Raw genomic sequence first — 115,343 nt, 5'->3', positions numbered from 1 at the left:
GAAATTTCGATGTCGCACCAGATTTTGCAAGTGCTCCTTGGTTTAACATTACTCCTGCATCAACATCGATTTCATTTGCTGATGACAATAATAATATAGAGTTTCAAGATTTTTGCTTAACAACAAATAGTGCTTATAATGACGTAGAGGTCGTTATCGTACCAATAATTCCTGCTCAACCTGGTTTTGATGTAGTTTATGACATTGTTTTTAAAAATAATGGAAACCAAATAGTTTCAGGAGGTATTGACTTTAGTTTTAATGATGCCGTTCTCAATTATATTTTTTCTAGCGAAATGCCAGTTACACAATCTACAGGTATTTTATCATGGAATTATCTTAACCTTCAACCTTTTGAAAGTAGAGTTATTGAAGTGACTTTAAATGTCAATTCTCCTATGGAAACACCTGCTGTAAATATTGGAGATATTTTACAATTCAATGCTAGTATCTCACCTTTAGCTACAGATGACTTGCCTTCAGATAATAGCTTTGATCTTAATCAAATTGTAGTAGGATCATACGATCCTAATGATATTACTTGCTTAGAAGGCGATATTGTAAATCCAGAACATATTGGAGAATACCTGCATTACAATATCAATTTTGAGAATACAGGGACAGCTGCTGCAACATTTATAGCGGTTAAAGATAGTATTGATAATACCCAATTAGATATTAATACATTAGAAGTTCTATATAGTTCTCATGACATGACAACCACCATCGAAGGGCAAATTGTAGAGTTCTTTTTTGATAATATCAACTTAGCGCCAGAAGGTCAAGGCAATATAGTTTTCAAAATAAAATCATTAGAAACCTTAGTCCAAGGCGACTTTGTAGATAATAAAGCCAATATTTTCTTCGATTACAATTTTCCAATCGAAACAAATGTTGCGAATACTGTTTTTGACGCGCTATCTGTAAACGAATTTGAGGACAACACAATACACATTTACCCGAACCCTTCAGCAGATCTAATAAACATCAATACACAGTCGGTTATCAAATATATAGATGTTTATGATCTGCAAGGGCGAAGGGTTAGATCTTTATTTCCTAATCTGGCTCAAATGACTATTGATATTTCAAATTTAACTGATGGGATTTATTTTATAAAAGTAAAAACAACAAAAGGAGAACATTTAGAAAAGATCATCAAGCAATAGGTTTGAATTAATTATTGAGTATGAAAAGAGTTCTATATATAGTATTATTTACTTCTTGGTTTGCCAATGCGCAGATTGTCAATATTCCCGATGCCAATTTTAAAACAGCGTTGATTAATTTGGGTGTTGATGTTAATACTGATGGAGAAATTCAAGAAAGTGAAGCTCAAACAATAACGACCTTAGATGTCTCCCAATCTGGAATTTCAGATTTAACAGGAATAGAAGCATTTACCAATCTCGAATATTTAAACTGTGATTTAAATGGCATAACGAGTCTAGATTTGTCTCAAAATGTGAACTTGGTTGAATTTCATTGTTGGCACAATATATTGACAGATCTAGACCTTAGCCAAAATATCAATCTTATAGCTCTGTATTGCAATGGCAATCCAATGACCAGTTTAAATATATCTCAAAATTTAAATTTGGTGACACTAGATTGCAGTGCCATTGATATCACAAGTCTTGACGTATCTCCAAATATAAATCTTGAATATCTAAATTGTTCTAATATATCCCTTGGAGCTTTAGATGTAAGTCAAAACCTAAACTTAAAAACCTTAAAATGTTCTGGTAATGAGATATCCACTATAGACGTAAGTCAAAATTTAAATTTGGAAGTTCTTGAGTGTGTGGGGAATCCTTTAACGGCTGGTATTGATCTATCCCAAAACATCAATCTTGAAACTCTAATTTGCTACGGAAGTCAGTTGACCTCAATAGATGTATCCCAAAACACAAATTTAAAACGGTTTGAATGTAATAATAACCAGTTAACAAACTTGGATGTAACACAAAATAGTAACCTAGAAACTTTAGTGTGCAATCATAATCAGCTTGCAGATTTGGATGTGTCTCAAAACCCAAACCTTATTAAGTTAGATATTTGGCATAACCAATTTGCCAGCATAAATGTGACTCAAAACCCTAATCTTGAAGAATTGTTTTGCGGAGAAAACTTGCTTACGAGTATTGACGTTACACAAAACCCTAACTTAACAACACTGAGCCTCTATCTCAATACAATAGGAGATTTAGACCTCTCTCAAAATACGCAGCTAGAATATTTATATTGTTTATATAATGAACTCACTGTTTTAGATGTAACACAAAATGTTGCTCTTAAAGAAATGCAGTGTCGTAATAACCAAATAAGCGAATTAGACTTTTCTCAATGTCCAGAGTTCACAGAACTTAATTGTACTTCAAATCAAATAACAAGCTTGGATTTTTCACAAAATCCAGTTTTTAAAGTACTTTTTGCTGCTAATAACCAACTTACTGAGCTTAATGTCAAAAATGGAAGCATTGAAAATCTTCTAAACTTTAGTAATAACCCAAATCTAACTTACATTTGTGTGGATGACGAGCAGTTAGAAGCTATAAACAATCAAGCTCCTGAAAGTGTTGAAGTGAATTCTTATTGTTCGTTTACACCTAGCGGAAATTTTAATACCATCTCCGGAACTGCTCTTATTGATAGCAATAATAACGGTTGTGATGTTAACGATTTTCCGCAGTATAATGTTAGAATTAATATTGATACTGGTACAGATCAAGGCGCTATGTTTACTAATACTAATGGAAACTATACGTTTTATACAGAAGAAGGAAACTTTGACCTCTCTCCCGGAATTGAAAACTCTCCTTGGTTTGATATTACACCAGAGCTAACAACAATTTCTTTTTCCGATGCTAACAATAATACTGCTGTACAGGATTTTTGTGTAACGACTAATGGTGTTCATAATGATGTAGAAATTGTTATAATTCCAATCATTCCTGCGCGCCCAGGCTTTGATGCGATCTATCAAATTGTCTATAAAAATAAAGGAAATCAAATTGTATCAGGAAACATTGACTTTAGTTTTGATGATGAAGTACTCAATTATATCTTATCAAGTGAAATGCCAATTAGCCAATCTACGGGTGCCTTATCATGGAATTATATCAACCTTTTACCTTTTGAAAGTAGAACTATAGAAGTCACTTTAAATGTTAATTCACCAATGGAAACACCAGCTGTAAATATTGGAGATATTTTGCATTATCAAGTGAATATATCACCTCAAGCTACAGATGAAATTCCTACAGATAACGTATTTAACCTTAATCAAGTTGTTGTAGGCTCGTACGATCCAAATGATATTACATGTTTGGAAGGAGACATTGTAGGTCCAGAATATATAGGTGAGTACCTACATTATAATATCAATTTTGAAAACACAGGAACAGCAGCAGCAACCTTTGTCGTTGTGAAAGATGAGGTCGATATCACACAATTTGATATCAGTTCATTACAAATATTATATAGTTCACATCCTATGATGGCTAGAATTCTAGATCATACAATCGAGTTTGTTTTTGATGATATCAATTTAATACCAGAAGGTAAAGGAAATGTAGTTTTTAAAATGAGATCACTTGAGAGCTTGGTCCTTGGAGATTTTGTAAATAATAAGGCCGATATTTTCTTTGATTATAATTTTCCAATAGAGACCAATATAGCGAATACTGTTTTTCAAACCTTATCAGTAAACGAGTTTGAAAACCAAACGATACACATTTATCCAAATCCTTCAGTAGGAATTGTAAACGTAAAAGCCAAATCTATAATTAAGCATGTCGAACTATTTGATGTTCAAGGTAGAAAAGTGCAGTCATATTACCCTAACACTTTAATGACAACGTTAGAGATATCTCATATTAATCAAGGGGTTTACTTCTTAAAAGTTAAAACAGATATCGGCTCACATTTAAAAAAGATAATTAAAAATTGAACCTAATAAGACAATTAATATATTGATTATGAAAAAAATAGTGCTCTTATTACTGTTAGTAACAGGCTTTGCAAAAGCCCAAATAGTGAATATTCCAGATGCTAATTTTAAAGCGGCATTAATTGCTCAAGGAGTTGATACCAACACAGATGGAGATATTCAGGTAAGTGAAGCATTAGCTCAAACCACTATAAATGTAGAAAATTCTAATATTTCAGATTTAACTGGAATAGAAGCATTTACAAACCTGTTGGAACTTAATTGCCGTTCTAATCAATTGTCTAGTATAGATGTTTCGCAAAATACAAGTCTTCAGATTTTAAATTGTTTTGACAATCAATTAACCAATTTGGATATCACCCAAAACACCAATCTTACACTATTAACATTTCAGGATAATTTTCTCACGACCATAGATCTATCTCAAAACGCAAACCTTCAAAATATTTCTGCTCATAATAATCAACTATCTAGTTTAGACCTTTCTCAAAATGTTAGCCTCGAGCAGTTAACATGTTATAATAACCAATTAACTCAATTAGATTTATCTAATAGTCCAAATTTAACTTATTTAGACTGTAATATGAATAATCTAACGACTCTGGATGTCTCTCAAAATTTTGATATTCAAACACTTATTTGTGGTGTTAATAGTATTGCACAATTAGATCTTACCCAAAAAGACCAACTAACGATATTACGATGTCAGGATAATAGTCTAACTAGTTTAGATACTTCAGATTGTGAAAGTCTTCAAGATTTAAACTGTGGGATTGTTAATTTGCTTACGGTTCTCGATCTAAGTCAAAATACTAATCTTCAAACTTTAGATTGCTCAGGAAATGGATTGCTTACAGAGTTAAATATCAAAAATGGGAGCATTGAGGCTATATTGATGTTTAGTTCAACTCAATTAGATTTTATCTGTGCAGATGAAGATCAAGTTAATAGTGTGCAACTACAAGCAGAGCCTACAACAGTAGTAAGTTCGTATTGTTCTTTTACTCCTGGTGGTGATTATAATACCATAACAGGCAGCGTAATTTATGATCTTAATGAAGATGGTTGTGATGCCTTAGATATTCCTCAACCACATATTAAAATGAATATTAACGATGGTACAAGTTTGGGATCTGTGTTTTCGAGCGATGAAGGGGTTTATAATTTTTACACATTAACTGGTAACTACGATTTTGAACCCAACCTAGAAAACCCATCTTGGTTTAATATTACGCCATTAACCGCTAATGTATCATTTACAGATAATAACAATAATGTTGAAGTTCAAGATTTTTGTATCACACCAGTAGGAACCCATAACGATGTTGAGATCTATATTGCACCTATAGATTTTGCCGTTCCTGGATTTGATGCTCTGTATCAAATTGTATACAGAAATAAAGGAAACCAAACACTTTCTGGTGATTTTGAAATGACCTTTAATGATGACGTTTTAGATTTTGTTTCAGCAACAACAGCACCAGACAATCAAACTTTTGGTAGCCTGTCATGGGATTATATAGACCTTTTACCTTTTGAAAATAGGAGTATATATATTACGCTTAATGTCAATTCGCCAATGGAAGTTCCAGCCGTAAACATTGGTGATCAATTGAACTTTAATGTGCTTATTAATCCTATACCTAGTGATGAGGTGCCATCAGATAATATTTTTGAATATAAGCAAATAGTCGTCGGTTCATATGACCCCAATGATATTACATGCTTGCAAGGTGATATTTTACCAACATCTGAGATTGGAGCATATTTGGCTTATATCGTCAACTTTGAAAACATCGGAAATTTTGCAGCTCAAAATGTTGTCATAGAAATTGATATCGACCCAACTCAGTTTGACATCAATACACTGCGAGTTTTAAATGCTTCAGATCCTGTAGATACCCGAGTTAAAGACGATAAAGTAAAGTTTATTTTTGAAGACATAAACCTAAGCGCTAGTGGAGGACATGGTAATATTTTGCTTAGAATTAGAACGAACAGTAATGTGCAGCCTAGTGAACTGGTCTCTAAAAAGGCCGATATTCATTTTGACTATAACTTCCCAATAGTGACTAATAATGCCAATACCGTTTTCCAAAATTTATCAATAGACGATCATGAGATTGATCCTTCAATAACGATTTACCCAAACCCTGTAAGTGATGTCCTTACGATTTCGGCAAAAACAACAATTAAATTTATCGAAATATATGACGTTCAAGGACGAATCATACAAACGTCTATAGTTAATAAGGCAAATGTCTCCTTACAAATAGCGAGTTTGACTAATGGTGTTTACTTTGTCAAAATTAAAACCGAAAATGGTACAGGTGTTGAGAAAATTATCAAAGATTAAATGAAGATCCTAAAACGTATACAACAACCCATTGGTTAATTCATATTGGGTTTTAGGTATGTCAGAACTTACAGGAACAGCATCATAGAAGTAATTGAAACTCGTTTTAAAGGCCAAATCATTAAAAATTTCAAAGAGGAGGGCTGTATTACTCGAAAAACGAAAATCACCAAAGGCATCTATTTTTGGTTGATAATAACTGGTACTAATAATACTTATCTTTTCTGTAGGATACATGCTAAACGACAAATAAGTGCTTGCTCGTATGTCTTTTTGAATGCGGTCTGCGATGTCGCTCGATGCTTTTTCGTATTCGTACATCACAAGCGTTCCTAAATAGAAGCGGTACTTATCGTTATTGGATAATTTAAATCTTGGACCAGTTCCTAATAAACCTCTAAAATCTACTTGAGAAATGGCGTCGTATTGCGCTTGTCCAAAAGCTTCCCATTTTACTCTATTAGATATGCGACGATTATATCTTAAATGTTGTGTACCTCTATTAACCAATGAAAATCCGTCAGCACGTTGCAGACTTAAGTCGTTTACAAATAACCAAAGTGATCTGGTATTGTTATACTGAACATGAGCCTTATTAGAAATGCGGAAAATGTTATTAGTATTTTTAATTAGCGATAAATCAAGACTAGCAGAACCTGTCCATTTGGCCGAATCTGATGGCTTCCGTAATGTTTCGATATTAACCACCTGAGCATTAGCACCAAAACTTAATAGCCAGATAATGAGCAGCAAATATTTCATGAGTATAAATTTGTTGTCAAAAATAAGATTTACTTTGACAACTTCAGGACAGACGATGTAATTCTATATTGAGAATATGCTAATGTTTAGGGGGCAAATCCATATCAATTTTATGAATATCACAATTGTTAAAACCTTTCTAAATAGACTTCGTAAATCCTTAGATATTTCGTAATTTCGTAATCTCGATTTCGACAAACACACAAAATAAAATACACAAAATATATGTCAGATAAAGCTACACTAGAAATTAATGGACAAAAACATGATTTTCCGTTAGTTACAGGTACTGAAAACGAAGTTGCAATAAATATAAAAACACTTAGAGGTGTTACAGGTGGTGTAACGACTATTGATCCAGGTTATAAAAACACAGGGTCTTGCGAAAGCGCAATTACATTTTTAGATGGTGAAAAAGGAATCTTAAGATATAGAGGTTACTCTATCGAAGAATTAGCAGAAAAGGCAGATTTTCTTGAAGTAGCTTACCTTTTAATTTTTGGTGAGTTGCCTAATGCAGGAGAATTAGAAAAATTCCATTCAGATATTAAGAAGCACGCTGTTGTTGATGACGACGTTAAAAAAATATTAGACGCCTTTCCAAAGGCAGCGCATCCAATGGGTGTATTAGCATCGTTAACGAGTGCGCTTACAGCATTTAATCCTACGTCTGTGAATGTCGATTCTGATGAGGAAATGTATAACGCTATAGTTAGAATTTTAGGTAAATTCCCAATCTTAGTGGCTTGGACAATGCGCAAGAAACATGGTATGCCATTAGATTATGGAAGTACATCTCTTGGCTATGTAGAGAACATTCTTCAAATGATGTTTAAGCGTCCAGATGAAGACTATGTTCAAAACCCAATTTTAGTTAACGCTTTGGATAAATTATTAATTCTTCATGCAGACCACGAGCAAAACTGTTCTACGTCTACAGTGCGTATTGTAGGCTCGTCCCATGCAGGATTATTTGCTTCATTGTCGTCTGGTATCTCTGCGCTTTGGGGACCATTACATGGTGGTGCTAACCAAGCAGTATTGGAAATGCTAGAAGGTATTAAAGAAGATGGTGGTGATACTAAAAAGTATATGGGTAAAGCCAAAGATAAGAATGACCCTTTCCGTTTAATGGGCTTTGGTCACCGCGTTTATAAAAACTTCGATCCGAGAGCTAAAATAATTAAGGTTGCTGCCGATGAGGTTTTAGCCGATTTAGGTGTTGAAGACCCAATTTTAGATATCGCTAAAGGCCTAGAAAAAGAAGCCTTAGAAGATCAATACTTTGTAGATAGAAAGCTATATCCAAATGTAGATTTCTATTCTGGAATTATTTATCGCGCTATGGGTATTCCAACAGAAATGTTTACAGTAATGTTTGCTTTAGGACGTTTACCTGGTTGGATTTCACAATGGAGAGAAATGCGCTTACGTAAGGAGCCAATTGGTCGTCCAAGACAGATTTATATTGGTGAAACGTACAGACCGTTTAAAGACATAAATAAGAGATAGGCAACTTTAAATGCCAACTAAAAGCTTCATATTAATATGGAGCTTTTTTTATATTTGCAATCTATGATCAAACCTAACGTACAAAACGAAACTGCTCGCTTACGCGCTGTTGTTTTAGGAACAGCAGAAAGCGTAGGGCCAACACCTTCCTTAGAAGATACTTACGATCCAAAATCTGCCGAACATATCAAAGCTGGAACCTATCCTGTAGAAGCAGATATGATTAAAGAAATGGAAGCTGTCGCTGAGGTCTTTAAAAAATATGATGTTACCGTTTATAGACCTCAAGTGATTAACGATTACAATCAGATTTTTTCTAGAGACATTGGTTTTGTGATTGACAACACATTTATTTTTGCCAATATTTTACCAGATCGTGATCGTGAAATTGAAGCTATCGAACATGTATGGTCTCAAATCCCAGAAGAGAATCGCGTACGTTTACCAGAAGAGTGTCATGTAGAAGGAGGCGATGTGATGCCTTGGAATGATTATATTTTTATTGGAACATATTCTGGCCATGATTACCCAGATTTTATTACAGCTCGCACTAATATGGATGCCGTAATAGCTATTCAAGAACTGTTTCCTGAAAAAACGGTAAAAGCATTCGAATTGCGTAAATCTAATACAGAACCTAAAGAGAATGCCCTACACTTAGATTGCTGTTTTCAACCTGTAGGTAAGGATAAAGCTATACTTCATAAAAACGGATTCCTCCTTGAAAGCGAATATGAATGGTTGGTAGATTTCTTCGGAAAAGAGAACATCTTTGAAATTACGAAAGATGAAATGTACAATATGAATAGTAATGTATTTTCTATTTCTGAAGATGTCATTATTTCTGAACGGAACTTTACGAGGTTAAATACATGGTTACGAGAGCAAGGCTTTACGGTTGAGGAAGTACCTTATGCCGAAATTGCTAAACAAGAAGGCTTGTTACGTTGTAGTACAATGCCATTGATTAGAGAATAAAGACGACACCCAAATAGTTTGCTTATTTGAGTGCCGAAAATAATATCATCGTTATACAAGATATCTAATACATTTAATTTTTATAGACACGTCTGTCATAATCTACTGTTATTATAGATGGAACACAACAATTAGAAATATCAAAAGTGATGGTGTTACATCCAATTGCGCTTCCCCTAATAGACCCTCCATTTTGTCCAAAGTTTGAATTTACTTGGAAAGTTGCTGTGTTTCCACTAGAACTTATCAAGGTAATACCAGAACTTAAGGACGTCCAATTTACATTACTAGCGCCATTATAAGTATACGTTAAGATATCACCTTCTACACCGCAATTAGGTCCAGAAATTGAACATGTTGGAGGAATAATGTTGCAAGTTTCTAAAAGCACTTGATCTTTACATCCAAAACTGCCATCACATACAGCTTGAATCCATGTATTTGTACTATTGAAGGTTGAACTAAACGTGAACGACTGACTTGACGACCCAAGACCATTAGGACCTAGAGGTGTAGCTGGCGTTATACCAGATCCACTATAAGTCCAGTACACATTTCCAGATGGGTTATTGCCATTACAATTTATTGTAAATGTATAGGTGTTTCCTGGAATAATACATAACGGACCACTCATAGGACAAGGACCATTTGGATTATATTGAATTTGACTTCCTCCTTTTTTTCTTTGGCTAAACTCATCATTTACAACACGAGTTTGTTGATCACTATTATCGGTTATGTCATTATCTGAGTTACAGGCGTAAAATGTCATACAGATTATTACTAAAAAGGAGGCTAAAATTTTTACTTGAGTTTTCATAAAATAAATTAAATATAAGTTGGCTCTTACTCTTTTTAGGATTTTCAGATATCTCCTTGGTTCACTACTATGAGATAAGTGGTTTAAAGTTTTATCATTCATTGATGTAACTTCTAAAAAGGTAAGATTAACGTTTGACCAAAGACTATGGGAAAGCCTTAGTATTATTATGGGAAAACCATACAATTTGACTTAAATATAAGCTGATTATATGTTGATTTAATACTGAATATTGAAAGTGTTATACGTATAATGTATTGATAATGTGTGAATTATGTTGGTGTTTATGCTATTGGAGCTAATAGTCTTTATGACGAGTTCATTAAAACAAAAACGGCTTCGAGGTGTTTATTCTGCCTTTAGTTTTGAAATGATACGACTCACTTCTTTCGTTTCAAACTTCTGAATGACCTTTAGGAAAAACCGAATGATTCTGGATTTAGGAGCTGCGATATGCTGACTTAGTTTAAGTACCAATTGATCAATTCCATTTTTGGTTGTTTCAAATTGGGAACTTCCCGTTAAAGGCCAGAGTAAGTTTGCCGAATTCCAAGATTGCTCGCGTGCTTTTCGCATACTAAAATCGATAATTTGTTCATCTGTGTTTTTTCCTAGCCAATCTAGAACAAATAGGAGTGGAGACACACGACTTAGTCGATCTTGCAACTCATTAGTGATCTGAAATAGAATGGCATTCACCTTATTGAAATCCTGCTCAATATCTCGAATGTCTTTTCCAGACATCGTTGTAGCTGTGGCTATCGCGAGGTCTAGATTGATGTGTGCATTCATACCCAACATAATGTGTTGTACAATATTCAAAGGCTCTTTGGCATGTTCAAAGGCAAAAGCCCAAGACGCACTTACAGGTTGATTGTTTTTATAGGCTTTGTAGGCATCTAAATACAAATTCGCAAAGTCTACATCTAATAGCTCTAGACGTTGGTTGTCTTCAAAATTTCCCAGAACAATTTCCGCTGCTATTTCTGCCGTAGTACGCCTATAGATATAGGCAAACAAACCCAACCTGCTATTCGTGGCAATACTGTCGCTAATGATGCTATCGAGTTCATCTAAGACTTGCTGTATGGTTGTTGGACGCGGCATGATGGTTTGGTTTTAGGTTGCTTGTGAAAGTGACGATGTTGGTAGTTTATTTCAATTGTTCAAAGATATCTATTGGAAATTCATGATTAATCCATTTTTCTTTATATGATTTAGCACCATATGTTTTCCATAGAGTTTTTAGAATATTCCTAACTTCGTTGACATAATTTACAGTTGTTGTTTTTCCAGATAGTATTAGCGTAAATGTATCATCTTCAATAGCATTCCAATCTGTGTGGTCATTATACCATCGTAATTCATAAGCTATTTCTTTCTCAGAAAACTTAGATATAACTAAATGATGTTCACCAGGCTCATCCATAAATATGACACGTTTCCCTTTGTCTTCCTTAATACATAGTGCCGATTCACCTAACTGTTTAAGCGTATCGTGCAAGTAAGACGTCCTAATTTGTTGCATGAGATGTCCATTTCCTATAGTTGCAGTTGCCCAACCTGCATCTCCTAAATTGTACTCTATATAAATCATTTTAGATTTATGACCTTTGTATTAGTGATTGTTTTTATTTTCCAAAAAGTCTTGATAAAAATCCCTTTTTCTTATTCTTAATCACCCAAATTAATTCATTTGGGTGCCTTTCCGTAAACTGATTTGAACCCAATTTTCCCCAAGCAAAACCATCCTTATTTTGCCCGGTTCTTAAGTCGGCAACTGTCCATTCATCTCCGTCAAATTTTGCTAGGAAGTCTCTGAATTTAGGGTATTTATTTTCGAATTCGGTTTTAGAAGTGCAAAGCTTATTTTGATTCCAAATTGTCATTGTTGTTTTATAATGTATTTCAGTCATATGACATTTATCTGGACGTTCATAAAATTCTAAAAGGTGTTTGAGATATTCATTAAGACTTTGAGAATGAACAACAAAAACCGCCGGATCATGACAAGCAAAGAATACTTTACCTAATTCTCCATCTGTGTTTAAGTCTAGAATCCAATGATTTCCAAATCCGTCATGTCCAAGAGTGATGGAGTTAGCAGATAATTCCCAAAACCCAAAGTCTCCAATGGAGTCAAAGTAAACCATTTCTGGACCGTAACCATCCCAACCTTTTGTTTGTTTCAGTATTTCTATTAATTGATTATCAATTTTCTTATTTGGGAACTGCTCCTTTAATTGTTCAATTTCCGAATCAGTTAAACCATCTTGAAATTCAAGCTGATATATTTCTCCATCCTCATCTACAAATGTCGATGCTTTGAGTTTATTTATGATTTCAAGGTTTGTCATATTGCTCTTTTCAAAAAACCGTTAACGTTTTGGTGTATGGCTAGGTCTAAGTTAGTAAAAGGAAATGAATCAGAGGAAAATATTTAAGGTTTCATGTGTATACAAAACAGTTATGAATTAAACTTGTTATGGTGCTTTCGTTGTTTTTTAGTTACGCCTATATTTTATATAAATTTTAATATCTTTATGATTATGATAGGAACATACGTATTAATAGGACTTGTTGTTTTAGCTGCATTTTATGGCATTGGAATTTACAACAGATTAGTAAAATTAAAAACGCTTGTCGGCGAAGCATGGAGTGGTATAGACGTTCAATTGAAAAAGCGCTATAACTTAATTCCAAACTTAGTTGAAGTTGTAAAAGGCTATGCAAGTCATGAAAAAGAAACGTTTGAGAACGTCACAAAAGCAAGAAGCCAAGCACAGAATGCAACTACAGTTGAAGGACAACAAGCTGCAGAAAATGGGTTAAACAAATCACTTATAAACTTGTATGCGGTAGCTGAGCAATATCCTGAACTCAAAGCAAATGAGAATTTTTTAAGCTTGCAAAATGAATTGTCAGATATTGAATCTGACATTGAAAAATCAAGGCGATATTATAACGGCACGACACGCGATTATAACATTTTAATAGATTCATTTCCTTCAAACATTATAGCCGGAATGACGAACTTCACTAAAGAAGCGTTTTTTGAAATTGATACCGAAGCAGAACGTGAAAACCCACAAGTAAAATTTTAAAGTGTTAAAAAAACTCTTTTTTATTGTACTATTAATGTCGAACGTTTTTGCCTCGTTTTCGCAAAGTGAGCGCATACTTTCATTTCATTCTGATATAGAAGTGGATACCTCAAGTACTATTATTGTAGATGAGACGATTAAAATTTATGCCCAAGGAAACATCTTTAAAAGAGGTATTACACGTACGATTCCAACAGAAGGTTTAGACAGTTTAGGACAAAAAGTACTGTTTGATTTTAAAATTCTATCCGTTGAAAGAGATGGTAGGTCTTCAAAATATCATACCAAAAAAGGAAGTGGTACGATTACCATTTATGTCGGTGAAAAAGATGTGTTTTTAAGTGAAGGCGAATACAGTTATACGATTACATATAGTATGGGTAGACAGATTCGCTTTTTTGATTCCTACGATGAAATTTATTGGAATGTAAATGGTTTTGATTGGGATCTTCCTTTTGATCAAGTGTCAAGCCTAGTCACATTACCAGAGGGAGGAAATAGTATTCAAAATGCTTGTTATACAGGAAGATATGGTAGTGATAGTGCCAATTGTAGCCCAGAAATCATATCTGATAACAGCATTCGTTTTAGTGCCGAAAACTTAAGTCCTGGGGAGAATTTAACTGTAGCAGTAGGTTTTAAAAAGGGTATTGTACAGCAGCCTGCTCCACCGCCACCTCCAACATTTCTTGAGAAATTTGGAGCCCTTCTTTTAAGTGGATTTATAAGCTTGATGCTTTTGTTTTATTACGGATTTACTTGGTTGAAATTTGGTGTAGATCCACCAAAGCCAACTGTATATCCACAATTTGAAGTACCAGAAAACATGTCGCCTGCATCTGTTGGTATGTTAGATAAACAGCGTTATGATGGCGATTTGATTACAGGCTCAATTTTAAATTTAGCTGTAAGAGGCTACCTTAATATTGAAGAAGATGCCCAAGACTATGTTTTTGGTTTATTTAAAAGCAAAAAATTTGTCATCCATAAACTAAAGGAAGTCGATAAAGAGCTCAAAAAGGAAGAACGCGTGCTGTTCAAAAAACTATTTTCGAACACTTCTACTTTAGCATTAGACGGAAAATATAATTCTAAAGTAAAAAGCGCTGTTACTGCATTTAGGACATCATTATGGAAACAACATCGAGGCCTCATTTATCAGGGTTTTAATGCCAAATTTTGGATTGCTCCTATATTAACCATAATTGCTTATATCTTCTTGTTTATATTTCTTTCGTCTAATTACCTTCGGGGGGAAAATGACGGATTGATATTCGGTTTATTTTTGGGATTAAATATTATTTTCTTTTTGATTTACCAATATTTAATAAGAAAGCCTGCTGTGGAAAAACTCAGACTTAAATCTTTGATAGATGGATTTGAGATGTATATGAATGCAGCGGAAGTCAAACAAATAGCTCATTTTAATCCGCCAGAGTTAACACCAGAAAGATTTGAAACATTATTACCATATGCAGTCGTGTTAGGAGTAGAACGTGTTTGGGGGCAAAATTTTCAAAACTTAATTAACAAATCCGTAATTGATCAAGACTATCAGCCTACATGGTATAACGGTCAGGTAGGGAATTTCTCGACATTTAATCACACTTTAAATTCATCACTTTCCAATTCCATAAGCAAATCTGCTACACCACCATCAAGTAGTGGAAGTGGCTCAGGTGGCGGTGGGTTCTCTGGTGGTGGCGGAGGCGGAGGCGGGGGAGGCGGCTGGTAGTTGTGTTTTTAAATGAGGCATCTACTCATTCTACTTTCATCACCAATGCTTGAAGAAATATCAAACTTGACGCGTTAGCCACAGCGACACCTCCTTGAGGCGTCCAACCTTCTTGGACCCTTGAATGCACTTCTTCCCAAAGGTCTTGAGTTGACCTTCCTTGTGCTATCATACAATGTAACTCCATTTCTTATCGTTTTTATGTTAGGTTCTGTTTTAAATCTGTTGTATTTAATTGTGTGAAAACAATAACTCCTTCATGTTTTTATAAGTAATCGTCCAAAAGAGAAGTTATCAGCTTCAAATAATAGTTGTACTTAAAATTACTTTGAAAGTGAATGCAATACAATACGTAGAACTACGTATTTTTTAGAGAGTTTTAGGATAGGACAACCTGTTTCAGGCCTCTATATAAGTCACGGAACTTAGAGAGAAGTCTTAGTATTATGAGCAGTAAGGTTTTAACTGAAGTATTATGATGTTCTATTACTCATAAAAAATGGCAACTTCATCTAGTGCTTTTCGTTTCAAATCGGGCACATATGTTGGGAATTTTGGGTAACCTATTGGAAGTAATAAAAATGCTCTTTCGTTACTAGGTCTATTCAAGGTTTTGGCCAAGAAATTCATTGGACTAGGCGTATGTGTTAGGGTAACTAAACCAGCATCGTGAATCGCAGAAATTAACATACCACAAGCAATTCCGATAGATTCATTGACGTAGTAGTTATTATGCTTTGTTCCGTCATCTCCAAATTCGTATACTTTTTTAAATGCGATAATTAACCAAGGCGCAACGTCTAAAAAAGGTTTATGCATATCAGTAGCCAGGGGTTCTAAGTCCTTTTTCCAGCGCTCACTCATTCTGTTATCGTAACTTTCCTTTTCTTCAATTTCTGCTTCTTTACGAATTTTGGATTTTAAAATTGGATTAGACACAGCACAGAATGTCCAAGGTTGTTTGTGAGCACCTGAAGGTGCAGTAGACGCACTTTTAATTAGGTTTTCGATAACCTCTTTAGGGATAGCCTTATCAGAAAAATCCCTTACAGACCTACGTTTATCTAGCCAATTATGGAATGTTTTACTTTTATGGATTATGTCATGCTCTGAAAATAATTCTATCTCAAAAGAATTATGTCTGTATCCATTGATGATTATATGATCTGGTGATTCCATACTTTTTTTAATCTAAATTATGTTGAAATGCTCTGCCCAAAGGTTAAAAGGTTGCTGTCTGGGTCGAGTATAGAAAATTCTTTTTGTCCCCAAGGTTTAATCTCTAACGGTCCATTTGGATGTATTTGTGTGTTGTTATCTAATAGTGATTGGTAAAAACTATCGATGTTGTCAGTTCTGATGTATACCATTCCATAGTTTTCTTTAGGGTCTATTGCTTTAAATTCAAAGAAGTGAATTTGAATTTGATCTTTTTCCATCATTAAATAACCATCAAAGTCGGCACTACCGAATACATTAAATCCTAAATTGTTTTTATAAAATTCTTTGGTAATATTTTTGTCACGCATTGGTAACTTCGGATGGATGTCTGTTAGCATAATTCTAAATTATAAACTTTATTTTGACTGGTTAATAACACGTTTGTATTGACTGGAACTAAATTAACAAAAGAAAACGAACCAGAGGAAAATTGTTATGGTTTTGCCAACGTTAGTTCGCTATGCACATGTCCGAGTAAATAAGGAACTAACAATTACTCAGATGTCTTATTTAGTTTCATATAAAATTTTTATCATCAAAATTGAACTGGGATCTTCGGTAACCAATTTAATATATTGATCATTCTTTCCTAATTCGGCCAAGACATTATTACTTGGATGACCGTAAGTATTATAACTTCCAAAATTTATTGGACATATATATGAATCCTTACTTAATTGTTTAATATCAACAGATTTAATGTCACCATGATGAGGTATTTGAAACATAATTACCTTTTTCCAGTTTGATCCAAATATGTTTTTTAAATCATAATCATTCATACTCGAGTCCCCTGTGTATACAGAGCTAATTCTATTTTTTAATGTTCTACGATATCTAGGAAATAAACTAATTGATTGTTTTAAATCATAATACTTCAACGCGCTTATGTTGGGGTTAATAGGGCCAGAATATATGACCATTGAGTTTTGATTGATATCACCTTTAACCTTTTCGTAAAGTCGTTTTAATTTCTTTCTTAATTGTTCGGTGTAAACAAAATGTTTACTTAATTTCTTAGGGTCAATGCCTTCTGCTTTCAATAAAGACAGAAACTGTTTTGACCTCGATAAATGGTCTAAATTGAAGGGGATATACTCCCAGAAATCTATCCTGAGTTTTGTTCCTGATGTTATGAAAGGAGTTTTAATGTCATCAATTTGAATAGTAGGTGCTTGAGTTTCTTCTTCATTATTTTCAAAGGGTTGAACCTCTATGATTTGTGATTCTGAAAAAAAATCTTGTGGCGAATCGATGATGCTTTGAATATCTTGCGTTACGCCCATCCCTTTGTATAATTCTGATAATAGAAATCTATTTTCACTTGATATAAAAGGCATAACAACTTTTTTTATTCTAAAGTTCGTTTGGAGAATTGGTATTTTGCTTATGTGGTCATAATCGAAATGAGAGATAAAAAGTATATCAATAGTTGCTCCCTTTGCGAAACTGTTTTTAACTAACTGATATACATATTTTGAATTTCTGTTTGGCCAATCTACACCACAGTCATAAACAACATTAAAATTATCATGCCTTTCTGAAATAAAAGCACCTTGCCCAATCGGATGAATTATTTTAATCAGTTCTCTTTCCATTTGAATATGCTGTCTAACGCGTTAGTATATTAGTAGTTAGGTTGGCAAGAACTAAATTAGCAAAAGAAAACAAGTAAACACAGAATGCGCTACAAATTATGCATGTTGTTGTGGCTAGTTATATCTTACTTTTTTTGTTTTGAAATGCAAATCCTATCTCATTTCTATTTCAAAAATATTCTATTTAGTTTATTAGTTATATAGATAGTTAATCTTCAGAAAATAAAGCTTAATTTTAAAACTATTGTCAAGTAGGTTGAAATGTTATGAAATTATATATAAAATACATGGTCAGCTTACGATGTAAACTCATGGTGAAATATGAGCTAGAAAAACTAGGGTTGCATTATACAAGTATTGAACTTGGTATGATTGAAATAAAAGAGAATATTACTAATGGACTAAAACAAGAACTGAAATCAAATTTAGCTCTATCTGGTCTGGAATTATTAGACGATAAAAAGAGTATACTCATAGATAAGATTAAAAATGTTATAATTGAAATGATACACTATTCTGATGAAGTTCCAAAAACTAATTATTCAGACATTATTAGTAAAAAATTGAATTATGATTATACTTATTTGTCTAATATTTTTTCCGAGGTCAAAGGCATTACAATACAGCATTTTATTATCAAGCATAAAATTGAAAAAGCCAAAGAGCTCATACTCTATGACGAGTTAAACCTTACAGAAATAGCCTATAGACTTAATTATAGTAGTGTAGCCCATTTATCTAATCAATTCAAAAAAGTAACAGGACAATCCCCTTCATTTTATAAGAAAATAGGTAAAAAAAGAAAGTATAATTTAGAGAATCTGTGATTTATGTAAGTTAGAGTTATTGCTATGTAACTGAAACTATAATAAATCAATCAAATTTGCATTGCTATTAATCAATTAGGGTAAGTCCAAATGAAATATCTCATTTGGCATGTGAAAGCAGACTTACTAGTCTGCTTTTTTATTTTTTATAATACAACTGTATCTGTGATATATGTAACTCATTTAGTTTTTTTTACAATACTATAAATAACATTTACATTAACTTAAATGACAATCAATTAAATACTTAAAACAATGTCAAAAGAAAAAGAAGGTAAGAAAAAAAACAGTAAAACTCCTGCTGCCAAAACAGCTAAAGAAAAAAAAGCTGCTAAAATTTTAAAACGAAATGCAAAAAAGTATTCAGAATAGAGAAAAGGGAAACATTAGAACATTTGAAGGATGAAAAATAGTGAGTTTGAAGAATCTATTAAATTTAATTTACTGGACTTACTAAATTATAGTACGAATACTATTGGAGTAAAAAATATAGTTGTTGAAAACACATGTGTCATACAAGTCTTTGCTTTTGATTTTGGAAAAGTCCAGTTATATGAAAAGTCCCCTTTTTCTCGATTCATTTATATTATTGAAGGAAAAGCTGAAGTAGTTATCAACAACAATTCATCCTTTATGCAAACTGGAGATTCAGTTCTTATTCCTAGGGCTGTTGGCAGTTCAATTGAAGCCAACCTACCATTCAAGATGATATGTACTACAATAAAAAATGGTTAGATAATTTTGTTCTATCATTAAAGAAATAATCATAAAAAAATCATGGAAAATAGATTTAAAGCTGGCGATTTTGTGTTCGCCAAAGTTAGGCCTTCAGTGCCACTCATTGTTAGAGTATATGCTAGGAAAATATACTATTGTAATATTCAGGCAGACCCTACTGCAAAAGAGCTTGTCTATTTTGAGAGAGAACTAATGCCATATATTGACGATCAATTAAAAACTAATAATTTAAAAATGAATAACTATGAAAAGTAATGCATTAGTTTATTGTGAAAATGAATTTGGAAATACAGATGGAAAAGTTGCAAATGGTTTAGTTCGTCAGTCGGAAACCTATACAATTGTTGGAATTATTGATAGTACAAAAGTTGGTTTGGATGCAGGCGAATATCTCGACGGTGTAAAAAATGGGATTCCTATTTTCAATAACTTGGAAAGTGCTTTAAAAGAATTGAAAAATATTCCTCAATATTTTATTTATGGTATAGCGCCTCTCACTTCTTTTTTGAGTAACCAACAAAAAGAAATAATTTTTACTGCCATCAAATACGGAATGAATATTGTTAATGGTATGCCAGAATTTTTAAATGATAATGTTCAATTCAGAGATATTGCCAACAAATATGGAGTTACTATTCAGGATGTGAGAAAACCTCCAAAACGAGAAAACCTCCATAATTTTACAGGAGGTATAAAGAATGTAAAGATTCCTATAATTGCAGTAATGGGAACTGACTGTGCGGTAGGAAAACGAACGACTGCTTTACTTTTGGTAAACGCTTTGAGAGAAAGGGATTTTAATACTGTGTTTGTAACCACAGGGCAAACTGGTATACTCCAAGGGTCAAAATATGGTGTTGCTATAGATGTTTTAACTTCTGGTTTTGCTTCGGGAGAAGTTGAAAATGCTATCTTAAATGCTTGTAAGAAAGAACAACCAGATATTATAGTTGTTGAAGGTCAAGGTGCTTTAAGCCATCCTGCTTTTACTTCTTCAAGTGCAATTTTACGTGGCGCAATGCCAGATGCAATTATTCTTCAACATCCACCAATGCGAGAAAATTATTGCGATTATCCTAATATCCCAATGTTGTCACTAGAGGATGAGATAGAGATGATAGAAATATTTTCTAAATCAAAGGTAATTGCTATTACTATTAATCATGAAGATATGACTGATCAAGAAATTGATAATACTATTATAGATTATCAAATAGATTATAACCTACCTACTACAGATGTCTTGAAGCATGGATGTGATAAACTGATAAAGGAACTATTAAAAACATTTCCGAAATTAAAGAGAGAGCCCGTATTACTTTGAAAATCCCTAGGATAGATATTGATATTGGAAAAATCGCCCATAACATTCAACAATTAAAAAAGCTATATGGCTCCAAAGGAATTCAAATTACTGGTGTTACAAAGGTCATTGGTGGCAATCCACTAATCGCTTCAATTTTAGTAAAAAAAGACATAAAGATTCTTGCAGATTCTAGAATTGAAAATATTGTGAAAATGCGAAAAGCTGGTGTTCAAGCAAAGTATTTGTTATTGAGAACACCTGCTTTAAGCCAAGTAGAAGAAGTTGTTATTTACACCGATATAAGCTTAAATTCTGAACTCATCGTCCTAAAAGAGCTATCAAAATATGCTATAAGGAATCAAATTATACATAAAGTGATTCTTATGGTGGAGCTGGGAGATTTACGAGAAGGAATTATGCCTTTAGAAATAAATAACACTGTAAAAGAGGTACTACTATTAAAAGGGCTTTCCTTAATAGGGATAGGTTCAAATCTTGCTTGTTTTGGAGGAATAGGGCCTGATGCCAGCAAAATGAGTAAGCTATCATCAATAGCGACACATTTAGAAAAAACTTTTAAAATTAAATTAGCAATTATTTCTGGCGGAAATTCTGCAAACTATCATTGGTTCAAATCTTCAAAAAATGTGGGTAGAATAAATAATTTACGATTAGGAGAGTCTATCTTTTTAGGAAGGGAAGCACTTTGCAGAAAGCCAATACCTAGACTCTTTACAGACATTTTTACATTAGTGGTTGAAGTAATTGAATCAAAAATAAAACCTTCCAAACCTTATGGCAAAGTATCTCAAAATGCCAATGGAAAAATTAAAAAATTCAAAGAAAAAGGTTTAATGGATAGAGCTATTCTAGCTATAGGAGGACAAGATGTTGATGTTTCAGGAATTACTCCAAGGCAAAACATTGATATTTTGGGTGCAAGTAGTGACCACATTGTGATAGATAACACCAAGTCAAATTTAAAAGTAGGAGATACTGTAGAGTTTGACTTGAACTATAGTGCTTTATTAAGAGTATTAAATTCACCGTATATAACTAAAAATACAATCAATTTTAATGAATGTAAAAGCGTACTGCAAAGCAGTTGAAGCAAAAGATAGTAGGAACAAACTTTTAACTCCTTCAATTAGAATTTCAGAAAATAACTCGCCATTAATAAGTTTAATTAATACAGATTTTAATTTAATTTTTGAGCCTTCTATTTCTGTAGATTATATGTACCTCGTTAGAGAAGACATTCTTGGGAAAATAGGGAGAATTAGTGAAAAGTTAAATGCCCAAAATAAGAGGTTGATTATTCGATCAGCATGGAGATCTTCAGAGCATCAACAACTTTTATGGGATACTAAATTTGAATTTTTTCAAAAAGAGTATCCAGAAAAATCCTTCTCCGGAGTTAAAAAAATTGTTAGTTATTTTATTGCTTTTCCTACAAAGTCAATGCATGCTACTGGAGGTGCAGTAGATGCATTAATTTATGATGATGCTAAAAAATGTGTAATGGATTTTGGCACGAACAAAGGATATGATATAAATCTTTCTAAAAAGTGTTATCCTTACTATCCCAAAATTAGTGAAGAAGCTAAAGAAAATAGAGCACTATTAATAGGTTTGTTTCAAAGTGAAGGTTTTGTATGTGATCTAAAAGAATATTGGCATTTTGATTATGGAAATGCTATTTGGGCAATCGAAAAAGAAAAGGAATTTGCTATTTATGGGTCAATCTCTAAATTGGATATGTCAATTAACATAAAAAATTAAGCAGTCCTTACTAATCAAAACTAGGTTGCTAAAACACTATTCTATAGATTTGAACTGAAATAAATGCTTATTGAAATAACCCTATTTGAACTTAAAGTAGGTTCTAAAAAACATTAAAAGTCTCAAAACGTCACCTTGTTTTCTATCATTTTTTATTAGCCACAACTGGTTGCATACGAATAAAATGTCCTGATTTCGGTGAGATTTCACCCAAAAACAGAAATTATATCGCGGTTTTTATTACCATTAAAGCTATTAAATTATACAATACCATTTATACGTAGAATTACGTATATTTTAGAATAAATTATTCAGCTACAAAACCATCCCAACGCTTCATATAGGTCACAAAATCTGGACCTAAGCCTTGGGCTTTCAGGTAGGTTTCAGAGACAGGTAAGCCTGTAGGCTTGAAGTCTGGGTTTTTAAGCACTTGCTTTGGGAAGTCGTAATGCAAAATGGCAGAGCGTCCTATAGACACAAAATCAACACCTGCATCTAATACCTTTTGTACATCGGCTCCTGTTCTAATCTCGCCTGCAACTGTCCATTTCACAGTTTTGAAATCGAGTGCACTAAAATGCTCGAGTAAAGAGCGGTTTTGGTGCTCGCTGTCTTCGGGTTGCTTAAACACATCCCAGAGAGAGATGTCTAAAAAATCAATGTTGTGATGGTCTATCAATTGCTGCGTAATGGTTGTAATCTCTTGGAGTTGCATTCCAAAACGTTCAGGGGAGAGACGTACACCAAGCAAGAATGTTGGTCCGCAAGCAGTTCTAATACCATCAACAATTTCAAAAAGGAGACGCGAACGATTGCTGAGACTTCCGCCATAATCATCATTGCGTAGATTGATCTTAGAGCTTAAAAATTGGGTCAGGATATAGCCATGAGCGCCATGTACTTCCACACCATCGTAACCCGCTTTTTGGGAACGTATGGCAGCCGCAATAAAATCGTCACGCAATTGGTGGACTTCTTCTAAACTTAACGCACGCGCATTGTATTTGTGGTGTTCTGAAGGGCAAACAGCTTTCTCATTAATCACCTCAAAAGGAGAGCGCATTCCAGCATGATGCAACTGAATAACCGCCAGACTTCCATGAGCTTTAATACCATTGGCAAGTCGTGTATGGCCTTCGATATGATCATCAGAAAAAATGCCTAGCTGTCCAGGAAATCCTTTGCCTATCACTTGCACATGCGAGGCGCAGGTCATGGTTAATCCAAAACCACCTTTAGCACGCATGGTAAGCCAATCATATTCGTCATTAGAGAGCGAACCATCCTCATGGCTCTGAGTGTTAGTCATTGGCGCTAACATAAACCGGTTGGGCATTTGAGCACCACAGGTAAATTGTAATGGAGAATCTGGTTGCTGTGTCATGGCTTATTTTTTACTAAACCATTCAGCCAGAGCATCGAGCTTATCACTATTATTATCTACCCAATTTTCATAATTCTCATTGGCAGATTGTGTTATGTAGTTACAATAGGCTTCCATATGATCGCTTTTTGCTAAATCATAAAAAAGCGGCACATACACATCCCAGTAGATGCCTTTCTTTTTCTTTTTATCTTGAAGTTCACCTAGAATGGTAAAGAAAGAATCGGTGTTTTCAACAAACATCTCGTCATCAGACTTCCCTTCATTTTCTTCGTATGATTTGGACGCTTCTAGCAAACCAAGCATCATTTCGGCTGCACCAAATTCGTTGTCTTTAGAGGGTAACGACAAGCTAATTGTTACGCTTTTAGGGTCGTCTTCGTCTTTGGTAACATTGGCGCTCATCATGGTTTTAATGAGTTTTACAGCACGAGGAGAACGACTGCTTGTTGGTTCTAGTAATAAAAAATAATGAAGGTTTAGCAGACTTTGCACTTTATAGTCTTTATCAAAGTTGAGATAGCCCAATAATAAATGGCTACTCGCATGATCGGCTTTTTGCGCTATACCAAGTGTCACATACTTTTCGGCATCTTCAAACTCTTTTAATTTGTAATAATTAAGTGCCAGATTATAATAGAGTAGGACATCAGGAAATTTACGAATCCCTTTTTTAAAGAGCTTTATAGATTCTTTTGTCTTTCCTAAATTATCCAAGCATGATCCCTTTGTGATATAGGCTTCCTTTACATACTTGTCGTCATTTTTAATCACGACATCAGCATGTTTTATGGCATCTTGGAAGTCCTTTTTATAGAAGTAGCTTAGTGATAATTCGTAATGAATTAATGAAGATTTAGGCTCAATTTCTAGGGCCTTATTATATTCGGCAATAGCACTGGCATAATCCCCATTATCATGGAATGCTATTCCTTTTTCAATAAAGTCGACAACCTCAGGAGATTGCGCAAGAGATAAATTAAAGCTAAGTACTAGAAGTAAAGCGGTTACGAATTTCATATTTAGACATTTAAGGTTATCCTAAATATCCAAAAACTATAACGAGTAACAAAACAAAATTTGAGAAACCCTTAATTATTCGATAACAACCGTTTTTACAAAACGCTTATTATTAATTTTGAACACGGCTAAATATTGCGCAGAGGCAATACTATCTATAGCGATAGTTTGCGTTTGCTTTGTAAGTCGTTTTTCGTAAACATCTTTACCAAGCATATCTACGAGTTTAAAATCTATGGCGCGTTGCACAGGGTTTTTAAATTCGATTTTAAAATAATTTTTAGAAGGATTAGGAGAGATGCTTACCTGATTGTTAAAGTTGTCCTGCTCTTCAACACTTAACGATTCGAAAGCTAAAGCAAATTCCATAGCCGCACCTAAAGAACCTTTAGTGACTTCAAAGGCGTAGTTGACATCCATATTGGCTAAATTATCATTAGCCGTATGGTTTACTGGAGATATATTCTTTTCGTAGATACCAGTAATAATTTCACCATTGTTTTCAAAAGGAATATAATCTGAAGCAAAGGCATTAGAAATTTCAGTTTCTAGATTAGAATATAGTTCCATACAAGTGGCTAGGCTATTTGTGGCTGTATTTGAAGCAGCGTTGTTTGATGTTGGATTAGACTCATCACGTTCGCAAACAATAGTATCATTTATTAAGCCATTAACACCGCCAACTTCATCAATATTAAATACCAATTTGATATCCAGATTCTCAGGAATTACAGTATTGTTTACATAATAATTGCTGCCAATTAAACCATCTTCTTCACCAGAGAAATGAATAAATTTAATAGAGTATTCTGTGTCGATATCTTTTAAAAGTCGCGCGAGTTCTAAAAGCAATACAGTGCCTGTTCCGTTATCATTTGTACCAGGCCCATTAATGGTATCGTAATGTGCGTCAATAATTAAAAACGTATTTGGGTATACAGTTCCCGTTTTAGTAACAATAATATTATTACTCGTTCCGGCAGCGTAAGTAAAAGGCTGTAATTCAACATCGGTATAACCATAACTTTGGTAGCGTGCTGTGATCCAATTTTGAGTATTTGTTAATGCAGTAGAACCAACGGTTTTAATACCGAAATTTTCGAAGGCTGTTAGGTCGTTCAGAATGTTTGTTTCTGAAACATCTGCAACAACATCGGCATAAAATTGATTAAACGTTTGCGCATTGGTAAGGTTAACGAAGCAGACTAGGCATAAAGTTAGGGCTAATTTTTTCATAATAGTTTGGGGTTTATTCGGGGTTATTTTCGGTATAAAAAGTAATTATTTACAAGGTCAATATAAATACGTTTGGCTTCATCTTCACTAACATCTTTCACCTGAAACAGCGCATTGGTTTTAAAAGCATTAATGATGGGCTTACTACTACTTGGTCTGCCATAATCGTTACTTGCTTTTTTATAATAGGCATAAAGGCGTAATAAAAAATCGGCAGGAAATGGCTCGGTATGCGCATTGATACGTTCCACTGCTTCGTTAAACGCTATGTCTAATTCTTCTGAAGTCATACTTTTTCGGCAATAATACTTTCGCCTCCTTTTACCTTTTGATTTAGTTCAACTTTTATATCGGCATCTAAGGGTAAATATAAATCTACACGTGATCCAAATTTAATAAATCCAGAATCAGATCCCTGAACAGCACTATCTTCTACCTTAGCATAATTTACGATACGTTTTGCTAGAGCTCCAGCAATTTGTCTGTAGAGTACTTTTCCAAAGTTATCATTTTCAACAACAACAGTGGTACGTTCATTTTCTTCACTAGCTTTAGGATGCCAAGCCACAAGATACTTTCCAGGATGATATTTGCTGTACGTCACATTTCCGCTAATAGGATAACGTGTTACATGAACATTTAAAGGTGACATAAATACAGATACCTGAATACGCTTGTCATTAAAAACTTCCTTTTCAAAAACTTCTTCGATAACCACAACTTTACCATCTACAGGAGATACAGCTGTATGGTTTTCTAATTTAGTATGACGTTTTGGGTTTCTAAAAAACTGTAAGATAAGCACCAATAATACTAAGAGCGTTATCATTAGTAATAGTCGTAACCATGAGATATCAATAAATTTATCAATGGCTAAAGCCGAAATGATTACAATTACAAGTGTAATGAATATGATTTTATAACCTTCTTTATGAAACATAAGTGACGAGTCTTAAAAATAAAAATATAAATGGTGCCGCAAAAATAATACTATCCAAACGATCTAATAATCCACCATGACCTGGCATGATGACACCGCTGTCTTTTACGTTTGCTTGGCGTTTAAACTTAGATTCTATTAAATCTCCAAGCGTTCCAAAAACACTTATAATAATACTCAATATAAGCCAATTGGTAAAGCCTAGAGTCTCTGTAAAGTTAGCAATAAAATAGCTAGCAATACATGAAAAAAAGAGTCCGCCTAAAAAGCCTTCAACTGTTTTTTTAGGAGAGATTCTAGGAAATAGTTTTTGTTTTCCAAAGTTTTTCCCAACCAGATACGCAAAAGTATCATTAACCCAAACAAGTATAAATGAGCCAAGTAGAAGTAAAGGCGTAAAGGTTTGGTTGAAATTAGCAACGCATAATAAAAACACAAAACCACTTGATAAATAAAATGTTGTTATGATAAAACGTTTTGAGCTAAATAGCGGAATTGTTTTTTCTGAAAATAGATCTTTTATTAAGATGAGTTGTACAAATATGGTTATGACCAATAAAATTTGTGCAGCTTCGTCTATGCCTTTAGCGGAGTCTACAATAACTTTCCAGTAGGCAAAACCTAAGTATAGAATTGTAAATACGATATACGGAAAGAAACTCTTGAGTTGAATGAGTTTTTTAAACTCGGCCATACTGATAAGTCCAAATACAAAAAAGAGTGCGATTACGGCATTTTGCCAATATAATGAACCAATAAGAAGCGACACATATAGTAGTCCTGAGATCGCTCTTGTACCAATTTCTTTCATTTATAAGTCTTCTAAGAGCAGCAAATATAAGTTTTTTGAGCTGCTTCCGTAAGTCAAAAAGTCTTTATCTTCGACTGTTTTAAAATGTTTTATTGTGGTAATGTTTGTTGGGATTTTCTCTCTATTCTTACCTTTAATTCCTCGTAAACCTTCTCCGATATTCTGAACAAACTGACTTGTTGTAGCATAAATCACAAAATTGTCTGGAAGTTCTTTTAATTTCTTTTCTGCAATTTGATTTGAAGATATTAAAAGTGAGCCATCATCAGAAATAAGGTATTCGCAGGTTGAAAAAAAGAAGGTGCTTTCTGAAATACGTTTGGTCATATTAAAGTCGAAATCTTTAAATAAATCATTTAAACGCTCATCAAATAACAGTACTTTATCATCTTCCCAACTATTTTCTATTAAAATCGAATTTAGGCTGTCTTGAACTTCCTGCATATTTTCACAATACAAGAATTTTCCTCCATTAGCTTTGAAGTTTATCGTGAATTGTTCATCAACGGGCAGCTTTATTTCGGGCATGTATTTGCCTCTCTCTTCGCTTTTTATGTTGTCTTCTGGTGTGTTTTTTAAACCGAAGATTTTACGAAATAGACTCATGTATAGGGATTGCTATTAACCTAATAGAATTAATGTAAGTATCAAATATAAAAAAACTTAAATTAATGTGAGTCAATTTAAGTTTTTTATAAGATTATTTAAGGATAAAAGCAGATTATTCTTCTTCAGAATTTGCTTCTAATTTTCGCTCTGCGATTTCTTTGTGAAATGGACGCTTTCCAAATATTTTTTCGAGGTTATCTTTAAAAATAACTTCTTTCTCAAGTAATACCTCGGCAAGCTCTGTAAGTTTGTCTTTATGTTGTTCTAACAACTTAATGGCGCGTTGGTATTGCTCTTCAACAATATCGGAAATTTCTTTATCAATTAACTCAGCTGTCTCCTCACTATAAGGCTTTGTGAAGCCTGATTCTTGCCCTGAAGAATCGTAATATGTTAAGTTTCCAATCTTGTCGCTAAGACCATAAACAGTTACCATTGCTCTAGCTTGTTTCGTTACCTTTTCAAGATCACTTAAAGCTCCAGTTGAGATTTCGTCAAAAATCACTTTTTCGGCGGCTCTACCACCAAGAGCGGCACACATTTCGTCTAGCATTTGCTTTGGTCTTACAATAAGACGCTCTTCTGGTAAATACCAAGCAGCACCTAAAGATTGACCACGCGGAACGATAGTCACTTTAACTAAAGGAGCAGCATGCTCTAGCATCCAACTAACTGTTGCATGACCAGCTTCATGAAAGGCAATTGCCTTTTTCTCTTCTTTAGTAACGATTTTATTTTTCTTTTCTAGACCACCAACAATTCTATCTACGGCATCTAAAAAGTCTTGTTTATCTACAGCTTTCTTTCCTTTACGTGCAGCGATTAATGCCGCTTCATTACAAACATTGGCAATATCGGCACCAGAAAAACCAGGTGTTTGCTTCGCAAGAAAATCGATATCTAATTTTTCGGCTTGTTTAAGCGGTCTTAAATGAACTTCAAAAATTTCTTTACGCTCTCTTACATCAGGAAGATCTACAAAAATTTGTCTATCAAATCGTCCAGCACGCATTAAGGCTTTATCTAAGACATCGGCTCTATTGGTTGCAGCGAGTACAATAACGTTTGTATTTGTACCGAAACCATCCATCTCTGTAAGCAACTGGTTTAAGGTGTTTTCTCGTTCGTCATTAGAACCTGAGAAATTACTCTTTCCACGAGCTCTACCAATCGCATCAATCTCGTCAATAAAGATAATTGCAGGCGATTTTTCTTTTGCTTGCTTAAATAAATCTCTTACACGAGATGCACCTACACCAACAAACATTTCTACGAAATCAGAACCAGATAATGAGAAGAAAGGTACTTTGGCTTCACCAGCCACAGCCTTTGCTAATAAGGTTTTTCCAGTTCCGGGTTGCCCTACTAGTAATGCGCCTTTTGGAATTTTACCACCAAGCGATGTATACTTCTCAGGATTCTTCAAGAAATCAACAATTTCTTGTACTTCTTCTTTGGCACCTTCTAAACCGGCAACATCTTTAAATGATGTTTTTACATCTGTTTTTTCATCGAAGAGTTTAGCTTTCGATTTTCCAATATTAAAAATTTGACCACCAGCACCTCCTCCAGAGCCACCAGACATACGTCTCATGATAAAAATCCAAACACCTATAATTAGGATAAATGGAAGAAGGGAGAATAAGAGATTACCAAATGTGTTTTCTTCAGTATCATATTTAACATCAACTTTGACCTGACTTTCATCAATGATTTTTTCAATATCGTCTTCAAAGTTTTGTAAATCACCAAATTCAAAGGTGTAATTAGGTTGCTTTGAAATAGAAAGCGCAATATTACTAGGTTTAGCCTTTTTATGTAGCTCCTTATCTAATGCTTCTTTCGTTAAATAAACTTTAGCAGTGTGGGTGTTTCTAATGATCATAATCTCAGAAACATCACCATCTTTTAAAAATGTTTTGAACTTATCAGGAGTAATTGTGTTTGCCTGAGAGCCACCAAAACCTCCAGAAAAAAGCTGTATTGCTAAAATACCAGCAATGACGAATCCGTAAATCCAGTAAGGGCTAAACTTTGGTTTTTTATTTAAATTTTTGTTGTCTTTTGCCATCTATAGTTGCCACAATTGTGGTGTTTTTATTTTAATATTCCTTAGTAACTTGTTTCTATTTGGGTTGTTTTTGCGTCTCCCCAAAGGCTCTCGATATCATAATACTCGCGAATGTGCTTTTGAAAAACATGAACAACAACATTAACATAATCCATTAAAACCCATTCTGCATTATCACTTCCTTCTATGTGCCAAGGATTATCTTTATGTTCTTTACTTACTTTTTTCTGTATGGAGTTTACAATAGCGTTTACTTGGGTATTAGAAGTACCTTCACAAATTATAAAATAGTCACATACTGTGTTTTCTATCTCTCTTAAATCTAAAATTGTAATTTCTTTTCCTTTTACATCTTCAATGCCAGCGATAACCGTACTTATTAGTTGATCTGGATTCGTATTTTTTTTCGCCATTAAATTGATTTAATTTTGTACAAAGTTATTATTTTTTTACTTCTTATAAACTGTTATTCATCATAAGAAAAATATAATTTTTTTTAACTCATTACTATGCGTATAATCAAACTTAGTGCCATCGACTCTACCAATACTTTTTTAAGACAGTTAAGTACTAGTGAAGTTCTTGAAGATTATACCATAATTGTTGCCGAATCTCAAACTAAAGGACGTGGTCAAATGGGAACAACTTGGAGCTCTCAACCTTCAAAAAACCTTATGGTTAGTGTGTTTGTAGATGTTTCCTTTTTATCTATTGAAGATAGTTTTTATATTAGTATGGCTACATCTTTGGCTATATCGAAGGCATTGAAAAGTTTTCAAATTAAAAATGTGAAAGTAAAATGGCCTAACGACATTTTGGCAGACCAAAAAAAGATTTCAGGTGTTTTAATTGAAAATGTCATAAAAAACAATCAGTTGCAAGCTACTATTATTGGTTTCGGACTCAATGTCAATCAACTTCATTTTGATGATTTACCAAATGCAACATCAATGCAAAAAGTATCGGGCAAGGCCTTTAATTTAGATGAAGTCTTAACTGCTGTAATTGGATATTTAAAGGACTATATGGAGGAATTAAAAAACCAACAACAAACCCAATTGAAATCTTTATATGAGGCGGCGTTGTTCAGAAAAAATAAACCTTCAACATTTCAAGATGCTGAAGGTTCTATGTTTTCAGGTTTTATATATGGTGTTTCAAATGCTGGTTACTTACGAATATTACTAGAAGATAATGTTCTAAAGGAATTTGATTTGAAAGCTGTAAAACTTTTATATTAAACTTGTGCTGGCATATTACTAGCTAGTGTTTCTATAAATTTGCTAATTGGGCCTTTAATCATCATACCCATCATAGCGTTAAATTCACCTTCGAAAACTAATTCTACTTCACTTTTTGAAGCATCAATTTCAGAAATGAGTCCGGTAAGCGAAAAATCTAATTTTCCACCAGCAGCTCCCAAAACAATTTTATTTGGAGCGATCGCTTCTTTTTTCTTCAACACAATTTCTGGCATTCCCTTAAGAGCGAATAAAAACTTATCATTTTCTAAAACTTCAAATTTACTAATGTTTTCAGGCATTAATTTTTCGAAATTTTTTACGTCAGACAAAAAATCAAAAGTTTCTTGAGCTGATTTATTGATAAGGGTTTTTGGTGATTCTAATTTCATGTGTTTTATATTATATGTTATAATTGGCTATAATCAAATAGTGTTCCATTCACTCGGGTTGTCATTCCAAAGTGCCAAAACTTCTTGTTCTTTACTATTAATATACATGGTTTCAAGAGCCTGTTCTAATAAGTTTTCATAGTTACTTAACGTATGTAATGCTACGTTCGCAGTTTCGAAATTCTTTCTAGAAATATCAAATCCATAAGAAAAGATAGCTACCATGCCTTTTACATTCACCTTCGCTTCTTCTAAGGCTTTTACAGCATTTAAACTACTTTTTCCTGTGCTTATCAGATCTTCCACAACAACAACATTTTGACCAGCCTCTACAAAACCTTCAATTTGATTTTGACGTCCATGAGATTTGGCTTCTGGTCTAACATATATAAAAGGAAGTCCTAGATATTCTGCCACTAGAATTCCAATGCCAATAGCACCAGTGGCAACACCAGCAATCACATCTACTTTTCCGTAGTGTACTTCGATATGTTTTGCCATAGTTTCTCGAATGTAATTTCTAATAGGCGGAAATGATAATACAATTCTATTGTCGCAATAGATTGGAGATTTCCATCCTGAAGCCCAAGTAAAGGGATCGTTGGGTTGAAGTTTTATGGCATTAATTTGCAATAAAACTTCGGCAGTTCGCTTAGCGGTTTCTTTATCAAAAATCATGTTGCAAAACTACACAATTTTGGTAATAATAGATTTTAAAATTTTAAATAAAATTAATAGAAAAAATAGGGCTTGTCTTTATAAAAATGATATTTTTACTTACTGAAAAACCTACAGACTTTATACATGTATCACGTTTTTGTCAATGATAAACCCATTGTGCTTACTACAAAGGTTGAGCAAGAAAATGGTTTTAAAAATTATTTATTATCAAAAGTTAATATTGGTAAGGTGATTAAGGAGCTTAATTCGACATCGTTGAAGGAAGTAAGACTTATTGGACGTAAAGAGAAAAATCTTTTAAAGAAATTTTTAAAGCTATTGCCTAATGTAATTGCAGGAGGAGGAAAGGTTTTTAATAACGAAGGTCATGTTTTGTTTATCTACCGAAATGATAAATGGGATCTCCCTAAAGGCAAGACTGAGGGAACAGAAACTATAGAAACTACTGCTATTAGAGAGGTTGAAGAAGAAACAGGAGTCAAAGATCTGCATATTACAAAAGCACTTCCTACAACCTACCATATTTTTAAACGAAATGGTAAACATAAGATTAAAATCACCTATTGGTTTGAAATGACTACTGCTTTTAATGGCACGTTGTACCCTCAAGAAAATGAAGGCATCACAAGGGTAGAGTGGTTATCACCCGATGAAAGTAAAAAAGCTTTAGAAAATAGTTATGCTAATATTAAAGCCTTAGTTTAACCTTTACATTAGACGATATACAGGGTATTGTAAATGGGCCTTTTCATAATGAGCACTTTGTTTGTGAATCCAATCTAATTGCGCATACCAATTGTTAGCAAAATCTTCATCGTATGTTTTTTTAAGATTAAAATCGATTTTTAATTTAGGGTGACGTGCTAGTAATTCTTGTGCTTTGTCTTCCCATACATATGGTGAAAACCCTTCTTTTTGTTGAAGAATTGTATCGAAAAAGTTCCAACTAAAAAACGAATCGACACCTTGTGGTTCTAAGGTTTCCATAAGATATCTAAAACTGCGTTGATTCGTATTTATTAAATAATCACCCTTTGAGAATTTAACCTGCTCTTCTTGAGTTTCTAATTGTACATTATAATGTGGGTAATGTCCTTCATAAGCCTGCTTTCTCGTATCGTAGCTTTTTATTTTATAAGATTGAACTGTTAATGTCGTGTCTTGGTCAAGTTCATGCATAACAACGCCATTAAGTTTTAGACGATTAATGACATTCCACCAGCCTTTAGGAATAATATAAGATGTTGGAATAGAAACCTCTAACGTGGGTGTCATATAGTTTTTATAGGTGATGTCTTTAGTGAAAGGCTTTGCTCTGTCGTATTTTAGGCGCTGAGCACCTGTAACTTTACTTTCAATCATTTGACCTTCATATCCTTTAAATTGTAATGTAGAGTTACGTGTTGTGTCTATGCTCCATTGCAACGGATATGTTTTTTTTGAACGCAAATCGGCAACGGCATTTCTGCGTAAATTTGTGATCGTTTCTCCTTCTTCTTCAGTAATTTCAATCATACTTTTCATGAGCTCATAAGTGCCTTCAACACGCTGCTTATATGGTTTTAACATATGTGTTTCAACCATCATACCAAGGGTGTTCCATAAGGTTGTATACCCTGTAGAGTATCGCGGAGAATCCATAAATTGATTAAAACCTTGTTCTGGTGTTCTATTAAATACATTTACATAGGGTGTAATGTCCCAGCTTTTATCGGCCAATTTTTGCTCGAGTTGAGGCATCATTTTGGCGTGAAGAAATTCGCCTAATTCACCACCTAATTTATTATGTTGTGTAAACAAATGCGTAAGTGTATATTGGTAATCTGCACCATTACTTGCGTGATTGTCAATAAAGACATCTGGTTGTACAGTATTAAATATTCCATGAAAAGCTCTAGCATTTTTTGTGTCAGATTTTATAAAATCTCGGTTAAGATCATAATTACGAGCGTTACCTCTAAAGCCATAAGCCTCTGGGCCATTTTGGTTTGTTCTAGTTGTAGAATTTCTGTTTAAACTTCCTCCGATATTATAAATAGGAATGGTGACAAGAACTGTCTTTTTCGGCATATCAATTTTACCTTGGGCCATATCGCGAAACAACATCATTGTGGCATCTATACCATCAGATTCTCCTGGGTGAATACCATTATTTATGAGAATAATGCGCTTTTGCTCTTTAATGTTTGTAAAGTTAAAATCTTCATCAGGATTTAAAGTAACAATATGCAGTGGATGTCCAGAATCTGTTGAATCCATTGATTCTATGGATACAGAATCGTAAGTTTCGGCTAGGTCTTTATAAAACGAAATAACCTGGTCATAGGTTGCTGTTTGCGTACCATTTGACGTTTCGAAAACAGTTTTAAAATCAAAATCTTGCTTATCTTTTTCCGAAGAACAAGACATTAGAATTAGAAGTAGAACGACTATTTTTTTCATACTGAAATTTTAAGAATAAGATCAATTGTTAATATGTTGTTTATTTCTTTATAGCTATAAAATCAAAAGCATTCAAAGTTAACTTAAATTTGATTATCCCTCTAAACTAATAGCTAAATGAAAGTTTTTATTTTACCCTTCGGAAAGATTTCTATTCTAGAGTCTCACATAGCCGAAGTCATTATAAACGAAGGCGTTTTAATTGACGCGTCAATGGTTGCAGCTTACCGAAAATTATTAGAATCTCATTTAGATAAAGACAAACCAATTTCTCTTCTCATTAATAAAGAAAATGCCTATTCATATACATTTGAAGCTCAGATAGCTATGGGCGAATTCAGTGATTTTATTGCATTTAGAGCTGTTGTGGTTTATAGTCAGAGCGCAGAAATGGCCACCCAAATTGTTATGGATATTAATAAGCATAACAATTGGAATATTAAAATATTTAGAGAGCGACAGAATGCTTTAGACTGGTTACTTATGAATCAAAATAATAAAAGTGCGATGTAGAATTCTACATTAAAATTAGTTAATTTTACGGCACTTTAATTTTTTGAAATGTCACAAACTACAAATACAATTTTAATGATTCGTCCTGTGAACTTTAGGATGAATGAAGAAACGGCTGTAAATAATTATTTCCAAGAAGATTTAAATTTAAAAAATGCCGAAATAAATGCTAAGGCTCAAAAGGAATTTGATGATTTTGTTGCAAAATTAAGAGCCGTTGGTGTTCAGGTTATTGTAGAGGAAGATGTGGCTTCTCAAGACACACCAGATTCTATATTCCCTAATAACTGGGTGAGTTTTCATGAAAATGGTGATGTGGGTCTGTACCCGATGTTTGCTGAAAACAGACGAAGAGAGCGTCGAGAAGATGTATTATTACGCTTGGAAAAAGAAGGTTTTAGAATTGAAAACATTATTGATTATACTAGTGCTGAAGATGAGAACATCTTTTTAGAAGGTACTGGAAGTTTACTTCTAGATCGTGTGAATGCTAAGGCGTATTGTGCCTTGTCTGCAAGAGCAGATGAATCGTTATTTATTGAGTTTTGCGAGGATTTCGAGTATACACCTGTTGTATTCACCGCAAATCAAACGGTAGATGGTAAGCGCTTACCCATTTATCATACTAATGTTATGATGTGTTTAGCTGAAAAATTCTCGATAATATGTCTTGATACTATTGATGATAAAAAGGAACGTAAGAATGTTATTAAGCACCTTGAAGCCGACGGAAAAGCCATAATAGATATTTCTGAAACACAAATGCATCATTTTGCGGGTAATATGTTGCAAGTTAAAGGACATAATAATCAGCGTTATCTTGTAATGAGTAAAGCTGCTCATGACAGTTTAACTCCTAAGCAAGTTGCAGATATTGAAAAATTTTGTCCAATCTTGTCAAGTTCGTTAGAAACTATCGAAACTTGTGGTGGTGGGAGTGCACGTTGTATGATGGCAGAAGTATTTTTACCAAAGGCTTAGTCTAGTTTTATAAAAATATAGCCTCCTTTTTCGGCGCCCCAGATATGATCACCTTTGTCATCAAAGCCTCTGTCCCATGAAATGATTTTATCTTCCATAATTTCTACTTCACTTGTGGCATAAGATGCGCCATAAAGAGTACTCTCACATGTTTTTTCTCCAGTTTCACCTTGATATAAGTTAGATTCCAGTCGTTTTAATAGCACTTCGCAGCCTTCCTTTTTGGTGACTTTGTCTAAATTAAGCGTATCAAATGCTTCTGGCGTTTTCCATTTTCCTATCCATAAAGAATCGTATTCAATAGTATAAATGGCAGAACTATAGACACTATCATTTAATTGCGTAACCTCATAAATACGTTGTCTATAAGGTTGATCTTGTTTAGAATTAAGTGCCTGTTCTACATACAAGAAATTTCCTTTGTCTTTCCATATAGGATACATATGAAGTGAGATATTATAATAAGTGGAGTCTACTTGGGATTGAATTTCTGAATTATAGGAGCCTTGCATTAGAGCGAAAAGTTCTGACAAGTGTTCGGAAGACAAATTGTCTTGTGAATTTGAGGTGTCATTTTTACAATTAAATAGAGATATTGCAATAAGTAATAGAAGTAGTTGACGTTGCATAGTTGATTTATTTTTTAGAAAGATACCAAAAAATGATTACTAAGCTGGCTTGATTTTTGGAAGTTCAACGTAAAATTTTGTTCCAACGTTTAGTGTGCTTTCTACCCAAATCCTACCTTTATTGAGTTCTACTAATTCTTTGCAAATTGTTAATCCTAAACCTGTTCCTTTTTCGTTACTTGTTCCTCGGGTGCTAAAGGTGCCATTCTGGAACAATTTATCTACGTTTTCTCTAGAAATACCAACACCTGTGTCTTCTACACAAATCAAACTCTTACCATCATGATCACTGTTAGATACGGTAATCACATCTCCAACTCGAGTAAACTTAACTGCATTTGTGATTAAGTTTTGAATCACAATTTCGATCATACTTTTATCTGCATAAATAAAGTCGCGATGCGATTCATCAATAAGTACGATACGCTTTTGTTCAACTTTTTGTTCAACTAAGTTGATTTTATTTTGAAAAACCTCTTGTATATTGAATAGTTCTGGCTTAGGCTCTAAATTTTGCATTTGAGATTTAGACCAGTTTAAGAGGTTGTATAATAATTGTGAGGCACTATCGGCGTTTTCACTTAATTCAGGAACTAAATCATAGAACTCTTCACGTGAAATTCCATCTTCTTTGAGTAAATCGATAAACCCTTTAATTGATGATATGGAGTCTTTTAAATCGTGAGATACAATCGAGAAAAGCCTGTCTTTAACACTGTTCACTTCTTCGAGGTGCGTTGTTTTTTTAGACAGTTCTGTGTTCTGAATTTTAATTTTTTCATTCTTTTCTTGCAGTTCTCTATTAAATTTTAGAGTGTTTTTCCGTTTTAGATAAATCAATAAAAGTATGGTCGATACTATTAAGAATGCTGCTCCTAGAATATATGAAATTGCCTTCAATCGCTTTTCAAAGATAGCGTCCTCATCTTCTTTTTGTTGCTTAGCCAATGCATCGAAATCCTCTTGGTTTTCAATGAGCGGTTTAATTTCAATGGGTTGTGTAATAACAGGGAGTTTAGGCGAATTTTCCTTGTCAAGTTCACTCTTTAGGGTGAAATATTTTCCCTGCCAAAAGAATGCATTTTGAAATTTACCATTTATGGAGTCTAGCTCTTTGTGTAGCTTGTAGTTTTTTAACAACTCGAGTTTATTGTCAATTGTCGTAGCAATAGCATAGGCCTCATCAATTTGACCTTTAGCTGTTCTATAATTTCTTTGCTGGATGTTAAGGTCTCCAATAGCGTTTAACGCTCTAAGTGTACCGTCCAGATTTTTGTTTTGCTTATTAAAAGTCAACCCTTCAACCAAATATTGTCTTGCTTTTACGTAATCTTTGAATTGAAGATACTCTGCGCCAATGCGTGGCAGAATTTCACCTTTTAACTTTTGATCGGTATTTGGGTTTAGAAGTTTTAGAACTTTTTCATAGTATTCAATTGCTTTTCTGTGTTCTTTTCTTTCAGAATACAATGATGCAATATTTCTAGTGGATGTTTTTATTCCAATACTGTCTCTCAGTTGCTCTCTAATGTTAAGTGCTTTAATATTAAATTCAAGAGACTTATCTACTTGCTTTGTATTGTAATAGGCTTCGGCCAGATTGTTATATGCCGAACTTAATTCTTTTCTTAGATTTCTAGATTCAAAGGTTTGAATCGCAGACAATGAATTTTCTAAACCAACAGTATAATTCCCACGCTTAATTTCTATTAAACCAATGCTGTTGTTTACTTTGGCAATACCTAAAGTATCTCCAAGTTGCATGTAATAACGCTTTGATCTGTTATAACCGTCAATAGCGTTGTAATAATCATCTTTTTGAGCATAGATTAATGCTTTATAATAATTAATATCTGCAATACCTTTGGTATGATTTAAAGATTTCGATAGACGTTCTGCATTTTCAATGTAGGTAAGTGCCTTTTTGTAACTCTTAGCTTCATAGAGCGCTTTAACTAACCTCAAAGAGGTGTCTACTTTAGATGAGTCTTGTTTTTGAAAAGATAAACGCAGGGTAAGACTATCAATCTCGCTTGCTTGTGAAAAACAGAAGAACGATGAACATAAAACAGCTAATGTAATTAACTGCTTCATACTTTGATTAGAGTTTTAATCGCAAAACTATTTTCACACAAAACCGTCATTAGGGTTGGATAGTTAGAGTGTTTAAATAATAATGCCAATCTCATTAAAGATTGATTATTAAGTTTCATCAACGTTTGGGACTTTGATTAATAGCAATACCAAAAATGAATAAAAAGCGCCTGAAACCCTAATTTTTAGGTTTTAATGCCTATAAATTAGTTAAAGTGACTATTGAAATTCACAAAATTATCGACGAATAGATAAACGGCAAAAAACATAGAAAAACGACACTTTTATCGATGAAATGCATGTTACAGATTATTTAAATTTAAATTACTGATTATCAATATTTTATGCTAATTGAACCTATAAGTGCGTTGTAGGTAAATGTTTTTTTTGCGTTGCAATGAGATATAGGATGTTTCCAGTGATTTAAGATCGAATCAATTAAAGCTCTGGAGCATCCCTAAATTTTAATAAAAAACCTATCTTTGCAGACTTATAAAAAAGTATCATAATGAATCTTCAGGAAACACTATCACACAATGTAAAACAGGCAGTTAAAGCTGTTTTTAATGCGGACTTAGAATCGGTAGAATTTCAAGCAACTCGCAAAGAGTTTGCAGGCGATATTACTGTAGTAGTATTTCCAATGCTGAGGGTTGTAAAAGGAAACCCTGTTCAAATTGGTGAACAGATTGGTGAATATTTGGTAGATCACGTCCAAGAAGTCAAAGGATTTAACGTTGTTAAAGGGTTCTTGAATGTTGAAATTAACGATGCCTACTATTTGGAGTTTTTCAATAGTATAAAGAATAATGAATCTTATGGTTTTGCCGAAACGAATTCTAATGGGAAAGCTGTGATGGTAGAGTATTCTTCACCTAACACAAATAAACCTTTGCATTTGGGACATATTCGAAATGTGATTTTAGGGTATAGCGTTTCTGAAATTTTAAAAGCATCTGGCAAAAAGGTTTATAAAACACAAATTATAAACGATAGAGGAATTCATATTTGTAAAAGTATGTTAGCTTGGAAACGTTTTGGAAACGGTGAAACACCAGAATCATCTGGCTTAAAAGGAGACAAGCTCGTTGGAAACTACTATGTAAAGTTTGATAAGGAGTACAAAAAACAAATTCAAGACTTAATCTCAAATGGTCAAGCAGAGGAGGAAGCGAAGAAGAATGCACCTCTATTACTTGAAGCTCAAAACATGCTTAGAAAATGGGAATCTGGAGACGAGGAGATTGTTGCCTTATGGGAAATGATGAATGGTTGGGTGTATGAAGGTTTTGATATCACCTATAAAAATATAGGTGTTGATTTTGATAAATTATATTATGAAAGTCAGACTTATTTGCTCGGGAAAGAATTTGTTGCAGAAGGCTTAAAAACAGGAGTGTTTTTCAAAAAGGAAGACGGTTCTGTTTGGTGCGATCTTACCGAAGAAGGACTGGATGAAAAAATAGTATTACGTAGTGATGGTACTGCTGTTTACATGACTCAGGATATTGGAACTGCAATTCAACGTGTAAAGGATTTTCCTGATATTGGAGGTATGGTGTATACCGTAGGAAATGAGCAAGAATATCATTTTCAGGTTTTATTTTTAATTATCAAAAAACTTGGTTTTGATTGGGCGGAAAACCTATATCATTTGAGCTATGGTATGGTTGATTTGCCTTCTGGAAAAATGAAAAGTAGAGAAGGAACTGTTGTAGATGCTGACGATTTGGTTGATGAAATGGCACAAACAGCTGGTGAAATTTCTGAAGAATTAGGCAAATTAGACGGCTATTCTGATGATGAAAAGAAGACACTTTATAAAACAATTGGTTTAGGTGCTTTAAAATATTTTATTTTAAAGGTCGACCCAAGAAAACGTATTTTATTTGACCCTAAAGAATCCATCGATTTCCAAGGAAATGCAGCGCCATATATACAAATGGCATATGCTAGGATACAGTCTATTTTAAGAAAGTCTGATATAGAAACAAACAAAACATTAGATCTAAACGATTTGGTTCTACATGTCAAGGAAAAAGAATTACTTAAACAAATCGAATTGTTTCCAGAAGTTATTCAAAATGCTGCGGATCATTACAGTCCTGCGCTTATAGCAAATTACACTTATGATTTGGTAAAAGAGTTTAGTTCATTCTATCAGAATGTATCAATTCTTGGTGCTGATACGACTGCCGAAAAAGCATTTAGAGTAGAATTATCTAAGACAGTGGCCAATGTTATAAAAAATGCCTTTGGTTTACTTGGTATTAATGTGCCAGAGCGTATGTAATTTAAAAAGTTGATATAAAAAAAAGCTCAAGAACAAGTCTTGAGCTTTTTTTTATGTCGTTACTAAATTTTATAATTCTACTAAATTATTATTGACAAAGAAAATGGAGTTAACAAAAAAGAGCTTTCCATGTTCCCAGAAACTTCTAAACATTACATTGTCAACTAAATAGATAATACTTCCACTACCCATACGCTGTTCACCAAAAACCAATGAGTTATCTAGTCGTTTTAGAGCGTCTTTTCCGGCATAACCAGATACATTTTTAGGATTTTGCCCAAGATATGCCACATTATAGCCACCATCTAATAAGCTATATGATGAACTTCCTAACTTTAAGGTAAAATAGTTATCATCATATCCAAAAGCCATTGGATGCGTATTATCTACATCGGTTTTAAAAATAGCTCCTGTGATTAGGTTTTTAGTATAATCACGTTCTCGATCGGCATATTTGATGCGTTTAGCATCTTCATTATCGGTTTCAGATGCATCTGCTGGTTTATTTCTTTTTAATCCAAAACCTTCCTTATCAGCAAAACTATTAAGGGCACCATCTATGGCAATGAGTTTTCCTCCAGAACGCACCCAAGTTTTGAGTTTGGTCATTAGATTGTCATTTAATAGACCACCATAATAACCATTAGGCATGATTAAGACGTTGTATTTAGACAAGTTAGTACCACTTAAATCATCGGTATTAATTGATGTGACAGGATACTTTAACTGTTGTTCAAAAAAGTGCCATAGTTCTCCATAACTTAAGGATGAAGTGTAATCTCCAGAGAGCATAGCAATTTTAGGAGGATTAACCAATTTGATATCTGGCGAACCAAAATCTGGTCCAGATTTAGAAAACCCAGAAGACACCGCTTTATAAACGCGATCATGGGATGATGCCACGTCTTTTACAATGGCATCAAAATTAGAAACCTTTTTGTTGTCGCCTCTTACAATAATTAGTGAACCTCTATTAAATGTTTCGCCTTGAGCGGTAAATGGTTTTTCTGTAAACCGAACTTTGATGCCTTTTTTTAATAAATCGGCTAAAAACTGAGCATCTTGTAAGCTATTCCATGTTAAAACGTAACCCGTTGGTGAAGGATCTACTATTGAAGCTGGTATGCGTATAGAACCAGTCTCTGTTTGTTGAACAGGAGTTTTACTTGCAATGGCATCTAAACCATAAGCGTAAGGAACACTCCATGCCGTAATATCATAAGTAAGAGAATCACTTAATTTAGTATTAGGTTCAAATAAGACCTTTACCATTTTTCCTTTAGGTTGGTTGGTGCTCACTATCAAATCCTTAGAAGATGTCGTCATTTGGCCTTGAGCTGCCGTCGAGTACTTGTAACCACTAACTTTACTGTTTAAACCATAGCCATATTTAATATCGTGTTTATCAAGTAATTTTGTTAGTTGGTTTATTTTATCTCTATGACCTTGTAGGACATAACTTTTATATTTGAGATTAGAATTATCAAAGAATTTAGCGAACTCCGTATTTAATTTTTTAGCATTTTTTGAAGAAATTTCTACTGTAGATAACCCTGTTACTGTATGATGTGTTAATCGATCTACTAAAGTTAAAACATCGCCTTCATCGTTTAAAATCCCGAGTCCTGCGCGTCCATGACCGCCTTGTTCGTAGGTCATACCAATGGCTCCCATATAGGTTGGGTAGGTGTCACCATAGCTAGGGTATAATAAATCGAAACGCTCTCTGGTAAAGTATAACCAACCTTCAGCATCGAAATATTTGGAGTGGTTTTTTCCTATTTGCGTTTGAAAATCTCGCTGCCAGTCACTTATAACTTCATGAAACGGCTCGGCTGCAGGGGCAAAATAATAAGGTTCGTTAATGCCTTGCTCATGAAAATCAACATGAATATGTGGCATCCATTTGTTATACGCTTTTAATCGAGATGCCGATTCAACTTGAGTTGCCCAAGCCCAATCTCTGTTAAGATCAAATAAATAATGATTTGGCCGTCCACTAGGCCAAGGTTCTTGATGTTCGCTAGCTTGTTGATCGATATCATAAGGTAGGCTTGCCGTTTCATTATACCAATTTACATAACGGTCTCTACCATCTGGATTAATGCAAGGATCTATGATAACAACTGTGTTTTTTAGATACTCTTTTTTCTCAGTGAGCAGTTTATATATGGTATTCATAGCGGCTTCCGTACTTGATGCTTCGTTACCGTGAACATTATAACTTAACCATACAATAGCGACATCGTTAGAACTAGGATTTCCTTCTAACAGACCTGCGTTTTTAAGGTTGTTTGTTCTTATGGTTTCAAGGTTTTTAAGATTCTCTTCGGAAGAAACAAAGGCTAACATTAAAGTTCGTCCTTCGTTGGTTTTACCGTATTTTTCGAGTTTAACTTGTAGTGGTTTTTGACTTTCAACATGTTTGAAATAATCTACTACCTGATGATGTCTTGAGAATTTTGTGCCTAAATCGTATCCTAAAAATTGAGAAGGAGATTGTAGGTTTTGAGCAGAAATTGTGACAGAACATAGAAATGTGACGAGAAAAGCTAATGATTTAATCATAGATTTTTAACTAATTTGATTGTGATAATGAGTAAAGATATGAAGTGCCATTGAATTAACTAAAATTTAGGACTTAAAAAAAGTTAAGAGCATTATCTTTACACGAGAATTGAACCATAACTATGCCAACAGACTGTATTCCGTTTAGAGAAACCCATTATTTTTCTTCGCTGATGTGCGATTATTTAGATGAAAAAGAAGATTTAAAACCATTTTACAATCGATTTCCATCGCTAGAGAATTTTAAAGCTCAAATCCAAGAAAAACAGCAGTCGTTTAACAGTAATACAAGAGCTATATTGGTTAAAGCATTAGAACGCCAATATAAATCAGTTGATATTTCCGAAGTAACACAGCGTAATATTAATGCACTCAAAGAAGACCACACATTTACAATAACTACTGGGCATCAACTCAATTTGTTTACGGGGCCGCTTTATTTCTTTTATAAAATTATTTCTACCATTAATTTATGTAAGCAGTTAAAAAAAGCATATCCAGAACAAAATTTTGTACCCATTTATTGGATGGCGACCGAAGATCATGACTTTGATGAAATCAATTATTTTAATTTTAGAGGACAGAAAGTACAATGGAATAGAGAGGCGTCTGGAGCTGTTGGAGAGTTACAACTTGATGGGTTGAATCACGTATTTGAAGTGTTTTCAAATCAGCTGAATTCAACAACCAGTGCTTTAGAATTGAAGCAATTATTTGAAAACGCATATATAGAACATCAAAATTTAACCGACGCCATGCGTTATTTGGTTAATACCTTATTTAAAGATTATGGATTGGTTATTATAGATGGCAACGATATTGATTTAAAACGATTGTTTATTCCGTATGCTGAGGATGAATTGATACATCAAACATCATTTAATAAAGTGTCCCATTCTAATGAACAGCTTCATGCTTTAGAGGGTAATTATAAAATTCAAGTTAACCCTAGAGCCATCAATTTGTTTTATATTAATGAGGGGATAAGAGAACGAATTGTAGAAACAGAAGGTAATTATCAGGTGCTCAATACAGATGTTTCTTGGAGTAAAAGTGAGCTACAAAACGTACTCTCAGAACACCCTGAACGCTTTAGTCCAAACGTGATAATGCGACCGTTATTCCAAGAGGTGATTTTACCAAACCTTTGCTATATTGGAGGCGGAGGGGAACTGGCGTATTGGTTAGAACTTAAGTCAAACTTTGAAGCGCAGAACGTCACATTTCCAATGTTATTGTTGCGTAATTCGGTATTACTCATTACCGATAAGCATAAAGAGAAACTTCAAAAATTAGATGTTTCGATTAAAGATTTGTTTTTGAATCAGTATGACTTAAAAACAAAAGTAACACAGAAAATATCGGAAATTGATATTGATTTTTCTTCTCAAAAAACACATTTAGAAGCGCAATTTGATGCTTTATATAAACTTGCTGAGCAAACCGATAAATCGTTTAAAGGAGCAGTTGCTGCTCAGGAGCGAAAACAAATTAAAGGTTTAGAGCATCTAGAAAAGCGATTGCTTAAAGCTCAAAAACGAAAATTAAGTAATTATTTAGAACGCGTTACAGAGCTTCAAGACGAATTATTTCCTTCTCAAAGTCTTCAAGAGCGAAATATGAATTTCTCTGAATTCTATTTGGATTATGGAGCAGCACTTATTCCTAAGTTAATAGAAGAATTAGAGCCTTTAAATGGGGAATTTTCTATTGTAACACTATAAAAGTAAACCTTCCAGCTATGGATTAGGAAGATTTACTTCTCTGACTAACAGGTGTTTAATGTTTTTTTTTTTAAGATTATAACGCTCCTAAAATCTAATCCCATTGTTTTTGTGTACTACTCAAACCTTGATACATTATTATGGCAGAATTTGTACCTCCTACATTATCAAGATCACTGTTGTCGCTAAAAGTGAAATTATAATTGGTTGGATCATCAATAACTCTAAAACCTAAATTTAAGTTGGTGTATATTCCTAGATAACCAGTGTTATTTGTTCTGATGTCATTCCCTTTTAATACAAAATAATGGTTGCCAGTCTGATGCACTTCTGGTAATACAGAACCTAAGTCGGAATATCCTGTAGTTGCGCTAGAGGTAGATGTTTTAACCTTTGTTGTATTTGGAATCGGGCCGTTAGCGGCATAGTATTTAAAGGCAAAAAGAAAACTGTTTGTTGGGATAGTGGCGCCATTGTCATTGGCAAATGATATGCCGTTGGCTGAACTTGATGCCGTACTAATATTGACGTCGTAATCATAGTGTTCATCTGTAGTACTCGTTTTTGTGATATCAGTTAAAGATGTGGCTAAAGTGTTGTATTCAGCTTCAGTAATTGTTATCCAGTCTCCAACTCCAGCAGTATTATAAGCCGCTTGCGAGTTAGAAAGGAAGAATGCAATATCATCAATGTTGTTTAGCATGACGTTTACAGAACTTGTGGCGGTGTTCATGCCGTTTGTTACAGATATAGTTGCATTTAAAGAGGCGTTGATTTCATAATCAAATTTTGTATTGTCATTGACCAAAACTTCTCCTGTTGTACTGTTAATGCTAAAAGCATCGATTGGTGTTTGAGATGCAATGCTAAAAGACAAAGTTCCTGCCATATCAGTGGTAATAATACCAATGAATGTTCCATTTTCCGGATGTTCGTTTATGGTGTTATTAATACTGGAAACAACTATAGGAGGAGTTGTTGGTCCATCATCGCTACTGCATGAGTTAGATAAGATAAACGTTGAAAAAAGAATGCATAAATAGACTGTTTTTTTTAAAATAGATTTCATAATATGCTGGTTTTGTGATTTAAAAGTGTGGGTCAACTTAATGACCTTGTAAACTTATAATCAAGATTTTAGATGCGCTAAAAATGGAGGTGGACAAATGGTAGACCAGTTGAAATATTAACACATATACATCAACTTTAAATGTTAAAAAAATATTCAAAAAATAGCATATCAGAAATCGTCAATCTAAAATCAATTATTACTTTTGCACATGCAACACAACAAAGTCCTAATTTTAGATTTCGGTTCGCAATATACTCAGCTAATTGCGCGTCGCGTCAGAGAGTTAAACATCTACTGCGAAATTCATCCATTTAATAAAATTCCATCAGATTCAGAAAGTTTTAAAGCTGTCATATTATCTGGTAGTCCAAATTCGGTAAGGGGAGAAGATGTCCTTCATCCAGATTTATCGCAAATTCGAGGAAAAAAACCGCTCTTAGCAGTTTGCTATGGCGCACAATATCTAGCTCATTTTTCGGGAGGTGAAGTGGCACCTTCTAATACGAGAGAGTATGGTAGAGCTAACTTAAATTTTGTGAAAGAAGATGAAGATTTTTTTACTGGTATTTCAAAAGGTAGTCAAGTTTGGATGAGCCATAGTGATACTATAAAGCACTTGCCTGCAAATGCAGTTTTGCTGGCTAGTACTCACGATGTAGAAAATGCCGCATTTAAGATAGACGGAGAAACAACTTATGCTATTCAATTTCATCCAGAAGTTTATCATTCTACAGATGGGAAGCAACTGCTCGAAAATTTCTTGGTTCATATTTCAAACGTAGAGCAAGATTGGACTCCAGATTCGTTTGTTGAAGAAACTGTAGCGGCTCTTAAAAACCAATTAGGCAACGATAAGGTTGTTTTAGGGTTGTCTGGAGGTGTAGATTCATCTGTAGCAGCAATTTTATTACATAAAGCTATTGGGGATAATTTGTACTGTATTTTCGTGAATAATGGATTGCTAAGAAAAAATGAGTTTGAAAGCGTACTTGAACAATATGAAGGAATGGGGCTTAATGTAAAAGGTGTTGATGCTTCGGCACGCTTTTTGGATGCCTTGGAAGATATAAGCGATCCTGAGCTAAAACGAAAAGCAATTGGTCGTGTGTTCATTGAGGTTTTTGATGATGAAGCTCATCTTATTAAAGATGTGAAATGGTTGGCACAAGGTACAATTTATCCAGATGTTATAGAAAGTGTTTCGGCTACTGGAGGTCCAAGCGCAACTATAAAAAGTCATCACAATGTAGGAGGATTGCCAGATTTTATGAAACTTAAAGTTGTAGAGCCATTAAAAGCACTATTTAAAGATGAAGTACGTCGTGTAGGCGCATCTATGGGAATGGATAAAAACATTTTAGGACGACATCCATTTCCTGGACCAGGACTAGCAATTCGTATTCTGGGTAGTCTAACTAGAGAAAATGTTCGTATATTACAAGAGGTAGATGCAGTGTTTATTGATAATTTAAAATCTTGGAATCTATACGATAAAGTATGGCAAGCAGGAGCGATTTTATTACCTGTAAATAGCGTAGGAGTAATGGGAGACGAGCGCACATATGAAAAGTGTGTTGCCTTAAGAGCTGTCGAGAGTACAGATGGTATGACCGCAGACTGGGTAAACCTTCCATATGAGTTTTTACAAAAGACCTCAAATGAAATTATAAATAAAGTAAAAGGTGTAAATAGAGTGGTTTATGATATAAGTTCAAAGCCACCAGCTACAATTGAATGGGAATAAATACGTTCAATATATAGATTAGGTAAATAGATTATAAATGAAAAAAATCATTCTAATAGTTCTTGTCATGTTATGCAGTATATCTGCTTTTGCACAAGATTATAAAACTCATAAAGTTAAGCAAGGAGAGACGATAGAAGATATTGCTAAGATATATTTAGTCACACCTTTCGATATTTATGCGCTTAACCCAGATGCTAAAAATAAACTAGACCTTAATACGGTTTTGATTATTCCAACATCAAGAGTTAAAAATGAACCTATACCAGAAACCGTAAGAGAAGTTATAGGTTTCAAAAAGCACAAAGTAAAGCGTAAACAGACTTTATATAGTATTTCGAAAGATTATAACGTTTCTATCGAAGACATAAAAAAGCATAATACGTACTTATATTCTGAAAACTTGCGTAAAGGTGACAGAATAAAAATCCCAAGATATAAAACTATTGTAAGCCAAGTATCTTTTAACAATACTGTAAAGAAATATAAAGTATTACCAAAGGAAGGTAAATGGCGCGTGGCTTATAAATTTGGCATTACAGTACCAGAACTTGAAGCGCTAAATCCAAATTTAGGAGACGTTTTACAACCAGGGCAAGAAGTTAATGTGCCTAATATTAGTGATAATGAAGAAAAAACTGTTGAAGAAAATTACAATTATTATACGGTTTTAAAGAGTGAAGGATACATGGCACTCAATAGAAAACTTGGGGTTACACAAGAACAGTTAGAAGCCTTGAATCCAGAATTAAAAGCGGGCGGGCTTAAATTAGGCATGGTATTGCGAGTTCCTCAAACGGCTAAGACAGAACTTGTTATAAAAGATGTAGAAAACACAAATTTATCAAACAGTCTAACTAATTTTAGTGGTAAAAAAATTGCTTTAATGATGCCTTATAGAACACATCGTATTGATGTAGATTCTGTTAAAGAGGCCAAAAAAGCCATACGAAAAGATGCCTTACTTAAAGTGTCTTTAGATTTCCATGCAGGAGCCTTAATGGCGATAGATTCTGCCAAACGTTTAGGGATATCAACATATCTTAAAGTGTTTGATACAAAAAATCAACCTTCGGAAATATCTAAAATATTAAATGATAATGATTTTTCTGAATATGATGCCGTTATAGGCCCTTTACTGTCTAAAAATCTAGATCGCGTAGCCACAGAGTTGAAGAAAGATAACGTTCCTGTATTATCGCCATTGACGATGCCAGAAAAGTTATATGACAATGTATTTCAAACCATTCCTTCAAACGATTTATTGGAAGAGACAATTATCAATTTTGTAAAGTCAGATTCATTGTCAAAGCATATTGTTATTATTTCAGATTCTAAACATAAGAGAATTAGTGATAAACTGAAACAAGAATTTCCGTTAGCAAAACAAATTTTTTCTAGAAAAAATAAGAAAGGCGAAGAGGCTTATTTCGTATATCAAACCGATTTAGAAAATGTATTTGTAAATGGAAGAAATATCGTGTTCTTAGAAACCGATAATGAAGGGTTTGCATCTAATGTTATTAGTATGATTAACGGTTTTATTTCTGATAATAAAGAAGTTGTCTTAATGACTACAGATAAAAATAGAGCATTTGAAGGACGTGAGATTTCTAATTACCACTTGTCTAATTTAAAATTTCATTACCCATCTCCTAACAAGACAACAGATATTTCTTCATCGAGAAATGCGTTTGTAAGAGCTTATAGACGACAATACAATGTTAGCCCTAATAGGTATGCTGTAAGAGGCTTTGATTTAACTTTAGATTTGTTATTACGTCTGGCTAGTGCAGATGACCTCTATCAAGCATCTTCTGGAGATATTGAAACTGAATACGTAGAGAATAAATTTAGATATTCTAAGAAACTATTTGGAGGCTATTACAACGAAGCTGTGTATATTGTGAAATATGATAATTTAACTATTGTAGAAGCCAAATTATGACATCAAAAGTGACCTATTTAGGTGGTTTAAGAACTGAAAGTACACACCTTAAATCAAACAATTCTTTTATAACAGATGCGCCAACAGACAATAATGGCAAAGGAGAAGCGTTTTCACCTACAGATACTGTTGCTACAGGATTAGCAAGTTGCATGATTACTGTTATGGGAATAAAAGCTAGAGATTTAAACGTTGATATGACAGGCACAACGGCTCATGTCACCAAAACAATGGCTAGTGATCCTAGACGTATTTCCAAAATTGAAGTTGTATTAGACTTCCCTTTCGAAGCTGATAAAAAAACAAGAACAATTTTAGAACGTACAGCAAATACTTGCCCTGTGCATTACAGTTTACACCCTGATATCGAAAAGGATATCACTTTTAACTGGAACTAATGTTATTAAGAATTTTAATTGTTGTATTGAGTGTACTCATTGTCCCCGAAAACAATGAGGTTAAGATTCCGTGGAGTGAATCAAAAAAACTAACCTGGGCTGATTTTAGAGGTCCTGTAGACACCAATACAGATGCCGTCGCAGTCACTGCTTCTGGAATTACATTCTCATTTTCTGTTAAGGAAAGTAATAAGAGATTGGTGAGTTTTAAAGCACAAGCCAATGCACATTTTTACCCAGAAAAATCATGGTATATAAAGGCCAAAGGTGATGATCATATTTTAGCACATGAACAGTTACACTTTGATATTACAGAATTGCATGTAAGGATATTACGCTATCAAATTTCAAGACTTAAAATGTCACAACAGATTAAAGAAGATCTTAGGCGTGTTCATGTTAAAGCTAATGAAGATCTCGCAAAAATGCAGAATGCTTATGATACTCAAAGTCAGAATTCAATCAATAAAGAACAGCAAGCCATTTGGTCGGAGTTTGTGAAATCTGAACTTAAAAAATTTGAAGACTTCAAGTCTCAGTAGGGTCATGCTTCAACCTGATAAAACCTTTCTTATAAAATTAGCGCATACCAGAATGCCATATGGTAAATACGAAGGTCGCTACCTTATCGATTTACCTGAGCATTATATTGTATGGTATCATAATAAAGGGTTTCCAAAAGGGAAACTAGGCGATATGCTTACTCAAGTATATGAGTTGAAATTAAATGGTCTTGAAGATTTAATTAGAGACATTCAGAAACGCTATCCTAAATAAAGTCTCACTTATAGGTTTTAGAAAGTTCCTGTAAAACGTGTATAGCTTTGCTAGCATCCTTAGAGTCTACAAAAATATGATCGTGATAGTAACCAGCAACGACATTACAACTGATATTATTTAGGGCTAATTCGTTAGAAAAAACTGCCGTTAAGCCCACAGCATCTAACGATGAGTGTATCATTAATGTGATCCATGAAGATACGTAATCATAATTAAGACCTAGTGCGTCTGCTTTGCTTTGTTCTAGAACAACAGTTGTGCCTTCAATTTCTTGAAATTCACAAATAGTATCGTCTCTTTTTATTCGGTCTAAATTCTTAACTGTACAAAACACATAATTGCCTTTATGCAGTTGAGGTGTCATACCCTTTATAAGTTGAACTAAATTGGTTTCTCCAGACATGTTTATTGCTTTTTAAGGTCTAATCTCATTTCTAACTGACTTAGGTGATGCTTAAGGCCAATGGTTTGTAAAAAGGTATTGGTAGACTTAGATTGCTCATCAACATTGATAATAGATAAGTCTGGACTAAATGTTTTTGAAATATGCAGTATAATTGATGATGCTATGTTTTGTCTTCGGAAACGTGCATTCACAGCTATTTGCTGTAGTCGTTTACTTTGTGCATTATAAATAACATAGCCTACAAGAGTTTTGTTAATGAAAGCTCCAAAAATATGATTGTTGCTTTTTAGTTTGTTCAAAACATGAGGTGCATTTTGCCACGTGGGAGTACTATCCCAAAACGATTCCATTAGTTCCCAATCATAGTATAATAATTCTCTAATTTCAACAGCATTTGACACTTTAGAAATAGTAACATTTCCTTTATAGCAATGCAACATTCTCTTCGTTTTAAAACCTACTTTCTCATAAGATTTTATAGCTTGAGTATTAGTTGAAATGACTTCTAAAACAATGGCATCTACATTTTTTTCTTTTAAAACAGGAATGATAAAATCGTACATTCTAGCCGTTAAACCATGTCCTCTTTTTTCGGGAATTACACCTGTTCCACCATTATATACCAACTTGGAAGTGCCTACGGTTTGGATGCCATGACATATAAATCCTACGAGCTTATCTTTATCAAATGCACCAACTGAAATATTTAAATCGGTATGATCTGCTAGCAGTTTATATTGTAACTGCTCTAATGTAAGCCGAAATGGTATAAAATAATCTGAAAAGGCCAGATTGAATGTGGCTAATAGCTGACTGGTTGATATATTTTTTAGAACATTTATGGTCATAAGAACAGGTCTATTTATTGTTTTAATTCTGCGATTTGTTGCTCAGCATAGTTCTTGTACTGTGTATCTCCCAAAGCAATGACCTTTTCATAGTAAACAATAGATTTTTTTGCATCTCCCTTTAATTTATAACAATGGGCAATATTAGATAAAACAATAGCGTCTTTCGAATTTATCTTTTCAGCTTTAAAGAGGGACTCAAGACCTTTATCATATGCTCCCGTTACCATATAAGTTAAAGCAACATTAGATAAACTCTCAACATGATTTGGATAATAATTTAAAATCTCTTCGGCAATGGTTCTCATGTTATTCAGTAATTTATCATCTCCAGTATTATACAATTGTACCTGGTAGGTTTGAATAGATGACAAGAGTAAAGATTTACCATCTTCTCTGTTTTCATCGTTAGTCCAAGTCCAACGATTATCATTTTGAGAAGAATGTTTTACGGTTTTAATAATTTCTGATGTAAATGCTGCCCAATTTTTGGTTTGCCCTAAAGCATATACTTTTCCAAATCTCATATCTAAACGGTCAGGAAATAAAGCAATGCCTTTATCAATGGCCTCCATTGCATTTTGAATATCTTTCGCATTATAAATGATCTGACCTCCTAAATAACCAGCTGTTTGATTAAGGCTGTCTTTTAGTGCCAAACCATCTCCATTGGGTTTATCGTTGGTTAATGCAATAACCTCTTGTTTAGATTTGAGAAAATAATAGTTAAAAAAACTCGTATAAAGTTCTGGGTCATTAGGGTTTGACGTTTTCCATTGTTTAAGAACTTTTAGTTGACTAACCGTATCATTGGTCTTACAATGTTCTAGAAATTCGTTGTAAAAATCTTGTGACCAAGCTAATTGTGATAGCCCAATGATGCTAAAAAAAAGTATGAGTTTTTTCATTTTATTTATTTAAATATATATTATTTATTGATTAAGTATGCCCATGTAGGCTTTCCAAACGCCAACGTTAGTTGCGTATTGTTTTGCCATAACACGGTTAATTTGTGCTAAATGAGCCAAATCATGAACAACCCAAGCTGATAACAATTGTTGTAAGGTAACGACTCCGAGTTCTGGATGAATACCAGTTTTATTGAGCTCGTCGACACCTAAATTAAGTGATTTTAACGTCATAAGATTTTGGTCTCTTAGTATTTTGAATGTGTTTAGTAATTCTGAAATTGGTCTATTTTGATCTTCACGTTGTTGTGCAAACCGATCGTAGGGTTCAAAGGTTTTAGTATTGGATGTGCTTAAAATAATTTTGGCACGTGCCATCCAGTCTGTTTTTTCTCCATGAATAAAATGACCAATAATGTCATAAGGACTCCAAGTATTTTCACCTTCATTGGATTTTATCCAAGGTTCTGGTAAACCATTAAGCAAAGAACTTACAGTTTCAGGAGTTCTTTCAAGGATATTAATAGCCTCATTTAAATTGAATGTTATCATAGTTACTTTATTGCATATTTAATCTAGTATAAAAAATTCATCGCAAACGTTTCTAAATTTAATATTACTAAAATTAGTTAAAGCCTGATTACATGGTGTATGTCCTAATTCATCTTAGTAAATTCCATAATCCAATTGGTTTCCCATTGGCTGTTTTTCTCATCAAAGTAGGCTTGTTTCCATAGTGCTGTATTTTCGGATGGTTTTGTCCAAGTAAACCGTAATTTGTAGGAACGACCTTCATAAGTTTCTTCACCATAAAATTCACCAATACCGTTTTTAAATTCGCCAACAACCTGTTCTTTTAAATAATTTTCGGGATGTGCAGTGTCTGCCCAATAGATCGTCCATGAGTTGGTTTTTGGGTTTACCATTCTAATGCTAAATCCGATAAAATCATCTCCAAAATGTGATGATTTCATTTCATCCATCAAACCTAATCCATTAAGAAATGGTTTGGTTTGCATTTCGGCTTGAAACTCAGTCCATTCATTACAATTATTAAGGCGTTCTTTTAATTTTTTATTTAGGACGGTCCACTTTCCAATAAGGAAGTTAAAGTCGTAAATATCTATGTTGGTTGCGTTCATTCTCGAGCGTATAGATTAGCGATGTTAGTTAATTGTCCATTTTTAAATATCAGTTTGGATTGGCTTAAAAATATGGTGTCTCCATCGTGGCGAAAGCCATCACTATCAGACGGATAATGACCTTTTAAAATACTATCAATTTGATGCCTCGATTGATCAGATTTAGATAAGATTTCATCAATGATACGAATGTCATATTCATGATTTTGAATATCCCATGTCTTTGAAGATACTTCATAATCGTAATCTAACTTTCGTAAATAGAAATAGCACAATAGTATTATAAAAGAAAGGCATGCAATCCAGAATAGTGACTTGTAAGTTTTCATAGTTGAAATTATAATTATTTTCCGAATGGGATGAGTTTTTCTATTTCAGGTTTAAATCCAATATTTTCTTCTAGTTGAGCGATTAATTGTCTGGCTAAGGTTAATGGATGATTTTGAAAATCGACATCGTAAATAGCGTCTTCAGATTTGTTCATTAATGTTCCTTCGGTGAATGAACTATCGTAAGGATCCGAAAACCAATTTTCAATGCCATCATCTCCAAATGAAATTTTTCCTTCACCTAGAAGTTTATCTACAATTACAGTGTCTCGCATTCCAGTCATTCCAATCTCAGGAGCTTGTATTTTCACCACATAACTGCAGGTCTTAAAAGGAATCGTCAAGGATGCTAAATAAACCATCCCAGTAGGTTCTTGAGGAATTTTGAATATAGTTTTTACAGCAGAATGTGTTTTTAGCTGCGTTGTATCTACTAAAACTAAGCCGCCATTGTGTTGAACTATTTGATTTCTATAGAAATCTCTAAGAGCATCTTTATTTTTTATCGTTGGCAAATCGGGTTCTAAGTCAAAGAAATGTAAAGACAGCGCAATACTTTGCTCTGGGTTAACCCATTGTTTAATAGTCTTATTGTCTTGTTGTTTTGTCCAATTAAGATTAGGAATTGTCAGTGAGTTGATATTAGCTTTTTTTTTGTTGAAGAAGTTTATCATTTCGTTTTATAATGTTGGCTATTCGTTCTTTTCTATAGCTACTAATTTAGTAAAAGAAAACAAAGAATCTAGCTTAATTGAGATGTCATTCTAATGAAGAATAACTTAAAGTAAATTTATTTATAATCTTTATGCCTATAATATTTTGGGCTTGAATCTATCCTTACATGCAGCCAATGAACTCCTAAACCAGCTGTACTTAGCCATTTTTTATCTTCTCCAAGAAATTGAGAAAAGGTCGTTCCTACTTTTTTCCAGAATGATAAAATCTGTGATTTAGGTGCATGGCGTAAGAATAATGCTAAATGTGCGTAGTGTTTTGCTTCTGAAATTTTCGTAGGTACAACCAGTTGCGCATCACCTCTAAGATTAGGAAAGCTAACAGCATCCTCGTGTGGCGTAAAGTACTTTTCGAAGCGAGAACTATTGGCAACCAAATACTTTAAATTAGAGCCTTCAACAAGAACAAATTCGAAATCAAAATCGAGTTCATTTTTATTGATTGGCTTCACTTCCCAAAAGAAGCCTTTAAAATCACAGGTTCTTAAAAGTTCTGTATAAAATGTACAGAACTCAACCGAGTTTTGAATGAGATCTATCCAATCACGATAACTAATGGTTTTACCATCATTATGAATTTGAAACTTTAGAGTCCCTTCGTTTAAAATGTCGGTTTGAAATGTCCACATCATGTTGTTAAGGTTTAGGTCATTTAGAAGGTATGCGGAATGAAGACCATAAAAGGAACGTTAGTTTTATTGAATCACTAATTTTTTAGTTGCCTTGCCTAAATTGGTTTTAATTTCAACATAATAAAGGCCTGAAGCAAGTTTTGATGTATCAATAATCAGGTTGTTAACTGTACGAATTAATTTCCCTAAACTATTATAGATATTTACGGTATTTAATGTAGTTGCGTCATTCAACTCAATTGTAACTTCTTCTTTAGCGGGGTTGGGAAACATACTAATTTGGGATTGAATCAAATCGTTCACAGACAGTAATGCGCTCAAATTGTAAATTCTGGTGTGCCCAGAATTATCTCCATTTCCGTCATTTCTTGATGCACCAATAGCAAGTGTACTAGCGTCTTCAGACAAACTTACACTCCAGCCAGAGTAATCTTCATTCGCTTCACCAAAAATATTAGTTCCTATTTGGGACCAAAAACCACCTACGTTTTTAAAAATTCGTGTACGTCCTTTGTCAGTAGACCCACTCATACTGCCTATTTCTCCAATAGCCAATATGTCTCCATTGGAAGATAAGCTCACGCTCCAGCCTGTTCGATAGTAAGCTATTTCTCCCATAATAGCACTACCAATTTGATGCCATATTCCAGATTCGTAATTAAAGACTCTAACACGTCCACGTTGAATAAAAGCATCGCTATAATCAGGTTCTCCAACAGCTACAGTATTACCATCAGATGAGATGGCAACGTCACTAATGTCTAACCCAGATACATTGTCGCCTATAATTTCGTTTCCTAGTTGTGTCCATTGACCTGCAATGTTCTCATAGATAAATACCGAATCGTAGTTGGCGATTACAATCCTATTGCCATCTGAAGATGCATTTACGCTAAGCCCAGAATGACCTGCAAAAACAGAACCTTCAATGTTATTTCCAAGTTGGCTCCAAGTGCCCGAATTATATTCAAATATTTGAATAATCCCGGACTCAGGTGGAGGAGGGGTTCCTAATCCTGGTATTCCAATGATCACTTTATTTCCATCGGCTGATAAGCTAACGCTATAACCAAAAGTACCTACGCCAGTATTATTTGTAATAATATTACCTTTCTGTGTCCAAAAACCGGTTACAGCATCGTAAGTATATAACCTCACAGCATTAGACCATCCACCTATTGCTAAAGTGTTACCATCTGCAGATAGACTTACATCATAAGCACCAATGCCTTCAAAATTAGCACCATTTTGATCTGTTCCATATAAACTCCAAACCCCATTATTGTTTTTAAATACACGGATATTTCCTTGTCCTCCAGCATTTCCAATACCTACGCAAGCAACAACGGTCCCATCAGAAGATATACTCGTTTTATTTCCAAAAAGGTTACCAGCGCTTAGACCATCTATGTCATCTCCAATTTGAACTTGCCCTTGAATAGATATGACAGTTCCTGTTAAAATCAATAATGCTAACCTTTTTTTTATTCTAAGCATCATAGACTATCTAATTTAGTTTTTTTTCCCAATCGTCATTTGATATAATCTCTGTGAGTTCTAATACTGTTGTTTTTCCGTTAGGGTAGTTCTTTTCCATTTTAACTAGTCCTAACCCTTGAGCATAGTAACTATATTGATAGTATTCATCGTCATAATTGGCGCCTGGGATTTTGGTTTTATAAACCCCTTTAAATTTGAGAACGGGATAGTCTTTTCCTAGGATGGTTAAGACCTCTTCTTTCAAAAAAGTTCTGCATTTAGAGAACGACACTTTTCCGTATGTTCCATCAATATACTCTGATGAGTAGCAGTAGGTTTGATCTTTTTTCCATTTAAAAACATCTACTTCTTTTAGATTGTTTTTGATAACTTCTATTTCTCCAATTTTATTCCAGTGGTAACTAATAAACTTTAAAACTTTTGATCCATCAGAGTTGAACTCTTCTACAAAGAATTCATATTTTTTAAGATCGTTTGAATAGGCTTCTGTTATCAAAGTGTTTTTCTTGGTGTTTGATGTTAATTTCCAATATTCTGTTTTCGAAGTATCAGACTTACATTCATATTTAAAAATGATACTTGTGCTTAAATCCGATAGCTGAAAATAATACGCCTTCGTGGAGTCGTTTTTTAGAAAAAATAGTGCAGTAAGAATTAAAAATGATTTGAAAAATTTCATAATAATTGACTATGTTCTTGTTTGGATTTAAGTTAGTAAATATATATGAAACTATAGAATAATCTGAAAGATTTTAACTTAGTTGATTTATGTTTGCTATGGCGCATTCTCTTCTATGGTTTTTTGAACACACTTCAAAATACTAATGAACTTTTCGAATTGTTTCATGTCTTTAATTCCATGGGCAGGAGTTAAGATAATTTTATTCGTTGGTTTAGCCATGGTTCCAATGTAGAGTTTTTCATTAGCTATATTTTTGATGAAAATTTCATCTGAAACGATATTTTTTATGATGTCTTTATCACCACCAAATAAAAATTGATTTCTAACAGATTTTGGTATCAAAACTACTCGACTTGGTATAAGAAAATCTAAGAATCGGTGCCATAAAGATTTTGGAAAAGCACTAAATTTAATAGTGTAAGTTTTATTTAAATGAAGTGTAATTCTGAAAGGTTCAGTACCATAAGTTGCTCCTTTAACAGCGTTTAGGTTGATACTAATTTTTGTTCCGTCTATTTCTATAATGCCTTTTTTTTGCTGGAAAGAATGTTTACCAACAGGGCTATTAAAACTCTTCTCAGATTCTGCAGAATATTTACCGTAATATTTTTCGGTTATGTCCTGTATAATACTCATTGGTTCAAAGGGTTTTCTAAATAGCTATATTTTTTTAGGCGGTGAAATTTCGTCAATAAAAATTAGTCCATCAAAATTTTCAGACAAAATCATTTGATTAGAACCATTTAAGTCAATGAATGTATCATTTATGATGATATCATTAAATAACCAATTTGTGTTTTTATTGGCTTTTTTTGGAATGTTCAAAAAACCAACTCTAGAGCTTAGTCGATGTATGACATGTTTAATATCTAGACCAATATCTGATACTGGTTTTAGTTGCTCTTCTTGTCCACGGTTATTAAAAAAACTTCCTTTACCAGCAAACACCCCTATAGCATACATTTTAGAACCATATTTTTTTTTGAGAAATTCTCCCATAACTTCTTCCTTGCCATTATGTTTCGAAATATGAAAATTATGAGCAATCACTATTACTTTTTGATTTTTGTAAATAGTTTTTAAAAGCCAATCCATATTAGAATACATCATAGAGTCTCGTGCTTGCCATCTTTTACTCCAATCTTTGTCTTTCACAAAAACCAAAAAGTATTCTAGATATTTTATACGGTTTTTAATAGTTCTTATGACTAAATGAGATGTGTGATCTAAATATTGATTGTCTAACAGTTCAATAGATGAAAGTTGTTGTTTATAATCTTTTATGAGTGTATTGGTAGAATTGTTTAAAGAATCAAATATTGATTTTCTATTGGTTAGTTTCTTTTTTTCTTCGGAAAAACGAGCTTCTAAGCGTGACAATTGATTGGCATCAAGACCTAATCTTTTTAATTCCGTTTTCATGAGGTTCTCAAACGAATTGCCAGTACGCTGAACATCGAAACCACTTATTGAAATGTCGTTTGCTTTTATATACTCCATAAGATCCACAAACTCTGATGTTCGCCATCCACTAAAAAAACCATAGGTCATTTCAGTAGGGTTTAAGGTCTCTTTTTGCAAATTGATTGAAATGAGTTCTCCTAGTCCAGATTCAAAAAGGATGACATTAAAATCCAATTTTTCGTGTAATGCTTTTATTAAATCATTCCTTGATTCAAATATTTCTTTCGAGCCATGATTTGGTTCTCCTAGAAGCACTATTCGTTTGTTTTTAACTTGTTTAAGAACAGGATTCCAGTTGCCATTTTTATAGCTGGTATTAACATTAATAGATTTAATGTTTTTGTTTATGTAGGTCGAATCTGGAACTTGTAGTGGTTGTGCACTAACTAATAACGTACATAAGATGAGTATAATTGAGAAAACGCGGTTATTGATCATTTCTATTCAGTTTACTAAATAATGATACGTATTTAATTGAAATGTTACAATTTTTTTCAAACTACCGCGTAATAATCTACTCCTCTTAATAGTTGTTAATCTTGCTTAGAACTATGTTTGTAAAGAACTATATTTGAAGAAAATTTATTCGAACGGATGAAAGTTAAGTTGACTAGTAAAATAATTAGTGAAATTGGAGTCAAAGAGAAATATTTGCGAAAAAACCACTATAATAGTCTTAAAGTGTGGTGGGCAAGACGACCTACAACTGCCATGCGTTCTCTCCTGATTCTGGAAATGTTCAAACGTAAAAATAAGGGCCCTCAAGTGGATCTTAGCTTGATTTCAGATACTAATCCGGCGCCGAAGTATTTCAAGAAATTTTCCGAAGATTTTAAAACCTCAGATTTAAAAGTGCTTGATGTTTTTGCAGGTGGAGGTTCGATACCTTTTGAAAGTTCTAGGTTAGGTTTTCAAACGTTTTCTGCTGAATTAAATCCTGTTGCTTCATTATTACAAGACACAATATTTAATGCCATCGAGGTACCCGATTATTCTGAAAAATTGAGAAATTCTGGGACAATTATTATTGAAAACTTAAATAAAAAGTATGCTAAGTATTTTGATCTAAATGGAGATGTCCCATATGTGATATATTGTTCGAAAATCTCAAAATGTGTTAATTGTAATTCTGAAATTGATTTAAAACGTCTGAAGTATTTAAGCAAGAAAAAGAAGAAAACAATTTATTTTGACCATAATGAAACTATAGTTGAGGATACACAGGACACCACTACAAATAGTAAAATAAAAGGATTTGAATGTCCAAAATGCGGAGTAGTTAACAGCTTTAAGGATATTAAAGATTACTGTGTAAACAATACATTAGGTTATAGGCCTTTTGCCATATGCTATCATAATGAAAAAGAAAAAAAAGCATATAGGAAAATTGATAGTAGAGATGGTGAGGATCTAAACAAATATAAAGCGTCTATTGCATTAGAATTAGATAGACTAGAGCAATTACTTCCAAAAAATATAGTTACAAAAAAGGGAGGCGTAATAAACCCAACATTATATGATTTAAAAATACCGTCAGATTTTTTTACCGATAGACAGCTTGTTATTTTGTTAGGTTTAATTGATGAAATCATAAATGAATACAATCGACTACTCAAAGTGTACGATTTAAAAACAGCTAAACAAATAGTATTAGGCCTTACTTCGCTTGTTGAATTTCTTGTAGATTGGAATAGCAAAGGAACAATGTGGATAGCTCAAAATGAGCAAACGGGGAGGAGTTTGGCTGGACCAGGAGTAGGAATGAAATGGGATTTTATTGAAGTGAATCCATTTTATAAATCGGGTTCAAATCTTAGATCTAAGTTAGATAGAGTTTGTAATACGTTTATGGCAATAGATTTAAAGCATAAAGTTGAGATTATCAAAGGATCATCAACAGCATTGCCTTTTAAAGACGAGTATATTGATATTGTACTTACAGATCCACCTTATTTTGATTCTATAGACTATACAGGACTTAGTGAATTCTTTAGACCTTGGTTTGAAGTTATTATAAAACATACATTTTCAGAGTCTGCAAATTTAGAGAACGACCATAACTCTGAAGCTATTGTTGATCTCGCAAATGGAGGAAAAAATGGTAAAGATCAGAATCATTATCAAAGTTTAATGACAGGCGTTCTAAAAGAAGTCAATAGAGTACTGAAATCTAATGGAAAGGCACTTATGCTTTATTCGCATAAAACCTTTGAAGGTTGGAAGGTTATTGGTGAAGCCATTAGAGATGCAAATTTATTTATTGATGAATGCTTACCACTGGAAATGGAGCGTATTGCCAGACCTAGGGCAATGTCTTATGAAGCCCTAAATGGTGTTATTGTTTTTAAAATGAAAAAAGACAAAACACATATTAAAAGCGTATCAGATGACATCTCAGCTCTCGATATCGAAGTACAAAAAGGAGAGATATTGGAGAGTCATAAAGTCATTTATTTGGCGGCTTTGGCTTGCAAGGATATGATTCTCAATGCAAAGTGTTTCGATGATGCCTATAGAGACGTAATTAGGGATTATTCTAAAATTTCAATACACAGAAATAGTGGTATTTATGACGATATTACAAGAACATATCTGTCTAAATATTTGAATGAGAATGAGGTCGATACAAATTTGTTGATTGCTAACGGGCTCTATACAGAGAAACGTAACCAAATCATTCAATTAAATGAGATTGACACGCAATTATTACCCGAAAACACGCAACTTTATAAAGCTATAGCTTTATTTGAAGAATTTAAAAGAAATAGTAAGACAAAAGCTCAAATTGATGAGAATGATAGAGCGGTTATGATTGAGATATTTTCGACTTTGAGTGGTTTAAACCTCAATACAGTCTCAAAACGAAGTAGTAATGAAATCGTTAAAGTTTCACGACTTATTCTGTCAAAGATTTAATGTGGTCTATAGTCTTTAATATTGGCTAACTGTTTTAGCATTTGGCCAAATTCATTTTCATAAGTTACCTCAAATGTAAATGCTCTTAACTGCTCAAGTTTCATGGCATTAATATGACTTTCTATGGCTGCTTTTACTTCTATTGCTTTTGCTTCAATTCGTTGAATTGAATGCTGAACTTTTTCCTTTATGACTAAAGCTGAAAGCTCAAGGAAATTATCGAGCACTTCTTTTATTGGACTCAGAAATAGTGAATTATTAAGACCATTAATATAAGCTGCTTTGTGCCGAGAACTCTCTGGAAAAACATCTTCATAATTATGTAATAGGTCAATGATAGTTTGATGATTAAAGCTGTCAGAGATGAGTAAGAAAGATAAATGTTCATAGAACAAAAACAGAATAGGTAAATGGTGGTCAGAAAAATATTGGTAGGCTTCACTATTGTTCTTCCAATCCAATAGTGATGGAAAGGTTACCAATCCTGCGCGACACTCATTATCTTCATATTGATCTAACCATTTGATGTAAGACGCTTGTTTTATGACATCCTTGACATTAGGGGCTTTTTGACTTCTGCCAAGCCGAAAACTCTTGGCGTCGCAAACGATGATGTTATTGTCAATTTTTACAGTTACATCTTCTTTGTTAGACTTTTGTTTTTGTAATGCAGTATCACTAAAACCAATTCTTTGGGCCCATTCGCATACAAGGGATTCCACCAGCTTTGAATATAGTGTTTCTTGAGAGGAATCATGCCCATAAAATTCTGGAATATAGCCTGAATGCACTAATAAAAAAGCCAACTCATTATTAGATAGGGTTTTTAGTGTTTCTGTAAATGCGATTTCAACGGCTTCTGTATCTGGAGCTGTACTCCAATCTGTAACATTAGTTTCGATAAATGTTTCAATGAAGTCGTAACTTTTTTTTCGTTGATTTACATCTAACTTCAAACCAAATATGTCCTGTATTTTATCTTCCATTAATTTTTTTAAGCCCTATTTTGATGTTTAAGTTTTGGATATAAGCGAAAGATAATGAATTGAAATGAATTCTATTCAGAGGGGTTTAGAGTAGTTAAATGCTTGTTTTGATGACATTTATAAATAGACACGATGGGTAGCTATAGAAACAATTAAACAGATAATTATGAAACTAGAACCAACGGTTGAAACCGTTAAAAAAGAATTAAGTTATTCTGGACATTCGGAACAATGTGGGCATTTTGTAGGCCATCCTAGCGAACCATGCGAAAGATGCGGATTTTCTTATTACAGTCATACAGGATGATAATTTGAGTGCCATATCTTGTAAAGATTAAACGTAATTTTACGGTAGTCAGAATAAAAAGTAAACGCTTGCAAACCTTTAGTTCAAAAAAACGGGAAGTGTTTATAGTGGTTTTAATAAGGACGAAATTGAGTTAATATCTTTCGGCAAAATAGTCTTCATGTGTTTCAAAAGTATATGTTGTTATTTTGCCTGTTATGGCGTTCATTTTAAAATGGTAGTCTATTTCAGGAAAACAACTAGGTCCTGCAATACTACCTTTTCGAACCACGGTGTTGGTCGACCAAAAAAGTGATTCCGTTTTCTTGTCGAACCACAATTCTATAGTTAGGTTTTTTGAGGGTATTTTTCTACGAATTAACTCTGAATGTACAGAGTCTATAGGTATTATTATATCTACAAATTCTGCTCTTGGAAATTCAATGTCTTTAATGGTTTTTCCGTTGTTGTCGATCATTACATTTAATCCAATTTTTTCAATTCCAATTTCAGGGTTTTTAAGCTGATAAACTACAGAGTATATTGGGAAAGCCGAAATGGTATCACAATCACTCCTTTTGTCTTCTTCACCTAGAAGTGACGAAATGTTGTCCTTGGTTTTAATCGTTTCAATGTCTGTAAGCCTATTAGATAGCACATTAGCATGATCAAATTCTAGCTTTTGAAAATTATCATTACCTAATCTGTTTTTAAGATAAGAGATAACATTGTTTTTTACATCGATTGGAATGTCATCCAAATTTTGGATGTCAGCAGAATAACAACTATTTATATGTTTGTAGCTTTCAGGTTTTGAGACGAATTGAGGGTAGTTTTTACGAGCATATTTATTGCATGAAGCCAATAACAACATCAAAAATAATAATCCAATATTTTTTATTGTATTCAGGTTCATCTGCAATGTGGTTTGTAGTTTTTTATGGCGTTAATTACTTCTGCTGTCTTATAAATTAATTCAATCTCTCCATCAATTCTCATGATCTTGCAATTAAGTTGTTTGATCCAATTGTTATGAATTTTTAGAGATCTACCTTCAAAATTAGGGTTTTCATATTGATTGGCCCATTCTAAAAATGCCTCTGAATTCTGTTTAATGCTTTTATTCGTTATCAGTCGTTTTCCATAGCGTTCAGCTTCCCTATTTTTAAGCCGTTCCATTCTTTTTTCATTATCTAATGTTATAAAAACAACTATGTCGAATGCCGTTTGCCATTCTATTCCCCAGCGCACCATTGAGCCACTCACAACAACGTTCTCGAATGTTTTAAAATCGGCTTTCAGATTTTGATTTCGTTCGTCTAGCGGTATTTTTTCTTGAAATGGTGGTTCGGTATTTTTCCAATAATAGTGGTCAACATCTAAATGTTTAAACGCTATTTGTCTTTCAATTTCGTTTCCTAAAGTTGTGGTTCCAGAACCAGAAGCTCCAAATATCAAAACCTTCATTTTAAAAGCCTGTTTTATTGGTATTCATATTCAAAAGACATTTTTTTATCGGTCTCTAGACTTTCTATTACAAGACTATCAATGAGCTGATTCTTATTAAGGAAATAGGTCAGTTTGTTTTTTTCTTTCATAATTTCACCGCAACAAAAAATCATTTTTCCTCTATAATTAATAAAGGCTTCGAGTTCCATTTTGTGTTCAACGACCCAATTCTAAAATTTTGCTTCTTTAGATTGAGCTTTAACGATAGAAATGGTTAAAAAGAATAAAACTAGAACTAAAGTATAGCGTTTTTTGTTCATAAATTTAGGTTATGGTATACAAGGCTATATAATTAATTTTATTCGTTTATAGAGGCGACACATCAATTCCATTTATCACTTTTTTTAATGATTTTTTTTAAAACGTTTATGTCTATATCTTCTAGTTTTTTGATATAAAGACAACCTCGTCCTGTTTTGTGTTTGCCCAACTGATTTAGGAGCGCTTCTTCCTCATTAATGTCATACATCACATAAATAGTGAGATTCGCTTTTCCAGGTGAAAAACCAACATTAAACCATTCGAATTCGTCACCATTTTTTCTTTTGTAAGCGTATTTGCCATAACCCACAATGCGAGCTCCCCAAATTTTAGGTTCTTTCTTTGTTATGTTTCTTATAAGATCAACCAATAGCTTACTATCTGCCTTTCTAGTGGCGTTGTCTATGTTATCTATAAATGCATCAACATTTTTGTTGGTTTCCGAATTGACTAACTTTTTCATCTGTATAGAATAAATGTACTTTAGTTAAAGATACAAACTATTCTAGAATGAAATGTTTATTGGTTGTATCCCAATAGGTCATCAATAGTATTGGCAGTTACCGAGTGATAATTAGCTCGGGCTTTGTTATAGATTGCTAAGGCGTCATCAACCTTGTCATTTCTTTTAAAAGCCTTGTACAATGTAGATACATACCAACGTCTTCCTACGCGAATTAAAAAGTCTTCAATATGTTGGTCTACGTCATTTCCGTGATAATCATGGTTAATGGCTTGTTCATACCAAACCATAGCAATATGAGAATTACTAGAATTAGTTAAATCGAAGGCATCGTCCAAACGTTTTAAATCTTCGGTAGTAATCGTTTCAGGGAAATTTCTAATGAAATGTACCCATTCTTGCGTAGTCCAATTAGAAGTTTTTGACGCATCTACAGTTTTATTATCTATAAAAGATTGTAAAGTGTTTTTGGCATTCTCAAACTTGTTAGATACGATAATGGCCTGGTTATTTGGAACACCAGCTTGATACACCCATTCGTCTACATTAAAATCAATCCCATTAGGTTCTAATAAATTTGAATTAAGATAATCTATAAAGCCTTCGGTTGTTACGGTAGAAAAAGCATTGGTCTTAAAATAATTTTTTAGAAAGGCATCAAATTTATCTCGACCTACTTTCTCCTCTAAAGTTCTCAAGAACAAATAACCTTTGTCATAAGCAATACTGTTCATGCCATCGTCAGGATTTTTATCAGTTAAATCCAATTTTAATTTGGTCATTTCTGGTTCGTCTTTAAAGCCTTCAACTTCTTCTTCCAAATCTTGCCTTCCAATTAATGCAATCATATTAGCGCGATCTTTTCCGTAGAGGGCTTCCATGATTCTAATTTCAAAATACACGGTAAAACCTTCATTAAGCCAAAAGTCATTCCATGTGGCATTGGTTACTAAATTTCCAGACCAAGAGTGGGCGAGTTCATGAGCTATTAGTGATGTTAAGCTCTTATCACCAGCAATAACAGTAGGTGTAGCGAAAGTAAGTCTTGGGTTTTCCATACCTCCAAATGGAAAGCTAGGTGGCAAGACGATCACGTCAAATTGATCCCAATCATAATCTCCGTATAGGTTTTCGGCAGCAACTACCATTTTTTCCATGTCACTAAACTCGGCTTGAGCTTTATCGACCATAGATTTTTCAGCATATACACCAGTTCTGTTACTTACTGCTTTATAGGCAATATCGCCAACAGCTAAAGCCATAAGGTAAGGTGAGATTGGCTGTTTCATCTTAAACGTGTAAATACCATCAACGGTTTTTTCTTTTGGATTTTCGGCACTCATAACTGCCATAAGTTCTTTTGGTACTTTCACAGTGGCATCGTAGGTAATTCTAATTTGAGGACTATCCTGAATTGGAATCCAGGAGCGAGTTAAAATGGCCTGACCTTGTGTAAATAAAAATGGATGCGTTTTATCTGCTGTCTGTTGCGGATTTAACCATTGCAAGGCTTCTGTTTTATCTGTTGTTTTGTAATGAACCGAAATTTGCTTGGTATCATTTTCGATGCTTATATGCAAAGCCTGTCCTAACTGTTCATCAAAGTCTCCAAGATTAAAATTGGTAGCTTTTCCATCGGCTTCAACACTTTCAATTTCCAAAAATTTTGAATCTAAAATAATTTCAGAAGCATTGTTAGTATCAATGGTGTAAGTGGCTGTTCCGTCAATAGTTTTAGTTGTAAAATTAACATCTATATTTAAATCTAAATGCTTGATTACAGACTCGTTAGGTTTGGCGTATGAATGTGATTCTTCAACATATTTGGAAGCTGTATCTTCTGTTTTTTTATCGGTTTCACAGCTCATTGTTAATACGATTAGAGCGTATAAAAGTGTTTGCTTTTTCATAGTTTTTATTCTGAATATATTTCTCCTCGATGAGGTTTAAGTGCATCTCTGATAGGTTTCATTTCATCATCTGTAACAACCATAAATGCAACAGAATGGATGTTAGAGCGTTGTTCAAACCCAGTAATATTAAAGTTGGTATTTTGAATAACGCAATATTCTTTTAAATGTTTTTCGTGGTGTTCAGCAATTTTTAAAGCATCGGGGCCTCGAAAATCCCAAATTAGTTTTAGTTTACGCATTGGCGACAGATGTTCCTTCTTCAGCAAAATTTTTGAAATCTTGCATATATTTAAGTGTTTGCTTTTTAAATGAACTTGGCATTAAAAACAACATAATTCTCATCACCAAATTTAGTGGTAAAAATTCACTTTTGGAAGTCCATTTTGTAAATCCGTCACTTGTCTTCTCAAAATAATTTCTTTGAACGTTATGAACGCTTTTGGATGTGTAGTTAGCATGAAATTCGTTAGGGAAGTTTCGTTTGGTTATGGTTTCAATAAGTTCCATGTTACGTCTACCAAATTTATAGCGTAGTTTTATTTTAGCACCTAACTCACCAGGATTTCCAGAAATATGTTCAGCAGATACTAATCCGCGCTGCCAATGTTTCATGTTTTCAACATTATCCATTTTTTTTATGAACTCATCCAATGGCACTTTGACCTTAATTTCTGTAATGTATTTCATTTTGAATCTAGAGGGATTATTCAGTTTTAAATGTAGTTAGTTTTTTGGAAACTCAATGTTAATGAAAGTTCAATAACCATAATTTTAGACGAGTGGCTATTTTTTATCTAAATATAAATGACATCGTAGATGTATTTCATACTAAAAAGGAATCCTATTCGTTTGCAAAAAGCAACTTGTTTTGTGTGCTAATTATGTTATTTTTGCTGAAATTAGCTTATAAAACTTAAGTTTTTAGCACAATGGGCGTTCTAACCCATTTATAAATTAAAATATACATATGAAATTATTGGTTACAACTGCTTTTCTTTGTTTAAGCCTTATGAGTCAAGCTCAAGTTAAGGATAAGGATGTGCTGTTTACGGTAGACGGAGAGCCTGTTATGGCAACAGAATTTATTAGAGTTTATAACAAAAATCTAGATTTAGTCAAAGATGAAAGTCAGAAAGATATTGATGCTTACCTAGATCTTTTTGTTAACTATCAACTGAAGGTTAAAGAAGCACGTCGATTAGATCTTGATAAAGACCCTAACTACTTAAGAGAGTTTAATAATTATAAAAAACAGCTAACGCGAAATTTCATGTCTGATAATAAGGTTACAGATGCGTTGGTAAGAGAGGCTTATGACAGAACAACTAACGATGTTAAAGCATCTCATATATTAGTTAGAATTGATGAAACAGAGAGCGATACTACGGCCGTGTACAACCAACTTTTAAAATTACGTGAACGTATTTTAAATGAGGGTTATGCCACAGTACAAAAAGACGTGCACGATGGTAAAACCATCTTTGCAGAAGATTTGGGTTACTTTGGAGGATTTAAAATGGTATATCCTTTTGAAACTGTTGCGTTTAATACTGAAATAGGCGAAGTGTCCATGCCATTTAGAACACGGTTTGGATATCATATAGTTAAAGTATTTGATAAGCGTAAATCACTAGGAGAAGCTACAGTTGCGCATATTATGGTGGCGAATACACAAAAAGATACGACTGTGGTTCCTGAAAAAAGAATCTATCAAATTTATAAGAAAATTGAACAAGGGGAAAAATTCGAATCTTTAGCTAAACAATTTTCGGATGACAAAAGTTCGTCTAAAAAAGGAGGAGCATTGGCTCCTTTTACAGGAGGACAATTGAGTTCTAAAGAATTTGAAGATGTAGCGTTCTCTTTAGAAAATGAAGGTGATATCTCTAAACCGTTTAAAACAGATTATGGTTGGCATATTGTAAAGTTGATTCGTAAAACAGGAATACAACCTTTTGAAGATGTTAAGGTTCAGCTTCAAAATAGGGTAAAGCGAGATTCTAGATCCAAGCTCATTAATTCTGCATTGGTTAAAAAATTAGCGGCAAAGTACAAGGTTGAAAAAGATAATGATCAACTGGCTTATTTCGAGGGTATTTTGAACGACTCCTATTTTAAGCAAGCATGGAAGGCACCTGAAGATTTTAATGGAGACCCAACGATAATGACTATTAGAGATTTAAAAATATCTAATAAAGAATTTCTAGGCTATTTAATGAAGAATCAGCGCAAATATTACAATAGAAGAGCAAATATTAAAACCTTAGTTCAAACTGAATTTAATGCTTTTTATGAAACTCAAGTATTAAAATATCACGAAGATAATCTTGAATATGAAAACGAAGATTTTGCTTTTGTTTTAAAAGAATATCGCGATGGTTTGCTATTGTTTGACTTAATGGAAAAAGAAGTGTGGAATAGAGCTTCTAAGGATACTTTAGGGTTAAAGGAGTTTTTTGAAAATAATAGATCAAAGTACGTTTGGAAAGATAGAGTAGATGGGATTATATTGTCTTCGGCTTCTGAAAAAACGATGAAGAAGATAAAACGAGAGCTTGAAAATGGTACTTCGGTAGAAGATGTGATGTCTCAAATGAATACGAAAGATGATTTGAACGTGATTTCTACAGCTGATATCTTTGAATCGGGTAATCAAGCATTACCTGAAGACTTCGATTTTAAAGCAGGTATTTCTAAAGTATACAAACATAATGACGCATTTCATGTTATAAAAGTGAATGGGATATTACCTGCTCAACCAAAAACCCTAGATGAGGCTAGGGGAAAGGCTGTTAGTGACTATCAAGGCTTTATTGAAGATAATTGGGTACAAGGATTAAATCAACGTTTTAAGATAAAGCACAATAACGCTGTTTTGAAGCGTGTAAAAAAACAAATACTAAATAATTAATTTTGAAGGAGAGAGTTGTTTTAATACTTCTTGCATGTGCGCTGGTGTCTTGTGATTTTTTTAAAGAGGCAGATGATAGAATTCCTGTGGCGAGAGTAGGAGAAAACTACTTGTATCAAGAAGATATTAAAGATTTGGTGGCAGACGGAACTGCTAAAGAAGATAGCACGCAAATTGTAAGTGGTTTTATAATTCGATGGGCAACACAACAACTGTTGTTAGATGGTGCAGAACGAAATTTACCAGAGCAAAAGCAATCTGATTTTAATAAGTTGGTCGATCAATATAAAATGGATTTGTATACCAAAGCTTACTTAGAAGCTTTAGTTATAAAAAGTATCGATACACTCGTAGATGAAACTCAAGCTAGGCAAGTATACGAAGCTAACCAAGAAGTGTTTAAACTCAATGAAGAACTGGTTAAGTTTCGATATATTACAATTCCTCAAAATGCTATAAATGAAGATGAAATCGAAGAGCGATTTAGAAGGTTTAATACCGAAGACAAAAGGTATCTCGATTCTATCTCTGTTCAATTTAAGAGCTTCTCACTTAATGATTCAATGTGGATTAAAGCGTCACAAATCACCGAAAAAATTAATGTTCTAAATTCTGAAAACAAAAAAGAACTGTTAAAAAAATCTAATTTTGTACAACTCAAAGATTCATTAGACCTATATTTGATGCAAATTAAAGACGTATTATCACAAAACGATCTAGCGCCTTTAGAGTATGTAAAACCTACCATTAAACAGATTGTAATTAACAAAAGAAAATTAGAGTTGATAAAACAGCTTGAAAAAGATATTACCAAAGATGCAATTAAAAACAAACAATTTGAAGTTTACAACTAAATCGGTTCTCGTGGCAATTATTGCATGCGTATGTACTGTAAATGTTTCATTAGCGCAAGAGATTATTCAGGATGAAGTAGATAACTCTAAAAAGAAAATGGATTCAACACAAATATCGGCCAGAAAAAAGGTAGATGGCGTTGCTGCTGTTGTTGGAGATTTTGTGGTTTTAGATTCTGATATCGACAAAGAATACATTCAGCTACAGGCCAGAGGTGTTTCTATAGCAGAGATTACCAGATGTCAACTTTTCGGAAAACTGCTGGAAGATAAACTTTATGCACATCATGCTATTCAAGATAGTATTACAGTAAATGAATTAGAAATTCGTTCTAATATAGAGCAGCAAATGAATACCTTTTTAGAACAAAAAGGAGGTTCTATGAAAGAACTTTTAGAGTTTTATAATAAGGATAGTGAAGAGAGCTTACGTGAGGAAATGTTTGAAATCAACAAAAATGCAAAACTTGCTGGTGACATGCAGAGGAAAATTATTGCAGATGTTGAGGTAACTCCAGAGGAAGTAAGAGAGTATTTTAATAGTATTCCTGAAGAGGAGAGACCAGAATTTGGAACAGAACTTAAAGTAGCTCAGATTGTGGTAATTCCTGAAATTAGTGAAGAAGCTAAGCAAGATGCTATTGATAAATTAAAAGAATATAAGGCAGATGTTATTGAGAATGGAGCCAGCTTTACTACAAAGGCTGTATTTTATTCTGATGACAAGGCTGCACGTAGTAAGGGAGGTATGTATACCTTAAACAGGAAACGTCCTCAAATGGTGAAGGAATTTCGAGATGTTGCTTTCTCTTTGCAAGAAGGTGAAATTTCAGAGCCTTTTGAAACAGACTTCGGGTATCATATTATATTACTAGAGAAGATTAGAGGACAGGAGTATGACGTAAGACATATTTTAATTCGTCCAGAAATTACAGAGTCTTCAATATTGGCTGCTAAAGAAAAAATTACTAAAGTGAGAGACCGTATCCAATCGGGTGACCTAACATTTGCCGATGCAGCTCTTGAGTTTAGTGATGAAAAAGAAACTAAATATAATGGCGGAGAACTTATCAACCCATATACTCAAGATTCTAGTATGGAGTTGACAAAGATGGATCCAGAACTTTATGGCCAGATTCAAGACCTGAAGGATGATGAGATTAGTTTGGTATTACAAGATCAAGACAGAATAAACCCTATTAAGTTTAAAATATTAACGGTTACTGATAGAGTAGATGAACACAAAGCAGATTTTGCACGTGATTATTTAAAGATTAAAAATCTGGCGCTTCAGGAAAAGCAATTCAGAGAAATTCAGAAATGGCAAGAAGAAAAGATATATGATACATATGTGAAAATTTCTGACGATTATAAAGATTGTGAATTTAATAGTAACTGGTTAAAAACTGAAAAGAAATAATATGTCTGACGTCGCTGCAATTGAACAGTTTGTAAAAAAATATAATGCCCTAAAAACCGAAATTTCCAAAGTTATTGTTGGACAGGATGATGTTGTTAATCAGATTTTGATTTCTATTTTTTCTGGAGGACATTCCTTGTTAATCGGTGTTCCTGGGCTAGCAAAAACCTTAATGGTTAATACTATTGCTCAGGCGCTTGGTTTAGATTTTAAACGTATTCAGTTTACACCAGATTTAATGCCTAGCGATATTTTAGGAAGTGAAATCCTAGATGAGAACAGACAGTTTAAATTTATTAAAGGGCCCATCTTTGCAAACATTATTTTGGCAGATGAGATTAACCGTACGCCTCCTAAAACACAGGCTGCTTTGCTAGAAGCAATGCAAGAACGAGCGGTTACAGTTTCAGGACATCATTATAAACTGAGTTTGCCATATTTCGTTTTAGCCACTCAAAACCCAATTGAACAAGAAGGAACTTATCCTTTACCAGAAGCGCAATTAGACCGTTTTATGTTTGCCATTAATCTTGATTACCCTTCGTTCAAGGAGGAAGTTGAAGTGGTAAAATCGACCACTACAGATGTACAGGCTAAAGTAAATGCACTGTTTACAGCTCAAGAGATTATTGATTTTCAAAATGTAATACGTCGTATTCCTGTGGCTGATAACGTTATTGAGTATGCCGTAGGTATGGTGGCGAAAACTAGACCAAATACATCTACTGCATCAGATTTAGTATCTGAGTTTGTAGATTGGGGAGCAGGACCAAGAGCATCTCAAAATTTGGTGTTAGCATCAAAAACACATGCCGCAATTAATGGTAAATTCTCACCAGATATTGAAAACATTCAGGCTGTAGCTTCAGGTATTCTTCGTCATAGAATTATTAAAAATTATAAGGCTGAAGCCGAGGGTATTAGTGATGATCAAATCATTAAGAGTCTATTTTAATAGTATCCTATCCTCGAATTTATAGCACTCAAGTTGGCCTAGTGTTTTATTTTTAGGTTTTGACGTAATTCTTATTTAGTATGAAATTTATTGTTACAGTTAGAGGGCATTTCGATTATCCGACGTTTGTAATTGTTGATTTTGACAAAGGAGAAGTCATTGAAAAAAGACAATACAAAGAGTTGTTTTCTGAAGATATTCCAAGTAACAAATTAGGTTTTGCTGGTGTTAAGCGTGTGAATGATGAATTTTGGATGGCCACATGGGATAGATTGATTAGGTTTTCATTGCCTGGTTTAACAGTTGAAGAGGTGATTGCTCATCATCAGTTTTCTGATGTTCATGGCTTGTGTGTTACAAATGATAAGTTGTTTTTAGCTAATACAAACCTCGATGCCGTTTTTGAAGTTGACCTAAAATCAAAACATGTTGAACCGTTTTGGTTTGGATGGGGATTAAACAAGAAAACAGAAAAAACACTACAAAGTAGTTATGATAGTGAAACGAGCTATAACATCATGACTAAAAAAGACTCGCTGCTCCATCAACATCATATCAACAGTGTTCATGAAAGCTCCAAAAGAATGTTTATATCTTATTTAGGGAAATCTACGGCAAGGTTCAATAAGATTAGAAAGAAACTTAAGATCAATAAAAAAAGATATGGAGGTCTCGTTGTTTTAGATGATCAGAAAAAATGTATAAAACATTTCAAGTGTGAAGGACTCCATGATGCTTTTGAAATTAACAATGAATTAGCTTACACTCAGTATTTTAGTAATTCGTTGTTTGTTGTGAACCCAGTCACTTTGAAAAAGAAGATTGTTGCACTAGAAATGAGTTCAGATTTGAAGAATAAATTCTTAACAAGAGGGGGTTACCAGTTAAATGATAATGAGATAGTAGTTGGTCATACATTGAGAAACGGATGGTCCATGAATAAGCCTTATAGTTTAATGAGGGTTTATGATTTAGAAGGTAATTATTTGAATAAGGAAATACGGCTAAATGACGTTGTAGGTATTTATGAGTTTTGTAAATATTGAGAGACATTTTAATCGTCCAATAACGTTTTAATATCGTCTTTTAAAAGTTCGACTTCTTCATTTAAAAGGATATTATAGAACCCTCTAATATACTGTTCTTTATCTATTAGTGCCACATAGCTTGAATGATAAAAATCTGTACCATCTTCATTGGGTTTAAAGTTGGTTTTTAACCTACTCGCTAAAAGTTCTAATTGTATTTCTGATGTACCTCTTAATAATTGCCATTGCTTAGAATTGATATCATGAATGGTAGCGTATTGCTTGAGTTGACCAACGCTATCTTTTTTGTAATCAATGGATATTGAGTATTGTTTGAAATTTTCTTCTGAAGAAAAAGTATCTACAATCTCGTGTTGCTTGTTGCGCATAGGAGGACAAATAGAAGGGCAACTCGTGAAGAAGAAATTCATGGTATGCACATAGCCTTTGGTTGAATCGGATGTGATCAAATTCCCATCCTGATTTGTAAATTCGAAACTGTCAATTTTATAAAGTTCTTTAGCTCCGTTTACATAATTGTAACTTAGTATTGGGAGTGCGTTTGTGTCTTTTTTACAAGACATAAGCACTAAAAATACTAGTATAAAAATTTGAGGTTTCAAAAGACTAGAATTTGAGTTCGTTTATCTTTTTTTCCATAGCGTCGTCGTAATAAAAAATAGCCATGCTAGCCATCATTTCTTGATCCTTATCTGTTGTATTGTTAACTTCAAGAAGCATCTCATAAGTATGATCTTCATACATCCAAACACCTTTTTCACTAGAAAATGAAGGTGTTCGTTTTAAACCTATTTTATTCTCGAAATTTTCACTCTTACAATCGTAGATAATTTGATTTGTAGTTTTGTCTTTGAGTACAAATCTATTCGCAAAGGGATGTAAATGTGATGTAATTTGATGTAACCTAATACTGTCCTTTATATGAAGTTGTGAAGAGGCGTCATATGCGTAATTATATTTCCCTGGTTTAATAATCCAATGACCAGACAATGGATTGCCTTTAGTATCAATGTAGGTGTGATTTTTTGTTTCCACAGGAATACAAGCATTTGGTAATTGTTCAGTTGGTCCTTTATCGGGATTATTAGGATCAAAAGGAAACATCATAAATACAGTTTTTGGCTGAAGTGGAATTAAAGGTTTTTGACTGTGCTTTGTGTATCCAATTTCAATTTTGTGTTTAATATGAAAAGAGGAGTCAGTAATATTATGATTTAGAGCTTGCGCATTTATAAATAGACGTTCATTAGAGAACACCGGAAACCCAAAACCCTCTGGGAGTTTAAAATTTTCAACGCCATTACTTATTGATGTTATCCTTGGATATTGAGAATTGATGCGATCTGTCATATTCCAACGGTTGTAATGCTCGGCATCGCGATATTCGAAATTAGTGTGACATACAAAGTCGTTTGAAAGGTTACGAGCTTCATCAGAAGATACAGCGTTGGTTTTAAAGGCAGTGAGGTACAATAATTCTTCATTAGAGTCGTCAATAACAACATATTGATCAGACTTAGGACCTTCCATTGATTTATAAATGTTACTGATCACAAATGTTGGGGATGTGAAAATGACTTCAGAATCATTTAGTTCTTTTTTCCATTCAGAATCAACCAAATTTAATGTGTAATAAATCTTAGATTTTATCAATTCTTGGTGCCTTGTCTTAAGGGATTTAAAATAAATAAATCCAGCTGCTAGAATTAAAAACAGAAAAATTAGTATAAATTTAGATCTTCTACGCATGAGTAAAACTGTATATTCAAATGTAATGAAACCCTTATGATAAAAAAAATAGCTGGATTAGGATGAAAGTAAATTACAAGAACCGAATTTTTGGTCTAGATATTATGCGAGCTATAGCCATTTTACTGGTAGTTGCTTCTCATTCTGTTTGGATTTTTCCGCGTACTAAAAACATCTTTACAGATTTGATGAGTGTTGCTGGTCTTGTTGGTGTAGAGATTTTTTTCGTTCTAAGTGGTTTTTTGATTGGTCGATTGATTTATAAACTGTTTACAGCATCTAATTATAGCGCCAAACATATGGTTTACTTTTGGGTTAGGCGATGGTTTAGAACACTTCCAAACTATTATTTGATTCTTGTGTTTAATATCTTTCTAGCACTTTATTTAGGAACGAAGCTGCCAGAGTCTTTATGGCAATACTTCTTCTTCATTCAAAACTTTAGTTGGGAAATGCCACTGTTTTTTGGAGAATCTTGGAGCCTGCCTATTGAAGAGTTCGCTTATATTATTGGACCTTTACTGTTGTATATGACGCTATTTCTAAAACTTAGGATTAGTAGGCCTAAACTATTTTTGATGATAACCGTACTTATAATTTTTATGTTCTTTTTGACCAAAACATATTATTATTTCAATCATCCACAAACTACTATGATGTTCTGGAATGTGAATCTAAAAGCAGTTACCATTTATAGAATTGATGCCATTTATTATGGTGTGCTGGCAGCATATATTGCCATAAATAAAACCGCGTTTTGGACACGATACAAGTATTTGTTTTTTAGTATTGGTCTATTGGTTTTTGTGGCACTTAATTTTGTTGTACCTGCAAAACAAATATTTATTGAGGCTTATCCGTTTTTTTGGAACGTTCTGTATTTACCTATAAATAGTCTCGCTATAACATTAACACTACCAGTATTGTCTCAGATTAAAAGTGCTCCAAAAGTACTAGTCGTACCAGTAACTTTAATTAGTCTAATTTCGTATTCCATGTACTTGATTCATTACGCTGTGGTAATGCAATTAATGAAGCATTTTTTTCCTACTGAAGGGTTGTCGTCTCTCAGTTTAATTATCTATTTGATAAGTTATGTCACTATTACTATTGGAGCTTCTTATCTTTTGTATAGGGTTTTTGAAAGACCAATGACTAATCTCCGTGAACATGAGAAAATTAAGAATCATTTTAAATAAGCCTCAATTGTTAATTTAATAATTTTAGTGCTATTTATTTGTTAATTTTTCATTTAAATGATTAAAAAATCATCATTCATTGATTTATTTTCAATGTTTTTCACATTTCATTACATATTTTTTAATTTGTTTTAAAATTTGTAATTTTGCATGACTTTAAAAATGAAAATCAACCTTTTAAATATTACTTATGGCTTTTGATATAGACATGATAAAAAAGGTTTATTCGAATATGACAGAGCGCGTTGATGCAGCTCGTGATATTGTAGGTAAACCACTAACGCTTTCAGAAAAAATATTATATGCTCATCTCTGGGATGGTAAAGCAACTAAAGCATTTACTAGAGGAAAAGATTATGTAGATTTTGCACCAGATAGAGTAGCTTGTCAAGATGCGACCGCGCAAATGGCGCTATTGCAATTTATGCAGGCAGGAAAGAAAAAAGTGGCTGTACCAACTACGGTACATTGTGATCACTTGATTCAAGCAAAAAATGGGGCAAGTTCAGATTTACAACATGCTATAAATACAAGTAATGAAGTATTTAATTTCTTAGAATCTGTGTCAGATAAATATGGTATTGGATTTTGGAAACCAGGTGCTGGGATTATCCACCAAGTAGTTTTAGAAAATTATGCATTTCCTGGAGGAATGATGATTGGTACCGATTCGCATACTGTGAATGCTGGCGGACTAGGAATGGTAGCGATAGGAGTTGGAGGAGCAGATGCCGTTGATGTTATGGCTGGTATGGCTTGGGAGTTGAAATTTCCGAAGTTAATTGGTGTGAGATTAACAGGTAAATTGTCTGGATGGACAGCGCCTAAAGATGTTATTTTAAAAGTAGCCGATATTTTAACCGTAAAAGGTGGAACAGGTGCTATTGTAGAATATTTTGGACCTGGAGCAACAGCAATGTCTTGTACAGGAAAAGGTACAATTTGTAATATGGGAGCTGAAATTGGAGCAACAACTTCAACATTTGGTTATGACGAATCTATGGAACGTTATTTACGTGCAACCGATAGACCTGATGTAGCCGATGCTGCAAACGCCATCAAAGAATACTTAACAGCTGATGCCGATGTTTATGCCAACCCTGAACAATATTTTGATCAGGTAATTGATATTAACTTATCAGAATTAAATCCATTACTTAATGGGCCGTTTACACCAGATTTATCTACAGCTATAGGATCTGAAATGTCTGAAAAAGCAAAAGAAAATGATTGGCCAATAAAAGTAGAATGGGGATTAATAGGATCTTGTACTAACTCGTCTTATGAAGATTTATCTCGTGCATCTTCTGTGGCACAGCAAGCACTTGATAAAGGTTTAAAAACCAAAGCAGAATTTGGAATTAATCCAGGTTCTGAAATGGTAAGATATACGACTGAAAGAGATGGCATCTTAGAAATATTTGAAAAATTAGATGCTAAAATATTTACGAATGCTTGTGGACCATGCATTGGACAATGGGCGCGTTATGAAGACCCTAAAAATGCACCTAAAAATAGTATTGTACACTCTTTTAATAGAAATTTTGCAAAACGTGCCGATGGAAACCCTAATACCCACGCCTTTGTTGCATCTCCCGAATTAACAGCCGCTATTGCCATTGCTGGACGTTTAGACTTTAACCCATTAACTGATAAGTTAATCAATGAAAATGGAGAAGAAGTGATGTTAGATGAACCAACTGGATGGGAGTTACCTCCAAAAGGATTTGAGGTTGATGATAACGGATACTTAGCACCTGTTGAAGATGGTAGTGGCGTTGAAGTAAAAGTTGCCTCAGATTCAGAAAGGCTACAACTTTTAACACCTTTTACACCAATTGGAGATGAAATTACTGGAGCTAAATTATTGATTAAAGCCTTTGGTAAATGTACTACAGATCATATTTCAATGGCAGGACCATGGTTACGTTTTAGAGGGCATTTAGATAATATTGCTAATAATACCTTAATTGGTGCTGTAAATGCTTTTGGTAAAAAGACAAACTTTGTTAAAAATCAATTAACAGGTGAGTTTGGAGGAGTACCAGATACAGCAAGAGCATATAAAGCAGCTGGAATTAAGTCTGTGGTTGTTGGTGATCACAATTATGGAGAAGGTTCATCTCGTGAGCATGCAGCGATGCAACCACGTCATCTAGGTGTTGCCGCTGTCATTGTAAAGTCGTTTGCACGTATCCACGAAACAAACCTTAAAAAACAAGGGATGTTAGGTTTAACATTTGCTAACGAAAGTGATTATGATTTAATTCAAGAGGATGATACATTTAATTTCTTAGATTTAAATGAATTCGCTCCAGATAAACAGTTGACAATTGAAGTTGTTCATGCCGATGGAACCAAGGACACCATTAAAGTAAATCATACATATAATCAATCACAAATTGATTGGTATAATGAAGGATCGGCTTTAAATCTAATTAAAAAAGAAAATGCTGCTTAGCAGAAATTCTAATTATATAAAAAAGCTCTTGAGATATCAAGAGCTTTTTTTATGAATTTATGTAAGGATTCTTAAGTTATAACGACTGTCTAAGAAATCTAACAATAAAACACACCCAAATGCAGTCAATGTGGTTCTTTGACGATGTTAACCTATTTAAAGTACTCTGTCCTCATAAGTTTAAGTCTTATAAGAAGGATCATGATTTTGATGCTTATAAGAAAAAGGATTATATCTACTTTGAAGATGATTCAGCAAACAAAATTTATTTAATAGAAAAAGGCAAAGTTAAGATTGGTTACTACAATGACAATGGAGATGAAATTGTAAAGGCTATTTTATCTAAGGGAGAATTATTTGGAGAGAAAGCGATATTGGGTGACAATAAACGTGACGAATTTGCACAGTCTATAGACAACTCGACTTCAATATGTCCCATAGGTGTGACGACTATGCATGACCTAATGAGAGACAACCAGACGTTTAGTTTTAAGGTGTATAAATTTATTGGATTTAAATTCAAAAAACTAGAACGCAGACTTCAATTACTGTTATTTAAAGATACAAAAACGCGCTTAGTAGAATTTTTGGATGAACTGTGTGCCGACTATGGTTATGACTGCCCCAAGACAGGTGATAATGTTATCAAGCATCCTTATACTCAAAAAGATATTGCCTCATTAATTGGAACATCTAGGCCTACATTAAATATTCTTCTTAATGAACTTAAAGAAGAAAACTACATCAATTTTAATAGAAAAGAGATTAGAATCATTAAACATTCTGCATAATTGTTTAATTTTTTTTCACTTGTGTTAGATAGCTAACATTTTATAACAATAGCTAGTTATAATTTTGAAGTATAAATTTTAAAATTATAAGCGATGATTAAAAAAATGTTTTTAGCAGTTTTGGCACTTGGAATTTTTGCCACTTCTTGCAGTAGCGACGATGATAACAATGGTCCTACAAACTCAGACTTAACTCTTAATCTTAATGGTTTAGAAGCATTAGGAAGTGATTTTGTCTATGAAGGATGGATAATTGTAAATGGAGCTCCTGTATCTACAGGAACATTTACAAGTGTAACTTTTCCACAGACGTTTTCAGTGAATACAGCACAGTTAAATAGTGCAACTGCATTTGTGCTTTCAATAGAACCAGCGGTTGATCCAGATCCAGCTCCTGCTGCGACAAAAGTATTAAGAGGTGAATTCGCAGGTAACTCTGCTGCAGTTAATACAGGACTTATTGGAGACTTTAGCTCGGCATCTGGAATGTTCTTTTTAAGAACACCTACTGATGAAACAGGAACAAATAACATGAATGATGAATATGGTGTTTGGTTTGGTACGCCAGGAATGCCACCAACACCAAACTTTAACTTGCCAACTTTACCAGAAGGTTGGGCGTATGAAGGTTGGGTAGTAGGAGAGTCTGGACCTTTGTCTACAGGGACTTTTACCGAATTTGATACTGCCGATAGTTCAAACGGATTTAGCGGAACCGAAAATAACGCGGGACCTCCAATTCCTGGTGAAGATTTCTTTTTAAATGCTCCTGCAGGAGAAACATTTCCTTTAGATATTAGAGGTCGTACTGTAGTGATTTCTGTAGAACCTGTTCCAGATGATTCTCCAGCACCTTTCGCTCTTAAGCCTTTAGTGGGTACTGCTGGTAACGATACTGCTCCATCGACACATAGTTTTGGACAAAACCTATCGTCTTTACCAACAGGCTCTGTAACACGAAACTAGACTAGGGATTACAATATTTAAAGTTTTGTTGTTAGATTTGAAGCGCATTGCCGACTATTTGGTAGTGCGTTTCTTATGTTTAATATTATGACGAAATCAAAAAAATCAAAAATTTATAACCTTCTTATTCTTGTTGTTATTGCGCTCATGTTGATTCCTCAAACGCGTAAGCCTATTCAGGTCGTGGTTAATAAGACTATAGCTTTTTTTGTGAAACCGTCTGTTATTGAGGCTTCGGAAAGGACTAAGTTATCTAGTTACAAATGGTCTTTACAAGATATTAATGGAAACCAATTTGATTTTAAAACAGCAGAAGGAAAAGTGATTGTTATTAATTTTTGGGCCACTTGGTGTCCACCTTGCATAGCCGAAATGCCAAGTCTAGAAAAATTGTATCAACATTTCAAATCTAATGATGACCTTGTGTTTTTGTTTGTTTCTAATGAGGATAAAGAGAAATTATACGAATTCATGGTTCATGAAGGTTATAGCTTTAACGTCTATCAATCTATAAGTAATTACCCAAAAACGTTTGATGTTAGCTCTATTCCTAGAACGTTTGTTATTAATAGAAGTGGGGAAATAATCATTGATAAATCAGGAGCTGCAGATTGGAATAGTGAGCACGTTATTGAAACACTTGATAACGCTCTTAAAGCGTTTTAAAAAACGCTTTAATAAATGACCAAGAAAATAGTGAAGACATTATTTTCAAGTCTTCTAAAAGTGATGATTCTTCGTCCAAAAATTTAAACATAGTCTGCACCGAATTTTTGCTATAAAATTGTTCGAAAAGCCACTCGCCCTTATGATTTTCATCTTTTAAAACTTTCAAAAACACCTTGTCATAAAATCGATGTTTCCTTTTAAATAACTGGTGAGATGGAGGTTTTCCATTTTTTATATTCTCAATTAATAGAGATACTTTTTTTTCTGTATGCTTTAAAGAATACCCTGTAGATCCTTTAACCCATCCGCCTCCAGTTCCTATTTTTGTGATGTTATTGGTATTGTGTTTTGAAAAGTTATAACTGGTCATAGGTATTTGTCCAGTTTCTTCCTCTAGAACAGTATAAGCATCTATATTTAATACAGTTTTGATATAGGTTTTCAAAAACGAATCGTAGATAGGTTCATCCACAAGGTGTTCTGTGAAATATGTAAACTCAATTAAGGCTTCCCTTTTCGAAAATGGTAAAATATAGGTGAAGGTGGTTTGCTCTCCATCCTTCAGGCGGTAATCCATCATCGTTACGTTTTGATCATCAAATGTATCGGTTTCTGTAGAAATCATCCAGCCTTTGAAATGTTGAATAATTGAAGTATTACGTGTCTTAGATGCTTCAGTAAATTCATTAGGAACACGACTATCAAATACATGTGAGGCTGTGTATGTGTTTCGATTTGTTACGACTGATACATTGTCATTGTCAATAACGGAGGTAACTCGTTCTTTTATGAAATGTATAGTTTTATGTGCTCTTAAAGTAGTTAAAGCGTTTGTATAAAAATCAATAGCTCGAACGGTTTTATAAGCATATGGATTAAGCTGAAGATCAATCCTTTTTTTAGAAGTGATAATCGATGCATTAGTCCATGACTTGTGTGTAAGATGATTCCATTGTGATGGCTCGATATCCCAAAAACTCCAAGTTTTGTCGTTGGTGTTTTTTTCAATAGGATCAATAAGGGCAATCTGTAGATTTTTGAAGTAAGAATCCGAGGCTAATTTTAAAGCCAGTTGTAAACCAGCCAGACCATTTCCTATGATAATATAATCGAAATGGGAACGATGTGTCATAAATTATGTTGCCTACTATTTTTTAAAATATTTGAACGGAACAAATAACATCCCAAAGCATTCGCCGTCGTCCTTTCCTAAATGTTTGTGATGCATTTTGTGAGCGCGACGCACTCCTTTTGCATACCAATTATTTGCATTTCTAAATAACTTAAAACGCTGATGAATAAAAATGTCATGTACCAGAAAGTATGTGGCTCCATAAGCCATAATTCCTAATCCGATGGGCAAGCAAAACCAAACAGCTTCATAACTCCAAAGATAAAAACAACCCATGCTTACCGCTGCATAGAATATAAAAAAAGCATCATTTCTTTCAAACCAACTTTTGTGGTCTTTATGATGATGGTCTTTGTGTAGGCTCCATAAAAAACCATGCATCACGTATTTATGTGTAAACCACGCCATAAATTCCATCGTACAGAAAACGCCTAAAAAAATGAGAATCCAAAATACTGTCTGCATACGATTACATTAAATTTAATTGATATTTGACATAGCTTCTAGTAAGGAGTTCAAACTTTTTATAGTTAGGAACTCTAATTCTAGTTGATTTGATTTCTAAGGCAGGTGTTTTTTTAAGTTTTTTAAGTAATTGGCTATAATAACGATAGGCCATAAATACCCCAAACTTTGCTTCAATTGGTAATTTTTTAATGCCTTGTAATCCTTTAGCAAAATCTTTTTGAATATCATCAATAATGGTTTGCTTTGAAATTTCATCTAGCTGACTAAGATCTGTGTTAGGGAAATACGTTCTGTTTAAATCTTCAAAATCGGCTTTTAAATCCCTCAAGAAATTGACTTTTTGAAAGGCAGACCCTAAACTCATCGCCGCATCTTTTAATGCATTGTATTTGTTTCGATCTCCTTTAACAAACACTTTTAAACACATGAGTCCAACAACATCGGCAGAACCATAGATGTAATCTTTATATTCATCATTGGTTAAGTAGTTTTGTTTGTATAAGTCTAATCGCATACTTTTCATAAAAGCGTCAACAAGGTCTTTGTCAATATTATATTTATGGTAAGTGTGTTGAAATGAATTTAGAATAGGGTTTAAACTTATTTTATGTTCGAGTGCTAGTTCTAAATCAGTCGAAAAATTATTAAATAATAACTCTTTATTGTAGTCATGAAAGGTATCAACAATTTCATCTGCAAATCGCACAAACCCATAGATGTTATAAATATCCTGACGAATTGTATTGGATAACATTTTTGTTGCTAATGAAAAAGAGGTGCTGTACGACTTAGTAACAGTTTTACTGCATTGGTTTGAAACGGTATCAAAAATAGCTTTCATAATTAGTTACTGTGGTGTTTTTTAATGAGTTCTGACACTAATTTGCCTGAAATTAGTGAGGGAGGAACTCCTGGTCCTGGAACCGTTAATTGTCCTGTGAAGTATAGATTATTTACCTTTTTACTTTTCAATTTGGGTCTTAAAAATGCAGTTTGTAAGAGCGTATTTGCCATTCCATAGGCATTTCCTTTATACGAATTATAGTCGTTTATAAAATCGTTGACGCAAAAGGACTCTTTAAATATAATATTTTTTTTAACGCGTTGTGATGTTAAATCCTCAAAACGATCTATTATTTTTTCAAAATAGGCCTCTCTAAGATCATTAGAATCTTCTAAGCCTGGGGCTAGCGGGATTAAAAAAATTCCGGCCTCATTTCCTTGCGGAGCTATATTATTATCGGTTATTGAGGGGAAACTTGCATAAAATAATGGTTGTTCTGGCCATTTTGGTGCGTCGTAAATAGCTTTGGCATGTCTCTCGAAATCTACATCAAAAAACAACGTATGGTGATTTACATTTTTTAACTTTTTATCAAAGCCTACATAGAATAATAGGGAAGAAGGAGCAAAGGTTTTTTTCTCCCAATAGCTTTTAGAATATTGAACGTATTTCGCATCTAAAAGTGTTTCGGTATGATAATAATCTGCACCACTCAAAATAATATCACTATCATAGCTCGTTCCGTTGGAAACAATTCCAGTTGCTTTTCCTTTATTAACGACAATCTTATCTATTGGTTGGTTTGTTTTTATAACCACACCAAGCTGTTTTGCTAATGATTCCATTGCCATTATAACTTGATACATACCACCTTTTGGGTGAAAGGTACCTATACCGAAATCGGCATAATTCATGAAGCTATAAAATGAGGGTGTATTATCTGGTTTGGCGCCTAAAAACAGTACAGGGAACTCAAGAATTTTGGCCAGTCTGTCGTTTTTAAATTCTTTCCTAACATCTTTTTTTATAGTGCTAAAAAATTGACCAATTTTTCTCATAGTGACTGGTGTCACCAGTTCAAAAGGGGAAACGCCTGGTCTATATACAAGATCTTTTATCGCCACTTCGTAGTTGTTTTGGGCGGTGTCAATAAAGGACATTAATTTTTTAGAACTTCCTTTTTCCTCTCGCTCAAAGGCAGCGCATATTTTATCTAAAGTATCCTCGATCGTTATGAAATCATCTTTTCCATAATAGACACTGTAAGCAGGATTTAATTTCTCTAGGGTATAATAGGTTTCAGGAGTCGTTTCGAAATCTGCAAAAAATCGTTCAAAAACATCAGGCATCCAATACCAAGTTGGTCCAATATCGAAGGTAAACCCGTCTTTATGAAGTTGCCTAGCTCTACCACCAATAGTTTCGTTTTTCTCAAAGATTGTAACATTGTATCCATCTCGCGCTAAATAACAAGAAGCCGCAAGAGCAGAAAAACCAGAACCAATTATGGAGATGCTTTTATTCATTGTTTAACAAATTTAATAAAAAGTTAAACAAAATTAACTTTAATTATGTGTTTTTTATAAATTTTTAACCAAACTTTCGATAGTATCAAAAGGCGAAATTTGATTTGGTAGTTGATTTCTGTCTATATCATTGAGCATTCTGCCAATAATCCAAAGCCTCACAGATGTTTTAGTTAATAAATGATCTGAAAAGTCATTTAGATATTTCTTAAGGCCTTCCTTTTCGGGCTTTACTGTAAAATAAGAAACGAAGGTAATGTCATCGTAATAGCCCAGTATATCTTTAAGGCTATGAAGTGGCACACTTTGTCCTAAGAAAATAGATTGGTGTCCTTTGGCAATGATTTCATGATTTATAATCATTAGACCTAATTCATGAACTTCATTATCAGGAAGGTATAATACAAAAACTTTATTGGTATCTACTTGGTTTTTAGACTGTATTTTTTCAGTATTAATTAAGATCTTTTGTCTTATTAATGAGGTTAAAAAGTGCTCATGAGCAGGTGTAATAGTATCTGTTTGCCAAAGCACACCTATTTGGGATAGCAAGGGCATAAAGTCTTGATAAAAAATCTCAATAAATGTCTTCTCTTTTTCTAAACCTTCATAGGTATCATAAAAAAGTTTTTGATCAAAGTTGAGCATCGCTAACTTAAAGGTATCAATAGCGTGGTTGTTTGTTTGGTCGTTTTGAGCAACTTCTTTCACCAAATTGGGAATGTCCATACTATCTAAAGATGCTATTTTAGAAATCTTATAGCCATTATTGTTTAAATAACTGATGTTAAGCAGTTTTTGAAGATTTCCTAAGCTATAGCATCTAATATTAGTGTCTGTTCTCTCGGGCTGTAACAGGTTATAGCGCTTTTCCCAAATCCGAATGGTATGTGCCTTTATGCCAGTAAGATTCTCGAGATCTTTGATACTAAATGTACTCTTAATGTTGTTCATTTTTAGTTTAAAAAGGTTAAACAAAAATAAACTTTTTTTAATACAGAACTCAGATTTATACTTTTTTTAATGATATAACTGTTAACAATGCATCATATTTGGACTTTATTATTCGACTTTTATAGTTTTACTATTTTTTACCTTATCATCATAAAGATGAATAGTTTGTTTGTCTTCAATGGTAAACGAACTCTAAAATTATGGATTGGTTTGCAAACATAGAATACTTAATTACTGGTAATCCTAGGCAACAAAATGCTTATAAGGTGTTAAAGGCATTGAAAATTTTAGAGAGGCTCAGCCAATATAATCCTGTGTTGTCGGGAACAATTCCAATAGAAATTGATATACCAAGTAGCGACTTAGATATTATTTGTCAATGTGAAGATCATCAAGAGTTCTCATTAAATATAAGTAGTTTATATGGAGATAAAAAAGGATTTCAAAAGCAAACAGATTATTATGATGGCATAGAGTCTACTGTTGTTAAATTTCAGGAGGAGTCCTTTAAAATTGAAATTTTCGCACAGAACAAACCCGTATTACAGCAAAACGCTTATAAGCATATGATTATTGAGTATAAGATTTTAAAGACAAAAGGTTTAGCGTTTAGAGATAAGATTATTGCACTAAAAAAAGAAGGTTATAAAACCGAACCAGCCTTTGCTAAATTATTAGGATTAAAAGGAGATCCTTATAAGGCCTTGTTAAAAGTTGAGATTTAATATTATGAAATAGAATGGAAGAACATTATCAATTTTCTGATGAAGAATTTAATCGCCAATTCGAAACTTGTAAGTTAGATCCTGGATTATTTAGTCATGAAGCACATTTGCGATTGGCTTGGATTCATATTAATAATCTCGGACTCATAAAAGCCGAAGAAACGATTCAAAATCAGTTACAAAATTTTGTAGCACATGTTGGTGCAAAAGATAAGTACCATACAACAGTAACGGTTGTGGCTATAAAGGCTGTTTACCATTTTATGAAACGATCTAAAACACGTGATTTTAAAAGTTTTATTGCTGAAACCCCTCAGTTAAAGACCAATTTTAAAGGTTTGATAGGGCGTCATTACAGTTATGATATTTTTAAATCTGATAAAGCAAAGACCGAATTTCTAGAACCAGACTTACATCCTTTCGATTAAAATAAAAAAAGATGCTAAACATAAGTCAAGCATCTTTTTTCGATTTTATGGTGCGCACGAGAAGACTCGAACTTCCACGGACTAATGTCCACTAACCCCTCAAGCTAGCGCGTCTACCAATTCCGCCACGTGCGCATTTTTTAAGCTGCGGCAAAGCTATAAAAAAGGATATAGAAAACATAATTTACTGTGCACATAAATTACCTTTAAATCATAATTACTATAAGTATATAAAGGAGAAAGGATTAGACCAATTAAAGTCTAACCCTTGATAATTTATAAATAGTGTGCTAAATGGTTTACCCTTTTTTTACAGGTTTCTCAGCTTGTCTAGGAATACCTCCGCCGTCTTTAGGATTACCACCACCGCCGCCACCGCCACCACTAGTAGCGTGTGTCACGTAGATAATTTTAGCGCCTCCTCTTCCACAAGGATTATTACCCATAACTTGAACATAACCAGCGTTTTGACCATAGCCAGTCATTGCTGTTAGGTTTCTATGATCTGTTGGTTGCATTTGCCAGTTTTGAGAAAAATAGTCGATAGGGTTAGATACATCAAAAGGATAAGGTAACCACCATACATAATCTTCGGCACCTTGAGAAATACCAGCATTATAATTAACTAAAGCACCTGTGTTTACTGTTGATGGTCCACTAATACTCGCTGGAGATTGTGGTTTTCCAACCCAGATGTCTTTGGTTACACTTGTTCCATCACTGAAATTTGCCGTTATAAATCCGCTAGCGCGACTATCACTAGGAACACTTACAGTAAGCGACGTAGCATTGCTACTAACGAATTGTAAGTTTGGAGAGTGTGTCCATGATGATACTGATGGTGCCATTCCGTTTATTGTAAACGTGAGGTTGTCAAATCTACATGCATATTCTGCTCCAGAAATTGTAAAGCTAGGAGCAGCGCAACCACCATATAAAAAGTCGGCAGCAATAATATCAAAACTAGAAAAGCCATTCCATGTGAAGTTCGCTGTTCCTCCATTCATTACAGAGTTAGGATCTTGAGCTGGTGTGCCTGGTATAAGGTTAGCACCAACAGGGCCAACGCCTTCACCTCTTGCATCCCAATTTGTATGTCTAAAACCAATACAATGTCCAAATTCATGAACCATATTATAGCGCTTTTGTCCAGTACTAACTGTAGTATTACCGTCAAAATTTAGATTAATCAATATTTCATTGTGAGGTTGATTTGCATTTGGAAATCCAGCAGAAGCAATTACATTGTTCGGAAGTGAATTGTTATCACTTCTTACAACGATATCAGCATTTGGATTGGTAGTTAAGGTAAAGTTGATACAGTTATCCTGAATGTTGCTCCAATCATCCATGGCTTGGTTAATTTCAGTTCGCCAATTATCAGGCCCTAATTGCGGAATAGAGTTGTCTACAAATACAGTCATTGAAGTTACATTAGCCTGAGACACTAAATTATTAGTATGCGCGTGTCTGTCTAAATGATCATCTTGCTCTGCATAGTCTTTAATGTCTTTAGAGAACATTAAATCGCCTCCAACTAAGAAGAAATTGTCAAGCTCAACAATAGTTTCTAGAGCGTAACCTTTTTCAAGTAGTTTGTCAATAACAGCGTTTCTGTTTAAATTCTCTTGTTCTTCCACTATATTGTCTTCAGAACAATTCTGAAAGCTTAACAGACAAGTCATGCTTAGCGTTAATAGTGCTAGTTTTTTTAATTTTTTTGTTTTCATACGAGTTAATTTTTATGGTTTAATAATAGTAGTACTACCTGAAAGTTCCGAGACGAATAAAAATGTTACCCAAATCAAATCGGATTAATTATTTTTTTTTAAATCGCATGAATGACATGTATTTGCCATATAAAAAAAGGAAGTGCGTAGGTGTTTAATGTCAACAAGAATATATAGGCGTTATCGAGAGCTAAAAAATGCGTATAAAATAATCCCTAAAATGAGACCTATAATTATGAAATAGGTCCAGAATAAAGTCCTGCAACTATAACCATCGCGTATTTTATCGGCTAGTTTTTCTCTATAGCTGCTCATTCTAAGTACAAGTTAAGATTAATATCAAAACAAATATCTGGTAAAATAAGAAAGTAGGGTAGAGCCAAAACCCCTTTTTTTAAAAGGGATAAACACCAAAGATTACTACTCAATTGATTGCATAAAAAAAGCCTAAGTATCAAATGCTTAGGCTTTTTAAGTGACTTGGCTGGGGCTCGAACCCAGGACCCTCTCCTTAAAAGGGAGATGCTCTACCAACTGAGCTACCAAGTCAATAAGTTTCTCTAACGAGGGTGCAAATATAAAACGATTAATTAATATTCCAAACCAATTTTTAGATATTTTTTCGTTTTTTTGTGATTAATTATCTTATGTTTTTAATAATCAATTTATAACGAAAAAATGACATTGTTTTTAGTTGGATATATGGGCTCTGGAAAATCAGTAATTGGTCAAAAACTAGCAGAAGTTTTAAACTACGATTTTATAGATTTTGATGCTTTTATAGAAAGTAAGGAAGAATCTACTATTTCCAACATTTTTGATGCTAAAGGTGAAATTTATTTCAGGAAAGCCGAACATAAATACTTAGATGATGTTCTTGCAACATCGCATACTGTTGTGTCTTTAGGAGGAGGAACACCTTGTTATGGAAATAATATGGCTAAACTTTTAGATGCAAACAACGCGCAAACCATTTACCTTAAGGCTTTAATACCAAGCTTATCTGATCGTTTGTTTTCTGAAAAAGCACAACGACCATTAATTGCACATATTACGTCTAAAGATAATTTAAACGAATTTATAGGAAAGCATCTATTTGAACGCGCGCCATTTTATGAGCAAGCGCATATAACAATAAAAACAGACGCTAAAGACGTAGACGAAGTTGTAGGAGAATTAATAGCCCAACTATTCTAAATAGGCCTCATGCTGCTTGCCAGATAAAATAATCTCAACATGTTCGTGTAATGACGTCGACAATGAGATGCCTTTAAAATCGGCTTTTACAGGAAACTTCTTATGATTTCTATTTACCAAAACAGCCGTTTTAAATTGCTTAAGCGGTACATCTAAAAAATGTTTTACACCATAAATTAAAGTACTACCTGAGTTTAAGACGTCGTCTACCAAAACAACAGACTTATTGGTGTATTCTTCAGCCTTTAAAGAGGTTTTAATCTCAGATAAAGGTTGCTTTTTATCAATGGTAACTTTACAAAGTATGGGATTTAAATCTGAAATTTTTTCAAGCGTTTGTTTTAGCTTTTTCGCTAATATGTAGCCGTTATTTTCAATTCCAGCCAAAATAATGTCTTCTTCATAAACATTGCTTTCATAAATCTGGTAAGCAATACGTTTTATTTTATGCTGGATTTCCTGATGATTTAAGATGATGTTTTTAGTATGACTCATACTTTGATTTGTTTCTTCAAATATAAAAAGAGTTCGGTTATTAAAACGATTTAATTTTGGATATCTTCCTCTGGAGTATCATAAAAATCATCAATATCTCTACGATCCTTTTTCGTCGGTCGTCCAGTCCCTTTTTTACGGTAATAATCTTTAGAATATTTGAGGAGTTCTTGTGCCTCAAACGCTTCTTTTGGGGTAACGTCTGTCCTATAAATATCTACCAGTTTTGCACCAACGCGACTTTCAGGTAAGTCATTAACAACAATTTGATATGTTATTTGGTCTTTTCTAAACTCTATTTTATCTGTTGGGTAGACCTCTCTGCTGGGTTTTACAACCTGCTCATTTACCTTGACATGACCCTTTTTGCACGCATTAGTGGCAATACTTCTCGTTTTACAATATCTAATGCACCAAAGGTATTTATCTATTCGCATATTAAAACTGTGAAATTGACGTTAATTGTATTGCACAAAAATATTATATTATTGTATCTTGCGTGTTAAAAATAAGCAATATTGAACGATTCAAATTTATTTGAATAAAGAAAAATTTAATCATGATGAAATTAAAAAATGTAGCAGCGGTTATCGCGCTTTCAGCATTATCTTTTTTTGCCTGTAAGCCAGATGATCCAGATTTTGTACCTGTCCCAGATAATGATAGAACCGAACAGCAAGTTGTTGATAACGACTCTTTAATAGATTATTTCGAAACGCATTATTACAACTCATCCTTATTTGAAACTCCTGGAGACTATTCTATGGATGACATTATAATTACAGAGTTACCTCAAGATGATGATGGTAATTATTTGCCACTTCCAGATCCAGATGATAATACCCTATTAATTGATGCTGTTGAGACGTACACAACGACATTTTTGGAAACCGAATATGAATATTACATATTAAAGTTAAATCAGGGAGGAAGTGATTATAGCCCTAATTTTAGTGATTTAGCAGAGTTTGTGTACTCTGGAAATTTAATGGATGGAACGGTGTTTGATAGTTCTGTTAATCCAAACTTTGCCTTTGATATGTTAGGACTTATTGAAGGTTGGAGAAACGTGCTAACAAAATTTAATACGGCAGATTCTTTTACTATTAATCCTGATGGTACCGTACAATATAGCGATTATGGTTTTGGCGTTATGTTTTTACCTTCTGGGTTAGCGTATTTCTCAACACCTCCTTTTGGTGTACCTGTGTATTCTAATCTTATTTTTAAGTTTGAATTGTATAGAGCAGAGGCTAATGACCATGACAATGATGGTGTACCTTCTCAACTAGAAGATTTAAATGAAAATATGAATGCTAATGATGATGATACAGATGGTGATGGCGTGCCTAATTTCTTTGATGCAGATGATGATGGTGACGGTGTGTTAACTACAAACGAAGATATTAATAATGATGGAGATCCTACTAATGATGATACTGATGGTGATGGGATTCCTAATTATTTAGATGCAGACTCTACAGAAACAAATGAAGATTCTTAAAAGGGAAACTTCAGTACAGCAATAAAAAAAAGACGCCATTAGGCGTCTTTTTCGTTTTTTAACGGGTCTCTTTTATAATGCAATTGATAAACTTAAAATAAGCTGATCTGGTCTTGTGTCAATTCTACTTACAACGCCTTCACCTAAATTGTTACCAATAAAGTTTGCTTCATTATCATTAAAGCCACGCTCATATCGTAAATCGATACCAATTTTATTGAGACTTAATCCAATACCGAAATTCAATCCTATAGAGAAATCATTTTCTATATTATCCACACTAATACCATCAAATTCGGTATCGAGAATGTATTGTAATGATGGACCACCAAATACACTTACAGGCCCAATAACCTTCAGGCCAACTAAGAGTGGCGCATCAAGTTTTTTCATGTCAAAAGAATCATCGTTATAATCACTCTTTGTGCTTGTATACATAAGTTCTGGTCTAAAATAGAGCTTGTTACCTAGCTTTCCGAAGACTCCAATATGATAACCAATATTACGATCTGGATTTTGGGCATTTTCGCCTATAGACTCAAAATAATCGCCATTGGCATTGTAGTTTAATCCACCTTTAATACCAAATGCACTTCCTGTTTGCGCATAAGCGCCTAAACAAAATAACGTTAATAAAAACGTGCTAATAATCAATTTCTTCATAATATATTCGTTTTTTGTGATTTTGATGTATAGTATCAAAAACGTTGCCAAACGAAAAATATTACTTTCTCTTTAAGACTGTTTCGGTTGCTTTTACAATAGCATTTGCATTCAAACCATACTTTTCCATAAGCTGAGCTGGCGTTCCAGATTCGCCAAAAGTATCATTAGTTGCCACAAATTCTTGAGGTGCTGGTTGGTGTTTTGTTAGCACTCTAGCTACACTTTCACCTAGACCTCCTAAATAATTATGTTCTTCTGCAGTAACAATACATTTAGTTTTAGCAACAGAATCTAAAATTGCCTTTTCATCCAAAGGTTTTATAGTGTGAATATTAATGACTTCAGCAGAAATTCCGTTTTCATTTAAAGTTTTTGCAGCTTCTAGCGCTTCCCAAACTAAATGACCAGTAGCAACAATGGTAACATCATTTCCTTCGGTTAATTGAACTGCTTTACCAATTTCGAAGGTTTGATCTTCTGGCGTAAAGTTGGCTACTTTAGGTCTGCCAAATCGTAAATATACAGGGCCATGATGTTCAGCAATGGCAATGGTTGCAGCTTTTGTTTGATTGTAATCACAGGTATTAATAACCGTCATTCCTGGTAACATTTTCATCAAACCAATATCCTCTAGGATTTGATGTGTAGCCCCATCTTCACCAAGTGTTAATCCGGCATGAGATGCACAGATTTTTACATTTTTATCAGAATACGCTACACTTTGTCTAATTTGATCATAAACACGACCAGTAGAAAAATTAGCAAAAGTTCCTGTAAATGGAATTTTTCCACCAATAGTCATACCTGCAGCTAAACCAATCATATTGGCCTCTGCAATTCCTACTTGGTAAAAGCGTTCAGGATGATTTGCTTTGAATTCATCCATTTTTAAAGACCCAATCAAGTCGGCACAAAGTGCAACAACATTTTCATTGGTTTTACCTAATTCTGTTAATCCAGCTCCAAAACCTGAGCGTGTGTCTTTATTTCCTGTGTTTGTATATGTTTTCATTCTTTGATTTTGAAACTGTAATTAATGTTGATTGTTTTTTGCGTTGTATCTACTTTATGTGCTTTGATCATGGTTTCTTCATCGCTTGCTACTTGCATGATAAGCCCGTCTGGAATATTAAAACCTAACAGATTTGCATTGTTTTTAGAAGCAAACATTAGTTCGAAGATCTTTTTGAATAACTGACTGTTTTTTACTTTCAAACTGTCATCAAAAGCAACAGAGATCTTCTCAGAATTTTTATGTGAAGGATAAACATCATAAACCGTTGCTTTTCTATCTGCGATGTTTATGGTTTCCTGAGTGTTTTCCGAAATTAACTCGAATTCTTCTTCGTCTTCAGAAGGAAAAGGCATCGGCACTAAAGCCGAAAGTTCAAAATTCATAAAAAGTTCATTTTCTCCAGACTGAAAACACATCATGAGTGCTGCTTTTTCGGTGTCATAAATGATAGCTAACTCTGCGTTTTCCAACATTTCAGCATTTCTTCTAAACATAGATTTGCCAAGGTCTCTCGCAAGACTTTTACTGTTTGTCCATATGTATTTACCATTTTTTTCAAATCCAACAGTAATGGTATCATTAGTACCTTTACGTTTGTTTGGAGCAAGATATTCAACAGTATAATCTATGGTAATTGTTTTCTCTTGAGCATAGCAACATGCAATTGAGAAAATGACGAGTATTGTTAATAGTTTTTTCATCTTAATAATCACCTAAGGTTTCTGGGTTTTGAGCTAATCCAATAGCTAATTGCTCATCATTGGGAGCTTTACCATGCCATGCGTGCGTATGCATCATAAAATCAACGCCATTACCCATTACGGTTTTTAATAAAACACAAACAGGTTTTCCTTTTCTAGTTAGTGATTTGGCTTTAGCCATCCCTTCTAAGATAGCATCGATATTATTACCTTGTTCAATATCAACTACAGTCCAACCAAAGGCTTCAAATTTAGCTCTAACACTTCCCATTGGTAAAACATCATCTGTAGAACCATCAATTTGTTGACCATTCAAATCAATAGTAGAAATAATATTATCTACATTGTTGGCAGCAGCGTACATGATACCTTCCCAGTTTTGACCTTCTTGTAATTCGCCATCACCATGCAAACTATAGACTAGGTGTTTATCATTGTTTAATTTTTTTGCTTCGGCAGCACCTAAAGCAACACTAAATCCTTGTCCTAGTGATCCGGAAGCGACTCTAACACCAGGCAAACCTTCATGCGTTGTAGGATGACCTTGTAGTCTAGAATCTATAAGTCTGAATGTATTTAATTCATTTACTGGGAAATAACCAGAACGTGCTAGAACACTATAAAATACTGGAGAAATATGGCCATTGGATAGGAAGAAAAGATCTTCACCAATGCCGTTCATATCAAAGCCGTCATTTCGGTCCATGATGTCCTGGTATAGGCTTACAAAAAATTCGGCGCAGCCTAATGAACCTCCTGGATGCCCAGAATTTACTTTGTGAACCATTCGTAAAATGTCTCTACGAACTTGAATTGTTAAGTCTTGTAATTGTTGTGTGTTTGGCATATAAATAGAGTAAGTTATTTAAGGCTCAAAAATAAAGTTTTCGAAAGGCTAATCAAAAATAGAAAGGAGTCACTTATTAACGATTTTAATCAGTTGCTAACAATTTAAATGAGATTCAAAATTTTGATTCTATGTTTTGAGCTATGCTGAGTATAATTTTATTAAATGTTTAAGACCTTAATACATCGATATAATTATCTTTGCCCACTGATGACCATTTTTATATGAAATTTGAATTAAAAGCAAGCGATTCTCAAAGTAAGGCTAGGGCAGGTGTGATTACAACAGATCATGGCCAAATTGAAACGCCTATATTTATGCCAGTTGGGACTGTTGCATCTGTAAAAGGTGTGCACCAACGAGAACTTAAAAATGATATCAATCCTGATATTATTTTAGGGAATACCTACCATTTATACTTAAGGCCTCAAACACCAATTTTAGAAAAGGCTGGTGGCCTGCATAAATTTATGAACTGGGATAGAAATATTTTAACAGATTCTGGTGGTTATCAAGTGTATTCGTTGTCGGCAAACCGAAAAATCAAAGAAGAAGGTGTTAAGTTTAAATCACATATTGACGGAAGTTATCATGTGTTTACACCTGAAAACGTGATGGAAATACAGCGAAGTATAGGTGCCGATATCATTATGGCATTTGATGAATGTACACCTTATCCGTGTGACTATAATTACGCCAAGCGTTCAATGCATATGACACATAGGTGGCTAGAACGTTGTTTGACACATTTGGATAAAACACCTTTTAAATATGATTATGAACAAACGTTTTTTCCAATAGTTCAAGGTAGTACATATAAAGATTTACGCCAGCAATCTGCAGAGTATATTGCTAATGCTGGTGCCCAAGGAAACGCAATTGGAGGCTTATCTGTTGGTGAACCAGCAGAAGAGATGTATGCCATGACAGATGTTGTATGTGATATTCTTCCATGGGAGAAACCAAGGTATTTGATGGGTGTAGGAACCCCAATAAATATTTTGGAGAATATCGCTTTAGGTGTTGATATGTTTGATTGTGTTATGCCAACCAGAAATGCAAGAAATGGTATGCTGTTTACGGCCTATGGAACCATTAATATTAAAAACCTAAAATGGGCAGATGATTTTTCTCCAATAGATGAGATGGGAATTACTTTTGTGGATACCGAATACTCTAAGGCATATTTGAGACACCTATTTACAGTTAATGAATTGCTAGGGAAGCAAATTGCTACAATTCACAATTTAGGATTTTATTTATGGTTGGTAAGAGAAGCTAGAAAACATATCTTAGCAGGAGATTTTAGAACATGGAAAGATAAAATGGTAAAACAAATGGATAACCGTTTATAGTTGTGAAAATATTAGATTGGTACATATTAAAGCGTTATTTGTTTACATTTTTGATGATGTTGTTACTGTTTATTCCTATAGGGATAACTGTAAACTTGGCTGAAAAAATTGGTAAAATATTAGAACGAGAAGTACCATTTGGAGCAGTAGCTCAATATTATCTGGATTTTACCATTTATTTTGCGAATCTATTATTTCCAATATTTTTATTTTTATCGGTGATTTGGTTTACTTCCAAACTGGCCAATAATACTGAAATTGTTGCTTTTTTAAGTTCTGGAGTATCGTTTTGGAGGTTTTTAAGACCATATATGATTGGAGCCACAATTATTGCAGGGTTTGCCTTGTTAATGGGATTATATCTTGCTCCTAAAGCAAGTAAAGGGTTTAACCAATTTAAATACAAGTATTTAAAAAGCAATAAAAATATTGTTCAAACAAATAATATTTACAAACAAATAAACGACAACGATTATATTTTTGTGAGTAGTTTTAATCCAGTGACAGGGATTGGAAGTAATTTTAGTTTAGAGCATTTTGAAGGCAATAAACTTACTTATAAAATAACGGCTAATTCTATCAAGAATAATGATAGTAGTTATCGTTTGATGGGCTATACGAAACGCATTTTTGGACCGCATAATGATATCATTCAAAGTCTTGGTAGAAAGGATACTATTCTTCCTTTCGATGTAGATGACCTCACCCCAGAAGAGTACATCGCAGAAACGAAATCGTATGGAGAATTGTTGGATTTTATTGAAAAAGAAGAAAAGAGTGGTTCATCTAATATTGGGCGTTATTTAGTGGTGAAATACAAAAAATGGAGTTTACCAGTGGCTGTTTTTATTTTAACCATTATTGCCGTTTCTGTATCGTCAATTAAGAGAAGAGGAGGTATGGGAGTTAATCTTGCCTTCGGAATTACAATTGCAATGATTTATGTGTTTTTCGATAAAGTTTTTGGGGTTATGGCAGAACAATCTAGTTTTTCTCCCTTGTTAGCTGTATGGTTTCCTAATATCGTTTTTGGTATATTAGCGGCTTATCTGCTATATAATGCCAAACGTTAAGCTTAAAAATTATCTTCATTTACACTTTTTAGTCTTTATAGCCGGTTTTACTGCTATTTTAGGTGAGCTAATTTCAATTGGTTCTACCGCCTTAGTATGGTATCGTATGCTTATAGCTGGGATTTTAATGTTCCTTTACATTAAAATGATAAGATTAAAAATTAAGCTAGATGTTAAGACAAAACTTAAATTTTTTGGTGCTGGGATAATAATAGCGCTGCATTGGATTACTTTTTTTGAAGCTATCAATCAGTCTAATGTATCTATTACTTTAGCTATGTTTTCTACAGGTGCTTTCTTCGCATCTTTTATTGAACCACTTATATATAAACGCCGTATCATTTGGTATGAAATTCTCTTCGGAATAATTGTTATACTTGGTGTTTTATTAATTACGCAGAGCGAAATAAAATATATTAACGGTATAATTTTAGGGATTTCTTCGGCGCTGTTTTCAACATTGTTCGCCGTTATTAATGGAAGATTTATCGAAACGCATTCGGCCACAATTATCTCGTTTTATGAGTTTATAAGTGGTGTTGTTTTCCTGTCTATATTTATTTTAGTTTTTGAGGGTGGTTTTGATATGGCGTTTTTCAGTCTAAAAACATGGGATTGGATTTATATTTTGATCCTGGCATCAGTGTGTACAGCTTACGCTTTTATAGGATCTGTTAAGGTAATGAAGTATATAAGTCCGTATACTGTGGTCTTAACTTATAACCTAGAACCTTTGTATGGTATTGCCTTGGCGCTGCTGTTATTTCCTGAAACAGAAACAATGAGCACTCAGTTTTACTATGGCGCTTTTTTAATTTTAGCAACCGTATTAGCCGATGGAATTCTAAAAAATAAAAAGAGTATTAAAAAGGGTAATACCTTAACAAGTAAACCCAATTAAAGTTTTTATATTTGCACTTGACTAACTAAACAACTAATTAAGAATTAAATCAAAATTTCAATGGAATATTTAGATTTTGAACTAGCTATAAAAGAACTTCAAGAGCAGCTTGAAAAGTGTCAGTTAATTGGAGAGGAGAGTGATGTAGATGTAACTCAAACTTGCAAGAAAATTGAAAAGAAGTTATTAGAAACCAAAAAAGATATTTACAAAAACTTAACGGCATGGCAGCGTGTTCAACTATCTAGACATCCTGATAGACCATACACACTAGATCATATTAAGGCGTTATGTGGTGAAACATTTTTAGAACTACATGGTGATCGTAATGTAAAAGACGATAAAGCTATGATTGGTGGTTTGGGTAAAATTGGAGACCAAACTTATATGTTTATAGGTCAGCAAAAAGGATTTAATACCAAGACAAGACAATATCGAAATTTTGGAATGTCTAATCCAGAAGGTTATCGCAAGGCTTTGCGTTTAATGAAATCTGCTGAAAAATTTGGTATTCCTGTAGTTACGCTTATAGATACTCCTGGTGCTTATCCTGGTTTAGAAGCAGAAGAACGTGGTCAAGGAGAAGCTATTGCCAGAAACATATTAGAAATGACACGCCTTAAAGTTCCTATTATAACCATAATTATTGGTGAAGGAGCGTCAGGAGGTGCATTGGGCATAGGTGTTGGTGATAAAGTATTGATGTTAGAAAACACATGGTACTCTGTAATTTCTCCAGAGTCTTGTTCTTCTATTTTATGGAGAAGCTGGGAATATAAAGAACAAGCGGCAGATGCACTAAAGTTAACGGCTCCTGACATGAAGAAGTTAAAAATTGTAGATAACATCATTAAAGAACCTTTAGGAGGTGCGCATACAGATAGAGCTGCAACTTTTAAAGCAGTAAAAGATGCCATCGAGAAAAATTACGAAGAACTTAAAAACTTATCACCAAAAGATTTAGTAAATCAACGTATGGATAAATACTTGGCGATGGGGGTTTATAAAGGTTAAACCTTATAGAATAACGGATGAAAAAAACTGAAACGTTTCGTTTCAGTTTTTTTTGGCGCTATTAACAATATAATCAAGTTATTAACAGTTAAAATGTTGAAGACCTGTTAAGATTGAAAATTTCGTAAATTCAATTTTAGGGTACAATTTATTTACATTCGCAGTTATGAAGCAACCCAACCAAATAAAAGGCTATCAAGTTGATAAAAGCACCATAATTAGCTTAGAAAAAGGTAAAATCCCACCACAAGCTATTGATTTAGAGGAAGTTGTGCTTGGAGCTATGATGATTGACAAAAAAGGTGTTGATGAAGTTATCGATATTTTAAGCCCTGATGCCTTTTATAAAGAAGCCCATAAGCACATCTTCGAGGCTATTTTCAAATTATTTGAAAATAGTGAACCGGTGGATTTATTAACCGTTTCAACTCAACTTAAGAAAGATGCAAAATTAGATATGGTTGGAGGTGATTTTTACCTCATTTCATTGACGCAACGTGTATCTTCATCTGCGCACATTGAGTTTCATGCACGTATCATTCTTCAAAAATTTATTCAGAGAAGTTTAATTAAAATTTCAAACGAAATTATAGAAGAAGCTTATGACGAAACTAAAGATGTTTTTGATTTATTAGATACGGCCGAAGCCAAACTTTATGAAGTAACCCAAGGTAACGTAAAGAAATCTACAGAAACAGCTCAGAGTTTGGTGATTCAGGCGAAAAAGAAAATTGAAGAGATTTCCAATAAAGAAGGGTTAAGTGGTATTCCGACAGGATTTACCAAACTCGATAAACTTACTTCGGGATGGCAGCCTAGTGATTTAATTATAGTCGCGGCTCGTCCAGGTATGGGTAAAACAGCATTAACCTTAACCATGGCAAGAAATATTGCCGTAAATACTAATATTCCAGTTGCTTTTTTCTCGTTAGAGATGTCATCGGTACAATTGATAACACGTTTAATTTCTTCGGAAACAGGATTGTCTTCTGAAAAGTTAAGAACAGGAAAACTGGAAAAGCATGAATGGGAACAGCTCAATGTAAAGGTGAAAACTTTAGAAAAAGCGCCATTGTTTATCGATGATACACCATCCCTGTCAATTTTCGATTTACGTGCCAAAGCGCGACGTTTAGCGTCTCAATATGGTATTAAGATGATCATGATTGATTACCTGCAATTAATGACAGCAGGAGGAAGCCAAAAAGGTGGTAATCGTGAACAAGAGATTTCGATGATATCGCGTAACCTTAAGGCATTGGCTAAAGAATTGAATGTTCCGGTTATTGCTTTATCTCAGTTATCGCGTGCTGTTGAAACACGTGGTGGAAGTAAGCGCCCGTTACTTTCAGATTTACGTGAATCTGGAGCGATTGAGCAGGATGCCGATATTGTAAGTTTTATTTATAGACCAGAATACTATAAGATTGAAGAGTGGGATGATGAAGAACGTTCTCCAACAGAAGGTCAAGGTGAGTTTATTGTGGCTAAACATAGAAATGGTGGTTTAGAAAATATTAGACTTAAGTTCATCGGTCACTTAGGTAAGTTTGATAATCTTGATGATTTTGATACTCCATTTGGAGAGTTTCATTCTAAGATGAATGCAGCGGCAAATGACGACACTTTTAAGCCAGATAATTTCCCATCGGCGGCTGATGCCTTTGGTACACCAGAAGACAATGATGATAATGATGTGCCATTTTAAGAATTTTTAAGGATATTTTCACAAGATAATAGCCTAACTTTGCTTTTGCTATTAAAAAACAAAATTGCCTCATGTTAGATCAAAGACGTACTACAAATATCCTACTACTGTTTATCGTAGTTCCTTTAGTATTTTATTTACTAAAAATCCTATCGTTTATATTTATTCCTTTAATATCATCTATGTTTATTGCGTTATTGTTTTTACCATTAATGCGATGGCTAGGACGACGTAACGTACCGCAATTAGTGAGTATTGTTATTGTTGTTGCACTTATTGGTGTTGGCGTATTTATAGGTGTAGAATTGGTACAGCTATCAAGCAAGCAAATTTTGTCTAATGACACAGGATTCTTTGCCAAGGCCCAAGTAAAAATCAATGACCTTATGTTATATATGCAGGATAAGGTTGGTTTAGAATACAATAGAGATGATAAGTTCTTAGCAAGATTTTTCCAGAAAGAAAGCATTGGTTCAACCTTTGATTTTGTTAGAAAATTTTTAACCAACATTTTGATGATTACATTCTTTACCATTTTGTGGTTGTCAGAATCCATCAATATGCATGAGGTTTTAAATAATACGATATTAAAACGTAAGCATACCTCAATAAAGGCTTTTATGAAAATTGAAAAGGACTTAATTACATTTATTAAAGTTAAGTTTTTGGTTAGCCTGTTAACAGGAATTTTTACTGGTTTAGCTTGTGTTTTCTTTGATGTAAGTTTCCCAATATTTTGGGGCCTTTTTGCGTTCTTAATCAACTTTGTACAAATGGTAGGGTCGTTTATTTCGGTAATACTATTGTCAATCTTTGCTTTTGTAGAACTAGATCCAACAAGTACGTTGTTCTTCTTTATTTTATCCATAACAGGTGTACAGGTCTTGTTTGGAGCAATTTTAGAGCCAATTTTTATGGGAAAATCATTTTCGATTAATGTGATTACGGTACTCATAATGCTTATGCTTTGGGGCTTTATTTGGGGCATACCAGGACTCATTATGGCGATTCCAATTACTGTTTTTATTAAAATTATTTTGGAACAATTCCCGAGTACTAAAGTTATTGCCTCCTTGTTGTCAGGTCCAGAGCGAACCATAAAGCCACTTAAGAAATAAGTAGAATTATCTTTTAGATTATGTATTTCAACAAGTAAATACCTAAAACTATATTAAAGCGTACCGCTTCGGGATAATTTTTGACTATATTTCAGATATTAAATTGAAAAAATCTTCGATGAAAAAGATAATTGTGTTGTTTACGCTGCTCTTGGTTACGATGTCGTCTTATGCGTCGTATATTCTAATTCCAATGGATGCCGAAGGCCAGCAAAATCATTTAAAAGCTTATGGAGTAACCTATTGGACCTTAGAAAAACAACTAAAGGTAAAATGGTTATTAAACTATAAAGGAGGGTCATTTTTATTACCAGATTCTGAGGAAATCCAACGTGAATGCCAAATAAGAGGTGTTAGCTTTGAAGTGATTTCTAATGCAAAAGCGGAAGAAATTCTGAACATGATTGCGAGTCCGTCGCAAAATATGGAAGCTGTTGTATTAGAGAAAGCTCCTAAAATAGCAGTATATACTCCAAAAGGACTTCAGCCTTGGGATGATGCTGTTACTATGGTTTTAACCTATGCCGAAATCCCATATGAAACGGTTTATGATGAAGATGTATTAAAGGATGCTTTATTGCTGTATGATTGGTTGCATTTACATCATGAAGATTTTACGGGACAGTATGGTAAATTTTATAGAGCTTATAGGTCGGCTTCTTGGTATATTCAAGAGAAAAAAGAAGCTGAAAATTTAGCGGCGAAATTAGGGTACGATAAAGTTTCCGAGGAGAAATTAGCAGTGGCAAAGAAAATAAGAGATTATGTTATTGGAGGCGGTTTTATGTTTGCCATGTGTAGTGCAACAGACAGCTTTGATATTGCCTTATCTGCCGATGGTGTTGATATTTGTGAACCTATGTTTGATGGTGATGGAAGTGATGCAGGTTATCAAAATAAAATAGACTATAACAGAACGTTTGCGTTTAAGGACTTTCTATTAGAGAGGAGCCCTAATGTATATGAGTTTTCATCAATTGATATGACGAGAAAACGACGCATACCTAAAACCACAGATTATTTTTCTCTTATGGAGTTTTCTGCAAAATGGGATCCAATTCCGTCTATGCTTTGCCAGAATCATACTGCTTTGGTAAAAGGATTTATGGGACAAACGACTTCGTTTACGCGGGAAGAAATAAAATCGAATGTTTTGGTAATGGGAGAAAACAAAACTAATGGTGAAGCCAAATATATTCATGGTATTAAAGGAAAAGGCTTCTTTACGTTTTATGGAGGTCACGACCCTGAAGATTATACTCATAAAGTTGGTGATCCTAAAACAGAATTAGATTTACATCCAACATCACCCGGTTATAGACTCATTCTTAACAATGTTTTGTTTCCTGCGGCCAAAAAGAAAAAGCAAAAGACTTGATTAACCGTCTTTGCTAAAAGTTTTGTAATTTTAGTTTCACCTAATTGTCAAAACTATGGCGTCTAAAAAGAAAATACTCAAAAAGATACAAATTGTGATTACCAATCATTTTGATAGCCCCGAAGATGCCTTCAATTTTTTTGATAAAAATGGAAATGGAACACTTTCAAAAAAAGAAATAGCGACACTTTTGAAACAGGCTGAAATAAGTGGTTTTATTAGAGGTGTAGTGTCTTCTAAACTCATTGAAGGTTATGACAAAGATGGAGATGGTCAAGTAAATTGGAAAGAATTTAAATTTGCTGTTGATGAAATCTCAAAAGCTAACTAGCCTCATTTAGTTTTGAAGTATAACCTTTTTAAATTTTTAAAGCTCCTTGCATTCACAGTCTTTTTTTGGAGCTTTGCATCTACATTGTTTATTGTTATTCGCTTTTTCGCTTATGGCGAAGAACAAGGTAGTGCTTATGTAAATCCCAAAAATATTATTCCAATTACCGAATGGTTGGACTTTGGTTTAATCTTAGGTATTATAATAGGTGTTTTTTATGCTGTTGTAGAATTTTCTTTTGAGAAGTATTTTTCTCAGAGGCTTAATTTGGCATTATCTATTTTTCTAAAATTAGTGATCTATTTATCGATACTTATTATTTCATTAAGTTTTATTACGTTTATTGCTGAAGAACGAATGGACATTGATTTGGCCAATGAACCAGGTTGGTGGAGAACAGATCCCTTGTTTTGGCTTAGTACGACATATTTTTTATTGACATCTTTAGTGTTTTCATTTATACGCATAGCCAATGACAAATTGGGTTCGGGTGTTTTTATCAAAATGCTCTTAGGAAAGTACAGAAAACCTCAAGAGGAGAAACGTATTTTAATGTTTTTAGATTTAAAAGACTCTACCGCAATTGCAGAGCAAATAGGTCATCAAAAGTATAGTCAGTTCATTCAAGATTGCTTTTTTGATCTTAATAAAATCTTACGACGATACGATGCAGAAGTGTATCAATATGTGGGAGATGAAGCTGTTATTAGTTGGACCTATAAAAATGGAATTAAAAATAATAGATGCATCGGCTTATTTTATTCTTTTCAAGAAACTTTGTCTAAGCGCTCAAAGTATTACCAAAAAACGTATGGTTTAAACCCAAGATTTAAAGCAGGACTTCATGGAGGACAGCTAATGGTAGCCGAAGTTGGTACCATAAAAAAGGAAATCGCTTATCATGGTGATGTCATTAATACAACATCCAGAATTCAAAACGAATGCAATACTTACAATGAAAATTTATTAATATCTAATACTTTATTAGACGATATTGACCTTAACACGATATATACTTCAAAAACCTTAGGTGCAATTCAACTAAAAGGTAAGCAGGAAATCATAGATATTTCGGCCATTCATTTAGAATAAAAAAATCCGATTCTTTTCAAGAACCGGATTTTATGTTTTTTAATGTGATCCAACATGGCAACCACAGTTGGCTCGTGTGAAACTTTGTGTTTCTTCGTGCCAAGGAAACGCTTGGTTATATTTAGAGTTTTCCCAGTAGAATTTTGTACGTTCTTTTGGATGGTTTCCAATTTCGTTCATAGTTTCAGTGTCGTAAAGGCGTCCATTAATCATGGTGTAAACGATACTTTCAGAATTTCGTATATCCTCTAAAGGGTTTTTATCCATAATGATTAAATCGGCTAGTTTTCCTTTTTTCAAGGAACCTATATCATCGCTCATTCCAATATAATCTGCACCATTTATGGTAGCCGCTTTCAGTGCTTCGTGATTTGACATTCCACCTTGCTGTAACAACCATAGTTCCCAATGTGCTCCTAATCCTTGTAATTGTCCATGAGCGCCAAGATTCACTTTTACACCTGCATCACTTAAGGCTTTACAGGTTTTAGAAACCAAGATGTGTCCATTTTCATATTCTTCATCAGGTATCATAATGCGATGTCTTGATCGCGAATCAATAATACTTCTTGGTGTATATTTCAGTAGTTTTTCTTTTTCCCATACATTGGTGTTTTGATACCAGAACATTTCACCATTCATGCCTCCGTAATTTACAATTAATGTTGGCGTATAACCTACATTACTCTGTCCCCAAAGTTCTAGTACATCCTTATAAACAGGAGCCACAGGAATATTGTGTTCGACACCAGTATGACCATCCATAACCATGGTGATGTTGTGATAGAATGTAGAGCCTCCTTCTGGAACTACAAAAATGCCTTCTTCTCGAGCGGCTTGTAAAACTTGTTGTCTTTGTTCGCGTCGAGGTTGGTTATAACTTTTAACAGATAAAGCTCCAAAGGCTTTTGTTCGTCTTATAGAAGAACGTGCATCTTCTAAGTTATTAATAACCGCTTTAAAATCGCCATCGGCACCATAAAGAATAAAACCTGTGGAGTAGAGGCGAGGGCCAACAAGTGTTCCATTTTTTTGCAATTCAGAAAGTGCAAATACAGTTTCTGAATTAGCGGAAGGATCATGAGCAGTAGTTACTCCATAGGCTAGATTGGCATAAAACTGCCAGTGTTTTTGAGTTGTTAGTCCATAACGAAAACCACCAATATGAGCATGAGCATCTACAATACCAGGCATAATAGTTTTACCTGAGACGTCGTATACTTTGGCATTTGATGGAACCGAAACATCTGAAGCGTTTCCAATGGCCTCAATAATATTGTTATTTATAATAATGGTACCATTTTCTATGACTTCATCACCTTCCATTGTTATTATTCTGGCACCTTGAAGCGCAATCCTACCTTCGGGTTTATCGGTTTTAACCTCAAGGTTGATTTTAATTCCTTTCTCGCTCATCTTTGCATCTTCAGAAGCCTCAGCAGCGTAATACATGTTTCCAAGCGTCCAATAAATTGTCTTACTGTCTTTAGACCAATGAAGATTAATGCCTGCATCTTTTGATAACTTGGAGATAGGAATAAATTTAGATTTATCGGTTAGATCTAGAGTTTTACCAGCTTTTGGCATAGGAGCCATATAAACTTTGTGTAGATGAACGAAGGCAATCCAATTTCCATCAGGACTTGGAACTAATCGATTACCATGTTTCGATTTTACAAGAATGCGTTCATCAAAACCATTTAGATCTATACTTTTTAATTCTTTGGTTAATGCACCAAAAAAGAGCCCTCCTTTTTGATATAAAACTCTAGAGTCATCAGCATTAAAGAAAGGGAAATCACCTTCTTGAGTTAATAATTTTGAATTAGTACCATTGGCATTCATAAGGTACAATCCTGTTTTTTTGGCAAATGTTCTGCCTTGGTCATTATTTCCACCTTCTTTGCGATAAACGATAGTTTTCCCATCGTGTGAGTACGCCGGGTTTCGATAGATTCCTTTTTCGGAAGTTAATTTTGTTGCAGTACCACCTGTACTAGGAATTGAATATATCCCGCCTAAATTTTCATCATTCCATGTCACATAAGTTATTGTTTTGCCATCAGGAGAAAAAGTGGGTTCGAATTCAAAATCAGACCCAGATGTCAATCGTTGCGCTTTTCCGTTAGGTAGATTTTGAGTATAAAGGTGTCCCAAGGCATTAAATACAATTGATTTTCCGTCTGGAGAGGTCGTAACATGACGCATTACTTTAGCATCAAATGTATCGGGAGAAACAGGATTCTCAAATTCTAATGCTTTGGCAATCTTAATCGTTGTATCCACTTGAAAAGGAATATCGGTAACTTCTAAGTTGTCAATGTTTATCTTCTTTATTTTTCCACCAGACCAGATAACGATAGCTTGATTATCTGGCATCCAGTTAAAATTCGTATATACACCGAAAATGGCCCATGCTTCTTGCTGATCTTTATTAAGTTGATCATAAATTGGCCATTCTTCTCCTGTTTCTAAATCATGTATATAAAGCGCGGATTTGGTTCGTACACGTTTTACAAAAGCCAACTTTTTACCATCTCTAGACACTTGAGGACGAGCGGCACCACCAGGACCACCAGTAATTCTAGTGGTTTTTCCCTTTTCCATGTCGTATCGGTTAATTGCATAAATCTGGCTATTTGGATCTTTATTGTATTGAAAGAAACCACCAGGATAAACATCTTCACTGTAATAGAGGTATTTGCCATCTGGAGAAAGTGATGGTTCATTAACGTCCTGTTGTGCATTCTTTTTTTTCGTAAGTTGAATACCACTACCTCCTGATTTATGGTACATCCACATTTCGCCTGCTCCAAGTGAACGTCCAGACGTAAAATGTTTCCGAGCAATAAGGTAATTACCATCTGGTGTCCATATAGCGTTGTTTAGTAACCGAAAACTTTCTTTCGTAATTTGTTTAGCATTAGAACCATCGCTATTCATAACCCAAATATTATCACCTCCACCAGCATCACTTGTAAAGGAAATGTGTTTTCCATCAGGGCTAAAACGAGGTTGTATTTCAAAGGCTAGTCCTTTTCTTAGAATTGTAGCTTTTCCTCCGTTACTATCTATCTTATAGATGTCACCTAACATATCAAAAACAATTGACTTGCCATCAGGACTTACATCGAGGTTCATCCATGTTCCTTCATTAGTTGATAATTTAAATTCTTTAAAACCCCAATCACCTTCGGGGTTGGATACGTCCCAAGATTTAGCTTTGTCCTTATCTTGGGAAAAGGCATTAAAAGTAATTAGCAGAATGAGGAGTTTGATGAGTTGTGTGTATTTCATTTGATTAGTTTTAATTGAGAGGTAAGTTAATTATAAAAAATGAAATTCACTGTTAAAATCTAGCATGTAGAGCTTTAACTTTTGATATAACAATATAAAAAAACCGATTCATTTCTGAATCGGTTTTATAAGCGAATTGTTGTTATTATTTAGGCGAACGCCCTACTTTACTTTGTTCACTATTGCTTCAAAAGCTTCTGGGTTATTCATAGCTAAATCTGCAAGAACTTTACGGTTCAATTCGATGTTGTTAGCTTTAAGTTTTCCCATAAACTTAGAATAGCTCATTCCGTGTTGTCTGGCTCCTGCATTAATACGCATTATCCATAATGAACGGAATGTTCTTTTTTTGTTTCGACGGTCTCTATACGAATATTGCATCGCTTTATCAACCGCATTTTTTGCTACTGTCCAAACGTTTTTACGTCTTCCGAAGTAACCTTTTGCTTGCTTAAGAACCTTTTTTCTTCTGGCTCTTTTCGCTACTGAATTTACTGATCTTGGCATTTCTTAAATTGTTTTTTTGTAGTAGGCGGTCAATTCTTGACACTTGCTAAATACTTTTGCCTAACTCCAGGGTTTATAATTTGTTTTAACCGATTAAAACCTTATTACTTTAAACGTAACATTGTTTTAATATTGTTCTCATCTGCTTTGTGTACCAAAGTGTCATGAGTCAAAGCTAGCTTACGCTTTTTAGATTTTTTTGTCAAGATATGACTCTTAAAAGCATGCTTTCTTTTAATTTTACCAGTGCCAGTTAGTTTAAAACGTTTCTTAGCACTTGATTTAGTTTTCATTTTAGGCATTGTTTCCTAGTTTTATTTACGTTTCGCTTATTATCTTACTGCTGAACTTTTCAGCGTTTATTTTACTTTTTTTGGTGCGATGAACATGGTCATTCGCTTACCTTCTAATCTTGGCATTTGTTCAACCTTACCTAATTCTTCAAGATCCTGAGCTAATCTTAATAATAAGATTTGTCCTTGTTCTTTAAAAATGATTGAACGCCCTTTAAAAAACACAAAGGCTTTAAGTTTAGCTCCATCTTTCAAAAACTTCTCGGCGTGCTTCTTTTTAAACTCGTAATCATGGTCATCTGTTTGAGGACCAAAACGAATTTCTTTGATAGTCACCTTAGAGGCTTTTGCTTTAAGTGCCTTTTCACGTTTCTTTTGTTCATAAAGAAACTTCTTATAATCCATTACCTTGCACACAGGAGGATCAGCCTTTGGTGAAATCTCAACAAGATCTAGCCCTTGGTCATCAGCGATGGCCAACGCTTCTTTAGTTGAGTAAATTCCAACGTCTACATTATCACCTACAAGTCTTACCTTTTCGGCTCTAATTTTAGAGTTGATTTTGTGTTGATCTTCTTTTACTACTCGCTTAGAGTTGTGTCGTCTACGTATTGCTATGGCTTATATATTTTAATTAAACTTTATCTATTTAAATGTTTTTAATGTTTTATTGACTTCTCTTTCAACAATTTCTGAAAATTCATCTACACTAATCATGCCTAAATCTTCCCCACCGTGTTGTCGAACAGAAATCATGTTTTCCTTTTCTTCATTCTCGCCAATGATAATCATAAACGGTATCTTATTCATTTCCGCTTCTCGGATTTTCTTACCAATAGTCTCGTTTCTATTATCTGCGAGGGCGCGAATTTCGTGATTTTCTAGCAAATTTAAAACTTTTTCCGCGTATTTTTCATATTTCTCACTTAATGATAATACAATTGCCTGCTCTGGCATAAGCCAAAGAGGGAAATTTCCACCGGTATGTTCTAATAAAATAGCAATGAAACGTTCCATACTTCCAAAAGGTGCACGATGAATCATTACAGGTCTATGTAACTCATTATCACTGCCCTTATACGTCAAGTCAAATCGTTCTGGTAAATTATAATCTACTTGAATTGTTCCTAATTGCCAATTTCGACCTAAGGCATCCTTTACCATAAAATCTAATTTTGGTCCATAGAAAGCAGCTTCTCCTGTTTCAACAACATAGTCTAAACCTTTATCAATAGCTGCATTTAATATTGCAGCTTCAGCTTTTTTCCAATTTTCGTCGCTACCAATATACTTTTCTGGATTCTCTGGATCTCTAAGGGAAACTTGCGCCTTAAAGTTTTCAAATCCAAGCGATCCAAAAACATATAGAACGAGATCAATCACCTCTTTAAATTCACTATCAAGTTGATCTGGAGTACAAAATATATGCGCATCATCTTGCGTGAAACCTCTAACTCGAGTTAAGCCATGAAGTTCACCACTTTGTTCATATCTGTATACCGTTCCGAATTCTGCATAACGTTTAGGAAGTTCTTTATAAGAAAAAGGTCGTGTGTTATATATTTCACAGTGATGAGGGCAATTCATAGGTTTCAATAAGAATTCCTCACCTTCTGCTGGTGTATTTATGGGTTGAAAACTGTCCTCTCCGTATTTAGCGAAGTGACCCGACGTTACATATAGTTCTTTCTGTCCGATATGAGGGGTTACAACCATTTCATATCCTGCTTTTTTCTGAGCATTCTTAAGGAAATTCTCAAGACGTTCACGTAATGCAGCCCCTTTTGGCAGCCATAATGGAAGACCTTGTCCTACTTTTTGGGAAAACGTGAATAATTCTAATTCTTTTCCTAATTTTCTATGATCTCGTTTTTTAGCTTCCTCAATTAATTGAAGATATTCGGTTAGCTCTTTTTGCTTCGGAAATGAAATACCATAAACTCTAGTGAGCTGCTTATTGTTTTCATCGCCTCTCCAGTAAGCACCTGCCACAGACATTATTTTTACTGCTTTTATTAATCCCGTATTTGGAATATGTCCACCTTTACATAAATCTGAAAAGCTTGAATGATCACAAAAAGTGATGGTTCCATCTTCCAAATTTTCAATCATTTCAACTTTATACTCATTATTTTGAGACCTATATAATGAAAGCGCTTCGGCTTTACTTACTGGGCGCATTTTAAAATCATGTTTACCCCTAGCAATTTCCATCATTTTATTCTCTATTACTTTGAAATCCTTTTCGGAAATAGAATGGTCGCCAAAATCGATATCGTAATAAAACCCATTACCTTTATCTTCTTGAATTGCTGGTCCAAGTGTTAGTTTTATATTAGGATATAATTCTTCTAATGCTTGAGCCATAACATGAGATGTTGAATGCCAGAAAGATTCTTTTCCTTTTCGATCTCTCCATGTATACAATATTAATGATCCATTAATATGTAATGGTGTGGATGTTTCTATCATTTCATCATTGAAACTTGCAGAGATTACATTTCTTGCAAATCCTTCACTAATGCTCTTAGCGACATCCATTGGAGTTGTTCCTTCTTCAAAGGTTTTAATAGTACCATCTGGTAAAGTAATATCTATCATAATAATGACCTAATAATTAAGTTGGCAAAGATAGTATGTTAAATATTGCCATACAATAGATGATATATATAATATTATATGAAGAGTGATTTCGGTAAAAGAAATAAACTTTTATAAAAAAAGAGGTTTGTAAAGCGTTCATTATAAGGGGTTGTGGAGTTTGAAAAAAAATAGTTTAAAAAAAGCTTGAAAAAGTTTTGGTGGAAAGAAAAAAGGGGTTGTATATTTGCACCCG

General features: G+C 33.8%; 112 protein-coding genes and 2 tRNA genes (1 of these 114 running past the window's edge). 49 read left to right on the top strand and 65 right to left on the bottom strand.

Annotated elements, in window-relative coordinates:
• The 3 genes in view from Q0893_RS15480 to Q0893_RS15470 are tightly spaced (at most 28 nt apart) and all read left to right on the top strand, a layout consistent with a single transcriptional unit that may run on beyond the window.
• Positions 1 to 1,169: the end of a T9SS type A sorting domain-containing protein gene (locus Q0893_RS15480; protein ID WP_299277320.1), read on the top strand. It extends 1,180 nt beyond the left edge of the window; the window shows 1,169 of its 2,349 coding nt (coding positions 1,181–2,349); its start codon lies off the left edge, out of view; its stop codon occupies positions 1,167 to 1,169.
• 20 nt (positions 1,170 to 1,189) lie between these two features.
• On the top strand, positions 1,190 to 3,952 hold the full coding sequence (locus tag Q0893_RS15475; protein WP_299277317.1) for a T9SS type A sorting domain-containing protein: 2,763 nt from the start codon (positions 1,190 to 1,192) through the stop codon (positions 3,950 to 3,952).
• 28 nt (positions 3,953 to 3,980) lie between these two features.
• Positions 3,981 to 6,308, top strand: coding sequence for a T9SS type A sorting domain-containing protein (locus Q0893_RS15470; RefSeq protein WP_299277314.1), 2,328 nt, complete (start codon positions 3,981 to 3,983; stop codon positions 6,306 to 6,308).
• Positions 6,309 to 6,317: 9 nt separating this feature from the next.
• Here Q0893_RS15470 and Q0893_RS15465 read toward each other — a convergent pair whose 3' ends face one another.
• Positions 6,318 to 7,070 carry a DUF481 domain-containing protein gene (locus Q0893_RS15465; RefSeq protein ID WP_298903609.1) on the bottom strand — a complete coding sequence of 251 codons (753 nt, stop codon included), beginning with the start codon at positions 7,068 to 7,070 and terminating at the stop codon, positions 6,318 to 6,320.
• Positions 7,071 to 7,295: 225 nt separating this feature from the next.
• On the opposite strand from Q0893_RS15465, the gene Q0893_RS15460 reads away from it, so the two are divergent.
• Both Q0893_RS15460 and Q0893_RS15455 read left to right on the top strand, forming a co-directional pair.
• A complete protein-coding gene (locus Q0893_RS15460; RefSeq protein ID WP_298903608.1) occupies positions 7,296 to 8,582 on the top strand; it encodes a citrate synthase in 1,287 nt (428 codons plus the stop codon).
• Positions 8,583 to 8,645: 63 nt separating this feature from the next.
• Positions 8,646 to 9,560: a dimethylarginine dimethylaminohydrolase family protein gene (locus Q0893_RS15455; RefSeq protein ID WP_299277309.1), complete on the top strand. Its 915-nt coding sequence runs from the start codon at positions 8,646 to 8,648 to the stop codon at positions 9,558 to 9,560.
• Positions 9,561 to 9,633: 73 nt separating this feature from the next.
• Here the strand turns inward: Q0893_RS15455 and Q0893_RS15450 are convergent, their stop codons facing one another.
• The 4 genes from Q0893_RS15450 to Q0893_RS15435 form a co-directional block, all read right to left on the bottom strand.
• Positions 9,634 to 10,380, bottom strand: a complete 747-nt coding sequence (locus Q0893_RS15450) for a hypothetical protein (RefSeq protein WP_298903606.1) — start codon at positions 10,378 to 10,380, stop codon at positions 9,634 to 9,636.
• 348 nt (positions 10,381 to 10,728) lie between these two features.
• Positions 10,729 to 11,487: a DUF5995 family protein gene (locus Q0893_RS15445; protein ID WP_299277306.1), complete on the bottom strand. Its 759-nt coding sequence runs from the start codon at positions 11,485 to 11,487 to the stop codon at positions 10,729 to 10,731.
• Positions 11,488 to 11,533: 46 nt separating this feature from the next.
• Entirely contained in the window at positions 11,534 to 11,977 is a 444-nt protein-coding gene (locus Q0893_RS15440) for a hypothetical protein (RefSeq protein WP_299277303.1), read from the bottom strand.
• A gap of 34 nt (positions 11,978 to 12,011) precedes the next feature.
• Positions 12,012 to 12,737 carry an SMI1/KNR4 family protein gene (locus Q0893_RS15435; RefSeq protein WP_299277300.1) on the bottom strand — a complete coding sequence of 242 codons (726 nt, stop codon included), beginning with the start codon at positions 12,735 to 12,737 and terminating at the stop codon, positions 12,012 to 12,014.
• Positions 12,738 to 12,929: 192 nt separating this feature from the next.
• On the opposite strand from Q0893_RS15435, the gene Q0893_RS15430 reads away from it, so the two are divergent.
• Both Q0893_RS15430 and Q0893_RS15425 read left to right on the top strand, forming a co-directional pair.
• Entirely contained in the window at positions 12,930 to 13,484 is a 555-nt protein-coding gene (locus tag Q0893_RS15430) for a LemA family protein (protein ID WP_299277297.1), read from the top strand.
• A gap of 34 nt (positions 13,485 to 13,518) precedes the next feature.
• Complete coding sequence (locus Q0893_RS15425) at positions 13,519 to 15,219, top strand: DUF2207 domain-containing protein (RefSeq protein WP_299277294.1); 1,701 nt, start codon at positions 13,519 to 13,521, stop codon at positions 15,217 to 15,219.
• A gap of 25 nt (positions 15,220 to 15,244) precedes the next feature.
• On the opposite strand, the gene Q0893_RS15420 is transcribed toward Q0893_RS15425, so the two are convergent.
• From Q0893_RS15420 to Q0893_RS15405, 4 genes are all read right to left on the bottom strand, one after another.
• Entirely contained in the window at positions 15,245 to 15,406 is a 162-nt protein-coding gene (locus Q0893_RS15420; RefSeq protein WP_298903601.1) for a DUF1737 domain-containing protein, read from the bottom strand.
• Positions 15,407 to 15,705: 299 nt separating this feature from the next.
• Entirely contained in the window at positions 15,706 to 16,398 is a 693-nt protein-coding gene (locus tag Q0893_RS15415; protein ID WP_299277291.1) for a nitroreductase family protein, read from the bottom strand.
• Positions 16,399 to 16,415: 17 nt separating this feature from the next.
• Positions 16,416 to 16,778, bottom strand: coding sequence for a VOC family protein (locus Q0893_RS15410; RefSeq protein ID WP_298903599.1), 363 nt, complete (start codon positions 16,776 to 16,778; stop codon positions 16,416 to 16,418).
• Positions 16,779 to 16,946: 168 nt separating this feature from the next.
• Entirely contained in the window at positions 16,947 to 18,038 is a 1,092-nt protein-coding gene (locus tag Q0893_RS15405) for an MBL fold metallo-hydrolase (RefSeq protein WP_299277287.1), read from the bottom strand.
• A 266-nt stretch (positions 18,039 to 18,304) separates the two neighbouring features.
• Between Q0893_RS15405 and Q0893_RS15400 the strand changes: the two genes are divergently transcribed.
• From Q0893_RS15400 to Q0893_RS15375, 6 genes are all read left to right on the top strand, one after another.
• Positions 18,305 to 18,865, top strand: coding sequence for an AraC family transcriptional regulator (locus tag Q0893_RS15400; protein WP_298903593.1), 561 nt, complete (start codon positions 18,305 to 18,307; stop codon positions 18,863 to 18,865).
• Between the two features lie 402 nt (positions 18,866 to 19,267).
• The gene (locus Q0893_RS15395; RefSeq protein WP_298903592.1) at positions 19,268 to 19,600 is read left to right on the top strand and encodes a hypothetical protein; all 333 of its coding nucleotides are present in this window, start codon (positions 19,268 to 19,270) and stop codon (positions 19,598 to 19,600) included.
• A gap of 42 nt (positions 19,601 to 19,642) precedes the next feature.
• Positions 19,643 to 19,858 carry a hypothetical protein gene (locus tag Q0893_RS15390; protein ID WP_298903591.1) on the top strand — a complete coding sequence of 72 codons (216 nt, stop codon included), beginning with the start codon at positions 19,643 to 19,645 and terminating at the stop codon, positions 19,856 to 19,858.
• Positions 19,848 to 20,927: a DUF1611 domain-containing protein gene (locus tag Q0893_RS15385; RefSeq protein WP_298903590.1), complete on the top strand. Its 1,080-nt coding sequence runs from the start codon at positions 19,848 to 19,850 to the stop codon at positions 20,925 to 20,927. Before Q0893_RS15390 ends, Q0893_RS15385 begins: the two co-directional genes overlap by 11 nt.
• Positions 20,924 to 22,018: an alanine/ornithine racemase family PLP-dependent enzyme gene (locus Q0893_RS15380; RefSeq protein ID WP_299277280.1), complete on the top strand. Its 1,095-nt coding sequence runs from the start codon at positions 20,924 to 20,926 to the stop codon at positions 22,016 to 22,018. The genes Q0893_RS15385 and Q0893_RS15380 overlap by 4 nt, the downstream gene beginning before the upstream one ends.
• On the top strand, positions 21,987 to 22,691 hold the full coding sequence (locus Q0893_RS15375) for a M15 family metallopeptidase (protein ID WP_299277277.1): 705 nt from the start codon (positions 21,987 to 21,989) through the stop codon (positions 22,689 to 22,691). The genes Q0893_RS15380 and Q0893_RS15375 overlap by 32 nt, the downstream gene beginning before the upstream one ends.
• A 307-nt stretch (positions 22,692 to 22,998) precedes the next feature.
• On the opposite strand, the gene Q0893_RS15370 is transcribed toward Q0893_RS15375, so the two are convergent.
• The 9 genes from Q0893_RS15370 to rsfS all read right to left on the bottom strand — a co-directional run bounded on the left by Q0893_RS15370 (position 22,999) and on the right by rsfS (position 31,178).
• Entirely contained in the window at positions 22,999 to 24,078 is a 1,080-nt protein-coding gene (locus Q0893_RS15370; RefSeq protein WP_299277274.1) for an NADH:flavin oxidoreductase, read from the bottom strand.
• A 3-nt stretch (positions 24,079 to 24,081) separates the two neighbouring features.
• Positions 24,082 to 25,098 (bottom strand): tetratricopeptide repeat protein, encoded by a 1,017-nt coding sequence (locus tag Q0893_RS15365; protein ID WP_299277271.1) that lies wholly within the window; start codon positions 25,096 to 25,098, stop codon positions 24,082 to 24,084.
• A gap of 75 nt (positions 25,099 to 25,173) precedes the next feature.
• Positions 25,174 to 26,334, bottom strand: a complete 1,161-nt coding sequence (locus Q0893_RS15360) for a M20/M25/M40 family metallo-hydrolase (protein ID WP_299277268.1) — start codon at positions 26,332 to 26,334, stop codon at positions 25,174 to 25,176.
• Positions 26,335 to 26,357: 23 nt separating this feature from the next.
• On the bottom strand, positions 26,358 to 26,624 hold the full coding sequence (locus Q0893_RS15355; protein WP_298903585.1) for an acyl-CoA-binding protein: 267 nt from the start codon (positions 26,622 to 26,624) through the stop codon (positions 26,358 to 26,360).
• Positions 26,621 to 27,274 (bottom strand): phosphatidylserine decarboxylase family protein, encoded by a 654-nt coding sequence (locus tag Q0893_RS15350; protein WP_298903584.1) that lies wholly within the window; start codon positions 27,272 to 27,274, stop codon positions 26,621 to 26,623. Before Q0893_RS15350 ends, Q0893_RS15355 begins: the two co-directional genes overlap by 4 nt.
• Positions 27,264 to 28,085 (bottom strand): phosphatidate cytidylyltransferase, encoded by an 822-nt coding sequence (locus Q0893_RS15345; protein WP_299277263.1) that lies wholly within the window; start codon positions 28,083 to 28,085, stop codon positions 27,264 to 27,266. The genes Q0893_RS15350 and Q0893_RS15345 overlap by 11 nt, the downstream gene beginning before the upstream one ends.
• Positions 28,086 to 28,691 (bottom strand): LUD domain-containing protein, encoded by a 606-nt coding sequence (locus Q0893_RS15340; protein ID WP_298903582.1) that lies wholly within the window; start codon positions 28,689 to 28,691, stop codon positions 28,086 to 28,088. It lies immediately after the preceding gene.
• Between the two features lie 115 nt (positions 28,692 to 28,806).
• On the bottom strand, positions 28,807 to 30,765 hold the full coding sequence (gene ftsH / locus Q0893_RS15335) for an ATP-dependent zinc metalloprotease FtsH (protein ID WP_298903581.1): 1,959 nt from the start codon (positions 30,763 to 30,765) through the stop codon (positions 28,807 to 28,809).
• A 41-nt stretch (positions 30,766 to 30,806) separates the two neighbouring features.
• On the bottom strand, positions 30,807 to 31,178 hold the full coding sequence (gene rsfS, locus Q0893_RS15330) for a ribosome silencing factor (RefSeq protein WP_298903580.1): 372 nt from the start codon (positions 31,176 to 31,178) through the stop codon (positions 30,807 to 30,809).
• 96 nt (positions 31,179 to 31,274) lie between these two features.
• On the opposite strand from rsfS, the gene Q0893_RS15325 reads away from it, so the two are divergent.
• Positions 31,275 to 32,006: a biotin--[acetyl-CoA-carboxylase] ligase gene (locus tag Q0893_RS15325; protein WP_298903579.1), complete on the top strand. Its 732-nt coding sequence runs from the start codon at positions 31,275 to 31,277 to the stop codon at positions 32,004 to 32,006.
• On the opposite strand, the gene Q0893_RS15320 is transcribed toward Q0893_RS15325, so the two are convergent.
• Complete coding sequence (locus tag Q0893_RS15320; RefSeq protein WP_298903578.1) at positions 32,003 to 32,398, bottom strand: SRPBCC family protein; 396 nt, start codon at positions 32,396 to 32,398, stop codon at positions 32,003 to 32,005. The two genes, Q0893_RS15325 and Q0893_RS15320, sit on opposite strands and share 4 nt — an antisense overlap.
• A 33-nt stretch (positions 32,399 to 32,431) precedes the next feature.
• Entirely contained in the window at positions 32,432 to 33,076 is a 645-nt protein-coding gene (gene pyrE, locus Q0893_RS15315; RefSeq protein ID WP_298903577.1) for an orotate phosphoribosyltransferase, read from the bottom strand.
• A 126-nt stretch (positions 33,077 to 33,202) separates the two neighbouring features.
• Here pyrE and Q0893_RS15310 point away from each other — a divergent pair, with 126 nt between their 5' ends.
• A complete protein-coding gene (locus Q0893_RS15310; RefSeq protein ID WP_298903576.1) occupies positions 33,203 to 33,784 on the top strand; it encodes an NUDIX domain-containing protein in 582 nt (193 codons plus the stop codon).
• A gap of 3 nt (positions 33,785 to 33,787) precedes the next feature.
• Here the strand turns inward: Q0893_RS15310 and Q0893_RS15305 are convergent, their stop codons facing one another.
• Positions 33,788 to 35,521, bottom strand: coding sequence for a M14 family metallopeptidase (locus Q0893_RS15305; protein WP_299277255.1), 1,734 nt, complete (start codon positions 35,519 to 35,521; stop codon positions 33,788 to 33,790).
• Between the two features lie 117 nt (positions 35,522 to 35,638).
• Between Q0893_RS15305 and Q0893_RS15300 the strand changes: the two genes are divergently transcribed.
• A complete protein-coding gene (locus Q0893_RS15300) occupies positions 35,639 to 36,034 on the top strand; it encodes an STAS/SEC14 domain-containing protein (protein ID WP_298903574.1) in 396 nt (131 codons plus the stop codon).
• Between the two features lie 48 nt (positions 36,035 to 36,082).
• A complete protein-coding gene (gene ctlX / locus Q0893_RS15295; protein WP_299277252.1) occupies positions 36,083 to 37,015 on the top strand; it encodes a citrulline utilization hydrolase CtlX in 933 nt (310 codons plus the stop codon).
• Here the strand turns inward: ctlX and Q0893_RS15290 are convergent.
• Together Q0893_RS15290 and Q0893_RS15285 are read right to left on the bottom strand one after the other, a co-directional pair.
• On the bottom strand, positions 37,012 to 37,644 hold the full coding sequence (locus Q0893_RS15290) for a chromophore lyase CpcT/CpeT (RefSeq protein WP_299277249.1): 633 nt from the start codon (positions 37,642 to 37,644) through the stop codon (positions 37,012 to 37,014). The two genes, ctlX and Q0893_RS15290, sit on opposite strands and share 4 nt — an antisense overlap.
• A 39-nt stretch (positions 37,645 to 37,683) precedes the next feature.
• Positions 37,684 to 39,738: a tetratricopeptide repeat-containing sensor histidine kinase gene (locus Q0893_RS15285; RefSeq protein WP_298903571.1), complete on the bottom strand. Its 2,055-nt coding sequence runs from the start codon at positions 39,736 to 39,738 to the stop codon at positions 37,684 to 37,686.
• A 508-nt stretch (positions 39,739 to 40,246) separates the two neighbouring features.
• On the opposite strand from Q0893_RS15285, the gene argS reads away from it, so the two are divergent.
• Complete coding sequence (gene argS / locus Q0893_RS15280) at positions 40,247 to 42,031, top strand: arginine--tRNA ligase (protein ID WP_299277245.1); 1,785 nt, start codon at positions 40,247 to 40,249, stop codon at positions 42,029 to 42,031.
• Positions 42,032 to 42,100: 69 nt separating this feature from the next.
• Here the strand turns inward: argS and Q0893_RS15275 are convergent, their stop codons facing one another.
• The gene (locus tag Q0893_RS15275; RefSeq protein WP_299277242.1) at positions 42,101 to 44,599 is read right to left on the bottom strand and encodes a M14 family metallopeptidase; all 2,499 of its coding nucleotides are present in this window, start codon (positions 44,597 to 44,599) and stop codon (positions 42,101 to 42,103) included.
• Positions 44,600 to 44,721: 122 nt separating this feature from the next.
• Here Q0893_RS15275 and bshC point away from each other — a divergent pair, with 122 nt between their 5' ends.
• A complete protein-coding gene (bshC, locus tag Q0893_RS15270; protein ID WP_299277239.1) occupies positions 44,722 to 46,323 on the top strand; it encodes a bacillithiol biosynthesis cysteine-adding enzyme BshC in 1,602 nt (533 codons plus the stop codon).
• 94 nt (positions 46,324 to 46,417) lie between these two features.
• Here the strand turns inward: bshC and Q0893_RS15265 are convergent, their stop codons facing one another.
• Positions 46,418 to 47,392, bottom strand: coding sequence for a cadherin repeat domain-containing protein (locus tag Q0893_RS15265; protein WP_299277237.1), 975 nt, complete (start codon positions 47,390 to 47,392; stop codon positions 46,418 to 46,420).
• Positions 47,393 to 47,603: 211 nt separating this feature from the next.
• Between Q0893_RS15265 and guaA the strand changes: the two genes are divergently transcribed.
• Genes guaA through Q0893_RS15240 form a run of 5 tightly spaced genes read left to right on the top strand, consistent with a single transcriptional unit; the run spans position 47,604 to position 52,262 of the window.
• Entirely contained in the window at positions 47,604 to 49,139 is a 1,536-nt protein-coding gene (gene guaA, locus Q0893_RS15260) for a glutamine-hydrolyzing GMP synthase (RefSeq protein WP_298903566.1), read from the top strand.
• A 37-nt stretch (positions 49,140 to 49,176) separates the two neighbouring features.
• Positions 49,177 to 51,087 carry a LysM peptidoglycan-binding domain-containing protein gene (locus Q0893_RS15255; RefSeq protein WP_299277234.1) on the top strand — a complete coding sequence of 637 codons (1,911 nt, stop codon included), beginning with the start codon at positions 49,177 to 49,179 and terminating at the stop codon, positions 51,085 to 51,087.
• A complete protein-coding gene (locus Q0893_RS15250; protein ID WP_298903564.1) occupies positions 51,084 to 51,485 on the top strand; it encodes an OsmC family protein in 402 nt (133 codons plus the stop codon). Before Q0893_RS15255 ends, Q0893_RS15250 begins: the two co-directional genes overlap by 4 nt.
• Positions 51,485 to 52,027, top strand: coding sequence for a DUF922 domain-containing protein (locus tag Q0893_RS15245; protein ID WP_298903563.1), 543 nt, complete (start codon positions 51,485 to 51,487; stop codon positions 52,025 to 52,027). The genes Q0893_RS15250 and Q0893_RS15245 overlap by 1 nt, the downstream gene beginning before the upstream one ends.
• A 4-nt stretch (positions 52,028 to 52,031) precedes the next feature.
• The gene (locus Q0893_RS15240; RefSeq protein ID WP_298903792.1) at positions 52,032 to 52,262 is read left to right on the top strand and encodes a DUF3820 family protein; all 231 of its coding nucleotides are present in this window, start codon (positions 52,032 to 52,034) and stop codon (positions 52,260 to 52,262) included.
• A gap of 4 nt (positions 52,263 to 52,266) precedes the next feature.
• Here Q0893_RS15240 and Q0893_RS15235 read toward each other — a convergent pair whose 3' ends face one another.
• The 12 genes from Q0893_RS15235 to Q0893_RS15180 form a co-directional block, all read right to left on the bottom strand.
• Entirely contained in the window at positions 52,267 to 52,668 is a 402-nt protein-coding gene (locus tag Q0893_RS15235) for an ACT domain-containing protein (RefSeq protein WP_298903562.1), read from the bottom strand.
• Between the two features lie 2 nt (positions 52,669 to 52,670).
• Complete coding sequence (locus tag Q0893_RS15230) at positions 52,671 to 53,519, bottom strand: GNAT family N-acetyltransferase (RefSeq protein ID WP_298903561.1); 849 nt, start codon at positions 53,517 to 53,519, stop codon at positions 52,671 to 52,673.
• 14 nt (positions 53,520 to 53,533) lie between these two features.
• On the bottom strand, positions 53,534 to 54,427 hold the full coding sequence (locus Q0893_RS15225) for a tetratricopeptide repeat protein (RefSeq protein ID WP_299277228.1): 894 nt from the start codon (positions 54,425 to 54,427) through the stop codon (positions 53,534 to 53,536).
• A gap of 24 nt (positions 54,428 to 54,451) precedes the next feature.
• Positions 54,452 to 54,979, bottom strand: coding sequence for a DinB family protein (locus Q0893_RS15220; protein WP_299277225.1), 528 nt, complete (start codon positions 54,977 to 54,979; stop codon positions 54,452 to 54,454).
• A gap of 104 nt (positions 54,980 to 55,083) precedes the next feature.
• Positions 55,084 to 55,569, bottom strand: a complete 486-nt coding sequence (locus Q0893_RS15215) for a hypothetical protein (protein WP_298903558.1) — start codon at positions 55,567 to 55,569, stop codon at positions 55,084 to 55,086.
• On the bottom strand, positions 55,566 to 55,898 hold the full coding sequence (locus Q0893_RS15210; RefSeq protein ID WP_299277222.1) for a hypothetical protein: 333 nt from the start codon (positions 55,896 to 55,898) through the stop codon (positions 55,566 to 55,568). Before Q0893_RS15210 ends, Q0893_RS15215 begins: the two co-directional genes overlap by 4 nt.
• Before the next feature lie 14 nt (positions 55,899 to 55,912).
• Positions 55,913 to 56,572 (bottom strand): hypothetical protein, encoded by a 660-nt coding sequence (locus tag Q0893_RS15205; RefSeq protein ID WP_299277219.1) that lies wholly within the window; start codon positions 56,570 to 56,572, stop codon positions 55,913 to 55,915.
• 116 nt (positions 56,573 to 56,688) lie between these two features.
• A complete protein-coding gene (locus tag Q0893_RS15200) occupies positions 56,689 to 57,264 on the bottom strand; it encodes a hypothetical protein (RefSeq protein ID WP_299277216.1) in 576 nt (191 codons plus the stop codon).
• A 63-nt stretch (positions 57,265 to 57,327) separates the two neighbouring features.
• Positions 57,328 to 58,764: a T9SS type A sorting domain-containing protein gene (locus Q0893_RS15195; RefSeq protein WP_299277213.1), complete on the bottom strand. Its 1,437-nt coding sequence runs from the start codon at positions 58,762 to 58,764 to the stop codon at positions 57,328 to 57,330.
• Positions 58,765 to 58,771: 7 nt separating this feature from the next.
• The gene (locus tag Q0893_RS15190) at positions 58,772 to 59,443 is read right to left on the bottom strand and encodes a hypothetical protein (protein ID WP_299277210.1); all 672 of its coding nucleotides are present in this window, start codon (positions 59,441 to 59,443) and stop codon (positions 58,772 to 58,774) included.
• Between the two features lie 96 nt (positions 59,444 to 59,539).
• The gene (locus Q0893_RS15185; protein WP_298903552.1) at positions 59,540 to 60,082 is read right to left on the bottom strand and encodes a hypothetical protein; all 543 of its coding nucleotides are present in this window, start codon (positions 60,080 to 60,082) and stop codon (positions 59,540 to 59,542) included.
• 24 nt (positions 60,083 to 60,106) lie between these two features.
• A complete protein-coding gene (locus tag Q0893_RS15180; protein WP_299277206.1) occupies positions 60,107 to 61,348 on the bottom strand; it encodes an erythromycin esterase family protein in 1,242 nt (413 codons plus the stop codon).
• Between the two features lie 156 nt (positions 61,349 to 61,504).
• Between Q0893_RS15180 and Q0893_RS15175 the strand changes: the two genes are divergently transcribed.
• Positions 61,505 to 63,826 carry a DNA methyltransferase gene (locus Q0893_RS15175; protein ID WP_299277204.1) on the top strand — a complete coding sequence of 774 codons (2,322 nt, stop codon included), beginning with the start codon at positions 61,505 to 61,507 and terminating at the stop codon, positions 63,824 to 63,826.
• Here the strand turns inward: Q0893_RS15175 and Q0893_RS15170 are convergent.
• Positions 63,823 to 64,812, bottom strand: coding sequence for a HindIII family type II restriction endonuclease (locus Q0893_RS15170; protein WP_299277201.1), 990 nt, complete (start codon positions 64,810 to 64,812; stop codon positions 63,823 to 63,825). The two genes, Q0893_RS15175 and Q0893_RS15170, sit on opposite strands and share 4 nt — an antisense overlap.
• Before the next feature lie 166 nt (positions 64,813 to 64,978).
• Between Q0893_RS15170 and Q0893_RS15165 the strand changes: the two genes are divergently transcribed.
• The gene (locus tag Q0893_RS15165; RefSeq protein ID WP_299277198.1) at positions 64,979 to 65,119 is read left to right on the top strand and encodes a hypothetical protein; all 141 of its coding nucleotides are present in this window, start codon (positions 64,979 to 64,981) and stop codon (positions 65,117 to 65,119) included.
• 133 nt (positions 65,120 to 65,252) lie between these two features.
• Here Q0893_RS15165 and Q0893_RS15160 read toward each other — a convergent pair whose 3' ends face one another.
• From Q0893_RS15160 to Q0893_RS15135, 6 genes are all read right to left on the bottom strand, one after another.
• Positions 65,253 to 66,014 carry a hypothetical protein gene (locus Q0893_RS15160; RefSeq protein ID WP_299277195.1) on the bottom strand — a complete coding sequence of 254 codons (762 nt, stop codon included), beginning with the start codon at positions 66,012 to 66,014 and terminating at the stop codon, positions 65,253 to 65,255.
• The gene (locus Q0893_RS15155) at positions 66,011 to 66,565 is read right to left on the bottom strand and encodes an AAA family ATPase (RefSeq protein WP_299277192.1); all 555 of its coding nucleotides are present in this window, start codon (positions 66,563 to 66,565) and stop codon (positions 66,011 to 66,013) included. Before Q0893_RS15155 ends, Q0893_RS15160 begins: the two co-directional genes overlap by 4 nt.
• Before the next feature lie 364 nt (positions 66,566 to 66,929).
• On the bottom strand, positions 66,930 to 67,331 hold the full coding sequence (locus Q0893_RS15150) for a DUF1801 domain-containing protein (RefSeq protein WP_298903545.1): 402 nt from the start codon (positions 67,329 to 67,331) through the stop codon (positions 66,930 to 66,932).
• A 56-nt stretch (positions 67,332 to 67,387) separates the two neighbouring features.
• Positions 67,388 to 69,241, bottom strand: a complete 1,854-nt coding sequence (locus tag Q0893_RS15145) for a M1 family metallopeptidase (protein WP_299277188.1) — start codon at positions 69,239 to 69,241, stop codon at positions 67,388 to 67,390.
• A gap of 5 nt (positions 69,242 to 69,246) precedes the next feature.
• A complete protein-coding gene (locus Q0893_RS15140) occupies positions 69,247 to 69,483 on the bottom strand; it encodes a hypothetical protein (RefSeq protein ID WP_299277185.1) in 237 nt (78 codons plus the stop codon).
• A complete protein-coding gene (locus tag Q0893_RS15135) occupies positions 69,476 to 69,931 on the bottom strand; it encodes an SRPBCC family protein (protein WP_298903542.1) in 456 nt (151 codons plus the stop codon). Before Q0893_RS15135 ends, Q0893_RS15140 begins: the two co-directional genes overlap by 8 nt.
• Positions 69,932 to 70,211: 280 nt before the next feature.
• Here Q0893_RS15135 and Q0893_RS15130 point away from each other — a divergent pair, with 280 nt between their 5' ends.
• The 5 genes from Q0893_RS15130 (at position 70,212) to Q0893_RS15110 (ending at position 76,430) form a co-directional block, all read left to right on the top strand.
• A complete protein-coding gene (locus Q0893_RS15130) occupies positions 70,212 to 72,155 on the top strand; it encodes a peptidylprolyl isomerase (protein ID WP_299277181.1) in 1,944 nt (647 codons plus the stop codon).
• A gap of 2 nt (positions 72,156 to 72,157) precedes the next feature.
• On the top strand, positions 72,158 to 73,009 hold the full coding sequence (locus Q0893_RS15125; protein WP_366915895.1) for a peptidyl-prolyl cis-trans isomerase: 852 nt from the start codon (positions 72,158 to 72,160) through the stop codon (positions 73,007 to 73,009).
• The gene (locus Q0893_RS15120) at positions 72,993 to 74,429 is read left to right on the top strand and encodes a peptidylprolyl isomerase (RefSeq protein ID WP_367180674.1); all 1,437 of its coding nucleotides are present in this window, start codon (positions 72,993 to 72,995) and stop codon (positions 74,427 to 74,429) included. Before Q0893_RS15125 ends, Q0893_RS15120 begins: the two co-directional genes overlap by 17 nt.
• A 1-nt stretch (position 74,430) precedes the next feature.
• Entirely contained in the window at positions 74,431 to 75,384 is a 954-nt protein-coding gene (locus Q0893_RS15115) for a MoxR family ATPase (protein ID WP_298903540.1), read from the top strand.
• Between the two features lie 80 nt (positions 75,385 to 75,464).
• Positions 75,465 to 76,430: a hypothetical protein gene (locus Q0893_RS15110; RefSeq protein ID WP_298903539.1), complete on the top strand. Its 966-nt coding sequence runs from the start codon at positions 75,465 to 75,467 to the stop codon at positions 76,428 to 76,430.
• Between the two features lie 8 nt (positions 76,431 to 76,438).
• Here Q0893_RS15110 and Q0893_RS15105 read toward each other — a convergent pair whose 3' ends face one another.
• The gene (locus Q0893_RS15105; protein ID WP_299277178.1) at positions 76,439 to 77,035 is read right to left on the bottom strand and encodes an SCO family protein; all 597 of its coding nucleotides are present in this window, start codon (positions 77,033 to 77,035) and stop codon (positions 76,439 to 76,441) included.
• A gap of 4 nt (positions 77,036 to 77,039) precedes the next feature.
• Positions 77,040 to 78,182 carry a hypothetical protein gene (locus Q0893_RS15100; protein WP_299277175.1) on the bottom strand — a complete coding sequence of 381 codons (1,143 nt, stop codon included), beginning with the start codon at positions 78,180 to 78,182 and terminating at the stop codon, positions 77,040 to 77,042.
• 62 nt (positions 78,183 to 78,244) lie between these two features.
• Here Q0893_RS15100 and Q0893_RS15095 point away from each other — a divergent pair, with 62 nt between their 5' ends.
• The 5 genes from Q0893_RS15095 (at position 78,245) to Q0893_RS15075 (ending at position 84,265) form a co-directional block, all read left to right on the top strand.
• On the top strand, positions 78,245 to 79,381 hold the full coding sequence (locus Q0893_RS15095; RefSeq protein ID WP_299277173.1) for an acyltransferase: 1,137 nt from the start codon (positions 78,245 to 78,247) through the stop codon (positions 79,379 to 79,381).
• Positions 79,382 to 79,571: 190 nt separating this feature from the next.
• Positions 79,572 to 81,842, top strand: a complete 2,271-nt coding sequence (locus tag Q0893_RS15090; protein ID WP_299277170.1) for an aconitate hydratase — start codon at positions 79,572 to 79,574, stop codon at positions 81,840 to 81,842.
• Between the two features lie 119 nt (positions 81,843 to 81,961).
• Entirely contained in the window at positions 81,962 to 82,633 is a 672-nt protein-coding gene (locus Q0893_RS15085; protein ID WP_298903534.1) for a Crp/Fnr family transcriptional regulator, read from the top strand.
• A gap of 93 nt (positions 82,634 to 82,726) precedes the next feature.
• Positions 82,727 to 83,599: an anti-sigma factor gene (locus Q0893_RS15080; protein ID WP_298903533.1), complete on the top strand. Its 873-nt coding sequence runs from the start codon at positions 82,727 to 82,729 to the stop codon at positions 83,597 to 83,599.
• Between the two features lie 87 nt (positions 83,600 to 83,686).
• Complete coding sequence (locus Q0893_RS15075) at positions 83,687 to 84,265, top strand: TlpA disulfide reductase family protein (protein ID WP_299277165.1); 579 nt, start codon at positions 83,687 to 83,689, stop codon at positions 84,263 to 84,265.
• Here the strand turns inward: Q0893_RS15075 and Q0893_RS15070 are convergent.
• From Q0893_RS15070 to Q0893_RS15050, 5 genes are read right to left on the bottom strand one after another with little or no spacing between them, the layout of a single operon-like run.
• Positions 84,252 to 85,400: a lycopene cyclase family protein gene (locus Q0893_RS15070; protein WP_298903531.1), complete on the bottom strand. Its 1,149-nt coding sequence runs from the start codon at positions 85,398 to 85,400 to the stop codon at positions 84,252 to 84,254. The two genes, Q0893_RS15075 and Q0893_RS15070, sit on opposite strands and share 14 nt — an antisense overlap.
• Before the next feature lie 15 nt (positions 85,401 to 85,415).
• Positions 85,416 to 85,865, bottom strand: coding sequence for a sterol desaturase family protein (locus Q0893_RS15065; RefSeq protein WP_298903530.1), 450 nt, complete (start codon positions 85,863 to 85,865; stop codon positions 85,416 to 85,418).
• A gap of 4 nt (positions 85,866 to 85,869) precedes the next feature.
• Positions 85,870 to 86,709: a phytoene/squalene synthase family protein gene (locus Q0893_RS15060; protein ID WP_298903529.1), complete on the bottom strand. Its 840-nt coding sequence runs from the start codon at positions 86,707 to 86,709 to the stop codon at positions 85,870 to 85,872.
• Between the two features lie 2 nt (positions 86,710 to 86,711).
• Positions 86,712 to 88,178 (bottom strand): NAD(P)/FAD-dependent oxidoreductase, encoded by a 1,467-nt coding sequence (locus tag Q0893_RS15055; protein ID WP_298903528.1) that lies wholly within the window; start codon positions 88,176 to 88,178, stop codon positions 86,712 to 86,714.
• Between the two features lie 54 nt (positions 88,179 to 88,232).
• The gene (locus tag Q0893_RS15050; protein WP_299277157.1) at positions 88,233 to 89,132 is read right to left on the bottom strand and encodes a MerR family transcriptional regulator; all 900 of its coding nucleotides are present in this window, start codon (positions 89,130 to 89,132) and stop codon (positions 88,233 to 88,235) included.
• A gap of 200 nt (positions 89,133 to 89,332) precedes the next feature.
• On the opposite strand from Q0893_RS15050, the gene Q0893_RS15045 reads away from it, so the two are divergent.
• Positions 89,333 to 89,857 (top strand): DUF4269 domain-containing protein, encoded by a 525-nt coding sequence (locus Q0893_RS15045; protein WP_299277154.1) that lies wholly within the window; start codon positions 89,333 to 89,335, stop codon positions 89,855 to 89,857.
• 14 nt (positions 89,858 to 89,871) lie between these two features.
• Positions 89,872 to 90,285, top strand: a complete 414-nt coding sequence (locus tag Q0893_RS15040; RefSeq protein ID WP_298903525.1) for a hypothetical protein — start codon at positions 89,872 to 89,874, stop codon at positions 90,283 to 90,285.
• 48 nt (positions 90,286 to 90,333) lie between these two features.
• Here the strand turns inward: Q0893_RS15040 and Q0893_RS15035 are convergent.
• The 3 genes from Q0893_RS15035 to Q0893_RS15025 all read right to left on the bottom strand — a co-directional run bounded on the left by Q0893_RS15035 (position 90,334) and on the right by Q0893_RS15025 (position 92,564).
• Positions 90,334 to 90,420, bottom strand: a tRNA-Leu gene (locus tag Q0893_RS15035).
• Between the two features lie 164 nt (positions 90,421 to 90,584).
• The gene (locus Q0893_RS15030) at positions 90,585 to 92,015 is read right to left on the bottom strand and encodes a M57 family metalloprotease (protein ID WP_299277150.1); all 1,431 of its coding nucleotides are present in this window, start codon (positions 92,013 to 92,015) and stop codon (positions 90,585 to 90,587) included.
• A gap of 476 nt (positions 92,016 to 92,491) precedes the next feature.
• Positions 92,492 to 92,564: transfer RNA gene (locus tag Q0893_RS15025), tRNA-Lys, on the bottom strand.
• 129 nt (positions 92,565 to 92,693) lie between these two features.
• Between Q0893_RS15025 and Q0893_RS15020 the strand changes: the two genes are divergently transcribed.
• Complete coding sequence (locus Q0893_RS15020; protein ID WP_299277147.1) at positions 92,694 to 93,212, top strand: shikimate kinase; 519 nt, start codon at positions 92,694 to 92,696, stop codon at positions 93,210 to 93,212.
• On the opposite strand, the gene Q0893_RS15015 is transcribed toward Q0893_RS15020, so the two are convergent.
• Positions 93,204 to 93,707 carry a phosphoribosyltransferase family protein gene (locus Q0893_RS15015; protein ID WP_298903522.1) on the bottom strand — a complete coding sequence of 168 codons (504 nt, stop codon included), beginning with the start codon at positions 93,705 to 93,707 and terminating at the stop codon, positions 93,204 to 93,206. The genes Q0893_RS15020 and Q0893_RS15015 overlap by 9 nt on opposite strands.
• Positions 93,708 to 93,757: 50 nt before the next feature.
• Positions 93,758 to 94,144: a S4 domain-containing protein gene (locus Q0893_RS15010; protein ID WP_298903521.1), complete on the bottom strand. Its 387-nt coding sequence runs from the start codon at positions 94,142 to 94,144 to the stop codon at positions 93,758 to 93,760.
• Between the two features lie 122 nt (positions 94,145 to 94,266).
• On the opposite strand from Q0893_RS15010, the gene Q0893_RS15005 reads away from it, so the two are divergent.
• Positions 94,267 to 95,211 (top strand): FKBP-type peptidyl-prolyl cis-trans isomerase, encoded by a 945-nt coding sequence (locus Q0893_RS15005; RefSeq protein WP_298903520.1) that lies wholly within the window; start codon positions 94,267 to 94,269, stop codon positions 95,209 to 95,211.
• A 72-nt stretch (positions 95,212 to 95,283) separates the two neighbouring features.
• Here Q0893_RS15005 and Q0893_RS15000 read toward each other — a convergent pair whose 3' ends face one another.
• The 4 genes from Q0893_RS15000 to Q0893_RS14985 all read right to left on the bottom strand — a co-directional run bounded on the left by Q0893_RS15000 (position 95,284) and on the right by Q0893_RS14985 (position 98,440).
• On the bottom strand, positions 95,284 to 95,874 hold the full coding sequence (locus tag Q0893_RS15000; protein ID WP_298903519.1) for an outer membrane beta-barrel protein: 591 nt from the start codon (positions 95,872 to 95,874) through the stop codon (positions 95,284 to 95,286).
• A 61-nt stretch (positions 95,875 to 95,935) separates the two neighbouring features.
• Entirely contained in the window at positions 95,936 to 96,889 is a 954-nt protein-coding gene (locus tag Q0893_RS14995; RefSeq protein WP_299277142.1) for a transketolase C-terminal domain-containing protein, read from the bottom strand.
• Complete coding sequence (locus tag Q0893_RS14990; RefSeq protein WP_299277139.1) at positions 96,886 to 97,593, bottom strand: hypothetical protein; 708 nt, start codon at positions 97,591 to 97,593, stop codon at positions 96,886 to 96,888. The genes Q0893_RS14995 and Q0893_RS14990 overlap by 4 nt, the downstream gene beginning before the upstream one ends.
• Position 97,594: 1 nt before the next feature.
• Complete coding sequence (locus Q0893_RS14985) at positions 97,595 to 98,440, bottom strand: transketolase (protein ID WP_299277136.1); 846 nt, start codon at positions 98,438 to 98,440, stop codon at positions 97,595 to 97,597.
• A 224-nt stretch (positions 98,441 to 98,664) separates the two neighbouring features.
• On the opposite strand from Q0893_RS14985, the gene tgt reads away from it, so the two are divergent.
• From tgt to Q0893_RS14940, 9 genes are all read left to right on the top strand, one after another.
• Positions 98,665 to 99,795 (top strand): tRNA guanosine(34) transglycosylase Tgt, encoded by a 1,131-nt coding sequence (tgt, locus tag Q0893_RS14980; protein ID WP_298903515.1) that lies wholly within the window; start codon positions 98,665 to 98,667, stop codon positions 99,793 to 99,795.
• 2 nt (positions 99,796 to 99,797) lie between these two features.
• On the top strand, positions 99,798 to 100,868 hold the full coding sequence (locus tag Q0893_RS14975; protein ID WP_298903514.1) for an LptF/LptG family permease: 1,071 nt from the start codon (positions 99,798 to 99,800) through the stop codon (positions 100,866 to 100,868).
• Positions 100,855 to 101,769 carry a DMT family transporter gene (locus Q0893_RS14970; protein WP_299277130.1) on the top strand — a complete coding sequence of 305 codons (915 nt, stop codon included), beginning with the start codon at positions 100,855 to 100,857 and terminating at the stop codon, positions 101,767 to 101,769. The genes Q0893_RS14975 and Q0893_RS14970 overlap by 14 nt, the downstream gene beginning before the upstream one ends.
• 60 nt (positions 101,770 to 101,829) lie before the next feature.
• Positions 101,830 to 102,783: an acetyl-CoA carboxylase carboxyltransferase subunit alpha gene (locus Q0893_RS14965; protein ID WP_299277127.1), complete on the top strand. Its 954-nt coding sequence runs from the start codon at positions 101,830 to 101,832 to the stop codon at positions 102,781 to 102,783.
• A 166-nt stretch (positions 102,784 to 102,949) separates the two neighbouring features.
• The gene (gene dnaB, locus Q0893_RS14960) at positions 102,950 to 104,491 is read left to right on the top strand and encodes a replicative DNA helicase (RefSeq protein ID WP_298903511.1); all 1,542 of its coding nucleotides are present in this window, start codon (positions 102,950 to 102,952) and stop codon (positions 104,489 to 104,491) included.
• 71 nt (positions 104,492 to 104,562) lie between these two features.
• Positions 104,563 to 105,609, top strand: coding sequence for an AI-2E family transporter (locus Q0893_RS14955; RefSeq protein WP_298903510.1), 1,047 nt, complete (start codon positions 104,563 to 104,565; stop codon positions 105,607 to 105,609).
• Positions 105,610 to 105,727: 118 nt separating this feature from the next.
• Positions 105,728 to 106,987, top strand: coding sequence for an asparagine synthetase B (locus tag Q0893_RS14950; RefSeq protein ID WP_298903509.1), 1,260 nt, complete (start codon positions 105,728 to 105,730; stop codon positions 106,985 to 106,987).
• A gap of 55 nt (positions 106,988 to 107,042) precedes the next feature.
• Positions 107,043 to 107,318, top strand: coding sequence for an EF-hand domain-containing protein (locus Q0893_RS14945; RefSeq protein WP_299277121.1), 276 nt, complete (start codon positions 107,043 to 107,045; stop codon positions 107,316 to 107,318).
• Between the two features lie 12 nt (positions 107,319 to 107,330).
• On the top strand, positions 107,331 to 108,410 hold the full coding sequence (locus Q0893_RS14940; protein WP_299277118.1) for an adenylate/guanylate cyclase domain-containing protein: 1,080 nt from the start codon (positions 107,331 to 107,333) through the stop codon (positions 108,408 to 108,410).
• Positions 108,411 to 108,449: 39 nt separating this feature from the next.
• Here the strand turns inward: Q0893_RS14940 and Q0893_RS14935 are convergent, their stop codons facing one another.
• From Q0893_RS14935 to thrS, 5 genes are all read right to left on the bottom strand, one after another.
• Complete coding sequence (locus Q0893_RS14935; RefSeq protein WP_299277115.1) at positions 108,450 to 111,707, bottom strand: amidohydrolase family protein; 3,258 nt, start codon at positions 111,705 to 111,707, stop codon at positions 108,450 to 108,452.
• 162 nt (positions 111,708 to 111,869) lie between these two features.
• Positions 111,870 to 112,214, bottom strand: a complete 345-nt coding sequence (rplT, locus tag Q0893_RS14930) for a 50S ribosomal protein L20 (RefSeq protein ID WP_204347045.1) — start codon at positions 112,212 to 112,214, stop codon at positions 111,870 to 111,872.
• Positions 112,215 to 112,318: 104 nt separating this feature from the next.
• The gene (rpmI, locus tag Q0893_RS14925) at positions 112,319 to 112,516 is read right to left on the bottom strand and encodes a 50S ribosomal protein L35 (protein WP_040250651.1); all 198 of its coding nucleotides are present in this window, start codon (positions 112,514 to 112,516) and stop codon (positions 112,319 to 112,321) included.
• Between the two features lie 57 nt (positions 112,517 to 112,573).
• A complete protein-coding gene (infC, locus tag Q0893_RS14920) occupies positions 112,574 to 113,125 on the bottom strand; it encodes a translation initiation factor IF-3 (RefSeq protein ID WP_298903789.1) in 552 nt (183 codons plus the stop codon).
• Positions 113,126 to 113,152: 27 nt separating this feature from the next.
• A complete protein-coding gene (gene thrS, locus Q0893_RS14915; RefSeq protein WP_298903505.1) occupies positions 113,153 to 115,108 on the bottom strand; it encodes a threonine--tRNA ligase in 1,956 nt (651 codons plus the stop codon).
• Positions 115,109 to 115,343 lie beyond the last annotated feature (235 nt).

This window comes from uncultured Psychroserpens sp., assembly GCF_947494225.1.
Classification (GTDB): domain Bacteria; phylum Bacteroidota; class Bacteroidia; order Flavobacteriales; family Flavobacteriaceae; genus Psychroserpens.
This window is presented reverse-complemented; position numbering and strand designations above follow the sequence as displayed.

Coding starts and splice junctions, on each gene's coding strand:
- Q0893_RS15430 (WP_299277297.1), top strand. CDS start 12,930: ATGATAGGAACATACGTATTAATAGGACTTGTTGTTTTAGCTGCATTT.
- pyrE (WP_298903577.1), bottom strand. CDS start 33,076: ATGATTTTTGATAAAGAAACCGCTAAGCGAACTGCCGAAGTTTTATTG.
- Q0893_RS15045 (WP_299277154.1), top strand. CDS start 89,333: ATGGATTGGTTTGCAAACATAGAATACTTAATTACTGGTAATCCTAGG.
- Q0893_RS15095 (WP_299277173.1), top strand. CDS start 78,245: ATGAAAGTAAATTACAAGAACCGAATTTTTGGTCTAGATATTATGCGA.
- Q0893_RS14950 (WP_298903509.1), top strand. CDS start 105,728: ATGAAAAAGATAATTGTGTTGTTTACGCTGCTCTTGGTTACGATGTCG.
- Q0893_RS15385 (WP_298903590.1), top strand. CDS start 19,848: ATGAAAAGTAATGCATTAGTTTATTGTGAAAATGAATTTGGAAATACA.
- Q0893_RS15365 (WP_299277271.1), bottom strand. CDS start 25,098: ATGAAATTCGTAACCGCTTTACTTCTAGTACTTAGCTTTAATTTATCT.
- rplT (WP_204347045.1), bottom strand. CDS start 112,214: ATGCCAAGATCAGTAAATTCAGTAGCGAAAAGAGCCAGAAGAAAAAAG.
- tgt (WP_298903515.1), top strand. CDS start 98,665: ATGAAATTTGAATTAAAAGCAAGCGATTCTCAAAGTAAGGCTAGGGCA.
- Q0893_RS14970 (WP_299277130.1), top strand. CDS start 100,855: ATGCCAAACGTTAAGCTTAAAAATTATCTTCATTTACACTTTTTAGTC.
- Q0893_RS15310 (WP_298903576.1), top strand. CDS start 33,203: ATGTATCACGTTTTTGTCAATGATAAACCCATTGTGCTTACTACAAAG.
- Q0893_RS15340 (WP_298903582.1), bottom strand. CDS start 28,691: ATGAGTCTATTTCGTAAAATCTTCGGTTTAAAAAACACACCAGAAGAC.
- Q0893_RS15180 (WP_299277206.1), bottom strand. CDS start 61,348: ATGATCAATAACCGCGTTTTCTCAATTATACTCATCTTATGTACGTTA.
- Q0893_RS15405 (WP_299277287.1), bottom strand. CDS start 18,038: ATGGAAAGAGAACTGATTAAAATAATTCATCCGATTGGGCAAGGTGCT.
- Q0893_RS15020 (WP_299277147.1), top strand. CDS start 92,694: ATGACATTGTTTTTAGTTGGATATATGGGCTCTGGAAAATCAGTAATT.
- Q0893_RS15160 (WP_299277195.1), bottom strand. CDS start 66,014: ATGAACCTGAATACAATAAAAAATATTGGATTATTATTTTTGATGTTG.
- Q0893_RS15210 (WP_299277222.1), bottom strand. CDS start 55,898: ATGAAAACTTACAAGTCACTATTCTGGATTGCATGCCTTTCTTTTATA.
- Q0893_RS15425 (WP_299277294.1), top strand. CDS start 13,519: ATGTCGAACGTTTTTGCCTCGTTTTCGCAAAGTGAGCGCATACTTTCA.
- Q0893_RS15145 (WP_299277188.1), bottom strand. CDS start 69,241: ATGAAAAAGCAAACACTTTTATACGCTCTAATCGTATTAACAATGAGC.
- Q0893_RS15220 (WP_299277225.1), bottom strand. CDS start 54,979: ATGATAACATTCAATTTAAATGAGGCTATTAATATCCTTGAAAGAACT.
- Q0893_RS15420 (WP_298903601.1), bottom strand. CDS start 15,406: ATGGAGTTACATTGTATGATAGCACAAGGAAGGTCAACTCAAGACCTT.
- Q0893_RS15185 (WP_298903552.1), bottom strand. CDS start 60,082: ATGAGTATTATACAGGACATAACCGAAAAATATTACGGTAAATATTCT.
- Q0893_RS15070 (WP_298903531.1), bottom strand. CDS start 85,400: ATGACACATCGTTCCCATTTCGATTATATTATCATAGGAAATGGTCTG.
- Q0893_RS15350 (WP_298903584.1), bottom strand. CDS start 27,274: ATGTTTCATAAAGAAGGTTATAAAATCATATTCATTACACTTGTAATT.
- Q0893_RS15345 (WP_299277263.1), bottom strand. CDS start 28,085: ATGAAAGAAATTGGTACAAGAGCGATCTCAGGACTACTATATGTGTCG.
- Q0893_RS14995 (WP_299277142.1), bottom strand. CDS start 96,889: ATGAAAACATATACAAACACAGGAAATAAAGACACACGCTCAGGTTTT.
- dnaB (WP_298903511.1), top strand. CDS start 102,950: ATGAAGCAACCCAACCAAATAAAAGGCTATCAAGTTGATAAAAGCACC.
- Q0893_RS15240 (WP_298903792.1), top strand. CDS start 52,032: ATGCTTCAACCTGATAAAACCTTTCTTATAAAATTAGCGCATACCAGA.
- Q0893_RS15435 (WP_299277300.1), bottom strand. CDS start 12,737: ATGACAAACCTTGAAATCATAAATAAACTCAAAGCATCGACATTTGTA.
- Q0893_RS15230 (WP_298903561.1), bottom strand. CDS start 53,519: ATGACCATAAATGTTCTAAAAAATATATCAACCAGTCAGCTATTAGCC.
- Q0893_RS15010 (WP_298903521.1), bottom strand. CDS start 94,144: ATGCGAATAGATAAATACCTTTGGTGCATTAGATATTGTAAAACGAGA.
- Q0893_RS15235 (WP_298903562.1), bottom strand. CDS start 52,668: ATGTCTGGAGAAACCAATTTAGTTCAACTTATAAAGGGTATGACACCT.
- Q0893_RS15170 (WP_299277201.1), bottom strand. CDS start 64,812: ATGGAAGATAAAATACAGGACATATTTGGTTTGAAGTTAGATGTAAAT.
- Q0893_RS15255 (WP_299277234.1), top strand. CDS start 49,177: ATGAAAAAAATCATTCTAATAGTTCTTGTCATGTTATGCAGTATATCT.
- Q0893_RS15450 (WP_298903606.1), bottom strand. CDS start 10,380: ATGAAAACTCAAGTAAAAATTTTAGCCTCCTTTTTAGTAATAATCTGT.
- Q0893_RS14955 (WP_298903510.1), top strand. CDS start 104,563: ATGTTAGATCAAAGACGTACTACAAATATCCTACTACTGTTTATCGTA.
- ctlX (WP_299277252.1), top strand. CDS start 36,083: ATGTCACAAACTACAAATACAATTTTAATGATTCGTCCTGTGAACTTT.
- Q0893_RS15085 (WP_298903534.1), top strand. CDS start 81,962: ATGCAGTCAATGTGGTTCTTTGACGATGTTAACCTATTTAAAGTACTC.
- Q0893_RS14965 (WP_299277127.1), top strand. CDS start 101,830: ATGGAATATTTAGATTTTGAACTAGCTATAAAAGAACTTCAAGAGCAG.
- Q0893_RS15075 (WP_299277165.1), top strand. CDS start 83,687: ATGACGAAATCAAAAAAATCAAAAATTTATAACCTTCTTATTCTTGTT.
- Q0893_RS15190 (WP_299277210.1), bottom strand. CDS start 59,443: ATGAAATTTTTCAAATCATTTTTAATTCTTACTGCACTATTTTTTCTA.
- Q0893_RS15355 (WP_298903585.1), bottom strand. CDS start 26,624: ATGACTTCAGAAGAATTAGACATAGCGTTTAACGAAGCAGTGGAACGT.
- Q0893_RS15305 (WP_299277255.1), bottom strand. CDS start 35,521: ATGAAAAAAATAGTCGTTCTACTTCTAATTCTAATGTCTTGTTCTTCG.
- rsfS (WP_298903580.1), bottom strand. CDS start 31,178: ATGGCGAAAAAAAATACGAATCCAGATCAACTAATAAGTACGGTTATC.
- Q0893_RS15225 (WP_299277228.1), bottom strand. CDS start 54,427: ATGAAAAAACTCATACTTTTTTTTAGCATCATTGGGCTATCACAATTA.
- Q0893_RS15005 (WP_298903520.1), top strand. CDS start 94,267: ATGATGAAATTAAAAAATGTAGCAGCGGTTATCGCGCTTTCAGCATTA.
- Q0893_RS15325 (WP_298903579.1), top strand. CDS start 31,275: ATGCGTATAATCAAACTTAGTGCCATCGACTCTACCAATACTTTTTTA.
- Q0893_RS15135 (WP_298903542.1), bottom strand. CDS start 69,931: ATGAAATACATTACAGAAATTAAGGTCAAAGTGCCATTGGATGAGTTC.
- Q0893_RS15250 (WP_298903564.1), top strand. CDS start 51,084: ATGACATCAAAAGTGACCTATTTAGGTGGTTTAAGAACTGAAAGTACA.
- Q0893_RS15360 (WP_299277268.1), bottom strand. CDS start 26,334: ATGAAAAAATTAGCCCTAACTTTATGCCTAGTCTGCTTCGTTAACCTT.
- Q0893_RS14985 (WP_299277136.1), bottom strand. CDS start 98,440: ATGCCAAACACACAACAATTACAAGACTTAACAATTCAAGTTCGTAGA.
- Q0893_RS15200 (WP_299277216.1), bottom strand. CDS start 57,264: ATGATGTGGACATTTCAAACCGACATTTTAAACGAAGGGACTCTAAAG.
- ftsH (WP_298903581.1), bottom strand. CDS start 30,765: ATGGCAAAAGACAACAAAAATTTAAATAAAAAACCAAAGTTTAGCCCT.
- guaA (WP_298903566.1), top strand. CDS start 47,604: ATGCAACACAACAAAGTCCTAATTTTAGATTTCGGTTCGCAATATACT.
- Q0893_RS15000 (WP_298903519.1), bottom strand. CDS start 95,874: ATGAAGAAATTGATTATTAGCACGTTTTTATTAACGTTATTTTGTTTA.
- Q0893_RS15090 (WP_299277170.1), top strand. CDS start 79,572: ATGGCTTTTGATATAGACATGATAAAAAAGGTTTATTCGAATATGACA.
- Q0893_RS15275 (WP_299277242.1), bottom strand. CDS start 44,599: ATGATTAAATCATTAGCTTTTCTCGTCACATTTCTATGTTCTGTCACA.
- bshC (WP_299277239.1), top strand. CDS start 44,722: ATGCCAACAGACTGTATTCCGTTTAGAGAAACCCATTATTTTTCTTCG.
- Q0893_RS15395 (WP_298903592.1), top strand. CDS start 19,268: ATGAAAAATAGTGAGTTTGAAGAATCTATTAAATTTAATTTACTGGAC.
- rpmI (WP_040250651.1), bottom strand. CDS start 112,516: ATGCCTAAAATGAAAACTAAATCAAGTGCTAAGAAACGTTTTAAACTA.
- Q0893_RS15040 (WP_298903525.1), top strand. CDS start 89,872: ATGGAAGAACATTATCAATTTTCTGATGAAGAATTTAATCGCCAATTC.
- Q0893_RS15470 (WP_299277314.1), top strand. CDS start 3,981: ATGAAAAAAATAGTGCTCTTATTACTGTTAGTAACAGGCTTTGCAAAA.
- Q0893_RS15415 (WP_299277291.1), bottom strand. CDS start 16,398: ATGGAATCACCAGATCATATAATCATCAATGGATACAGACATAATTCT.
- Q0893_RS15050 (WP_299277157.1), bottom strand. CDS start 89,132: ATGAACAACATTAAGAGTACATTTAGTATCAAAGATCTCGAGAATCTT.
- Q0893_RS15110 (WP_298903539.1), top strand. CDS start 75,465: ATGAAATTTATTGTTACAGTTAGAGGGCATTTCGATTATCCGACGTTT.
- Q0893_RS15155 (WP_299277192.1), bottom strand. CDS start 66,565: ATGAAGGTTTTGATATTTGGAGCTTCTGGTTCTGGAACCACAACTTTA.
- Q0893_RS15370 (WP_299277274.1), bottom strand. CDS start 24,078: ATGACACAGCAACCAGATTCTCCATTACAATTTACCTGTGGTGCTCAA.
- Q0893_RS15130 (WP_299277181.1), top strand. CDS start 70,212: ATGAAATTATTGGTTACAACTGCTTTTCTTTGTTTAAGCCTTATGAGT.
- Q0893_RS15175 (WP_299277204.1), top strand. CDS start 61,505: ATGAAAGTTAAGTTGACTAGTAAAATAATTAGTGAAATTGGAGTCAAA.
- Q0893_RS15055 (WP_298903528.1), bottom strand. CDS start 88,178: ATGAATAAAAGCATCTCCATAATTGGTTCTGGTTTTTCTGCTCTTGCG.
- Q0893_RS14945 (WP_299277121.1), top strand. CDS start 107,043: ATGGCGTCTAAAAAGAAAATACTCAAAAAGATACAAATTGTGATTACC.
- Q0893_RS15290 (WP_299277249.1), bottom strand. CDS start 37,644: ATGCAACGTCAACTACTTCTATTACTTATTGCAATATCTCTATTTAAT.
- Q0893_RS14990 (WP_299277139.1), bottom strand. CDS start 97,593: ATGAAAAAACTATTAACAATACTCGTCATTTTCTCAATTGCATGTTGC.
- Q0893_RS15475 (WP_299277317.1), top strand. CDS start 1,190: ATGAAAAGAGTTCTATATATAGTATTATTTACTTCTTGGTTTGCCAAT.
- Q0893_RS15375 (WP_299277277.1), top strand. CDS start 21,987: ATGAATGTAAAAGCGTACTGCAAAGCAGTTGAAGCAAAAGATAGTAGG.
- Q0893_RS15150 (WP_298903545.1), bottom strand. CDS start 67,331: ATGAAAAAGTTAGTCAATTCGGAAACCAACAAAAATGTTGATGCATTT.
- Q0893_RS15465 (WP_298903609.1), bottom strand. CDS start 7,070: ATGAAATATTTGCTGCTCATTATCTGGCTATTAAGTTTTGGTGCTAAT.
- Q0893_RS15100 (WP_299277175.1), bottom strand. CDS start 78,182: ATGCGTAGAAGATCTAAATTTATACTAATTTTTCTGTTTTTAATTCTA.
- Q0893_RS15215 (WP_298903558.1), bottom strand. CDS start 55,569: ATGAACGCAACCAACATAGATATTTACGACTTTAACTTCCTTATTGGA.
- Q0893_RS15195 (WP_299277213.1), bottom strand. CDS start 58,764: ATGATGCTTAGAATAAAAAAAAGGTTAGCATTATTGATTTTAACAGGA.
- Q0893_RS15165 (WP_299277198.1), top strand. CDS start 64,979: ATGAAACTAGAACCAACGGTTGAAACCGTTAAAAAAGAATTAAGTTAT.
- Q0893_RS15410 (WP_298903599.1), bottom strand. CDS start 16,778: ATGCTAACAGACATCCATCCGAAGTTACCAATGCGTGACAAAAATATT.
- thrS (WP_298903505.1), bottom strand. CDS start 115,108: ATGATAGATATTACTTTACCAGATGGTACTATTAAAACCTTTGAAGAA.
- Q0893_RS15285 (WP_298903571.1), bottom strand. CDS start 39,738: ATGAAGCAGTTAATTACATTAGCTGTTTTATGTTCATCGTTCTTCTGT.
- Q0893_RS15060 (WP_298903529.1), bottom strand. CDS start 86,709: ATGAAAGCTATTTTTGATACCGTTTCAAACCAATGCAGTAAAACTGTT.
- Q0893_RS15440 (WP_299277303.1), bottom strand. CDS start 11,977: ATGATTTATATAGAGTACAATTTAGGAGATGCAGGTTGGGCAACTGCA.
- argS (WP_299277245.1), top strand. CDS start 40,247: ATGAATCTTCAGGAAACACTATCACACAATGTAAAACAGGCAGTTAAA.
- Q0893_RS15390 (WP_298903591.1), top strand. CDS start 19,643: ATGGAAAATAGATTTAAAGCTGGCGATTTTGTGTTCGCCAAAGTTAGG.
- Q0893_RS15245 (WP_298903563.1), top strand. CDS start 51,485: ATGTTATTAAGAATTTTAATTGTTGTATTGAGTGTACTCATTGTCCCC.
- Q0893_RS14935 (WP_299277115.1), bottom strand. CDS start 111,707: ATGAAATACACACAACTCATCAAACTCCTCATTCTGCTAATTACTTTT.
- Q0893_RS15445 (WP_299277306.1), bottom strand. CDS start 11,487: ATGCCGCGTCCAACAACCATACAGCAAGTCTTAGATGAACTCGATAGC.
- Q0893_RS15455 (WP_299277309.1), top strand. CDS start 8,646: ATGATCAAACCTAACGTACAAAACGAAACTGCTCGCTTACGCGCTGTT.
- Q0893_RS15015 (WP_298903522.1), bottom strand. CDS start 93,707: ATGAGTCATACTAAAAACATCATCTTAAATCATCAGGAAATCCAGCAT.
- Q0893_RS15080 (WP_298903533.1), top strand. CDS start 82,727: ATGATTAAAAAAATGTTTTTAGCAGTTTTGGCACTTGGAATTTTTGCC.
- Q0893_RS15265 (WP_299277237.1), bottom strand. CDS start 47,392: ATGAAATCTATTTTAAAAAAAACAGTCTATTTATGCATTCTTTTTTCA.
- Q0893_RS15320 (WP_298903578.1), bottom strand. CDS start 32,398: ATGAAATTAGAATCACCAAAAACCCTTATCAATAAATCAGCTCAAGAA.
- Q0893_RS15400 (WP_298903593.1), top strand. CDS start 18,305: ATGAAATTATATATAAAATACATGGTCAGCTTACGATGTAAACTCATG.
- Q0893_RS15065 (WP_298903530.1), bottom strand. CDS start 85,865: ATGCAGACAGTATTTTGGATTCTCATTTTTTTAGGCGTTTTCTGTACG.
- Q0893_RS15205 (WP_299277219.1), bottom strand. CDS start 56,572: ATGATAAACTTCTTCAACAAAAAAAAAGCTAATATCAACTCACTGACA.
- Q0893_RS15460 (WP_298903608.1), top strand. CDS start 7,296: ATGTCAGATAAAGCTACACTAGAAATTAATGGACAAAAACATGATTTT.
- Q0893_RS15300 (WP_298903574.1), top strand. CDS start 35,639: ATGAAAGTTTTTATTTTACCCTTCGGAAAGATTTCTATTCTAGAGTCT.
- Q0893_RS15115 (WP_298903540.1), top strand. CDS start 74,431: ATGTCTGACGTCGCTGCAATTGAACAGTTTGTAAAAAAATATAATGCC.
- Q0893_RS15140 (WP_299277185.1), bottom strand. CDS start 69,483: ATGCGTAAACTAAAACTAATTTGGGATTTTCGAGGCCCCGATGCTTTA.
- Q0893_RS15030 (WP_299277150.1), bottom strand. CDS start 92,015: ATGAAAACAAAAAAATTAAAAAAACTAGCACTATTAACGCTAAGCATG.